104 protein-coding genes (1 of these 104 running past the window's edge) are annotated in these 115,343 nt (G+C 69.1%); 51 read left to right on the forward strand and 53 right to left on the reverse strand.

The window, feature by feature from the left end; genetic code table 11:
• Positions 1–873, forward strand: an 873-nt coding sequence (glnA, locus tag FB453_RS21155) for a type I glutamate--ammonia ligase (protein WP_145792676.1), incomplete at its 5' end; no start/stop codon positions are given.
• 178 nt (positions 874–1,051) lie between these two features.
• Here glnA and FB453_RS21160 read toward each other — a convergent pair.
• Complete coding sequence (locus FB453_RS21160) at positions 1,052–1,489, reverse strand: ATP-binding protein (RefSeq protein WP_186718417.1); 438 nt, start codon at positions 1,487–1,489, stop codon at positions 1,052–1,054.
• A 194-nt stretch (positions 1,490–1,683) separates the two neighbouring features.
• Here FB453_RS21160 and FB453_RS21165 point away from each other — a divergent pair, with 194 nt between their 5' ends.
• The gene (locus FB453_RS21165; RefSeq protein ID WP_145792681.1) at positions 1,684–2,904 is read left to right on the forward strand and encodes a GAF domain-containing SpoIIE family protein phosphatase; all 1,221 of its coding nucleotides are present in this window, start codon (positions 1,684–1,686) and stop codon (positions 2,902–2,904) included.
• Between the two features lie 90 nt (positions 2,905–2,994).
• On the opposite strand, the gene FB453_RS21170 is transcribed toward FB453_RS21165, so the two are convergent.
• Entirely contained in the window at positions 2,995–3,342 is a 348-nt protein-coding gene (locus tag FB453_RS21170; protein ID WP_145792684.1) for a hypothetical protein, read from the reverse strand.
• Between the two features lie 238 nt (positions 3,343–3,580).
• The gene (locus FB453_RS21175) at positions 3,581–4,321 is read right to left on the reverse strand and encodes a GAF and ANTAR domain-containing protein (protein WP_145792686.1); all 741 of its coding nucleotides are present in this window, start codon (positions 4,319–4,321) and stop codon (positions 3,581–3,583) included.
• A 328-nt stretch (positions 4,322–4,649) separates the two neighbouring features.
• On the opposite strand from FB453_RS21175, the gene FB453_RS21180 reads away from it, so the two are divergent.
• Positions 4,650–5,408: a GAF and ANTAR domain-containing protein gene (locus tag FB453_RS21180; RefSeq protein ID WP_145792688.1), complete on the forward strand. Its 759-nt coding sequence runs from the start codon at positions 4,650–4,652 to the stop codon at positions 5,406–5,408.
• 129 nt (positions 5,409–5,537) lie between these two features.
• On the opposite strand, the gene FB453_RS21185 is transcribed toward FB453_RS21180, so the two are convergent.
• Entirely contained in the window at positions 5,538–6,353 is an 816-nt protein-coding gene (locus tag FB453_RS21185) for a SigB/SigF/SigG family RNA polymerase sigma factor (protein ID WP_145792690.1), read from the reverse strand.
• Between the two features lie 454 nt (positions 6,354–6,807).
• Here FB453_RS21185 and FB453_RS21190 point away from each other — a divergent pair, with 454 nt between their 5' ends.
• The 4 genes from FB453_RS21190 (at position 6,808) to FB453_RS21205 (ending at position 11,861) form a co-directional block, all read left to right on the forward strand.
• Positions 6,808–8,010 carry an MDR/zinc-dependent alcohol dehydrogenase-like family protein gene (locus FB453_RS21190; protein WP_486480359.1) on the forward strand — a complete coding sequence of 401 codons (1,203 nt, stop codon included), beginning with the start codon at positions 6,808–6,810 and terminating at the stop codon, positions 8,008–8,010.
• On the forward strand, positions 7,976–8,551 hold the full coding sequence (locus tag FB453_RS21195) for a hypothetical protein (protein WP_145792693.1): 576 nt from the start codon (positions 7,976–7,978) through the stop codon (positions 8,549–8,551). Before FB453_RS21190 ends, FB453_RS21195 begins: the two co-directional genes overlap by 35 nt.
• Before the next feature lie 169 nt (positions 8,552–8,720).
• Positions 8,721–10,001 (forward strand): protein kinase domain-containing protein, encoded by a 1,281-nt coding sequence (locus FB453_RS21200; RefSeq protein ID WP_186718419.1) that lies wholly within the window; start codon positions 8,721–8,723, stop codon positions 9,999–10,001.
• 84 nt (positions 10,002–10,085) lie between these two features.
• Positions 10,086–11,861, forward strand: coding sequence for an extracellular solute-binding protein (locus tag FB453_RS21205; RefSeq protein ID WP_145792697.1), 1,776 nt, complete (start codon positions 10,086–10,088; stop codon positions 11,859–11,861).
• 153 nt (positions 11,862–12,014) lie between these two features.
• Here the strand turns inward: FB453_RS21205 and FB453_RS21210 are convergent, their stop codons facing one another.
• Positions 12,015–12,728 (reverse strand): hypothetical protein, encoded by a 714-nt coding sequence (locus FB453_RS21210; RefSeq protein ID WP_258395598.1) that lies wholly within the window; start codon positions 12,726–12,728, stop codon positions 12,015–12,017.
• Between the two features lie 317 nt (positions 12,729–13,045).
• On the opposite strand from FB453_RS21210, the gene FB453_RS21215 reads away from it, so the two are divergent.
• Positions 13,046–14,023, forward strand: a complete 978-nt coding sequence (locus tag FB453_RS21215; RefSeq protein WP_145792699.1) for a phosphotransferase — start codon at positions 13,046–13,048, stop codon at positions 14,021–14,023.
• An 89-nt stretch (positions 14,024–14,112) separates the two neighbouring features.
• Here the strand turns inward: FB453_RS21215 and FB453_RS21220 are convergent, their stop codons facing one another.
• The 11 genes from FB453_RS21220 to FB453_RS21270 form a co-directional block, all read right to left on the reverse strand.
• Positions 14,113–15,129 carry an ABC transporter permease subunit gene (locus FB453_RS21220; RefSeq protein WP_145792701.1) on the reverse strand — a complete coding sequence of 339 codons (1,017 nt, stop codon included), beginning with the start codon at positions 15,127–15,129 and terminating at the stop codon, positions 14,113–14,115.
• Complete coding sequence (locus FB453_RS21225; RefSeq protein ID WP_145792703.1) at positions 15,126–16,007, reverse strand: ABC transporter ATP-binding protein; 882 nt, start codon at positions 16,005–16,007, stop codon at positions 15,126–15,128. The genes FB453_RS21220 and FB453_RS21225 overlap by 4 nt, the downstream gene beginning before the upstream one ends.
• Positions 16,004–16,393, reverse strand: a complete 390-nt coding sequence (locus FB453_RS21230) for a GntR family transcriptional regulator (protein ID WP_112622817.1) — start codon at positions 16,391–16,393, stop codon at positions 16,004–16,006. The genes FB453_RS21225 and FB453_RS21230 overlap by 4 nt, the downstream gene beginning before the upstream one ends.
• A gap of 248 nt (positions 16,394–16,641) precedes the next feature.
• On the reverse strand, positions 16,642–17,223 hold the full coding sequence (locus tag FB453_RS21235) for a DUF4760 domain-containing protein (protein WP_145792706.1): 582 nt from the start codon (positions 17,221–17,223) through the stop codon (positions 16,642–16,644).
• 206 nt (positions 17,224–17,429) lie between these two features.
• Complete coding sequence (iolB, locus tag FB453_RS21240) at positions 17,430–18,254, reverse strand: 5-deoxy-glucuronate isomerase (RefSeq protein ID WP_186718448.1); 825 nt, start codon at positions 18,252–18,254, stop codon at positions 17,430–17,432.
• A 45-nt stretch (positions 18,255–18,299) separates the two neighbouring features.
• Entirely contained in the window at positions 18,300–19,484 is a 1,185-nt protein-coding gene (locus FB453_RS21245) for a glycoside hydrolase family 88 protein (protein WP_145792708.1), read from the reverse strand.
• 84 nt (positions 19,485–19,568) lie between these two features.
• The gene (locus FB453_RS21250) at positions 19,569–20,246 is read right to left on the reverse strand and encodes a ferredoxin-NADPH reductase (RefSeq protein ID WP_145792710.1); all 678 of its coding nucleotides are present in this window, start codon (positions 20,244–20,246) and stop codon (positions 19,569–19,571) included.
• 5 nt (positions 20,247–20,251) lie between these two features.
• A complete protein-coding gene (locus FB453_RS21255; protein WP_145792712.1) occupies positions 20,252–21,148 on the reverse strand; it encodes a carbohydrate ABC transporter permease in 897 nt (298 codons plus the stop codon).
• Positions 21,148–22,011 carry a carbohydrate ABC transporter permease gene (locus FB453_RS21260; RefSeq protein WP_486480360.1) on the reverse strand — a complete coding sequence of 288 codons (864 nt, stop codon included), beginning with the start codon at positions 22,009–22,011 and terminating at the stop codon, positions 21,148–21,150. Before FB453_RS21260 ends, FB453_RS21255 begins: the two co-directional genes overlap by 1 nt.
• A gap of 116 nt (positions 22,012–22,127) precedes the next feature.
• Positions 22,128–23,432 carry an extracellular solute-binding protein gene (locus FB453_RS21265; protein WP_145792716.1) on the reverse strand — a complete coding sequence of 435 codons (1,305 nt, stop codon included), beginning with the start codon at positions 23,430–23,432 and terminating at the stop codon, positions 22,128–22,130.
• Between the two features lie 43 nt (positions 23,433–23,475).
• Positions 23,476–25,479, reverse strand: a complete 2,004-nt coding sequence (locus tag FB453_RS21270) for a DUF2264 domain-containing protein (RefSeq protein ID WP_145792718.1) — start codon at positions 25,477–25,479, stop codon at positions 23,476–23,478.
• Between the two features lie 400 nt (positions 25,480–25,879).
• On the opposite strand from FB453_RS21270, the gene FB453_RS21275 reads away from it, so the two are divergent.
• From FB453_RS21275 to FB453_RS21290, 4 genes are all read left to right on the forward strand, one after another.
• Positions 25,880–27,019, forward strand: a complete 1,140-nt coding sequence (locus tag FB453_RS21275; protein ID WP_145792720.1) for a substrate-binding domain-containing protein — start codon at positions 25,880–25,882, stop codon at positions 27,017–27,019.
• Between the two features lie 181 nt (positions 27,020–27,200).
• Positions 27,201–28,343 (forward strand): hypothetical protein, encoded by a 1,143-nt coding sequence (locus FB453_RS21280; RefSeq protein WP_145792722.1) that lies wholly within the window; start codon positions 27,201–27,203, stop codon positions 28,341–28,343.
• Positions 28,344–28,544: 201 nt separating this feature from the next.
• Positions 28,545–29,153, forward strand: coding sequence for a response regulator transcription factor (locus FB453_RS21285; protein WP_145792724.1), 609 nt, complete (start codon positions 28,545–28,547; stop codon positions 29,151–29,153).
• A gap of 118 nt (positions 29,154–29,271) precedes the next feature.
• The gene (locus tag FB453_RS21290) at positions 29,272–29,856 is read left to right on the forward strand and encodes a response regulator transcription factor (RefSeq protein WP_145792726.1); all 585 of its coding nucleotides are present in this window, start codon (positions 29,272–29,274) and stop codon (positions 29,854–29,856) included.
• A gap of 29 nt (positions 29,857–29,885) precedes the next feature.
• On the opposite strand, the gene FB453_RS21295 is transcribed toward FB453_RS21290, so the two are convergent.
• From FB453_RS21295 to FB453_RS21315, 5 genes are all read right to left on the reverse strand, one after another.
• Positions 29,886–31,661 carry an ATP-binding cassette domain-containing protein gene (locus FB453_RS21295; RefSeq protein WP_145792729.1) on the reverse strand — a complete coding sequence of 592 codons (1,776 nt, stop codon included), beginning with the start codon at positions 31,659–31,661 and terminating at the stop codon, positions 29,886–29,888.
• Positions 31,658–33,385: an ABC transporter ATP-binding protein gene (locus FB453_RS21300; protein WP_145792731.1), complete on the reverse strand. Its 1,728-nt coding sequence runs from the start codon at positions 33,383–33,385 to the stop codon at positions 31,658–31,660. Before FB453_RS21300 ends, FB453_RS21295 begins: the two co-directional genes overlap by 4 nt.
• Before the next feature lie 72 nt (positions 33,386–33,457).
• Complete coding sequence (locus FB453_RS21305; RefSeq protein ID WP_013734295.1) at positions 33,458–33,577, reverse strand: SapB/AmfS family lanthipeptide; 120 nt, start codon at positions 33,575–33,577, stop codon at positions 33,458–33,460.
• A gap of 5 nt (positions 33,578–33,582) precedes the next feature.
• Entirely contained in the window at positions 33,583–36,180 is a 2,598-nt protein-coding gene (lanKC, locus tag FB453_RS21310; RefSeq protein ID WP_145792733.1) for a class III lanthionine synthetase LanKC, read from the reverse strand.
• A gap of 133 nt (positions 36,181–36,313) precedes the next feature.
• Positions 36,314–36,841 carry a carboxymuconolactone decarboxylase family protein gene (locus tag FB453_RS21315; RefSeq protein ID WP_486480380.1) on the reverse strand — a complete coding sequence of 176 codons (528 nt, stop codon included), beginning with the start codon at positions 36,839–36,841 and terminating at the stop codon, positions 36,314–36,316.
• A 484-nt stretch (positions 36,842–37,325) separates the two neighbouring features.
• Between FB453_RS21315 and FB453_RS21320 the strand changes: the two genes are divergently transcribed.
• Both FB453_RS21320 and FB453_RS21325 read left to right on the forward strand, forming a co-directional pair.
• Positions 37,326–37,904, forward strand: coding sequence for a hypothetical protein (locus tag FB453_RS21320; protein WP_145792737.1), 579 nt, complete (start codon positions 37,326–37,328; stop codon positions 37,902–37,904).
• A 265-nt stretch (positions 37,905–38,169) separates the two neighbouring features.
• Positions 38,170–38,775: a lytic polysaccharide monooxygenase auxiliary activity family 9 protein gene (locus FB453_RS21325; RefSeq protein WP_112583273.1), complete on the forward strand. Its 606-nt coding sequence runs from the start codon at positions 38,170–38,172 to the stop codon at positions 38,773–38,775.
• A gap of 79 nt (positions 38,776–38,854) precedes the next feature.
• Here the strand turns inward: FB453_RS21325 and FB453_RS21330 are convergent, their stop codons facing one another.
• The 6 genes from FB453_RS21330 to FB453_RS21355 all read right to left on the reverse strand — a co-directional run bounded on the left by FB453_RS21330 (position 38,855) and on the right by FB453_RS21355 (position 43,058).
• Entirely contained in the window at positions 38,855–39,214 is a 360-nt protein-coding gene (locus FB453_RS21330; protein ID WP_486480361.1) for a VOC family protein, read from the reverse strand.
• Positions 39,215–39,303: 89 nt separating this feature from the next.
• Positions 39,304–39,843: a GNAT family N-acetyltransferase gene (locus FB453_RS21335; RefSeq protein ID WP_145792742.1), complete on the reverse strand. Its 540-nt coding sequence runs from the start codon at positions 39,841–39,843 to the stop codon at positions 39,304–39,306.
• 81 nt (positions 39,844–39,924) lie between these two features.
• Positions 39,925–40,791 carry a serine hydrolase gene (locus FB453_RS21340; protein WP_145792744.1) on the reverse strand — a complete coding sequence of 289 codons (867 nt, stop codon included), beginning with the start codon at positions 40,789–40,791 and terminating at the stop codon, positions 39,925–39,927.
• Positions 40,792–40,840: 49 nt separating this feature from the next.
• Entirely contained in the window at positions 40,841–41,455 is a 615-nt protein-coding gene (locus FB453_RS21345; protein WP_145792746.1) for a hypothetical protein, read from the reverse strand.
• Between the two features lie 231 nt (positions 41,456–41,686).
• Entirely contained in the window at positions 41,687–42,187 is a 501-nt protein-coding gene (locus FB453_RS21350) for a SigE family RNA polymerase sigma factor (RefSeq protein ID WP_145792748.1), read from the reverse strand.
• Positions 42,180–43,058 carry a hypothetical protein gene (locus FB453_RS21355; protein ID WP_145792750.1) on the reverse strand — a complete coding sequence of 293 codons (879 nt, stop codon included), beginning with the start codon at positions 43,056–43,058 and terminating at the stop codon, positions 42,180–42,182. Before FB453_RS21355 ends, FB453_RS21350 begins: the two co-directional genes overlap by 8 nt.
• Positions 43,059–43,475: 417 nt before the next feature.
• On the opposite strand from FB453_RS21355, the gene FB453_RS21360 reads away from it, so the two are divergent.
• The 4 genes from FB453_RS21360 (at position 43,476) to FB453_RS21380 (ending at position 50,406) form a co-directional block, all read left to right on the forward strand.
• Positions 43,476–44,459, forward strand: a complete 984-nt coding sequence (locus FB453_RS21360) for a GNAT family N-acetyltransferase (protein WP_145792752.1) — start codon at positions 43,476–43,478, stop codon at positions 44,457–44,459.
• Positions 44,460–45,017: 558 nt separating this feature from the next.
• Positions 45,018–47,456 (forward strand): non-reducing end alpha-L-arabinofuranosidase family hydrolase, encoded by a 2,439-nt coding sequence (locus FB453_RS21370; RefSeq protein WP_145792757.1) that lies wholly within the window; start codon positions 45,018–45,020, stop codon positions 47,454–47,456.
• A gap of 139 nt (positions 47,457–47,595) precedes the next feature.
• Positions 47,596–48,939 carry a poly(ethylene terephthalate) hydrolase family protein gene (locus tag FB453_RS21375; protein WP_486480362.1) on the forward strand — a complete coding sequence of 448 codons (1,344 nt, stop codon included), beginning with the start codon at positions 47,596–47,598 and terminating at the stop codon, positions 48,937–48,939.
• A gap of 180 nt (positions 48,940–49,119) precedes the next feature.
• Positions 49,120–50,406, forward strand: coding sequence for an IS256 family transposase (locus FB453_RS21380; RefSeq protein WP_145792762.1), 1,287 nt, complete (start codon positions 49,120–49,122; stop codon positions 50,404–50,406).
• Between the two features lie 49 nt (positions 50,407–50,455).
• Here FB453_RS21380 and FB453_RS21385 read toward each other — a convergent pair whose 3' ends face one another.
• The 3 genes from FB453_RS21385 to FB453_RS21395 form a co-directional block, all read right to left on the reverse strand.
• Positions 50,456–50,941, reverse strand: coding sequence for a hypothetical protein (locus tag FB453_RS21385; protein ID WP_145792764.1), 486 nt, complete (start codon positions 50,939–50,941; stop codon positions 50,456–50,458).
• A complete protein-coding gene (locus tag FB453_RS21390; RefSeq protein WP_145792766.1) occupies positions 50,938–51,705 on the reverse strand; it encodes an SDR family oxidoreductase in 768 nt (255 codons plus the stop codon). The genes FB453_RS21385 and FB453_RS21390 overlap by 4 nt, the downstream gene beginning before the upstream one ends.
• A 153-nt stretch (positions 51,706–51,858) precedes the next feature.
• Positions 51,859–52,470, reverse strand: a complete 612-nt coding sequence (locus FB453_RS21395; protein WP_145792769.1) for a copper resistance protein CopC — start codon at positions 52,468–52,470, stop codon at positions 51,859–51,861.
• A gap of 241 nt (positions 52,471–52,711) precedes the next feature.
• Between FB453_RS21395 and FB453_RS21400 the strand changes: the two genes are divergently transcribed.
• The 7 genes from FB453_RS21400 (at position 52,712) to FB453_RS21430 (ending at position 58,439) form a co-directional block, all read left to right on the forward strand.
• Positions 52,712–53,146, forward strand: coding sequence for a hypothetical protein (locus tag FB453_RS21400; protein WP_145792771.1), 435 nt, complete (start codon positions 52,712–52,714; stop codon positions 53,144–53,146).
• A 29-nt stretch (positions 53,147–53,175) separates the two neighbouring features.
• Positions 53,176–53,475 (forward strand): sigma factor, encoded by a 300-nt coding sequence (locus FB453_RS21405; RefSeq protein WP_145792773.1) that lies wholly within the window; start codon positions 53,176–53,178, stop codon positions 53,473–53,475.
• Between the two features lie 111 nt (positions 53,476–53,586).
• Entirely contained in the window at positions 53,587–54,471 is an 885-nt protein-coding gene (locus tag FB453_RS21410) for an RNA polymerase sigma-70 factor (RefSeq protein ID WP_145792775.1), read from the forward strand.
• Positions 54,472–54,584: 113 nt separating this feature from the next.
• Entirely contained in the window at positions 54,585–56,036 is a 1,452-nt protein-coding gene (gene pdxR / locus FB453_RS21415; protein WP_145792777.1) for a MocR-like pyridoxine biosynthesis transcription factor PdxR, read from the forward strand.
• A complete protein-coding gene (locus FB453_RS21420) occupies positions 56,024–56,428 on the forward strand; it encodes a cupin domain-containing protein (RefSeq protein WP_145792780.1) in 405 nt (134 codons plus the stop codon). The genes pdxR and FB453_RS21420 overlap by 13 nt, the downstream gene beginning before the upstream one ends.
• 14 nt (positions 56,429–56,442) lie before the next feature.
• Complete coding sequence (locus tag FB453_RS21425; protein WP_145792782.1) at positions 56,443–57,258, forward strand: NAD-dependent epimerase/dehydratase family protein; 816 nt, start codon at positions 56,443–56,445, stop codon at positions 57,256–57,258.
• A 47-nt stretch (positions 57,259–57,305) separates the two neighbouring features.
• On the forward strand, positions 57,306–58,439 hold the full coding sequence (locus FB453_RS21430) for a carotenoid 1,2-hydratase (RefSeq protein ID WP_145792784.1): 1,134 nt from the start codon (positions 57,306–57,308) through the stop codon (positions 58,437–58,439).
• On the opposite strand, the gene FB453_RS21435 is transcribed toward FB453_RS21430, so the two are convergent.
• On the reverse strand, positions 58,401–60,629 hold the full coding sequence (locus FB453_RS21435) for a hypothetical protein (RefSeq protein ID WP_145792787.1): 2,229 nt from the start codon (positions 60,627–60,629) through the stop codon (positions 58,401–58,403). The genes FB453_RS21430 and FB453_RS21435 overlap by 39 nt on opposite strands.
• A gap of 222 nt (positions 60,630–60,851) precedes the next feature.
• Between FB453_RS21435 and FB453_RS21440 the strand changes: the two genes are divergently transcribed.
• Together FB453_RS21440 and FB453_RS21445 are read left to right on the forward strand one after the other, a co-directional pair.
• Positions 60,852–61,763 carry a GNAT family N-acetyltransferase gene (locus FB453_RS21440; protein WP_145792789.1) on the forward strand — a complete coding sequence of 304 codons (912 nt, stop codon included), beginning with the start codon at positions 60,852–60,854 and terminating at the stop codon, positions 61,761–61,763.
• Positions 61,760–62,251: a barstar family protein gene (locus FB453_RS21445; protein ID WP_145792791.1), complete on the forward strand. Its 492-nt coding sequence runs from the start codon at positions 61,760–61,762 to the stop codon at positions 62,249–62,251. Before FB453_RS21440 ends, FB453_RS21445 begins: the two co-directional genes overlap by 4 nt.
• On the opposite strand, the gene FB453_RS21450 is transcribed toward FB453_RS21445, so the two are convergent.
• The 4 genes from FB453_RS21450 to FB453_RS21465 form a co-directional block, all read right to left on the reverse strand.
• Positions 62,218–62,622 (reverse strand): hypothetical protein, encoded by a 405-nt coding sequence (locus FB453_RS21450; protein ID WP_145792793.1) that lies wholly within the window; start codon positions 62,620–62,622, stop codon positions 62,218–62,220. The two genes, FB453_RS21445 and FB453_RS21450, sit on opposite strands and share 34 nt — an antisense overlap.
• Before the next feature lie 166 nt (positions 62,623–62,788).
• Positions 62,789–63,061: a hypothetical protein gene (locus tag FB453_RS21455; RefSeq protein WP_145792795.1), complete on the reverse strand. Its 273-nt coding sequence runs from the start codon at positions 63,059–63,061 to the stop codon at positions 62,789–62,791.
• A gap of 396 nt (positions 63,062–63,457) precedes the next feature.
• Positions 63,458–64,060 carry a response regulator transcription factor gene (locus FB453_RS21460; protein WP_112583248.1) on the reverse strand — a complete coding sequence of 201 codons (603 nt, stop codon included), beginning with the start codon at positions 64,058–64,060 and terminating at the stop codon, positions 63,458–63,460.
• On the reverse strand, positions 64,057–65,211 hold the full coding sequence (locus FB453_RS21465) for a histidine kinase (protein WP_145792797.1): 1,155 nt from the start codon (positions 65,209–65,211) through the stop codon (positions 64,057–64,059). Before FB453_RS21465 ends, FB453_RS21460 begins: the two co-directional genes overlap by 4 nt.
• 107 nt (positions 65,212–65,318) lie before the next feature.
• Between FB453_RS21465 and FB453_RS21470 the strand changes: the two genes are divergently transcribed.
• Genes FB453_RS21470 through FB453_RS21480 form a run of 3 tightly spaced genes read left to right on the forward strand, consistent with a single transcriptional unit; the run spans position 65,319 to position 67,623 of the window.
• Entirely contained in the window at positions 65,319–66,200 is an 882-nt protein-coding gene (locus FB453_RS21470) for an ABC transporter ATP-binding protein (RefSeq protein ID WP_145792800.1), read from the forward strand.
• A gap of 26 nt (positions 66,201–66,226) precedes the next feature.
• On the forward strand, positions 66,227–66,946 hold the full coding sequence (locus FB453_RS21475) for an ABC transporter permease (protein ID WP_145792802.1): 720 nt from the start codon (positions 66,227–66,229) through the stop codon (positions 66,944–66,946).
• Entirely contained in the window at positions 66,943–67,623 is a 681-nt protein-coding gene (locus FB453_RS21480; RefSeq protein WP_145792804.1) for a GOLPH3/VPS74 family protein, read from the forward strand. The genes FB453_RS21475 and FB453_RS21480 overlap by 4 nt, the downstream gene beginning before the upstream one ends.
• Before the next feature lie 14 nt (positions 67,624–67,637).
• On the opposite strand, the gene FB453_RS21485 is transcribed toward FB453_RS21480, so the two are convergent.
• Positions 67,638–68,840, reverse strand: coding sequence for a low temperature requirement protein A (locus FB453_RS21485; protein ID WP_145792806.1), 1,203 nt, complete (start codon positions 68,838–68,840; stop codon positions 67,638–67,640).
• Positions 68,841–69,084: 244 nt separating this feature from the next.
• Here FB453_RS21485 and FB453_RS21490 point away from each other — a divergent pair, with 244 nt between their 5' ends.
• Positions 69,085–70,170: a hypothetical protein gene (locus FB453_RS21490; RefSeq protein WP_145792808.1), complete on the forward strand. Its 1,086-nt coding sequence runs from the start codon at positions 69,085–69,087 to the stop codon at positions 70,168–70,170.
• A 125-nt stretch (positions 70,171–70,295) separates the two neighbouring features.
• Here the strand turns inward: FB453_RS21490 and FB453_RS21495 are convergent, their stop codons facing one another.
• The 6 genes from FB453_RS21495 to FB453_RS21520 all read right to left on the reverse strand — a co-directional run bounded on the left by FB453_RS21495 (position 70,296) and on the right by FB453_RS21520 (position 77,435).
• Positions 70,296–71,003 (reverse strand): TetR/AcrR family transcriptional regulator, encoded by a 708-nt coding sequence (locus FB453_RS21495; protein ID WP_145792810.1) that lies wholly within the window; start codon positions 71,001–71,003, stop codon positions 70,296–70,298.
• Positions 71,004–71,174: 171 nt separating this feature from the next.
• Positions 71,175–73,070 (reverse strand): CocE/NonD family hydrolase, encoded by a 1,896-nt coding sequence (locus FB453_RS21500; RefSeq protein ID WP_145792812.1) that lies wholly within the window; start codon positions 73,068–73,070, stop codon positions 71,175–71,177.
• Between the two features lie 128 nt (positions 73,071–73,198).
• Complete coding sequence (locus FB453_RS21505; protein WP_145792814.1) at positions 73,199–73,777, reverse strand: TlpA disulfide reductase family protein; 579 nt, start codon at positions 73,775–73,777, stop codon at positions 73,199–73,201.
• Positions 73,774–74,208: a hypothetical protein gene (locus FB453_RS21510; protein WP_112604180.1), complete on the reverse strand. Its 435-nt coding sequence runs from the start codon at positions 74,206–74,208 to the stop codon at positions 73,774–73,776. Before FB453_RS21510 ends, FB453_RS21505 begins: the two co-directional genes overlap by 4 nt.
• Before the next feature lie 85 nt (positions 74,209–74,293).
• The gene (locus tag FB453_RS21515; protein WP_486480363.1) at positions 74,294–76,339 is read right to left on the reverse strand and encodes a M6 family metalloprotease domain-containing protein; all 2,046 of its coding nucleotides are present in this window, start codon (positions 76,337–76,339) and stop codon (positions 74,294–74,296) included.
• A 178-nt stretch (positions 76,340–76,517) separates the two neighbouring features.
• Positions 76,518–77,435 (reverse strand): dihydrodipicolinate synthase family protein, encoded by a 918-nt coding sequence (locus FB453_RS21520; RefSeq protein ID WP_145792816.1) that lies wholly within the window; start codon positions 77,433–77,435, stop codon positions 76,518–76,520.
• Positions 77,436–77,690: 255 nt separating this feature from the next.
• Here FB453_RS21520 and FB453_RS21525 point away from each other — a divergent pair, with 255 nt between their 5' ends.
• Complete coding sequence (locus tag FB453_RS21525; protein WP_112604182.1) at positions 77,691–78,920, forward strand: PucR family transcriptional regulator; 1,230 nt, start codon at positions 77,691–77,693, stop codon at positions 78,918–78,920.
• A 55-nt stretch (positions 78,921–78,975) separates the two neighbouring features.
• On the opposite strand, the gene FB453_RS21530 is transcribed toward FB453_RS21525, so the two are convergent.
• Entirely contained in the window at positions 78,976–80,061 is a 1,086-nt protein-coding gene (locus FB453_RS21530; protein WP_145792820.1) for a branched-chain amino acid aminotransferase, read from the reverse strand.
• A gap of 298 nt (positions 80,062–80,359) precedes the next feature.
• Between FB453_RS21530 and FB453_RS21535 the strand changes: the two genes are divergently transcribed.
• Together FB453_RS21535 and FB453_RS21540 are read left to right on the forward strand one after the other, a co-directional pair.
• Entirely contained in the window at positions 80,360–81,256 is an 897-nt protein-coding gene (locus FB453_RS21535) for an SDR family oxidoreductase (RefSeq protein ID WP_112734819.1), read from the forward strand.
• Positions 81,257–81,458: 202 nt separating this feature from the next.
• The gene (locus FB453_RS21540; RefSeq protein ID WP_486480364.1) at positions 81,459–82,532 is read left to right on the forward strand and encodes an aromatic acid exporter family protein; all 1,074 of its coding nucleotides are present in this window, start codon (positions 81,459–81,461) and stop codon (positions 82,530–82,532) included.
• A 107-nt stretch (positions 82,533–82,639) separates the two neighbouring features.
• Here the strand turns inward: FB453_RS21540 and FB453_RS34305 are convergent, their stop codons facing one another.
• Complete coding sequence (locus FB453_RS34305) at positions 82,640–82,798, reverse strand: hypothetical protein (RefSeq protein ID WP_167457571.1); 159 nt, start codon at positions 82,796–82,798, stop codon at positions 82,640–82,642.
• 148 nt (positions 82,799–82,946) lie between these two features.
• The gene (locus FB453_RS21545) at positions 82,947–83,657 is read right to left on the reverse strand and encodes an OBAP family protein (protein ID WP_145792822.1); all 711 of its coding nucleotides are present in this window, start codon (positions 83,655–83,657) and stop codon (positions 82,947–82,949) included.
• Between the two features lie 339 nt (positions 83,658–83,996).
• Here FB453_RS21545 and FB453_RS21550 point away from each other — a divergent pair, with 339 nt between their 5' ends.
• Together FB453_RS21550 and FB453_RS21555 are read left to right on the forward strand one after the other, a co-directional pair.
• Entirely contained in the window at positions 83,997–85,208 is a 1,212-nt protein-coding gene (locus tag FB453_RS21550; protein WP_186718422.1) for a low temperature requirement protein A, read from the forward strand.
• 142 nt (positions 85,209–85,350) lie between these two features.
• The gene (locus FB453_RS21555; protein WP_145792827.1) at positions 85,351–86,691 is read left to right on the forward strand and encodes a carbohydrate-binding protein; all 1,341 of its coding nucleotides are present in this window, start codon (positions 85,351–85,353) and stop codon (positions 86,689–86,691) included.
• Between the two features lie 188 nt (positions 86,692–86,879).
• Here the strand turns inward: FB453_RS21555 and FB453_RS21560 are convergent, their stop codons facing one another.
• The gene (locus FB453_RS21560) at positions 86,880–87,296 is read right to left on the reverse strand and encodes a cupin domain-containing protein (RefSeq protein WP_145792829.1); all 417 of its coding nucleotides are present in this window, start codon (positions 87,294–87,296) and stop codon (positions 86,880–86,882) included.
• Positions 87,297–87,414: 118 nt separating this feature from the next.
• On the opposite strand from FB453_RS21560, the gene FB453_RS21565 reads away from it, so the two are divergent.
• Positions 87,415–88,176 (forward strand): AraC family transcriptional regulator, encoded by a 762-nt coding sequence (locus tag FB453_RS21565; protein ID WP_222431377.1) that lies wholly within the window; start codon positions 87,415–87,417, stop codon positions 88,174–88,176.
• Positions 88,177–88,313: 137 nt separating this feature from the next.
• Here the strand turns inward: FB453_RS21565 and FB453_RS21570 are convergent, their stop codons facing one another.
• Both FB453_RS21570 and FB453_RS21575 read right to left on the reverse strand, forming a co-directional pair.
• Positions 88,314–88,583: a hypothetical protein gene (locus tag FB453_RS21570; protein ID WP_145792833.1), complete on the reverse strand. Its 270-nt coding sequence runs from the start codon at positions 88,581–88,583 to the stop codon at positions 88,314–88,316.
• A 268-nt stretch (positions 88,584–88,851) separates the two neighbouring features.
• Positions 88,852–89,313, reverse strand: coding sequence for a hypothetical protein (locus tag FB453_RS21575; protein WP_145793096.1), 462 nt, complete (start codon positions 89,311–89,313; stop codon positions 88,852–88,854).
• A gap of 434 nt (positions 89,314–89,747) precedes the next feature.
• Here FB453_RS21575 and FB453_RS21580 point away from each other — a divergent pair, with 434 nt between their 5' ends.
• Positions 89,748–90,875: a hypothetical protein gene (locus FB453_RS21580; RefSeq protein ID WP_145792835.1), complete on the forward strand. Its 1,128-nt coding sequence runs from the start codon at positions 89,748–89,750 to the stop codon at positions 90,873–90,875.
• Between the two features lie 22 nt (positions 90,876–90,897).
• Here FB453_RS21580 and FB453_RS21585 read toward each other — a convergent pair whose 3' ends face one another.
• Complete coding sequence (locus FB453_RS21585; RefSeq protein WP_145792837.1) at positions 90,898–91,908, reverse strand: mechanosensitive ion channel domain-containing protein; 1,011 nt, start codon at positions 91,906–91,908, stop codon at positions 90,898–90,900.
• 334 nt (positions 91,909–92,242) lie between these two features.
• On the opposite strand from FB453_RS21585, the gene FB453_RS21590 reads away from it, so the two are divergent.
• The 7 genes from FB453_RS21590 to FB453_RS21615 all read left to right on the forward strand — a co-directional run bounded on the left by FB453_RS21590 (position 92,243) and on the right by FB453_RS21615 (position 103,956).
• Positions 92,243–95,197, forward strand: a complete 2,955-nt coding sequence (locus FB453_RS21590) for a LuxR family transcriptional regulator (protein ID WP_145792840.1) — start codon at positions 92,243–92,245, stop codon at positions 95,195–95,197.
• Positions 95,198–95,277: 80 nt separating this feature from the next.
• Complete coding sequence (locus tag FB453_RS34310; protein ID WP_186718424.1) at positions 95,278–95,430, forward strand: hypothetical protein; 153 nt, start codon at positions 95,278–95,280, stop codon at positions 95,428–95,430.
• Between the two features lie 14 nt (positions 95,431–95,444).
• Positions 95,445–101,633: a S8 family serine peptidase gene (locus FB453_RS21595; protein WP_145792842.1), complete on the forward strand. Its 6,189-nt coding sequence runs from the start codon at positions 95,445–95,447 to the stop codon at positions 101,631–101,633.
• 262 nt (positions 101,634–101,895) lie between these two features.
• On the forward strand, positions 101,896–102,492 hold the full coding sequence (locus tag FB453_RS21600; protein WP_112583222.1) for a molybdopterin-dependent oxidoreductase: 597 nt from the start codon (positions 101,896–101,898) through the stop codon (positions 102,490–102,492).
• Complete coding sequence (locus tag FB453_RS21605; protein ID WP_145792845.1) at positions 102,462–103,202, forward strand: FAD-binding oxidoreductase; 741 nt, start codon at positions 102,462–102,464, stop codon at positions 103,200–103,202. Before FB453_RS21600 ends, FB453_RS21605 begins: the two co-directional genes overlap by 31 nt.
• Positions 103,199–103,498, forward strand: a complete 300-nt coding sequence (locus FB453_RS21610) for a DUF6510 family protein (RefSeq protein WP_112583220.1) — start codon at positions 103,199–103,201, stop codon at positions 103,496–103,498. Before FB453_RS21605 ends, FB453_RS21610 begins: the two co-directional genes overlap by 4 nt.
• Positions 103,499–103,548: 50 nt before the next feature.
• Complete coding sequence (locus FB453_RS21615) at positions 103,549–103,956, forward strand: GNAT family N-acetyltransferase (protein WP_186718426.1); 408 nt, start codon at positions 103,549–103,551, stop codon at positions 103,954–103,956.
• Between the two features lie 174 nt (positions 103,957–104,130).
• Here the strand turns inward: FB453_RS21615 and FB453_RS21620 are convergent, their stop codons facing one another.
• A complete protein-coding gene (locus FB453_RS21620) occupies positions 104,131–105,048 on the reverse strand; it encodes an NADP-dependent oxidoreductase (protein WP_145792849.1) in 918 nt (305 codons plus the stop codon).
• Positions 105,049–105,537: 489 nt separating this feature from the next.
• On the opposite strand from FB453_RS21620, the gene msrB reads away from it, so the two are divergent.
• The 5 genes from msrB to FB453_RS21645 all read left to right on the forward strand — a co-directional run bounded on the left by msrB (position 105,538) and on the right by FB453_RS21645 (position 110,608).
• Positions 105,538–106,029: a peptide-methionine (R)-S-oxide reductase MsrB gene (gene msrB / locus FB453_RS21625; RefSeq protein WP_222431378.1), complete on the forward strand. Its 492-nt coding sequence runs from the start codon at positions 105,538–105,540 to the stop codon at positions 106,027–106,029.
• Positions 106,026–106,532 (forward strand): peptide-methionine (S)-S-oxide reductase MsrA, encoded by a 507-nt coding sequence (msrA, locus tag FB453_RS21630; RefSeq protein ID WP_145792853.1) that lies wholly within the window; start codon positions 106,026–106,028, stop codon positions 106,530–106,532. Before msrB ends, msrA begins: the two co-directional genes overlap by 4 nt.
• A gap of 322 nt (positions 106,533–106,854) precedes the next feature.
• Positions 106,855–107,511 carry a TetR/AcrR family transcriptional regulator gene (locus tag FB453_RS21635; protein ID WP_145792855.1) on the forward strand — a complete coding sequence of 219 codons (657 nt, stop codon included), beginning with the start codon at positions 106,855–106,857 and terminating at the stop codon, positions 107,509–107,511.
• 535 nt (positions 107,512–108,046) lie between these two features.
• Complete coding sequence (locus FB453_RS21640) at positions 108,047–108,475, forward strand: OsmC family protein (protein ID WP_145792857.1); 429 nt, start codon at positions 108,047–108,049, stop codon at positions 108,473–108,475.
• Between the two features lie 342 nt (positions 108,476–108,817).
• Positions 108,818–110,608, forward strand: coding sequence for a Na+/H+ antiporter NhaA (locus FB453_RS21645; RefSeq protein ID WP_486480381.1), 1,791 nt, complete (start codon positions 108,818–108,820; stop codon positions 110,606–110,608).
• Positions 110,609–110,669: 61 nt separating this feature from the next.
• On the opposite strand, the gene FB453_RS21650 is transcribed toward FB453_RS21645, so the two are convergent.
• From FB453_RS21650 to FB453_RS21660, 3 genes are all read right to left on the reverse strand, one after another.
• The gene (locus FB453_RS21650; RefSeq protein ID WP_145792862.1) at positions 110,670–111,155 is read right to left on the reverse strand and encodes a DUF417 family protein; all 486 of its coding nucleotides are present in this window, start codon (positions 111,153–111,155) and stop codon (positions 110,670–110,672) included.
• A gap of 131 nt (positions 111,156–111,286) precedes the next feature.
• The gene (locus FB453_RS21655) at positions 111,287–114,472 is read right to left on the reverse strand and encodes a penicillin acylase family protein (RefSeq protein ID WP_145792864.1); all 3,186 of its coding nucleotides are present in this window, start codon (positions 114,470–114,472) and stop codon (positions 111,287–111,289) included.
• A 369-nt stretch (positions 114,473–114,841) separates the two neighbouring features.
• Positions 114,842–115,231 carry a MerR family transcriptional regulator gene (locus FB453_RS21660; protein WP_486480365.1) on the reverse strand — a complete coding sequence of 130 codons (390 nt, stop codon included), beginning with the start codon at positions 115,229–115,231 and terminating at the stop codon, positions 114,842–114,844.
• A 27-nt stretch (positions 115,232–115,258) separates the two neighbouring features.
• Between FB453_RS21660 and FB453_RS21665 the strand changes: the two genes are divergently transcribed.
• Positions 115,259–115,343: the start of an imine reductase family protein gene (locus tag FB453_RS21665; protein WP_145792867.1), read on the forward strand. 845 nt of this gene lie beyond the right edge of the window; only the first 85 of its 930 coding nucleotides appear in the window; the start codon lies at positions 115,259–115,261; its stop codon lies beyond the right edge, outside the window.

Raw genomic sequence — 115,343 nt, forward strand, 5'->3', positions numbered from 1 at the left:
GTCCCGCCGGTCGACCACTACGCCGACCTGCGTGACTCGATCGTGCGCCGCCTCGTCGACACCGGCTTCAACGTCGAACGCTCACACCACGAGGTGGGCACCGCCGGCCAGTCCGAGATCAACTACCGGTTCTCCACCCTGCTGCACGCCGGCGACCAACTCCAACTCTTCAAGTACATCGTGAAGAACGAGGCCTGGGCCAACGGCAAAACCGCCACGTTCATGCCCAAACCCCTGTTCGGCGACAACGGCTCCGGCATGCACACCCACCAGAGCCTCTGGCTCAACGGCGAACCACTGTTCTACGACGAGACCGGCTACGCCGGCCTGTCCGACATGGCCCGCTGGTACATCGGCGGTCTGCTGCACCACGCCCCGTCGCTGCTGGCCTTCACCAACCCGACGATCAACTCCTACCGTCGTCTGGTGCCCGGCTTCGAAGCACCGGTCAACCTGGTCTACTCCCAGCGCAACCGGTCGGCCTGCACCCGCATCCCGGTGACCGGCGCGAACCCCAAGGCCAAGCGCGTCGAGTTCCGCGTCCCCGACCCGTCGGCCAACGTCTACCTGGCCTTCTCCGCCATGATGATGGCCGGCCTCGACGGCATCAAGAGCAAGATCGAACCCCCGACGCCGATCGACAAGGACCTCTACGACCTCCCACCCGAGGAGTGGGGCGACGTCAAGCAGGTCCCCGGCTCCTTCGCGCAGGCGTTGGACTCCCTGGCTCACGACCACGACTACCTGCTCGCGGGCGGCGTCTTCTCCCCGGATCTGATCTCCACCTGGGTCGACTGGAAGCGCGCCAACGAGGTCGAGCCCATGGCGCTACGGCCGACCCCGCACGAGTTCGCCCTCTATTTCGACTGCTGATCTCGACGTACGGCAGGTCGCCGCGCTGCGCCAGCCCCGACGAGACCGTTACGAGCAGTTCTTCCACGGGGTCCCCCGCAGCAGGCCCGCAGGTCGATCAGCTGTCCGTACGGTCGTCCTCGCTGGGGCACACCTTCCTAGCCGGTCTTCTCGGTTACCAGGACCGCGTCGGTGACGGCTACCCGAGAGTGCCGCGGGCTCGCGCCGCGATGCGGATGGTGGTGCCTGCGGGTCCGCTGTCGACGAGGAGGTAGTCGGCCATCTGCCCGACCACCCACAGGCCCATTCCTCCCGTGTCGGACAGGGGCGGCCGCTGCGTGGGCGGGACGTAGCGAGCGGTGTTGAACCCCCGCCCCTGGTCGCTGACTTCACAGGTGAGCCGGCGGGCCAGGAGCAGGCGTAGGTCACCTCTGCCGCCCCCGTGCCGAACCACGTTGATCATCAGCTCGTTGACCGCGATGACCCAGTTCTCGATTTCGTCGTGGTCGAGGCCGCACCGGCGACTGACGGCCTCAACCTCGTGTCGGACGCGGTTGAGGTCGGCGAGGTTGAATGACGTCGAGAGCAGGGGTTTCCTGGCGGTGGGGGCATGGTGGTCGAGCGGCGGGTTCACCATTGATTCCCCTCCCTGTCGGACGTGACGCCGGTGACCTTGCCGGTGGCATTGGGGTGGACAGCTTCCCGGAACGGGTTCACCAGTCGACCATTGCATCAATGTGACATGGGAAGGTACCCCACGTCGGAGGCACGACACTGTTGATCTCGCTCCTGACGTGCCGTCGGCGGCGTGCCGGCGTCTAGGCTGCCTGAGTGGCTGATGCCGAGGTGGTGACGAACGAGGAGCGTCTGCGACGTATCGAGGCGATCACCGATGCTGCCCTGTCGGGGCTGAACGTCGCCGAGTTGCTCGACGAGCTACTTGAACGGGTCCGGGACCTGCTCAAGGTCGACACCGCCACCATCCTCCTGCTGGACGACCACACCGGCGAGCTCGTCGCGACAGCGGCCAAGGGCTTGGAGGAGGAAGTGCGCCGCGGGTTCCGCGTCCGGGTCGGACGCGGCTTCGCCGGACGAGTGGCGGCGACACGCGCGCCGGTCACGATCCATGACGTCACGGCCGACGATGTGGTCAATCCCATCCTGCTCGCCACGGGCGTACGTGCCCTGCTGGGTGTGCCCATGCTCGCCAACGGCAACCTCGTCGGCGTACTGCACGTCGGCTCCCTGGCCCTGCGGCGGTTCGGCCCTGAAGACGTGAAGCTGTTGCAGCTCGTTGCCGACCGTGCCAGCCTCGCAGGTCAGGCTCGAGGGCAGGTCCTCGACCGACAGGCGGCGCTGGCCCTGCAACACAGCCTGCTACCCGGCCGGCTACCCGACCTCCCCGGCCTGGACCTGGCCGCCCGGTACGTGCCCGGCCACGACCTGGGCATCGGCGGCGACTGGTACGACGTGTTCACGTTGCCCTCGGGCTGGCTGGGCGCCGTCATCGGTGATGTCTCCGGCCATGGGCTGCCCTCCGCCGTCGTCATGGGACGAATCCGCAGCGCGCTACGCGCCTACGCGCTCGATTCCGACGACCCCGCCGCGGCGCTGACCTCCCTCGACCGCAAGATCCACCACTTCGAGGCGGGCACCCTCACCACCGCCGTCTACGCCCTGATCGCACCCGACCGCACGAAGGTGCACCTCTCCTCCGCAGGCCATCTGCCACCGCTGCTGGCGGTCCCCGGCCATCCCACCCAGCCTGTCAACCTGACGGTGGACCGGCCCCTCGGCGTGGGCCGACCATCAACCAGTCGCCGCACCACCGTCCTGGACCTACCGCCGGGCGCGGCGCTCGTCTTCTACACCGATGGACTGGTCGAACGTCGCAGCGAACTGATCGACACCGGCATCGAGCGCCTCGCCGACGCCGTGCAGTCCGGGCCAGCCGAGGCGTTGTGCGACCACATCATGGCCACCACGGCGGAGCAGCACCCTACCGACGACATCGCCCTGCTGGTCATCCGCCGCCAACCACCATCAGATTAAGCCTCCGGGGCAGGCACGTGGCAAAACTGGATCTAGGCGCTATTCTGGCTCGTCTGTGGCCGATGCCTCTCCGGTGTCGGCGATCCGGCGTCATGAAGCGGCGCGGTTCCTGGGTTTCTCCTTTGGGTGCCCTGCAGTGATCCGCATGTCCGGGCGCCCGCTGGAGCGTCTGTCACGTGCCCGTCTGAGGGACACCCAGACATGAGTGACATAGGTGCACTGCTGCCGGCCGTTGCCTTCGCGGAGTTGGGTCGGATCAAGTTCAGCGAAACGGATTTCAGCGGTGTCCTGTCCCGAGTAATCGGCCTGGCCACCCGGACCGTTCCTGGTGCCGATCAGGTCTCGGTCACGCTGGTCGGGGCCGGCGGCGCGCACCCAGCGGCCTTCACCGGCGAACTTGCACTCGCGCTGGACGAAGCGCAGTACGAACAGGGCCACGGTCCGTGTCTTGTGGCGGCAGCGGCCACCGTCAGCGTCCACGTGGTCGACATGGCGACAGAGAGCCGCTGGCCAGACTGGGCCGGCCAAGCCGTTGCAGCCGGCGCGCGCAGTTCCCTGTCAATCGGCTTGCCGATGCACGAGTCTGTCACCGGGGCGCTCAACTGGGTGTCCTCGGCGTGCCCGAGCACCTGCCCCGCCTCCTCGATCCAAAGCATGAGGGACACGGAGGCAGCAATTACCGGGGTGTGCGGCGGGTCAGTTGACCGGTCGTCGTCAGGGACCTCGCGACGTCGACGAGTTTCCGATTGGTGTTCTGACTGGCCCGCGCCAGGACAGCGAATGCCTGATCGGCGGTCAGCTTGTGACGCTCCATCAGGATGCCCTTTGCCTGCCCGATGACGTCCCGCACCGAGATGGCCTGATTGAGCTGTTCGAGGTGCTGCGCGCCCGACATCGCCACTGCGGCATGCGCGGCGAACAGCAGCCCCACGTGCGTCGAGTCGTCATCGAAGGCATGCGTGCGCGACGAGTACAGGTTGAGCGCGCCGAGGTTGTCCTCCTGCACGTACAGCTGAAACGACAACATGCTCGACACGCCCAACTCGGCGGCACGCTCGGTGAACCGGGGCCACCGCTTCTCGACGATCATGTCCGGCACGTGCACGGTCTGCTGCTCATACACCGCGCTCAGGCATGGGCCCTCACCGACTTCGTACTGCACCCGATCCACCGCGTACGCCAGGTCGGCGGTGCCGGCCCGAGTATGGACCTCCCGGCGGTGTTCCACCACGGACAAGGCGGCGTACTCCGCGCCCGGCACCGTGCCCACCGCCGCGCCGGCAATCGCCTGCAGGGTCGCCTCCACGCTGTCCTCGTGCTGCAACGTCCGGGCCAGCTCACTCAGCTTCGCCGCGAGATCGTCCACCTCTACGGACCGTGGCTCGCTGGTGCCCGCATCGCTGTCACTGCCAGCCATCCCGCTGCTCCCTCAACTAGGCGGGCGGCCCCGGACGGGATTTTCTTACCGGCCGGGGCCTGACCGGGGCACTTGTCGCGAACCGGGCCCCAGCTTGCCCCAGGTTATGACGTCAAGACCATCGCCACAGAGCCGGCAACGCCGCTGGCGATAGCTCACGCTAGCTGGTCACCCTCACCTTGCTGCCCCGGATTGCGGCGAAAGCCGGGCGCAAAACCGCACCGTCCGGCGGACTCCTGCAGATCAGTGGGCTCAGCCGGCTGCTCGGATGATGCGTAAGTTGATCCCGATGGGGCACTGAACCATCGACTGTCGAAGGAGATTTCTCATGGCGAAGCCACCGTACTCACCGCCGGGATCCCGACGGGAAGTACGCGGCGCGCTCGCGGATGCTCTGGTCGGTCTCGCCGAAACTCCGAGTGACGCCTCGTTGGTCGATGATCTGTTGCAGTGGATCGTGCAGCTGACCGCTGACCTCGTGGCCCCGGTGAGCTATGCGTCGGTCACCCGGACGCGCGACGGCGCGCCGACAACGGTCGCCATGAGCAGCGAGATCGCACTCGCTGTCGACAGTGCCCAGTACGCCGACCAGACCGGGCCGTGCCTGGACGCGCTCGACGTCGGTGTGCCCGTCTCCGTGCCGGACATCGCGGCGACCATGGCCTGGCCTCGGTTCCGCGAGGCGGCGCTGGGCCTGGGTCTGCGGGCATCGCTGTCCATCCCGCTGTTCGCCGGTGCCGGCGTGCCCGTCGCCGCGCTCAACCTCTACAGCCATGATCCCGACATGATGGCACCGCTGACCGACCGGGTCTGGACGGTGTACGACCCGGAGCGCACCCGCACCGGAGCCTCGGATCCGCCGTCGTCGGACCCGGGCACCGAGGAACTCATCAGCGGCCTCATCGAGGCCTTCGCCGTGCGTGCCGTGATCCAGCAGGCCCTCGGTGTGATCATGCATCAGCGGCGCAGCACAGCCGAGGAGGCCTACCTGATGCTGCGGGTCAAGGCGGCCGAGACCGGTAGATCGCTCATCGAGACCGCGACCTCCACCAGACACCACGATGACAGGCCCGTACCCGAAAGCTAGGGCGCTGGGCCAGCTGCCAAGATCACGAACACCCTCATCGCCACCCGGCCGTTCCGGTAGTACGGCGAGGGCGCCGTCGGACCTGCGGCGGCCGGATCCACCGACCGCCGCAGGTCACCGGCCCGCCCCTCAAGGGATGGCAGTGAGCTGCACCTTCAGCTTGGCCAGCGCGCGGGTCAGCAGCCGGGAGACGTGCATCTGTGACACCCCGATCTGCTCGGCGATGCCCTGCTGGGTCAGGTTGCCGTGAAAGCGCAGTGCGACGACCCTCCGTTCCCGGTCGTCAAGGATCGCCAGCGCCGACGTGAGAGCCACCCTCAGCTCGGCCAGCGCGAGTTCGTTGTCGTCGCCGCCGAGAGTGTCGCCCAGTTCCCTGGAGGTGGTGCCATCGCCGAACGGGGTGGACAGTGAGACCGCGTTGTAGGCGCGGGCGCCTTCCAGCCCTTCGAGGATCTCCTCCTCCGTGAGGTCCAGATGCCGGGCGATGTCCGCGACGGTCGGCGAACGGCCCAGCAGCTGGGTGAGGCTGTTGTTGGCCTCGCCGATGGCCATCCGCCGCTCCTGCAGCCGCCGGGGAACGCGGACGTCCCAGGTGCGGTCACGGAAGTGGCGCTTGATCTCCCCCACGATGGTGGGGACCGCGAAGCTGACGAATTCGATCCCACGCGACGGGTCGAACCTGTCGATCGCGTTGATCAGCCCCAGTGCCGCCGTCTGGGTCAGGTCCTCGTTCGGCTCGCCGCGGCCGTTGTAGCGCCGGGCGAGGTGATGGGCCAGCGGGAGCCATGCCTCGATGGCGCGGGCGCGGGCGGCGGGCCTGGACGGGTGCCCAGCCGGCAGCGCGACCATCACGGCGAGGAGGTGGCTGGCCGGCGACTCAGGCGTGGTGCTGCGGTCAGCCAGGCTGTTCGTCGGTGCGGGCCGGCCTGTCGAAGTGATGGTCATGGTTCCTCCGCTGTCCGGTGTGGGCGTCGTCGCGACCCCCGCGCGGGGAGGTCGCGTCGTGCTCAGACCGGGCGGGTCGCCAGCCGTCCGCAAACCTGTATCAATGGGCATCAGGTGGGCCTTCACGGCCGCTGCGGTTGCTGGCTCGTCGGGTCACGTGCGGACCTCCCGAGACTCGGGATCGTGTCGGGCACGTGGCTTGACCCAGACAAGAGCCTAGAACGGTCGGTGAAGTTCTGCCAGTGGACCGCAACTGCGCCGGCCGCCTGGCGCCGACACGAAACCGCGGCGGCCGGCACGCGGGCTGCGGTGGGTGTCGCTCCACCCCGACAGGCTGAGTCGCCGCTCAACCCAGCTTCGGTTTGTCGGCAAAAGACACGGGTACCGAATTCGCGGCGCTTCGGACGGGCCCGGGGCGACACATCCGCCAGCCCTCTGCTCCGGGAGGCAGTCAATGCGAGCAATGGTCTACCGCGGTCCGTACCGCCTGCGGGTGGAGGAGAAGGACCGTCCCCCCATCGAGCATCCCAACGACGCGATCATCAAGGTGACGCGTGCGGCGATCTGCGGGTCCGACCTGCACCTCTATCACGGAATGATGCCCGACACCCGGGTCGGGATGACCTTCGGTCACGAGTTCGTCGGCGTGGTCGACGAGGTGGGTCCGTCGGTGCGGAACGTCCAGCCGGGTGACCGGGTCATGGTTCCCTTCAACGTCTACTGCGGGTCGTGCTTCTTCTGCGCCCGAGGGCTGTTCAGCAACTGCCACAACGTCAACCCCAACGCCACAGCCGTCGGCGGCATCTACGGCTACTCACACACCTGCGGCGGCTACGACGGCGGTCAGGCCGAGTACGTCCGGGTGCCGTTCGCGGACATCGGCCCGAGTCAGATCCCCGAGTGGATGGACGACGACGACGCCGTCCTGCTCACCGACGCGCTCGCCACCGGTTACTTTGGCGCGCAGCTCGGCGACATCGTCGAGGGTGACGTGGTCGTGGTCTTCGGTGCCGGACCCGTGGGCCTGTACGCCGCGAAGTCGGCCTGGTTGATGGGCGCCGGCCGGGTCATCGTCATCGACCACCTCGATTACCGGCTGGAAAAGGCGGCGTCGTTCGCCCACGCCGAGACCTACAACTTCGGGGAGTACGACGACATCGTCGTACACCTGAAAAAGATCACCGACCACCTGGGTGCCGACGTGGCCATCGACGCCGTCGGCGCGGAGGCGGACGGCAACCTCCTCCAGCACGTCACCGCCGCGAAGCTGAAGTTGCAGGGCGGTTCGCCGGTCGCCCTCAACTGGGCGATCGACTCGGTACGCAAGGGCGGCAACGTCTCGGTGATGGGCGCGTACGGGCCGATGTTCAGCGCGGTCAAGTTCGGTGACGCGCTGAACAAGGGCCTGACCCCTGCGGATGAACCAGTGCCCGGTGAAGCGGCAGTGGCCGCGCCTGTTCGAGCACATCCGCAACGGCTACCTCAAGCCCAGCGACATCGTGACCCATCGGATTCCGCTGGAGCACATCGCCGAGGCGTACCACATCTTCTCCGCCAAGCTCGACGGCTGCATCAAGCCGCTGATCGTTCCGAACCCCGCCTGACCCGATCAGGAGCCCGACATGGCCTACACAGCAGACAAGCCGAAACTGGCTGAGTCCAGCGACGAGCTGCGTGCCCGAATCCCCGGCTGGGGTGTCGACCTTGATCCGAAGGACCGACCCTCGGTGCCGCAGGAGCGGTTCGACCCGACCCTCAACGGTGCGCACTGGGAGTTCCCCGAGCGGCAGCCTGAGAAGTGGCCGAGGGAGAGGTCGATCGAGCACAAGTTCCTCACCCCGGTCTTCGGTACCTCGTGCCCGCCCAGGGGGTTGTCCGGGATGATCCGCCGGTACTCCTACCGCAGGTACAGCGAGGGACGCGCCGCCCACTGGCTGCTCCTGCTCGCCGCCGACCGCGTGGACGTGGTCGAGGCCACCTTCGCTTCGTTCCTGACCCGCCATCCTGACAATCCGATCACCGAGACCGGCGTCCTGAGCGAATTCACCCACCACGGGCTCCCGTCACGGCTGGGCGGCAAGCGGGTCGATCGCGTACACCACCCGCTCGACCCGGTCCTCGTCGCCGCGCCGTGGGTGTTGGCCGCAGGGGTCGCCTATCTGGCCCTCCGCCGAGTCGCCGGCCGCACGAGGAACTAGGTCGGCCTCTGCGGTAGAGCCGCGTCGAGGTCGGATGGGCGTCGACCAGTGTGGTCCGACGGTGGGCGAAACCGTCCATGGCGAACGTCCTCGGTCGTCGGCGGCCGACATGGCACGATGGCCGTGTCCTGCGCCGCCGGTGGCCGGGCACGACGCTGATGGAGTCGGGATGTCAGAGCTGGCCGGCCCGCCGGTGCCAGGGTTGGCGAAACTGTGGACGCACGACCCGGTCACCGCCGGCCCGTATCGCCTGGTCGGGCGGTTGGGCGCGGGTGGGCAGGGGGTCGTCTATCTCGGCGAGGACGACGCCGGTGACCGGGTCGCGGTCAAGATGGTCAACGTCGATCTGAGTGATCCACGGGCGCGGTCGCAGTTCGTCAAGGAGATCGCCGCCGCCCGCCGGGTCGCTCCGTTCTGCACCGCGCAGGTGCTCTTCGCGGAGGTGGATGGCGAGCGGCCCTACGTGGTCAGTGAGTTCATCGATGGCCTGACCCTGCACCGGCACGTCCGCGAGCGTGGTCCGGTGACCGGTAACGCCCTGCACCGGCTCGCGGTCGGCACCGTCACGGCGCTCGCGGCGATCCACAGTGCCGGGGTGGTGCACTGCGATCTGAAGCCGGACAACGTGGTGCTGGGCCAGGACGGTCCCCGGGTGATCGACTTCGGTATCGCCCGGGCGTTGGGCAACACCGAGACGGCGTCCAGCAGGGTCATGGGGACCACCGCGTACATGGCGCCGGAGCGGTTCCGCGACGACGCGATCGGTCCCCCCTGCGACGTCTTCGCCTGGGCGGCCACTATCGCCTTCGCCGCCGGTGGCCGGCCGCCTTTCGGCAGCGATTCGCTCTTCGCCGTGATGCACCGGGTGCTGCACGATCCGCCCGACCTGCCGGCGATGCCTCCCGTACTGGACGAGCTGATCCGGGAGTGCCTGGCCAAGGATCCGGCGGACCGGCCGGCTGCCGAACGCGTGCTGGTGCGGCTGCTTCGGCAGGACGGCAGGGTCACCGAGCCGCTACGTCGGGAGAGCCTGCTCGAGGTCGGCAACGAGACCGCGGGCGCGCCGACGCCGGACCAACCGCTCCCCCAGATCACGCCGACGGCACCGCAGCCATCCCCGACACAGGTACCGGCCCGGCAGACGGTGCCGACCCAGGCCCGACCGGCTCAGCCGGCGCACCTGCCGGTGCAGACCCAGCCGGCGCACCTGCCGGCGACGGAGCCCGGCGTTCGTGCTGAAGAAGGCGGCGCGTCACTGCGTAGTGAGGCCTTTGACGCCTGGGGCATCTCGACCGCGCTCTTCCTCGGTTCGGTTGGCGCCGCCGCCGGCTACGTCGCGTCGAGCGCTGTCGGCCCGGCCGCCGCGGTCGGCGCGGTCGCCTTCGTCGTGGTCTACCTGGTTCGACTGCTGGTCGCGACGGCCCTCGGGAGACGGTCCGACCGCGGGTGACCGGCGCGCTGGGGTCGAGGTCGCCGACTGGCGCCGGATCGATAGGTTGACTGCCACCAGCCGCCCGCCGAGGAGGACGTCCCGATGGCCCCACCCGCTACGCGTACGCGGCAGTGGCTGCCGTACACCGCCGCCGTCACCGCCGGGCTGGTGGTCATCGCCGGGGCGTTCTTGTTTGTCCGGCAGCGCGAAGCGGGCAAAGACTGCGCCACCATCCTCCAGGTCAACTCCTCGACGGAGAAGGCAACGCTGCTGGTCGACCTGGCCGAGGCCTACAACCGCAGCGACAGGTCGATCAAGGGCGGTGGCTGCGCCCAGGTGCACGTCAGCGCATTGAACTCGGGCAAGGCCACCGAGGCGCTGGCCACCGGCTGGACCCACACCGGCCTGCCGCAACCACAGGTCTGGCTGCCGACGTCGAGTCTGTGGACCGGCCAGCTCCGGCTGCTCGACGAAGCCGCCGGGCGGGAGTTGCAGACTCCGGACCACTACCCGTCGATCGCGAACAGCCCGCTGGTGATCGCGATGCCGCAGCCCAAGGCCGAACTGGTACGCAAGCAAGGGCCGCTGGGCTGGGGAGAGATCCTGGGCCTGTCCGGGCGGGACGGGTGGGCGGGCTTCGGCAAGCCGGAGTGGGGCCGCTTCACCTTCGGCAAGGACAACCCCAACCTGTCCACCTCCGGGCTGGCGGCGACCATCGCCACCTACTACGCGGCGGTGCAACGGGCCAGTGACCTGACCCGGTCCGACCTGGCCGACCCGGCGGTCACCCAGTTCGTCCGCCGCATCGAGGCCAACGTGTCGCACTACAGCGACGACTCGGTGGACCTGCTGCGCAGCCTCGCCGAGGCGGACCTGGCCGGCGGGGCGGGCAGCACGGACGACATGAGTGCCATCGTCCTGCAGGAGGAGCTGGTGGACCTCTACAACACCGGCGCACTGAGCCCTCGGCAGGAAGGGCAGGAGCGGGGCCGCCGGCCGAACGTCCCGCTGGTCGCCGTCCATCCCAAGGAGGGCACGTTCAACCTGGACCACCCGTTCGTCGTGCTGCCCTCCGCCGATGAGCGGCAGCGCGCGGCAGCGGCCGACTTTCAGAAGTTCCTGACCGAGGACGCCCAGCAGGAGAGGTTCGCCCGCCTCGGCTTCCGGGACCATGAGCGCCGCGCCTCGGCGGAGTTGCTTGCCAGCGTCGGCGCCGAGCCCACCGACGGCCTGAACTACTTCGAGCCGCCGGACCCGGAGGTGGTCGGCGCGATGTTGGACGGCTGGCGCACACTCCGCAAGAAGGCCAACATCCTGATCGCCCTGGACACCTCTGGGTCCATGCTGGCCAAGGTCGGCACCCGTACCCGTTTCCAGGTGGCCTCGGCGGCGGCGGGCAAGGGCCTCGCCCTGCTCAACACCGAAGACCGGGTGGGGCTCTGGTCGTTCTCCTCGGAGACGCAGCAGCAGCCGAAGAGCCCCTATCGGCAGGAGGTCCCGCTCGGCGGGTTCGATCAGAAGCGGATCAACAGCAAGATCGCCGGCCTGGAGGTCGCGGGCAGCACCGCGCTCTACGCGACGATCCGGGCCGCACACCGAGAACTGCTCGACCGGTACGACCCGCAGCGGATCAACGCGATAGTGGTGCTGACCGACGGCAAGAACGAGTACAGCAAGGACAACGACCTGGCCCGGTTGCTCGCCGAGGTCGCCCTGGACCCGCGGCGTCCGGTGAAGGTCTTCTGCATCGCCTTCGACCGGGAGTCGGACTTCGCCACCCTGGACCGGATCGCGAAGGCGTCCTCGGGCAAGGCCTTCGACGCCACCGATCCCGCGAAGATCGACGAGGCGTTCGTGAAGCTCGTCAGCAGCTTCTGACGGCGTGTAGGCGCGGCCATGGCCGCGCCCAAACCCCGGATGCGGCGCCACTCGTTCTGCCACACCTACGGGGCGGGGCAAGGACGAACACCCGATGATCCGGGGCTAGCCGTACTCGATCGTCGTCGCGTCGGAACCGGCCGTACCTCGAGATCAGGTTCTGTCCCGGTTACGGCGAGCTTCGATGTCGCGCAGCACATCCGGGTCCCATTGGCTGGCGTTCCAGTCGTCACTGGTCGGAATGGGCGACAGCGGCCACGCCGGGTCTTGCCCGGCGACTGGCGAGGAGTGCCCGGCGACGACTCGATCGACTTGGGCGATCAGCCGCAGAACCCGCGCCCGACTGTGCAGCACGCCCCCGATCAGCGCGGCGGCTCCGAGGGTGCGCAAACCCGCCTGGCCGAACAGGACGGCCGGGGCGGTTCGGTCGGTGGCCAGCCAGGCCATGAGGGTGCTGAAGACGATGCAGGAGGAGAAGACGCGTATGCCCCAGTGACGGCTGTACGAGCGGCCGGAGGAGCCGTGCGCCTCGGCAAGCTGGCGAGTGCCGCGGCCCCAGATCAGCCCGCTGATAGCCAGACCGATGAGGGCGGCGATCAGGATCAGGTTGGCCAGGACGAGTCCGATCGGTGCGCCAGCGCCGGACGGGGGCAGTGGCCGAGCACGGCCGCTCGGGGTGCTGCCGAGGACGGCCGCAGCAATCGCGGCTAGGGCGTAGAGAATGGCAAACCCGACAACGAACCAGGTCGCGACGTTCCAACCTGCTGTCCTGAGCGCGGGCGGAGGTGTCGAGGACCGGCACATGTGGCCTTGGCCGGGGTGTGCAAGTTCGGCTCCGCATTTCGTGCAGTGCAAAGTGTTCTCCATCAGCGGCGTAGCCAAGCCTTTGCCAGGCCAGTTGAGCGGGGTATCGCAGATACGTCGCACGGGGTGAAAGGCCCCGCCAGATTCGGTGCGTAGAGGATCATGCCCGGTCGGTGCCGATCCGGCGACCCCGAGTTCCGCCAAACGCTCGCCGGTTGATCCAGGAGTACGTCAGATCGGATTGGCCGTCAGGGTCGTCGCCTCCAATCACCATCGGTTCGGGCATACCGTTCGCCCTGTGCTGGAGTCCCGCGCGGTAACCCGATTGCGCGGCGCTGTTTCGCGGGGCAGCATGGCCGGTCGGCCTGAGGAGAGGCGACATGACGCGGACGTTCCTGCAGTCGGATGAGTTGCACGACCTGGTGGCGGAGCAGTTCGGCTCCAAAAGCCGGCTTGCCGGCCTGGAGCGGCTGACCGGCGGCAGTAAGAAGGGCGTCTACCGGCTTGGTGTCGACGATCAGAAGACCGTGATTCTGTATGTGTGGGCAGCGGGCGAGAATTACTGGCCGCCTTCGCCGACGGTCCCGGATGACCCGTTCACCGACGCGTCGGGCGCAGAACTGTTCGCGGCCAACCACGCGGCACTCGTCGCGGCTGGTGTGCGCGTACCGCGGCTGATCATGCTCGACCGCGACGGCCGCTACCTCGACGCCGACATAGCGCTGCTCGAAGACGCCGGCGCGCTACGGCTGGAGACCCTGATGGAACGCGATCCCGCCGCGGCCGCCGCGCCGCTTTCCATGCTCGGTGACGCTCTGCGCCGCATGCACACCACCTTCGGCCCACGCTATGGCAGGCTCACGGCCATCGACCAGGGCGAGGCGTCCCAGACTCGACGCACCGAAGACATCATCCTGGACCGGGCGCTCGGCCACCTCGACGCCGCAGCGGCCCGCGACCCCCGGCTGTCTGATGCGCAGCACAGGATCGCTGCCCACCTGCATCAGCTCCATGAAAGGGTGGCACCACGGCGGGATTACGCACTGGTGCACGGTGAACTCGGACCTGATCACGTGCTCGTCACACCGGCCGGCGAGCCGGCGATGATCGACATCGAGGGATTGTGTTACTTCGATATTGAATGGGAGCACGCCTGGCTGCAGATGCGCTTCGGCGAGGCGTATCCGGCGCTGCGTCCGGTCGATCTGGACCCGGACAGGTTGGAACTCTACCGGTACGCGCAGGTGCTGTCGCTGATCGAGGGTCCGCTGCGCATCGCGGACACCGATTTCCCGGACCGACGATGGATGCTCGACCTTGCCGAGTGGAACATCGCCAAGGCACTCGCCGCAATCTGATACCGCCCGAGGTCTCGCGCGCACCCTGGCCACCCGGCGAGGGCCACATTCATCGCCAAGCTCGGCGTGGGCCCCCACCGGCTGTGCAGTCAGACCAGTCGGCGGCGGACCCACCAGAGGGAGAACAGGGACAGCGCGACGGTCAACGCGATCAGCACGCCGAACTCCCGCCATTGCAGGCCCCAGAACTTCGAGCCGGGCACGTAGCTCACCTTCAGGCTGAGGTTCTGCTTCCCCAGCCAACTCTGGCACGCCTCGCGCCCACCGGACGCCCTCGGACCGCACTGGGTCATGTCGGCCGGACCAGTGAACTCCGCTCCGGTCGAGGTGATCGTGGTGCTCGACACGATCCAGTCACCCCTACGGTCGGGCTCGACATGGACCGTCATCCGCCCGGTGTCGGGGCTCATCGAGATCCCGAAATCACCATCGAAGTGCAGGGGGCTCACCGTGGTGACCGGCTGGGCCAGCCAGGGGCGCACCACGAACGGCGCGGCGATCTGCAGGCTGATCACCACCAGCAGGGTCACCGCCATCGCGGCGAGAGTCCGCCGCAGCAGCAGCCCGGCGGCGACACCCACCACGAAGGCCAGCGTCGCGTAGCCAACCGGCACAATCCCCCGGGCCGCGAACACCAGCGGGTTCATCCGGTCCGCCGAGGCCCCGTCGATCGGCTGCGCCCACTCGGTCAGCACCAGGCTGAGCAGGCCGGCACCGAGCGCGGCGGCACCGCAGCCGGCCGCCAGTTTGACCAGCAGCCAGCGGCCACGGCTGACGGACTGACTGAAGACCATGCGGTACGTGCCGGACTCCAACTCCCGGGCCACCAGCGGTGCGCCCCAGAAGATGCCCACCAGGGCGGGCAGCAGGTACAGGGCCCCGATGGCGGCGATGTGGAACTCACTCGCCCATCCCGGTTGTAGCGCCTGGAGGAACGCCTCGCCGGCGGCACGACAGGCATCGCCCTGGCAGCCGGTGTATCCGGTCTCTCTGGCCAGCTGCGTCACCTCCGGCCAGGTCAGCGCCAGACCGCCCAGGAGCACCAGCAGCAGGGTGCCGGTGGCCAGGGCCGGGGTCCGGAACTGCCGCCAGGTCATCCAGATCATCGCTGTCCCTCCAGAACCCGGTCCGGCCCGTCGCCGGTGGCACCGCTCATGTACGCCAGCACGATGTCCTCCAGGTCCAGCCGGTCGACCTGCCAGGACGGGTCGACGATCGGCGCGGTGCTGCGCACCACCAGGGTCGACTGCACCTCGGTGTGACTCTGCTCGACCAGGGCTCGCCCGGCACCCAGGTCGGCGGTGTCGCGCCGCCGCCCGACCAGACGGTGGTGGGTGGCGAGCAGGTCGTCCACGTCGCCGGCCACCCGCACCCGAGAGGCGACCAGCACGATCAGGTGGTCACAGACCCGTTCCAGGTCGGCGACCAGGTGCGAGGACATCACGATGCTCATGCCCTGCTCTGCGGTCAGCTCCATCAGCCCCTGTAGGAAGTTGCGCCGGGCGAGCGGGTCGAGTGCCGCCACCGGCTCGTCGAGCAGCAGCAGATTGGGGCGCTTCGCCGCGGCGACGGTCAGGGCCAGTTGGGCGCGCTGGCCCCCGGAGAGCTTGCCCGCCTTCTGCGCCGGGTCCAGACCAACCTGGTCGATCCGCCGCTTGGCGAGCGCAGCGTCCCAGGACGGGTTGAGGTGCGCGCCCATCCGCAGGTGGTCGGCGACGGTCAGGCCGGCGTAGACCGGGGTGTCTTGCGCGACGAACCCGACCTGCGGCGACCCGCTGACCGGCCGCGCGCCGAGCACCTCGATCTGCCCCGCGGTCGGATCGAGCAGCCCACAGGCCAGTTGCAGCAGCGTGGACTTACCGGCGCCGTTCGGACCGACCAGGCCCACGACGTGGCCGGCCGGAATGTCCAGAGTGCAGTCCTTCAGTGCCGAGCGCCGCCCGTAGCGCTTGGTCAGACCGTCCGCGATCAGGGCGCTAGTCATCCTCGGGCCTCCGAAAATGCCCGAAAGCTGCTGAGGAAGAGCGCCTCGATGCTCTCGTCGTCCAGGCCGGCCTCCCGTGCCTCGGTCAGCCAGCGGGCCAGGCCCTGCCGCAGCGGCTCGTGCTTGCTCAGCGAGTCGCCGACCAGCGTGCGGGTGACGAACGTGCCCAGCCCGGGCCGGGCCATGACCAGGCCCTCGTACTCCAACTCGCGGTACGCCTTGGACACCGTGTTCGGGTTGATCGCGACCCGGGCCACCACCTCCTTCACGGTGGGCAGCTTGTCGCCTTCGTTCAGGACTCCGAGCCGGAGCGCGTGCCGTACCTGTCGGATGAGCTGCATGTACGGCGCGACCCCGGACCGTGCGTCCAGGTGGAACTCGATCACCTCGCCACCCCATTCCACTAGTTGCCTAGCACAATAGGGCCATCGAAGGTCTGTTCGCTAGCGAATGACGTCACCTAGCACCACGGGTTCTCGGACGACCACCCGTCGAGCCACGCCAAGGCCCCGGAACGGAGGCAGAGAACGAGCGCAGCCCTCGAGTACCGCCCCTCGACGCGACGAAGCGAGGGCGTACTCGCCAGATCCGCCACCGGAGCCACAGCGGAGATGAGCGCCTCGGTCCCCCGGGATCAGCCCCTCTCGCCCGCCTCGGGTCGAGTCGTGGAGTCCCCGTCAGTGGCCCTTGCACGGGGGTGCCCGGCCGACCTCAGGACATCGGGATCGGGAAGTTGGTGCGTCTGTCGTTTCAGTGACGCCCAGGAATGCCGCTGCCACCAGGGCCTACGCAACGTGTGCCGATAGGCCTTACGAGCCAGCCATTCGAAGTAGATCCACTGATCCGGGCTGTTTTGACGCGAGCGCAGGTCGGCGATCATCGGCGACAGGATGATGAAGAGTCGGACGCACCAGTTCGACCAGAAGTCGAGGAACGCCCTGCGATCAGCGTAGGAATTGCGGAGCAGGAAGCCGATTTGTGAGATCTGTATGCCTACAGCAGTCGCCGCAGCACGCTCCTCCTCAGACCACTGTGCGTATTCCTTGTTCTCCAGTCCGTAGACCACGTCTCGCAGCGCCACGTTCTCCGCCGACCAGTGGTTCATCATCGCGCCGGACAGGATGCCACCGCGTGAGACGGACCGGCCGACCAGCAACTGAACGCACGAGATCAACGCGGCAACGATCGCCACCACGGCCGAAATCTGTGCGGTCAAGGCGCCCTCCCACTGACCGTCAGGAACGCGATCCCATGTTCCTGGGCGCAACCGCCCTGGATCATCCATCTTCGGTGATGTCGTCAAGCGCCCGACCCGCAGCAGCCCTCCATGCCTGGCAGCCTGCACCGGTCCTCCCGCTCAGGTCGGAACGTCCGGCCACGCCCAAGTCGACGACGACGCTGCGATGGGTCCCTCCGACGTCACTACAGGCCCAGGCCCCGCAGGGTGGGTACCGTCTGGCCCACCCAGGCGAGGTCGGCGTCCTCGCGAGCACCCTGAGTGCGTTGGGTGCCGGCCAGGAACCACAGGAAATAGGTCGTGTAGCCGGGTGCGCTGACCACTGTGTGGTACCCCTCGGGCATCATCTGCATCACGTGGTCACGGATGGTGACGTTCTCCTCGTACCCGTCGTCGGTGTAGACCCGGCTGATGCCGAACCCGTTCGCCGGGTTGACGCGGTAGTAGTACATCTCCTCGTGTGCGGCCTCGGCGGGCAGGTCGTCGACCTTGTGCCGGTGTGGCGGGTAGGTGCTCCAGTTGCCCGAGGGCGTGTAGGTCTCGCCGACGATGAGCCGGCGGGCGGGCAGGTCCGGCTGGGAGACTTCGGTGAGGATCTGGTGATAGGTACGGCCGAAGTTGGCCGCTCCCCACCGGCCGCTCACGACCTGCTCCGGTGCGATCACGTAGGGGTCCGTGGCCAGTTCGCTGGGTGCGCTGGGTAGGGCTATCTCCACGGCGGTGACCGCCTCGACGGTCACCGAGGAGCCGGCCGGGATGTAGACGGAGTGCGGCTTGCCGGAGAAGACGTCCGGACGTTGGCCGACCTGCGGGAAGTGGCGCTCGGCGACGGTGAAGCTGGCCGTGCCACCGAGGATGACGGCCAGGATCTCCCGGTCACCGGACTCGCCGGTCCAGGACTCGCCGGCCGACAGCCGCAGCAGTGTGAAGTCCAGCAGTCGGCAGGGATTGAAGGGCAACGTGTTCCGGCCGTCGACGGCGGGAACGGAGCAGTGGTAGCGGTAGTCCATGGTCACCTTTCGGGATGCGGGGCTGAGCGGGTCGGTGCACGGTGGTCACCAGGGGCTGGTCCAGCCCGGGATGGTGGCGCGGGTGAGGGCTTCCAGGTAGAAGTAGTCGCCCCACAGGGTTCCCTCGTCGACGCCGACGCTCTTGGGTTTGTCGTAGACGCCGTGCAGGATCAGCGCGTTCGAGATCGGATGGCCGTCGGTGGAGTAGTGGCCGATGAGCGAGCGCAGGATCTCGGCGGCGGCTGTGCGGTACCGGTCGGCGCTGGCCGTGTCGGTGAGGCCGTCTGCCAGTTCGACCAGGCCGCAGGCGGCGATGGCCGCGGCCGAGCTGTCCCGCTCCTGGCCGCTGCCGTCGCCGAACACCAGATCCCAGTACGCGACGTGGTCGTCGGGCAGGTGGGCGAGGAAACGGTCGGCGCAGGTCCTCGCGGCGGTGAGCAGCGCGGGGTCGCCGATGTGCCGGTGGTTGAGGCTGAACCCGTAGATGCCCCATGCCTGCCCACGCGCCCAGCAGGAGTGGTCGGAGTGGCCCTGTTCGGTTTCGCCGCGTAGCGGCGCGCCGCTGGTCGGGTCCCAGTAGAAGGTGTGGAAGGTGGTGCCGTCCGGACGCAGGATGTGCTGGCGCAGCTGAGCGGTGTGCCGGCGGGCCGCGGCGGCGTAGCGGTCGTCGCGGGTGGTCTGGCTGGCCCAGAAGAGCAGCGGCGTGTTCATGAGGCTGTCGATGATCGTGCGCCCGCGTTGGCGGGGGTCGTTCAGGTCGCCCCAGGCCTGGATGATTCCGGCGGGTTCGAGGACGCGCGTCATCAGGTGGTCGGCGGCGGCGAGGGCCGCGTCTCGGGCCCGTGGGTCGCCGGTACGGCGGGCCGGGGTGACGCAGGCGAGGGTGTAGAGGAACCCGAGGTCGTGGGTGTCCAGGTCGATGCCGCGGGTCATCCGGGCCGCGAAGCTGTCCACGTGGGAGAGCGCTGCCCGCTTGTGGCGCTCGTCGCCGGTCAGGTCGTGTGCCAGCCAGAGCATGCCGGGCCAGAAGCTCGTGGTCCAGCCGACGTTGGCGCCCTCGGGCTGGCCTGCGGTCGGTGGCCGGAGCGGGTAGCGGTTCGCGTCGGTGGTGTCCGCGGGGTACCGGTCGCCGAAGGTGGCGATGTTCGCGTCGACGGTACGTATCGCGGCTGCCACCGCGGCCGCCGTGGCCTCTGCGTCGGAGTTGGGACGGACGTCGGTCGCCGTCATGGATGCTGTTCTCCCTCGTGGGTCCGGTCCGGTGCCGGGCAGGTGTGTCGTCGGCGTCCCGGCTCGGTGGCCGGAACCTGGTGCTCAGGTGGTCTGGGGTGCGGTCGTCGGTGGGTCGAGGGCGGCGCGCAGTGTGAAGCGGCTGTTGGCCCAGACGACGTAGAGCAGTGGCGCGGCGGCGAGGCCGAGCGCGATCGCGGGGCGGGCCGCCAGGATCTGGGCGAGCAGCACGAGGACGAGCAGAGACACGGCGGTGAGGTACCAGCGGCGCACTGCCAGGTACACGCAGGCACGGGCCACGTCACGCAACCGCGCCGTGGGTCGGTCGGCGAGGGTCACCAACCCGAGCAGCGTGGTCGCGACGGTGAGGACGATCAGGGTCGCGAGGACCGGCAGGGCCAGTGCGCCGACCCGGTGGCCCCAGGCGGCGCGGGCGTCGACGGCGAGGACGACCAGGGCAACCATGGCTGCCGCCGTCCAGAGCATCGCCGGCCGGGCGGTGGCGCGCCAGGCGCGGCCGTAGGTGTGCAGGACGCCGCCGGTGTCGCCGGCCGAGTAGGCGGACATGACCGCGAAGACCGCACAGAGCCCTGGCGCGCAGAGCGGGGCGGTCAGCGCGTAGAGCGGCCACGAACGCGCTGCCTCGGTGGTGAACGCGAGCATCACCAGTGGCAGGCAACCGAGCACCAGCAGCAGATTGGTGACGAGCGCGACGTAGAAGCCGTCGAAGACGGCGGTGATGGTGTTGTGGCGCGAACGCATGGGCCTCAACCCTTCAGTCCGGTCGAGGCGATGCCCTCGATGAAGTGGCGCTGGCCGAGCAGGAAGATGACGGCAACCGGCAGCACTGACAGCACCGAGCCCGTCATGATCAGCGCATACTCGGCGTTGTACTGCGAAACGAAGGTGTTCAGCCCCAACTGGATGGTGCGCAGCTCCGGACTGCGCAGGTAGATCAGCGGGCCGAGATAGTCGTTCCAGGTGGTCACGAACGTCAGCAGGGCCAGGCTGGCCAGCGCTGGCCGGGACAACGGCAGCATGATCCGTCGGTAGATGCCGAACTCGCTGAGCCCGTCCACCCGAGCTGCTTCGCTGAGCTCCTCGGGAATCGTCTCGTAGAACTGCTTCATCAGGAACACGCCGAACGCGCCGAACGCCTGCAGCGCGACGATCGACCACAGCGTGTTCGACAACTGCAACTTCGACATGAGGATGAACTGCGGAATCATGTACGACTGCCAGGGCACCGCGATCGTCCCGACGTACGCCAGGAAGAGCGCGTTGCGGCCGGGAAAGCGGACCCGGGCGAAGCCGTAGGCGGCGAAGCTGCCGGTCACCACCTGGAGAAGGCTGACGACCACCGACAGCAGCAGCGTGTTGCCCAGCCACGTCGTCATGTCCGAGCGCTGCCAGATGTCGAGGTAGTTTCGCCACACCACGGGATCGGGGAGCCAGGTGATCGGGATGGTGAAGACGTCGCTGTTGGTCTTCAACGACGCCACCACCATCCAGTAGAACGGCAGCAGCAGCCCGGCCGCCGCGAGCACGAGGGCGGCGTACCCGACGAGCCGCCAGCCCCGGGACCGGACCGGTCGGCCGGGCGCGTCGCGGTTGCCGGGCGCGGCGACGGCCGGGGCGGGCAGCGAGAGGTCGGTAGCGGTCATCAGCTGTTCCTCCGCTTGTTGACCATGAACTGGATGACCGTGATGCTGAAGCAGATGGCGAACAGGACGACCGAGACCGCCGAGGCGTAGCCGAACTGGTTCTCCTCGAAGCCCTTCTGGTAGATGTACTGCGACAGCACCAGCGTGGACTGGCCCGGGCCGCCGCCGGTCATCACGAGGATGAGGTCGAAGACCTTGAAGCTTTCGATGGTGAGCAGCACCGTGACGAAGAAGGTGGTGTGCCGTAACCCGGGGAGGGTCACGTGCACGAACCGCTGCCACGGTGAGGCGCCGTCGGTCTCGGCCGCCTCGTAGAGCTGGGCCGGGATGGTCTGCAGGCCGGCCAGGAACAGCAGCATGTAGTAACCCATGTACCGCCAGGTGCCGACGATGATGACCGCCGGCATCGACCAGGTCGACGACGTGGTCCAGCCCGGCGCGTCATCCACCCCGACGGCGCCGAGGAGAGCGTTGATCGGGCCGTACTCCGGGCTGAACAGCTGGTTCCAGACGATCGCGATCGCCACGATCGAGGTGATGTAGGGGAAGAAGGCGACGGTGCGGAAGAACCGTACGCCGCGCAGTTTGCGGTTGAGCAGGAGCGCCAGCCCGAGTGACGCCGCGAGAGTCAGCGGGATGTGGAAGACGGTGTAGTAGACGGTGTTGCGCAGCGCGGTCCAGAAGCTCGCGTCGCTCCACATCCGCCGGAAGTTGGCGGTGCCGGTCCACTCGGCCACCCCGAAGACGTTCCAGCTGGTGAAGGCCACGTAGAACAGCACGACGACGGGTAGCAGGGTGAGCACGGCGAAGCCGACGAAGTTGGGCAGGATGAACGACCAGCCGGCGACCGTGTCGCGCGACACCAGCCGCCGGTTCCTGGGTCTCGTGCGCGGCAATGTTGCCATGGGGAGTCTCCGGAAGCGTTCGGCATGGTGGCGGGACCGGCGTGCGGTTCAGGCGCGCCGGACCCGCCATCAGCTCACTGGTTGAGGACCTCGTTCTTGGCGCGGGTCTGCGCCTTGCTCAGCTCCGCGTCGACGCCCTTGCTGTCGGAGAGGATCGCCGAGTGCGTCTCGTTGAGGAGGTTCTGAAGGCCGGCGGTGTGCTTCGACACCGGGTTCTCGGGCTTGACGGTGTGCTTGGCGTAGGCGAACTTCGACAGGTCGTCCTGCGGTACGCCGTCCAGCCCGAACAGCGTCGCGGTGACCTCGTCGGTGACCTGGGCCGGAGTGATGCCGATCCCGGCCAGCGCCTTGCCGGCGTCCGGGCCGGCCGCGTACTGGAGGAAGGCCTTGGCCGCGGCGGTCTTGGACTTGCTGATCTTCGGGTTGATCCCCAGGCCGGTCGGGTCACCGAAGGTGACAGGCGTGGCGGAGGTGCCGGTGGTGGACTTGTCGAACTGCGGCGCCGGGGCGATCCCCCACTGGAACGTGTCGGCGTCACCGCTCTTGCGCTGGTTGAGCAGCGTGGCCATGTACCAGGTGCCCATCAGCAGCATCGCCGACTGCTGCTTGCCGAACTGCGCCTGGTAGGTGAGTTTGTTGGTCTTCGCGGTGCCGAAGGTCGGCTGCGCGCCGGCCGCCTGAAGATCCAGTGACCGCTCGTAGTACGGCTTCAGGTAGCCGAAGTCACCGGAGAGCAGGTCCGCGTTGGGGGTCTGGGCGAGCGCGAATCCCTGCACTGTCGACTGGAAGGTGTGCTGGTACGCGCCGGTCGCGTTCGAGCCGGCCCCCTTCAGCCCGGTGTGCAATCGCTTCGCCGCGTCGGTGTAGTCGTCCCAGGTCCAGCTGCCGTCCGGCGGCGCCACCTTCGCCTTCGCGAACAGGTCCTTGTTGTAGAACAACACCCAAGAGTCCTGCCGGTACGGCACCGCGTACGCCTTGCCATCCACCTGGTACGGCGCGAGTGCCGGGCTCGAGCCGAGACCGGAGGCGGCGTCGGAGACATCGAGCAGCTGACCACCGCTCTGGTACGTGTAAAAGTTCTTGAGGGTCTTCATGACGTAGACGTCCGGGGCGGTGCCGGCGGCCAGGTCCGTGATCATCTGGGTGTCGTAGTCGTTGCCTGCGGCGTACTCCTTGAGCTGCACCGTCACGTTCGGGTGGGTCGCCTTGAAGCCGTCGGCGAGCGTCTTGAACTCGGGCGTGGACGACAGGGTCCAGCCGGCCAGGGTGATGGTCACCGGGGCATTGGGGTCGACTGGCTCGTCTCCGCCGCCGCAACCGGCGAGAACGAGCGTCAGAGCCGTCGCAGCGCTGATGACGGCCGGTATCGCACGCTTCATCCCTCTCTCCTTCAGGTCAAGGGGCCCGGACGGGCCCGCACTGCTACCAGGACGCCTGGGTGGGCCTGGCATGCTCCGTGTCCAGACGGGTCGACGTGCTGATCCCGTCGGGCCAGTCGACCGCCAGGTGGAGGCCGCGACCGTCCTCGTCGGCCACGGCCTGGCATGCCTGCCCGGGCGTGGCCACCGGCGCCCTGGACAGCTCCGTGAAGGTGGCGACCCATGTGCCCGGCCGGACAGGGTGGTCCAGCCAGGGCACGACCAGCCCGCCGGCCAGGGGCCCGCCGTGCGGAACGTCGGTGACACCCGCCGTTCCGCCGCCGTGAACGCTGTCGAGCCGGCTGGTCAGGTCGGCCCCGGTCACGACCGCCACACCGCCGCCGGTGGTGGCCGTCGCATCCCCGGCAATGGCCCAGCCGCCGATCCGTAGCCTCAGCGCAGCCACCTCGACGCCGTCGGCGAGGTCGTCGACGCGGGTCAGACGTAGTTCCCAGGGGCCGCGGACAAGCGAATACACAGTGAGGTGCCCGGCCGGTCGGGACCGGCCCACGCGGCCGCCGCCGTGATCGCGCTGACCCGGATCCGGGTCGACCCAGTGGGCGAGGGCACGTGACCCGGCCACGCCCACGCCGTCGGTGTCGACGTGAACGGTCAGCAGGCGCATCCCGGCGCGGTGGGTGACCTGGCCCGCGTCGTCGACGAGAGTGACGGACTGGTCGAGCGGACTGGCCCAGCCGCTGTCGTCGAGGACCGGGGTGGTGGCGGTGGAGTAGCCCAGTCGGGCGTAGAGCGGGGAATCTGAGACGGTGGCACCCTCGACGGCATGGTCGGTGCCGTGGTTGACGACGCGGACGATGCCGTCGGCACGGGTGCTGGAGACCAACCAGCCCGGCGCGTGTATCGCCCGCACCGCGTCGCGCTCCTCCACCGGCAACGGCTCCTCGGGAGTCGTCCAGACCGGATGGTCGGCGGGTAGCGCGATGCCGAGCAGGCCCTTGCTGGCCCAGTACGGCGAGCCCGGCCCGGAGTACGACTGCGCCAGACGCGGCCACGGCCGGTGCCAGCCGAGGGTGAGCAGACCTCGTTCGTCCAGGGCGTCGTTGGCGACGAAGTGACGCACGATGCGGGTGGCCGCGCCGCGCAACCGGCCGAGGCCGACCGAAGGCACGCCGGCGACGGCGCCGACCCAGAACGGCGCCGCCGCGGCGAAGCGGTAGGTCAGGCTTCGCCCCTGGATCAACGGTGAGCCGTCGGCGCCCACGAGTGCGACAGCGTCGCCCAGAAAGCGGTCGAGGCCGGCCAGGTCCCGTTCCCGGCGCTGCTCTGCCAGGTCCGCGGCGCCGGCCATGCGGGCCCACAGTGTCGGGTAGAGGTGCAGTGCCCAGCCCACGTAGTGGTCGTAGGCGCGGTCCGGCCCGTCGGACATCCAGCCGTCCCCGCGGGCGAAGCCGTCATGGGTGGTCAGGTCCTCGTTCATCTCGTCGAGCGAGTGCGGCCCGCCCACCGAACGCAGGAACGTCTGTACGACCAGCCGGAACCAGACCCAGTTGATCCGTGGGTACGTGTCGTCGCCGACCGCCGGGCGCAGATAGTCCACGACCCGCTCGTGCACCACCGACGGAAGTCGATCCCAGATCCACGGGCGGGTCATGTCCAGGACCAGCGCGATGGAGGCGGCCTCCACCTTCGCCTGGGGGTGCTCGTCCAAACGCACCCAACGGTCCGGAGAGCTCGGGTCGGTGCCAGCGGTGATGCCTGCCGTGTACCGGTCCACGAGTTCGTCCAGGCCCACGCCTCGTGCACCCGCGATGCGGAATCCCGCCAGCAGGAACGTGCGGGCGAAACCCTCCAGTCCGTCGACGGCCCGCCCGTAGCCGCCCTCCGGTCCGGGAAAGGTGACGAGGGCGTGTCCGGGTGACGCGAACGGTCGGGCAGCGGCGAGCATCCGGTCGGCGAGGGCCAACCAGTCGTTCCGGCTCCAGGTCGGGGCGGTAGCGACATCCGAGGCCGTCGCCGGTGCCACCTGGCCCGTCGTTCCGAACATCATCCGTGGTCCTGTCGCATCGATCCGTCTCCGTCGACTGTGGCGAGCGGGGCGTTGCCCATGAATGTGACGCGCAGGCATCCGCAGGGTTTCCGAAGTAAAACGCTCACAAAGGAGCAAGTCAATGCCGTTCCCAAACCGATGTGAACACACTCGATCAAGAGAGCGCACAACATGGTCTTGCCGCGCCAAGTGCTCTGATACGATCACAATCGTTCAGAGCCGCTCCATCAGTCCGAGGAGCCATGACCGACGCCGCGGAGCACGACTCCTATGCTCTTCGTCGGATGGGGAGATCAGCCGACCCGGCTCGCGATCGACGTCACCGCGTTCGGCCCGGCCGGCGCGGTCGTCCGCACCATGCAAGAGCTTTCGCCGCACGATGCGTTCCCCGGAGGTCCCCATGACCAAGGACAGCCCCGTCGTCGCCGCGACGGAGGCCCCCCGGGGGCCCCTTCAGGTCGCCCGCCGCCAGCAACTGTTGGCAGCCCTGCAACGCGACGGCTCGATGCGCGTCTCTGACCTGTCCCACGTGCTTGGCGCCGCGCCGGTCACCATCCGGCGCGACATCGCGGAGCTCGCCGCCGAAGGGCTGGTTCGCCGGGTCCACGGTGGGGTCGCCCTGATCCTGCCGGACGACGTCCCGGCAACCGACGAGCCACCCGCCGCAGGCCTGGACCGGCTGGTCGGGCGTGCCCTCGGCATGCTCGTGCCCTCCTTGGACTACTACTGGCCGGACGTGGCTCGCGGCGTCGAGGGCGCCGCCCGCGAGCTGGACATGCGTGTGGTTCTGCGCGGCTCCTCCTACGACAGTGAGGACGACCAGCCCCAACTGGCCCGCATGGTGGAGCGGATGGGCGTCGACGCGCTGATCATCGCGCCGAGCATGGACACACCGACCGCCGAGCGCACCATCGAGTGGCTCGACCAGATCGGCGTCCCGGTCGTCCTGCTGGAACGCACCGCCACGGTAGGCAGCCACCACGCTGTCATGGAGTCGGTGGTCACCGACCACGCGCTCGGTGCGGCCATGGCGGTGCGACACCTCACCTCGCTCGGACACCGCAAGGTCGGCCTGGTGCTCGACGCCAACAGCCCCACCAGCCAGCACGTGCGGCGCGGCTGGCTCGACGCCACGTCCGAGTGCGGCCTCGACTCGGCCGCGACGGTGGTGGCCGTGGCACCCGACGCACGATCACCCGAGCGGGACACAGTGCTCGACGGCATCCTCGACCAGTGCCAGGCGACCGGCACGACGGCGCTGCTGGTGCACGCCGACGCCGAGGCGATCGCGCTGGTGCAGCACTGCGAGGAGCGGCACCTGTCCGTACCCGGCGACCTCTCCATCGTGGCGTACGACGACGAGGTCGCCGGGCTCTTCAGCCCGCCGCTGACAGCGGTCCGTCCACCGCGACGCTCGATCGGACGAGCCGCCGTGCGTCTCGTCACCGACCGGCTCGCCGACCCCGACCGCCCCACCCACCGGGTCGTCATCAGCCCGTCGCTGCGGATCCGGGGGTCGACAGCGCCGCCACCCGCGTAGGCGGTCATCCCCCGGTCCGGGACGTTCGCCGATCAGGGACCAGCCGGGTGACGGGCAGCCGGCCTCCCCATCGGATGGAGTGCGCCCGCATCCTGCCGACGAGCGCCCATTCACCGGATGCGATTGCGTGAGCGCACCGCTACCATGGGTCAGCAGTCCAGAGGGAAGGGATCGTGCCCGCGTGCGAAGTCCCGTCAGCGGAGCCGCGCCGGCGTCTGCGCCGGACCGGTCCGCGCCGCTTGCGGCCGGCCGGCTGCGCCGGCTCGCCCGGCGGCTGGTGCTGCTCGCGGCCGCCGTCGGGGCCGGTTTCGTCATGGCCGCCCTGTTGCAGGGGCCGGCCGCCGCCGACGGGATGCGCAGTGGGTCCGGTGACGAGCCTCATCGGAGGATCGGCGGTCTGGTCGAGTCGGTCGCGCGGCTCACGATCGCCGAGCGCCCCAGCCAGGACCGTCAACGAGCCGCGGCTGCCGACGACCGCCGCCACGACAGGCCCCGTGCCCCGCTGGTGGTGCCCACCGGTGGGGTGGCCGCCCCCCACGAGGATCCACCCGCGACGGAGCCTCGACGGTCGGCGGGTGCGTCGAGGTTCGGCGCATCCGTCCCACCCGGCGCGACGGAGCGCGAAAGGCTCCGACCGGCCTCCGTGGCCCGCGCGGCCCAGCGTGTCGACCTGCCGCGACCGGCCGCGCCTGCACCGCGGCAGCCGGCCACCGCCGCCCCCGATCCGTCGGCGGTGCGTACGCCGGCCGGTCCGCCCGTTGTCGGCCTGGTCACCGCTCCCCTGCCGTACGTCGTCGACATCGTGGGCACCGTGCCGATCAGGCCCGTCGTCATGGGGCTCCTCCGGGTCACCGATGCCGTTCTACCACCCCCTCTCTGCCCCGTGATCGTTCCGGCGGCGGCACCTCGACTGCCCGCTCCCCCAGCGTTCGTGCCGACCGCCGTGCCGGTGACCGAGCCGGCTCCCGTACTGACAGTTCCGATGCCACCGGCGGGTCCGACGCTGGCCCTCGTACGCGCCGCAGTGCCGCCGGCCCCGGCCGCGCCACCGCCGATGTCCGTCGTCGTTCCCACGCGGGCCACGGCCCCGACGGGGCACCTCGCCGCACGCCCGGCACCGGTGGCCGCGCCGGGTTTGCTTTCTGGTGAGCCAGTCGCACCCGCCGACCAGGACGCCGCCGGCGTCGATAATCGATCGACGCCTGCACCGGGGCTGGTCCGGCCGCTCGACCGGCAGTCGCACCTCGGTGCCGGGCAACCCTGCGATCTCGTGCCGCTTCTGGTCGAGAGCCGAACTCCATCTGCGATCGCCCGCCCCGGCTGAGGCGGGTCGACCGACCCCGGTGGCTGGCCCGAGCGGCCACCTGTTCCACCCGCTGGTCGGTCGATCAGTGCCCGCTCCCGTCCTTCGTGACGGTGCGGCGGGCCGATGCCCACCCGTCTGTAGCGCACGACCGCCCTGACCAACCCGAGGATGTTCCGGGATCGGTGGCCGTCGTGACGCGTACCGGAGATCGGAGAAAACGTGGTGATCCACGTTGTCGTCGCCGAGGACATGGGTTTGCTCCGCGGGGCGCTCTGCGCCGCGCTGTCACGCGAGGAGGACATGGAGGTGGTCGCCGACGTCGAGGGTGTCGGCGAACTGTTGACGGTGGTCCGGCGGTGCCGACCACAGGTGGTGGTGCTGGCACTGACACCGGAGCTGCCCGACCCGGTGGAGGTGGTCGCCCGCATCGACGTCGAGGCGCCGCACGCAGCCGTGCTGGCGATGAGCCCTCGGTGGAGCCCGGCACTGGTGGAGGCGGCGTTGGCAGCCGGCGCGCGCGGCCTTCTCGGGAAGGACAGCTCGCTGGCCGAGTTGGTGCGGGCGATCCGCGCGCTCGCGGCCGGGGAACGGGCGATCGACCCGGCCGCGGCGATCGCGGTGTTGAGCCCTCCGGAGATGCCGTTGACGCCTCGGGAGATGGACGTGCTTCGGATGGCGGCCGAGGGCCTGCCCCTGAAGGAGATCGCCGTACGCCTCTACCTGGCACACGGGACGGTGCGCAATCACCTGTCGGTGATTCTGCGCAAGACCGGGGCCCGCAACCGGTTGGAGGCGGTGTCGCGCGCGCGGCGTAACGGCTGGTTGTAGCCGTCGGGGCGGGTCCGGAAACTCCACCGGACCCGCCCCCGTCGCCGTGCGGCGCCGCCGGATGCGTGTTTGAATGTTGACGTTGTGTGATCGCCATCGCAGTGCGGGAAGGTTCATCGTGATCCGTACCCTGCTCGCCTTGGACGGTGCCCTGGTTCTGGGCGCGCTGTCGTTCGTCCTCGCCGCCGAGGAGGACATCCGTGTCGTGGCGGAGGTGGATCGCGGCGACGCGGTCTCCGCGGCCGTCCACGCTCAACGCCCCGACGTGGTGGTGGCCGACCTCGATCTCGTCGAACAGGTCGATCCCGACCGTCTCGGCCGGTGCTCCGTCCTGGTGCTGGCCCACCCGCATCGGGCCCGGCGGTTGCGAGGCATGCTCTGCCCGACCAGGGCGGTCGGCATCCTGCGCAGTGACGCCGCCCCCCAGCGGGTCATCGACGGGATCCGCCGGCTCGCCCGCCGGGAGCCCGTGCTCGACGCGGATCTCGTCGTCGCGGCGCTGCACTCGGACGGCCCACTGACGAGCCGCGAGACGGAGGTGTTGAGGCTGACGGCGGCGGGTGCGCCGGTCGCGGAGGTGGCGGTGACGCTCGGGCTCACCCGTGGCACCGTCCGCAACCATCTCGGGCGTATCGCCCGCAAGGTGGGCGCGCGTACCCGGGTGGAGGCCGTGCGGATGGCCGGCGAGGCGGGCTGGATCTGACGGGCGTCGTGGGGGCGAATGGGCGGGGTTCAGCCCTGCCGCGCCGACGCCGCCGGGGACGGCAGCACCGAGTCCTCCCAGCAGCCGACGAGCACCCGGTAGGTGGCCGAGCGGGCCAACAACTGTTCGTGCGTCCCTACCACGGGCTCGTCGCCGTCGAGGACCAGCACCCGTCCGGCCCGCAGCGCGGAACTGATCCGGTGCGCGATCACCACGAGGGTGCCGGGCCGCCGGGCGAAGGCGGCCTCGACCCTCGCTTCCAGCACCGGGTCCAGGTGGCAGGTCGCCTCGTCGAGGACCACCAGCGGGGCGGGTGCCAGCCAGGCCCGGACCGCCGCGATGAGCTGCCGCTCGCCGGCGGAGAGCAGGGCCGGCGCGACCGGCGCGCCCAGGCCGCCCAGGCGGGTCGCCAGGGGACGCGCGCCGAGCGCGTCGAGCGCGACCTCCAGCGTGTCATCGTCGGCGTCCGGCCGAAGGTAGCGGAGGTTGTCGGCGAGACTGCCGGTGAAGACGTACGCCTCCTGGGGCACCAGCACTCGCATCCGGGCGAGAACGGCCGGCTCCACCTCGGCGACCCTCGTGCCGGCCAGGTGGACCGCGCCTGCCTGCGGCGGCACCAGACCGGCCATCAGAGCGGCCAGTGTGGACTTGCCCGCACCGCTCGGGCCCACCACGGCGAGATGATCCCGGTCGGCCAGTGTCAGCGAGAAGTTCTGCAGGACGGGCCGGGCGCGCGGGCCGTAGCCGAAGGTCAGGTCCCGGATCTCGACGGCTGGCGGAGGGCCGGCGGGACCGGTGGGCGGTCGGCAGCGGGGCATCGCGGCGGCGAGGGCTGACGGCTGGTCGTCGGGGACCTGATAGGTGCGCAGGATGTTCTCCAGGGTGACCGCGTAGCGGAGCCCGCCGCCGCCGAGACCCTGCACCAGGGTGTGCAGGGCCGGTTGCAGCCCGGTGGAGACGTAGATCAGCGCGCCCAGCACCGCGCCGGCGGTGAGACCACGCTCGACCAGCCACGGGGCGGTCACCATCAGCACCAGCAGTGGCAGCCAGCCGCCGATGCCGAGGCTGAGGCTGCGGATCGCCGCCATCCGGGCGAGCATGCGTTCGGCGGCGGCCTGCGCCGACACCCAACGTGCCACCTCCGCCGTCACGCGTGTCTGTGCGCCGCAGGCCAGCACGTCGCGGTGACCGGCCAGCGCGGTCGCCGCCGACTGGCCGAGCTGCTCACCGGCCCGGACGTAGGCGCGCTGGTGCGTGACCATCGCCGGCAGCGCGGCGAGAAACACGACCAGACCGGCGACCAGCGGCGCGACCGCCAGCGCCGCCACCACCGGCGCCAGGGCGAGCAGGCCGAGCAGGGCCGCGCCAGCGGAGAAGAGGAAACCGCGGGTCACCATCAGCAGACCGGCGAAGGTGTCGCGGACGATCTCCATCTGGTGGGTCAGCCGGGTCACGGCGGCGCTGTCCGGACGACCACCCGCCCTGGTGGCATCGCGTAGCGCGCCCCGGATCACCTGAGCGGCCACCTCGTCGCGGAACGGCTCAACCACGGCGCCGAGACTCCGGTACGTCCGACCGGTGGCCGCCGCGCCGACCAGTACGGCCACGGCGAGGACCCCCAACCAGGCCAGGCCGTTGAGCAGACGTCCGGCCAGAAATCCCTCGTCGACGGCACGGGCGACCAGGTAGCCGGCGAGCAGCGCGGGCAGCGACTCGACAAGCGACCAGCCGCCGAGCCCGGCGAGTTCCCGCCGACGGGCCCGTAGCGCCCGCCAGGTCACCCGGCGTACGCCGGGACGGCTCACGACCCACCGCCGGCCGGCTGGAAGACGGCACGGTAGTCCGGGTCGGCCCACAGTTGCCGGTGCGGTGCGAGGCCGCGCAGCCGACCGCCGTCCAGCCAGGCGACGAGGTCGGCCGCAGCGGCCGCCGCGGTCCGGTGGGTGACCACCAGTCGGGTACGCCCCCCGGCGCGCCCGAGAACCGCCTCGGTGATCCGGTGTTCGGTGGCGGTGTCGAGGCTGGACGTCGCGTCGTCCAGGATGAGCAGCCGTTCGGCGGCGAACGCGCGGGCCAGGCCGAGGCGTTGGGTCTCGCCCCCGGAGAGCGGTGTGTCCACCAGCGGGGTGCGGTAGCCGCCGGGCAGACGGTCGATCACGTCGGCGACCGCCGCCATCCGGGCCGCTCGCAGAACCCCCTCGGTGGCCGGGCTCCGATCGGCCGGCGGCGCCGCCGCGTCGACCGGCAGCGCCAAGCCGATCGCGTCGTGGACGGTCGCGCCGATCAGCACCGGCCGGTCGAAGGCGTAGCCGACGGCCCGGCGCAGCGCCGCCGCGTCGAGGTCCCGCAGCGGCACCCCGTCCAGTCGCACCTCACCGCGGTCGGGGTCGTACAACCGTCCCGCCACGGCCGCCAGGGTCGACTTGCCGGCACCAGACGATCCGACGACGGCCACTGTCGCGCCGGCCGGCACGTCCAAATCGACGCCGTCCAGGATGGGCCGGCCGTCGTCGGCGTGCACGCACACCCCGCGCAGTCGCAGGGCGCCGCCGCCGGGTGGAAGGGGCCGCTCGCCTGCCAGCGTGGCGGGCTGCGTCAGCAGCTCGGCGACCCGGTGTGCTCCCGCGCGGCTGCGGACCAGGTGGTTCAGGGTGGCGAGCACCGCGCCGAGCCCGGCGCCCATGGCCGCGTACCGGACCGCGGCGACCAGTTCGCCCGGTGTGAGCCAGCCTGCGGTCAGGGCGTACCCGCCGACCGCGATGACGCTCAGGTTCAGCAGCGGCGCCACGGCGGAGGTGCGCGCACTCGCCCGGGCCAGCAGTCCCCAGGTACGCCGGCCGTGCCGGTCCAGCTCCGGTAGGTCCGCCAGCACCCGGTCCTCCTCGCGGCGGGTGGTGCCGGCGGCGGCGATGGTCCGGGCACCGGTCAACGACTCCAACAGTCGGCCGGCGATGCTGCCGAGCACCCGCTGGTACCCGGCGGTCGCGGCCGAGGCGTCGGCCACGAAGGCGCGCATGAGGACGGCGAGCACGCCGAGACCGGCGAGCAGGGTGAGACCGAGGACCGGTTCCATGATGGCGAGCGCGACGACGCTGCCCAGCGGCGGAAGCACCGCCACGATGGCCAGGACCACGGCGTTGCCGGCCTGTCCCGCGTCGGCGGCCTGGCCGACCAACCGGCCGACGAGATCACCGACCGGGTGCCGGCGGGTGGCGCGGACGTCCACGGCGAACAGGTGACGCAGTAGGCGCTGGCGCAGCGCGGCGGTGGCGCGCGCCGCACCGAACCCGCTGGCCAGGTCGGTCAGGGTGTCGACGCAGATGAGGACGACGACCAGGGCGCAGGCGGACACCGCCCACCAGGCGGAGCCGCCGTCGAGGGCGGCGTCGACGGCGCGGCCGAGGGCCGCGGGGAGCAACAGTTCGGCGGCCGCGCCGAGCAGCGCGACCGCCGCGAGTCCGGCGGTCCAGCCGCCGCCCGCCAGGACCGTCTGCCGCAGCAGCCTGTCCCCCACGGCGAACGTCGGCATCGGTCCTCCCGTTGGTACGCGGTTGCCCTGGGTGGGTACGTCTACCCACCCAGGGCCCCACGTGTGCGTGGATCAGTTGCAGGTCGTGACGGAGAGCGAGCTGTCGCCGCAGAGCAGCAGGCTCGCCCGGCTACCGCCACCGGTGCGGTCGGCCGGAGCCATCTCCAGGCCCTGGAGGTCCAGAAGTGCCATGTCGTTCACCTCCCTTCCTTCCGTTCGCCGATCAGGTCGCCCCCGCTGTCGCGGGGGAGTCTGTCCGCGCCCGGCAGGGGCGCGAGAAAGGGCAGCGCCGGCGGCTGGTCGTGCTGCGCGCTGGCCAGCGCGTACAGCACGCCGGCGGTGCCGGTGCCGAAGTCCATCGAGAGCCGCAGCAACTGCTCACCGGGGAATGCGGTCCCCTCCTGGTACGGCAGTGCGTGCCAGGCCAGCCGATCCAGCTGCGCGCGAAGTTCGCGGGGGTCGGCGTCGTCGGTCGAGGCGGCGAGGTAGGCGATGATGCCGGCCCGGCCGGCGAACAGCCCGGACTGTGCGTAGAACGGTGAGCGCGCCGCGCGGCGGATCCCCGCGCTCGCCTCGGCGAACCGGTCGTCGGCCCGGTGGCGCAGGTACTGGTCGAGGACCAGCCCGATACCGACACTGCCGTGCGCCAGGTAGGGCATGGTGCGCCAGCCCTCGTTGACCTCCAGGGCACCGTCCGGACGCAGCACACACCGGCGCAGATCCTGACGCAGCGCCGTGGCGGCGTGCCCCAACAGCTCGTCGTCGCCGCTGAGCTCGTAGAGCCGCAGCAGCATCAGCGCCGGTCCGGTCCGGCCCCGCAACAGCCCGGCGTACGGGTTACGTCCGCCGCTGACGTCCGGGCCCGGGTCGTCGGCCAGCTGCCCGATCACACGCTCGGCGGCCCGCCACGCGGCGTCGCGCAACGACATCTCCCCGGTGCGCGCGGCCAACTCGGCCAGGTTGAGCGCGATCCCGGACAGTCCGCTGGCCAGGCTGTGGTCGAGCCCGTCCAGGGGTTCCCGCAGGCAGATGTCGAGAACGTCCAGCGCGTCCTGCCGGCGTCCGAGGTGAACGAGTGCGTACGCGACGCCATGCAGCCCGTCGTAGAAGCCGCAGCGGGTGCCGGACGGGGGCGCTGTCGCCCGCCGCACCAGCCAGTCTTCGTGCTCGGGCCACCGCCCGGCACCGCTCTTGTCGAGCGCGTACAGCACGCCCGCCGCCCCGTGGGCGAGGTTGAGGCCGCCGCTGCGGAACTGCTCGATGTCACCGGGAAAGAGCCGGTCGTCGCGCTCGGGGGTGGCGCTGGCCACGATCGCCGTCGTCAGCCGGGCCCGCATGGTGCGCCAGTCATCCGCGTCGAGATTCCCTCGCGGTTCCGCTGTGACGCGCGGCTCACCGGTGATCTCCTCGACCGCCGGATCGAGGAAGGACCTCGGCACCGGGAAGTTCGCGGCGATGATGTCGGCCAGGTGAGTGACCTTCTCCGGGGCAAGCCGGACCAGCTGGGTCAGTGGCAGGAACAGCGCCAACCGCAGGCACGCCAGGGCGTACCGGTCGACCGCCGGCCCGCTGCGGTCCCTCGGTGCCGCGAAGCCCTGATTGCGCAGCCCGGGTCGGCGGTGCCCGGCGATCGGGGCGGCCACTTCGAAGTCGACCAGGGCGACCCGGTCGTCCGGCCGGATCATGATGTTGAACAGGTGCAGGTCCCCGTAGACCAGGCCGCGCTCGTGGATCGCCGCCACGACGGATTCGACCTGCTCGTAGGTCTGGCGGGCCCACCGGGAGTACGCCGCCCGGTCGTCGTCGGTCGCGTCGGCGTCGATCAGCGGGTACCGGTCGACCAGCACCTTGTTCAGCGGTCGGCCCTCGATGAACTCGAGCGCGAGGAACCGGTGCTCGCCGAGGACGAACTCGTCGTGCACCCGGGGCACCTGCGGCAGGTCGGCGAGTTGCCGTAGGGCCTGCGCCTCGCGGGCCAGCCGGGCGACGGCATCGGTGCCGTCGGCGTCCAGGCCGGCGTGCGGTCGGGCCTCCTTCAGCACCACAGCGGTGTCGGTACGCAGGTCCCTGCCCACGTACAGGCCGCCGCCGTTCGAGAAGTGGATCACCCGCTCGATCCGGTACGGCACCTCGTCCGTGCTGGTGCCGCTCCGGGCGGCCAGGTGCGGGCCGAGGAAGTCGGGCAGGGTGACCCAGGACGGTACGTGAAAGACGGGCTCCCGGCGGTCCGGTACCAGCGTGCCGCCGTCGTCCTCGATCGCCGGCACCACCTGACCGTCTGGCGAGTGGCAGTAGCGGGCGGCGAAGCCGCCGTAGCGCACGTAGACCGGGCCCGCGCCGTAGCGGAGGTCACTGAGGATGTACGGCCCGGTCTCGCCGGTCAGCAGTTCGTCGAGCTCCTTGCAGGCCAGCTCCAGCTCCGCGTCATCGCGCGGATAGACAGTGATGAACTTGCCGCTGGCGGCCCGGGCGGCGTACTTGGAATTGCGCAGCAGCAGCGTGCGCGGCCCGCGCAGGAACTTGAAGGACAGCCCGCGGGGGACGCAGTAGTTCCAGACCGCGTCCAGCACCCGCTCGGCGTTCCCCAGACCGGCCGACACATGAATCTTCCAGCCCTGCTGCGGCAGCGAGCCGCCGTCGGGCGCGTAGATCAGCCAGTCGTCGAGCGGCTCACGGCGCCAGCCGGTCGGCGTCGGCCGGTCGGCGGCCGGGAAGACGGGCTGTGCGACGGCGCTGCCGAGCGAGTCGTAGAACAGCCGATCCGCGGCGCAGTAGCTGTCGTAGCGTTCGTCCACCGTCTCGCCGCCCCTCGAACTCGGCCGGCTGTTGTTCCGGCGTTGAATCGAGTCTCATCGACGGGACGTGGTGGGCTCCAGTGCGCTTAGTCACGACGTTCGATGCGGGGTGCACAGGTACTCATGACATTAGTCAGGGCCGCGCACCGTAGACGGCGGCGCCCATCGGCTTGTCGACTTCCAGGTCCGTTACCGCGGCGACCCGGGCGATCATCATGTACTGCCCGATCACCATCAGGAGTTCGACCACCTCGCGCGGGGAGAGCAGCCCGGTCAGTGCGGCGGTGGTGTCGTCGGGCGGGCGGACGTCGCGGACGACTTCGGTAGTGAAACGCAGGACGATCTGCTGGTCTGACGTGAAACAGTCGTCGCCGATCTCGTCGCGGCCCAGCGCGTGGATCATCTCGTCCGTGGCGCCGACAGAGCGAGCGATGGGCTCGTGCTGAGCCCACTCATATGCGACGTCGCTCAACTGGGCAACTCGCAGGATCGCGATTTCGCGGAGCAGTGGGTCGAGGGCCAGGTCCTTGAGCAGCGTGCCGCCCCAGCGCATCCAGTCCGGAAACGCCGTCTCGGCGTGGGCCATGACGCGGAAGAAGTTCAGGGGAAGCGCGGCCTGCAGCGCCTCGCGGACCGGCGCCGGGGCCTCGGCCGGGTTCACGTACGGCAAGCGACTCATGTTTCCCCTTACAAGCGGCAAATCGGGTACAACAGACCATATCCAATCCCGGTTGCGCTCGCCGCAGATCTGTTCCGGGGCCGGCGGCGGTGCGGCGATGAGCACCCGCCTACGACGAAGGTGCGGGTGACCGGGCCGAATTCACGCTGATGTTCGTCGATGTTGCCAAAGTCGATCCAGACGTGTTGGAATGGCTCATATCGCCGCAGCGCGGGGGCAACCGCGCTGGGAACGGCCAGCACGGGAGCATCGCAGCGCCGGCAGCGCGCCGCCTTGGCGGACGCTCGCCTGGCGGATCGCCGGGCCATCTCTACGACGACGGGCGCCTTGCCGGGCAGTCATTCTCGCCCGCCGTAGGTAACCCCCGGCACGTGTCCCCGACGGCTGACGCGCTCGACGCCTGACCCGCCGGGGGCGTCGATTCGGCCTGCCAGCACCAGAACCGGCGACGAGGTGAGAAGCAATCATGATTTCCCGAGAGAACTTCGCGGGTTGGTACCGGAACCGCTTCGTGTGGGTGGCGGTGATCGTGCTGGTGGCGTCGACCGGCGCGGTCGTACTGGTCAACCGGGCCGGCCCGGAGGCGAAGCCGGCGGATCTGCAATCGCAGATCATCGCCCGGATGCGCACCACGCTCGAACAGGCGGACCCGGGACAGCACAATCACGCCGGACACGGGGCCCAGCAGGCGGCCAGCACCGCGAAGCCGGCAGTGATCTGCGGGGTCCGCGTCTACGGCTATGAGCCGACCGAGGCCACCGCGCTCGCCGACGTGCGGACGGTCTACGGCTTCCACCTCTGCGGGGTTGCCGAACAGAAGCGCCCCTGGGACGTGGCGGTCAAACTGGCCGGTCCCGTGATCATGGACATGTCCACCGAGCCTCCGGGCATCCAGGTGGTCGAGGCGACCGCCGAGGTCATGTTCACCGACCGGGTGCGGCAGATGCTCCCGCCCAAGTACGCGGAGCTGGCGCTCAAGGAAGCGCTGACCGAGTCGGAGATGGCCGACCAGCGCCGCCGGTACGACGCCGCAGCCGACCTCTGACCATGCCGGCGGCAGGTGGGGCGGTCGCTACCCGCACCCGGATCCGAACCGGGCGGCTGCGGACACCCCGGTCAGCTCGATCCACATCCGACCATAGATCGATAAACATTGATATCTAGGCCGATAGATGCAACAGTTGGTTTGGGAGCGTTCCCATTCTGATCTGTACCCGAAGAGCGGAGGATTAACAGTGCGTTCACTCAAGTCCGATCGATCCGGCGGACGATCCCGGTCACCAGTCCGTCGGTCCCTGCGAGCATTCGTCATGGTGTTCGCCATCGTGGCCGGCATGCTGCCCTTCACCGGGGCAGCCCAGGCGCACGGCACCATCATCAACCCGATGAGCCGCGCCTACCAGTGCTGGAAGACCTGGGGAAGTCAGCACATGAACCCCGCCATGCAGCAGCAAGACCCCATGTGTTGGCGGGCGTTCCAGGCAAACCCCGACACCATGTGGAACTGGATGAGCCAGTTGCGGGACGGCCTCGGCGGCCAGTACCAGGCTCGCACCCCGGACGGGCAACTGTGCAGCAACGCCCTGTCCAGGAACGACAGCGTGAACCAGCCCGGGGCGTGGAAGACGACCACCGTCAGCCGCAACCTCACGGTCCAGCTGTACGACCAGGCCAGCCACGGCGCTGACTACTTCCAGGTCTACGTCACCAAGCAGGGGTTCAACCCATCCACCCAGAAGCTCGGGTGGGGCAACCTCGACCTGATCACGACGACCGGGCGCTACGCGCCGGCGCAGAACATCTCGTTCAACGTCTCGCTCCCGGCGCGCAGCGGAAACCACATCCTGTTCGTGCTCTGGAGGGCGTCGCACCTGGACCAGACCTACATGTGGTGCAGCGACATCAACGTCACCTGATTGGCAGTACCAACAACTGCGACACTGATCCGGCTCAGGGCGTTGACGCCCTGAGCCGGATTGGTCCTTCCGTCGGAGGTCACGCGTCGGCTTCGAGGGCGAAGGTGTTGCCGTCCTGGTCCTGGAACCATGCGATACGTCCACCTCCGGCCCGCGCGGTGATCCCCTTGTCGTCGTGCTCGAACTGCTCGTAGCGAACGAACTCGACGCCGGACGAGGTGAGCTCGTCGACGATCTGGTCGATGTCCTCGACGTACCACGTCGCCACCGTCGCCGAGGTCTTCCCGGCGGTGACCGACTGGTACACGTTCAGCGCCGGACCGCCACCGGAGCCATAGACGCGGCTGCCGTCGGCGATGGTGGCGCTGGGGCCGGACCGCAGCGCCCGCAGACCCAGCACCCCTTCGTAGAAGGCCACGGCCTTCTGAATGTCGGACACGGCGACCGAGGCTCTGAGGTGGTACGTACTCAAGGGCATGAACCACTCTGGCAGGTGCTCGACGAATCGGGGCGCCGAATCGGAGACCCTCAGGCCCGCGCACTGCGGGAGATGCGGTACAGCACGTTCGAACGCAGTGCCCCTTCGGGTTCGGTGGGATCGTCGAAGTCGTCGGCCGGGTTCCGGGTCATGCCGATCCGGCGCATGACGGCCTGGGAACGAAGGTTGGTGGCCGTTGTGACAGCGAGGATCTCGGGAAGCGCAAGAGCGTCGAAGCCGTGGGCCAGGACCGTCAGCGCCCCCTCGGTGGCGTACCCCTGACCCCAGGCCGAGCGGGCGAGCCGCCAGCCGATCTCCACTCCTGTGAACGGCATGTCCTCGTCCACCTCATCCAAGCCCGCGAAGCCGATGAACTCGCCCGTGACCTGCACCTCGACCGCCCACCACCCGTAGCCTCGCTTGTCGAAATCGGCCTGGAACCGCGACACGGAGGCATCGCTCTGTTCGCGGGTGAGCAGGTCGCCCAAGTGCTCCCGGACCTCGGGGTCGGCATTCATGGCCGCCCACGGTGCAAGGTCGGAGTCACGCCATCGGCGCAGGACGAGACGATCCGTACGTAGTTCAGCCATGCTGACCAGCCAACGTGAGCCCTGGCCCCGGGGCAATCTCTTTTCGTCCGCACCCACTGTCGGCCTGCCCGGCGCCCGGCCCTACCCCTGCGGAGGGCCGTCGCCCGCAGTGGCAGCGCGTAGCTCCTTGAGCACGTACGTGGCGGCCTTCTCGACGACGCGGATGCCCGCTTTCTGGTTCACGTGATGGTCGGAGAGCACGGCGATCAGCCAGTCATGACGGGCCTCGACGATGCGTCCGATGCTGTTGACCAACCAGCGGCCGCCGTCGACATCAGCGGTGTCCCAGCCGTTCTTGACGTACTCGGAACGACTGCCCGGCTCCCGCGCGGCGGTGACTCCCCATCGCTGCTCGGGGACCACCTTCTTCATGAGGCCCATGATGAAGGTACGGTCCTGCGGGGTCAGCGGTCCCGTCGGGGACGTCAGCGCGGTCAGCAGACGGAGCTGGTCGGCGACCGTGGTCGTGGTGAGTCCCCAGTGCGAGTTGGGCTTCGTCTCACGCAGACCGAGCGCGCGGTTCGCGGCCTTGAGGCCGCGCGAGCCCTCGATCCGCTGCCACAGGGCCACCGCCGCATCGTTGTCACTGGACACGATCATGGCCTCGGCCAACCGCCGGGTGTCAGAACCCAGGGCCTTGCCCGGCGGGTTCTGGCGCAGCAGAAGAGCCGCGAGGATGTTGACCTTGACGATGCTGGCGGTCTCGAACCGTTTGGCACCGACCGTCACCGCAGCCGTTCCTTGTCGATCCAGTGCCGCGACCGCCAGGTGGCCGTCGTACCGTTGCACGTAGGCATTGATGCGCGTTCTCGCCTGGTCGATCCGGTCGATGGCCGGCGTCGTGGGAATCGGACTGGCAGGGGAAGAACCGTGCGAGGGCCGGGCTCCCTCGCCGTCGCGACCGCGCGTGGCACCGAAGGCGGCCGTCGCGACGCCGGCCAGCGACATGGTGGCCGCGGAGAGAACCCAGCGTCGCGGCAGCTGCCGACCTTTCCGCTCAGCCAAGGCGGGCCACCGCCCGCGCCGCGATCTCGTCCACCACAGCCCGGCTGCCCGGATCGGGCAGGCGGACCGTCGAGACCGTCTCGCCTCGTTTCACCATCACGAAGTACGTGACGGTGTTCGGGGTGTCCGCATGCGCGATGCGACCTCGAACGAGCATGGCGGTGCCCTCCAGATATTGCGGATCGACGACGTCGAAAGAGACCTGCGATCCGAGGACCGGGTAGGTCGCGCACCGTAGGAGGACCCGACGGACGTCATCGACATTCCGCTCGGCCCATCCAGGTTCGTACGTCTCCACGACGTGGTGGGCCGACGACGAGCCGTCAGACAGCCGGTAGTAGCGCTCCACGGCAGCGCGCCGATGCGACTTGGCCGGGTAGTCGCTGCTCTTGTAGTTGGGGCAGCCGTCCTGTTCCCACGGCCAGGACGCCAGACCGGTTCGCGCGTCGTCCTCATGCCAGTCCGCTCCCAGCTCGCCCGCCCCCAGCAGCGGGCTCGGATCGCCCCGTTCCGCGTTCGCGGTGTGTCGCTCGTCGGGGCCGACACCGGACTCCCCCCGATGGCACCCTGCGGCCATCACCAACAACGCCGACAGGACCGCCGGCACGACGGCGATCGAACCTCGGCCTCTGCCGCGAATCCGGCCTCGGCTCGTCCTGCTGCTCGATACGGACACCGAAAACCTCCCCCAAACGCACATACTTGCCACCGCAGGTGGCGCTTCAGCCGACGACGCTCGGCGGCACTTTCGTCGCCGCCGCAGCACCGACGCGGCGGTTGCCGGCCTGCGGTCCCACACCACCGGGACCCGCCGCACCCCGGCGGCAGACGAGAACGGTCAATGGCGTTCCTCGGCGAACAGCTCGGAACGGGTCTCGCCGAGCAACTCGCGCAGGCGGTTGAGGGAGCGCATGCTCTGGCTCTTGACGACGGCGGTGGAGACGCCCACAACCTCGGCGGTCGTCTCCACGCTCAGGTCGTCCCAGTAGCGCAGGACGATGATCGCCCGGTCCCGCAACGGCAAGGTGGCGACCGCGTCCAGCAATGTCATGCGCAGCTCGGCCGGATGTTCCTCGCTCCGCTCCGGCGGCGCCGACATCGCCAACTCGCGGCTGGAGCGACGTCGCTGCTGGTCGATCATGCAGCGCAGCAGAATCTTGCGGGCGTACGCGTGGGGGTCATCGGCCCGACGGACCCGCCTCCAGTTGGCGTACACCTTGGCCAGCGTCGTCTGGGTGAGGTCCTGGGCGAGATGCCAGTCGCGGCACATGAGGAACGCGGCGTCACGCAGCCGGCCAACGGTCGCCTGCGCGAACTCCACGAAGTCTTCGTCAGCCATTCGACCGGTCCAGCGTCGGGAACCGCTTGGCACCGTTGAGGACGAACTCGGCCGGCAGTTGCGTCCCCCAGATCGGGTTGCCGGCGATCTCGGTCGCCTCCTTCACGGAGAGGACGGGTGGTGCCGGCACGGTTCCCTTGGCGTCCCAGAACAGACAGGTGGAGATCATCAGATCGACCTGGAGTCCGCCACGGTGGTGCACGGTGACCATCTGGTTCTGCACGCAGTTGTCGGGTATTTCGGTCAGCTCCACCGTCCCCGGGACCGGGTTGCCACCGAGGTTGTCCCGGTAGATGGAGAGCCGCACCATGCCCGGTCCATCGCCTCGGTCCAGGTAAAGCTGGACGTACGGCATGCCGGGGCCCGCCCCGCTGCTCTCCAGACTCGCATAACCGCTGGTCTTCCCCTTTGGCAGCAGCCGGGTCAGCAGTTCCAGGGCGCCCTGCGGTGTGGTGGTCAGCAGTTCACCGTCCGGCCCCGCCCCCATCCTCAGGGTGTCGATCACCGTGGTCGAGCGAGCCGGCGGCGCTGGCCGACGGGGGTCCCCGCCGGTGCCCGACTCCATCCCGCCCGGGGCCCCATAGGAGGACCCAGCCGGGGACGGCGTGGCGGTGTCGATCGACCCACCCGGCGAACCGACGTTCAGCCCGCCAGGCTGGCGGTCGTCATCCGCTCCGACGCCGAGCGGCCCGGCGGCCAGGCCGATCACGAGCAGCATCGCCAACGCCGATCCGCCGGCGCCGAACTGCGCCAGGCGGCGCCGGCGGCGCAGCCGACGGCCCTGCACCACCGACTGCTGGACCAGGTCACCCAGCGGCGGGGCGGGATGTTGGGCCAGGTCGTCCCTGAAACGCCCACGCACGTCGCCCATGTCCTTACCCCTCCTCGGCCGACCGCCCGCAGTGGCGATCCGTCACTGACCTGACGGGTTGACCCGCCGATTTGGTTACCGAGTTCCGGCACGAATTTTCAGCCACTCAAGTCGTCGGAACCCGGTGTTTTCAGTGCGTGTGCGGCCACCTCCTCAGCGTCACGCTCCCCTTGCCAGGTGCGCTGCTGCGGGCGGTTCGAGCAGCTGAAGCTGCTGGTGGTCCCGGCTCCGGTCGCAGGGGCGACACAGTGGGTTGAGGCACAACCCGCAGAGCGTCCTAGGAGGTTAGGTCGTCGACGTGGAGGCTGATCGAAGGCCGCGGTATTCGGGCAGCTCAGAAATCTGGATGCTCGACGCTCTCCGGCGATCCGGCGTGCGATTGACCTTCATCGAATCAGGCCCATAGGATGACCATCGATGAGGATCGCGGATTGGAGTCGCGCCACGCCAGCCGACGCAGCAGCGCTGGCAGCACTCTTCCAGCGCGCCGAGGCGGTCGCCAGTGTCGGCATGGAGCAGCGCGCTGAGGACGTCCGGAATCGACTGGCCTCTCTCGGGCCGGACAGTGCCGGACGCACCCGGGTTGGCCGCGATGACACCGGCAGCGTCGCCGCATACGGTGAGGTCGCCGACATGGGAACAGCGGACGACGTTCTCCGCATCCGCCTGACCAACGTGTTTCATCCCGACATTGCCGACGACGTCCGTGCAGAGCTGCACCACTGGCTCATCGACCAGGCGAAGCAGTTACGGGACAGCCGAGGATCGGCGCGGGCCGTCCTCGGCATCCGGGGTGCCGAGAACGACCGGGCCGGCCGCGAGCTGCTGATCCGTGGCGGCTTCGCGCTGGCCCGTCACGAACGGGACCTCGTCCTGGCGGTGCCTGATGAGCCGCCGGCTCCCGCGCTACCGCCCGGTCTGGTGCTGACACCTGTCGACGAGCGCTACGACGAACTGGCCCGGCTGGCCCACAATGAGGCCTACGCCGACAGCCCGACAGCGGTTCGACCAGACCAGCGCACCTGGCCGCAGCACGCGACCGGACATCCGCGGTTCCTGCCCGACCTCTCCTGCCTGGTGCTCGCCGAGGCCGACCGAAGCGACAACCCGGTGGCCGCCTTCCTCTTCGCGCTCGCCGACGGCAGCACCGACACGCCGACGGCGGTTCTGCACTGTCTGGGCACCCGAGCAGCCTGGCGCCGCAGTGGCTTGGCCACAGCGATGATCTCGCAAGTCCTGCACCGTGCGCGCTCAGCAGGCGTCAGACAACTACGACTCAAGGTCACCGACAGCAATCACCCCGCTCTGGCGCTCTACCGGAAACTGGGTTTTGTGGAGTCGGGGCAAGGGTTCGCGGTGCTGATGCGGCAGCTCACACCCGAGGCCGACGAGCAGCCGTAAGCCCAACGGTTCGTCGACTCGCGCTCTGCGCCGCGTACGCGGAATGTTCCGCGATCTGCCACAGCGCGTGGAGCCCGGCGATGCGTACGTCCAGCTTGTCGCTGCCGAGCTGGTCCATCGCGTAACGCGGGTCGACCAGCCACGGTGCGCGGAGAGTCCAACACCACCGCACTGATCCGTAACAGGTCCGAAACTACCGGTTGAAAACTCTGGAATTTTCTGCCAGCCTGAGAGTCATCGACAAGTGTGAACGTTAACAAGATCCCTTAGCACTGGAGGCGCTTCACGCGACCGTCGGGCCCACCCACCTGCCAGGTGACCACGTCCACCACCGAAAGAGCCCAACGCCCGCAACCACCCCCCGACGGGCGACCGGGCCACCTGTCACCGCCCTCCACCCGCTGGCCAGATAGCCCGAACAACTCGCATCTGGGCTGGTGCCCGACGTGATTCCCGGCCCGCTCGGGCGGACTCGACATCGTGCCCGCCGCCATCCGAGCGGGGCCTCCCAATGGAACAGCGACAGGAATCTCTTACCCCCACCACAGGAGGATCAGCATGGTTCCCCGGACCCGTCCCATCAGGCGCACCCGACTGCGAACGCTCACTCTTTCCGGAACAGCCGCGATAATTCTGACCCTGATCGTATCGCTGCTACCCAATCTGGCCCAGGCCGCCGAGACGACCCTCGGTGCCGCCGCAGCCCAGTCCGGCCGGTACTTCGGTGCCGCCGTGGCCGCCAACAAACTCAACGACAGCGCCTACACGACGATCCTGAACCGCGAGTTCAACAGCATCACCCCCGAGAACGAAATGAAGATCGACGCGACCGAGCCGCAGCAGAACAACTTCACCTTCAGCAACGCGGACCGGATCGTGAACCACGCCATCTCCCGGGGTTGGAAGGTCCGGGGCCACACCCTGGCCTGGTACTCGCAGCAGCCGGGCTGGATGCAGAGCATGGAGGGCACCGCGCTGCGCAACGCGATGCTGAACCACGTCACCCGAGTGGCCACCTACTACCGCGGCAAGATCTACTCGTGGGACGTGGTGAACGAGGCGTTCGAGGACGGCAACAGCGGCGCCCGCCGCAACTCGAACCTGCAGCGCACCGGCAACGACTGGATCGAGGCGGCGTTCCGCGCCGCCGACGCGGCCGACCCGAACGCGAAGCTCTGCTACAACGACTACAACACCGACAACTGGACCTGGGCCAAGACGCAGGCCGTTTACAACATGGTGCGCGACTTCAAGTCTCGTGGGGTGCCGATCGACTGCGTCGGCTTCCAGTCGCACTTCAACGCCAACTCGCCGTACAACAGCAACTACCGCACCACGCTGTCCAGCTTCGCCGCCCTCGGGGTGGACGTGCAGATCACCGAGCTGGACATCGAGGGATCCGGCACGACGCAGGCCAACACCTACCGCAGTGTGGTCAACGACTGCCTTGCCGTGGCTCGCTGCAACGGGCTCACCGTGTGGGGGGTGCGGGACTGCGACTCGTGGCGCTCCAGCGGCACTCCCCTGCTCTTCGAGTGCAACGGCAACAAGAAGGCCGCTTACAACTCCACCCTGGAGGCGCTGAACAGCGCGGGCCCCACCAACCCGCCCACCGACCCACCCACCAACCCACCCACCAACCCGCCCGGCTCCGCCAGCGAGATCGTCGGCACGCAGTCGGGCCGGTGTGTCGACGTGCCCAACGCCTCGACCAGCAACGGCACCCGGGTGCAGCTCTACGACTGCAACAAGCAGACCAACCAGGCCTGGACCTACACCTCGGGCAAACAGCTGCAGGTGTACGGGAACATGTGCCTCGACGCGGCCGGGACCGGCAACGGTGCGGCGGTGCAGATCTACAGCTGTCACAGCCAGACCAACCAACAGTGGAACGTCAACTCCAACGGCACCATCAGCAACGTCCAGTCCGGACGATGCCTGGACGCCTGGAGTACCACCAACGGAGCCCAGATCCAGCTCTACGACTGCCACGGACAAACCAACCAGCAGTTCCGGCTCGCCGCCCTGGGCGGCGGCTCGACCCCGACCCCGACGTCGACCCCGACGACGCCGCCGCCGACCGGCGGCACGTGTGACCTTCCCTCGTCGTACCGCTGGTCGTCGTCGGGTGCGCTGGCACAGCCGAGGTCGGGGTGGGTGTCGCTGAAGGACTTCACCGTCGCGCCGTACAACGGCCAGCAGCTCGTCTACGCCACCACCCACGACACCGGCACCACGTGGGGCTCGATGAACTTTGGCCTCTTCAGCAACTACTCGCAGATGGGCTCGGCCAGCCAGAACGCGATGAACTCGGCGACCGTCGCACCGTCGCTGTTCTACTTTGCGCCGCGCAACATCTGGGTGCTGGCCTACCAGTGGGGCGGCCCGGCCTTCTCGTACCGGACCTCCAGCGACCCGACCAACCCGAACGGGTGGTCGTCGCCGCAGACGCTGTTCAGCGGCAGCATCTCCAACTCCAGCACCGGTCCGATCGACCAGGCGGTCATCGGTGACGACCAGAACATGTACCTGTTCTTCGCCGGGGACAACGGCCGGATCTACCGGGCCAGCATGCCCATCGGGAACTTCCCCGGCAGCTTCGGCTCCAACTACACGACCATCATGACCGACACGACGAACAACCTCTTCGAGGCCGTTCAGGTCTACAAGCTCCAGGGCCTGAACAAGTACCTGATGATCGTCGAGGCGATCGGTTCGCAGGGCCGGTACTTCCGTTCGTTCACGGCCACCAGCCTCGGTGGTACGTGGACGCCGCAGGCGACGTCCGAGAGCAACCCCTTCGCCGGCAAGGCGAACAGCGGCGCCACCTGGACCAACGACATCAGTCACGGCGAACTGATCCGCAGCAACGCCGATCAGACCATGACCGTTGACGCCTGCAACCTGCAACTGCTCTACCAGGGGCGCTCCCCCAGCTCCGGCGGCGACTATGGCCTCCTGCCGTACCGGCCGGGTCTGCTGACGCTCCAACGCTGACGACGGACAACGCCGGGGCGGGCAGGTTCGGCACCACACCGGGCCCGTCCGCCCCGCACCCATCCACCACCAGGAGGTAGCGATAGTGCGAGGACACGGACACCACCCCCCACCCTCGGGAAAGACCCACACTGACCGAGTGGCGCCCCGTTTTCGGGGACGGCTGTTCAAGCTCGCCGCGGCCGGGATCGCCGCCGCAGTCGGGTTGTTCACCATCACCGTGGCGACCGGGTCGGCGTCGGCCGCCGACAACCCGTACCAGCGGGGCCCCGACCCCACCCGGACCAGCGTCACCGCCGTGAACGGCCCCTTCGCCAACACGTCGGTCAGCGTCCCGACCGGGTACGGCTTCAACGGCGGCAGGATCTACTACCCGACCGACACCAGCCAGGGCACCTTCGGTGCCATCGCGATCTCGCCGGGTTACACAGCGTTGTTCTCCGCCGAGCTGGCCTGGATGGGACCGTGGCTGGCGTCCCACGGCTTCGTCGTGATCGGCATCGAGACCAACAGCCGCAACGACTTCGACACGGCCCGAGGCACCCAGCTGCTCGCCGCACTGGACTACCTCACACAGCAGAGCCCCGTACGCGACCGGGTCGACCCCAACCGGTTGGCGGTCGCCGGTCACTCGATGGGCGGCGGTGGCGCGCTGAGTGCGGCCACCCGACGCTCGTCGTTGAAGGCAGTGGTCGGCATCGCGCCGTACTCGCCGTCGTCGAACCTGGCCAACGACCGCGTGCCCACCATGATCTTCTCTGGGCAGGCGGACACGGTGGTCACCCCGTCCTACGCCACCGGCCTGTACAACAGCCTCCCGGCCACGACGGAGAGCGTCTACGTGGAGGTCGCTGGCGCCGATCACGGCTTCATGGTCGGACGGTCGAACCCGGTGATGGTCCGGACCATGCTGCCGTTCGTCAAGATGTTCATCGACAACGACACCCGGTACAGCCAGTTCCTCTGCCCCCTGCTGGACTCCAGCGGCGTGGTCACCTACCGCAGCACCTGCCCGTTGCTGCCCTCGACCCCGACCGACCCGCCGACCCCCACCGACCCGCCGACCCCCACCGATCCGCCGACCGTTCCGCCCGGCTCCGCCAACGAGATCGTCGGCACGCAGTCCGGTCGGTGCGTCGACGTACCCAACGCCTCACGTACCAACGGCACCCGCGTCCAGCTCTACGGCTGCAACAAACAAACCAACCAGGCATGGACCTACACCTCAAGCAAACAACTCCAGGTGTACGGCACCATGTGCCTCGACGCGGCAGGCACCGCCAACGGCGCGGCAGTCCAGATCTACAGCTGCCACAACCAGACCAACCAACAGTGGAACGTCAACTCCAACGGCACCATCAGCAACGTCCAGTCCGGACGATGCCTCGACGCCTGGAGCACCACCAACGGAGCCCAGATCCAGCTCTACGACTGCCACGGACAAACCAACCAGCAGTTCCGACTCGCCGCCCTCGCACGTTGATCACGGCCGACTCCGCGCAGCACCCGTTCGAGGGTGTGCAGATCGGCCAGCGGCAGGGCGGGATCCAGCACGCCTGAAACGGGCGGACCCGGCATCGCGCCGGGTCCGCCGGGTCTGTGGATCTAACGGTGTTTCCGGCCCGGCCCATCGGGCGTTGTGCCTGGTGAGGAGGGTGCCGTGATGACCGCGACACTGGACGACCAGACCGGACGTAAGAAGCGGCCTGAGCCGTCGGCTGAGGCGAAGGCCGCCGCCGAGCTGGTCCGGGCGGCCAAGGAGCAAGGGCTGTCGCTGACCGGCCCGGACGGGCTGCTCAGGCAGTTGACCAAGACGGTCCTGGAGACCGCGCTGAACGAGGAGATGACCGAGCACCTCGGCTATGAGAAACATGAGTCGGCTGGGGTGGAGTCGGGCAACGTCCGCAACGGCACCAGGGCGAAGACGGTGCTGACCGACGCGTCGGGGCCGGTGCAGATCGACGTGCCGCGGGACCGGGCGGGCACGTTCGAACCGCAGATCGTGCGCAAGCGGCAGCGCCGGTTGTCAGGCGTCGACGAGGTTGTGTTGTCGTTGTATGCCAAAGGCCTCACGACCGGGGAGATCAGCGCGCACTTCGCCGAGATCTACGGCGCCTCGGTCAGCAAGGAGACGATTTCGCGGATCACCGACAAGGTGATCGAGGAGATGACCGACTGGTCCCACCGGCCTCTGGACGAGATCTACGCGGCCGTGTTCATCGACGCCATCGTGGTCAAGGTGCGAGATGGGCAGGTCGCGAACCGGCCGTTCTACGCCGCGATCGGGGTCACCCTCGACGGGGAGAAGGACATCCTCGGGCTGTGGGCCGGCGCGGGTGGTGAGGGCGCGAAGTTCTGGATGAGCGTGCTGACCGACCTGCGCAACCGGGGCGTCAAGGACGTGTTCTTCCTCGTCTGCGACGGCCTGAAAGGCCTGCCCGAGGTCGTCACGAACGTGTGGCCCCGCACGGTGGTGCAGACCTGCGTGATCCATCTGATCCGCAACACGTTCCGGCTCACCTCCCGCAAATACTGGGACGAGATCAAGCGCGACATCAAGCCGATCTACACCGCCGTCAACGCCCAGGCGGCCCGCGCCGCGTTCGACGACTTGGCGGAGAAGTGGGGCGGGCGGTATCCGGCGGTGATCCGGTTGTGGGACAACGCCTGGGCCGAGTTCATCCCGTTCCTCGACTACGACGTCGAGATCCGCAAGGTGATCTGCTCCACCAACGCGATCGAGTCGTTGAACGCCCGCTACCGACGGGCGGTGAAGGCCCGCGGCCACTTCCCGAACGAACTGGCCGCGTTGAAGTGTCTGTATCTGGTGACCCGGTCCCTGGACCCCACCGGAGCAGGCAGAACCCGATGGACGATGCGCTGGAAACCCGCGTTGAACGCCTTCGCCATCACCTTCAGCGACCGCTTCCCAGCCGCTGAAACCTACTAACCAAGATCGCCGGAAACACCGTTAGCGAGACAGTCCCGGTCCGCCCGCATCACGTGGCCGGAGGGCGGCGACGCCTGGCGTCTCGGACGAGCGTCAGGGCGATGACGAGAAGGCCGAGCAGGGCGACGACGGCATTGGCGGTTGTGAGGAAGGCCTGCTCGCCACGTGTGGCGTGGTGGAGGTGGGTCAGGTGGAAGAAGAAGTGGGGTATGGCGAAGGTGGAGAACGCCGCCGCGGCGGGGATGGTGAATGCGGCTCTAGGTGCGGCAAGCGCTATGCCCAGGACGACGGCCAGGCCGAGGGTGGCTCCGCCGAAGTCTCGCGCGTAGTGCTCGCTGAAGGGCGGGGTGAGGGTGACGGTCGGGAAGTTGTCGTAGAAGCTTGCGGGAAAGACCTGGTTCCAGAACCCGACAACGAGTTCATCGAGGAAGAGGACGGCCAGGGCGATCCGGATCAACGCGGTCAGCGCGGTGTCCCGCCCGTCTGTTGACGTTGCCCGCGGTGCGGCGGGGGTGGGTGACCGGCCTTCGTTCATCGGGTCCGCCCGGCGTCGTTCTGCGCTGCCGGGCTGGCCAGCCACTGGTCGAAGGTCTGTGTGCCCCGCGGACCGGCGCCGGTGGGCAGCAGGCCGTGTCCGGCCATGGCTCGACCGGTCGCTCCCGGAAGGCGGACGGGCAGGACAAGGCGGTGACTGGCGCGGGTGCGTAGCAGGCGGCGGGCCATGTCAGACATGCGCAACTCTTGCGGGCCGGCGATGTCGGGCGCCCGGCCGGTCGGGTCTGCCACTGCGAGGTCGACGAGACAGTTGGCGACCTCGTGGGCCGCTATCGGCTGCATGAGCATCTGGGGCACCACTGCGATCGGACCGGGAATGGTGGCGAGCATCTGCGCGGCCAACTCGTAGAACTGCGTCGAGCGGAGTACCGTCGCGGGAACCGCACCGTCCAGGACGAGCTTCTCCTGGCGTCGTTTGCCCGCGTAGTAACCCCAATTCACCCGGTCGGCGCCGACGACCGACAGCGCGACGTGGTGCCGCACCCCGACGCGCTGGCCTGCGGCGAGCAGGTTGGTTGTCGCCGTACCAAAGAAGTTCTCCGATTTCTTCCGGTTGATCGTCGACACGTTGCTGACGTCGATCACGACCGGTACGCCGGTCAGCGCCTCGTCCAGCCCGGAACCGCGGATCAGGTCCACGCCCGTGGAGCGGGCGAGGATGACCGGCTCATGGCCGGCAGCCCGTACGGCGTTGACGACGAGACGTCCAACCCCGCCGGTGCCGCCAGCTACCGCGATACGCACCGAGCTACCTCCCGATCCGTGTTCGCCGTAACGCCGCGATGGCGCGTAGCCCGGACCGGGGGCCGGGGTGAAGGGGGGATGAACCGCTGTGATGTCACTGTTGGTTCTACCTCTCCGAGGCTTCTCGTCCAGTAATAGACTGCGCAGACAGCCCTAAAGGGTGGAACCGTCATCTGTATCGGTGCGCTTGTTGGCGGCATAGACACCGCGTGAGAGCGTCATGATCGCGAGTAGGAGAGCGATTACGGCTACACCTGAGGCGGCGTACAACGCGACGACTCCGCCATGCGTGAGACGGGCCCGAAACGGATTCGCCGCGGCGGCCGCCGCGGCTTCCGCTCCCACAGTGAACTCCGCCGTGCCGGCCACCGGGTGTCCGTCGGTGAAGGTGGCTCGCCAACTGATCTCGTACCAGCCGTCAGGCATATCCGCTCTCACCTGATGGCGCAGCGTCGCTCCGTGGACAACCGGCCGACCGCCTGCCCAGTCCGTCCCCGTGTGGTCCGTCACTGTGACACTGCTGTCGGACGTGATCTCGGCGGCGAACACCACCTCGACCCGTTGCGGGGCCTTCGCCAGCGCGGCGCCGGCGGTCGGCGTGATCGAATGCGTCGCGCCGTGCGCGAACGCGGGCGCGGGCGTGACCGCCAGCGGGAAACCGGCAGCAAGCGCGACCGTGACGATCAATCTGATGCGACGACCAGTGCGAGGCGCCCGACCGGTGTCTGACGTGTCGGTCACGCGCGTCGCAACGCTTCTCTTCATGGTGTGCTCCCCTCCGCCGCGAACGACCGCGACGTCTGCGAACTGGACCGAGCGGCCCCGCGATTCGTGACAGCAGAGGTCGCGGCCGGGGCCGTGTGTCACGAATCGGAGCCCTGCTCGGTCCGTACCTGGTGACACTCGCCCACCACCAGCGGGCTCCTGAGATGTCCAGCCACGTCGGCTGGCGTGTCAAGGACGACACCGCGGACGCCGAGCCGGTACAGCGCAAGGAGCGACGATCATGACCGCCATCATCCGCATCGCACTGGCGATCTTGTTTCTCGACAATTTCGTGGTCGGAGCCTGGAACGCGATCTGGCCGGCCAGCTTCTACGCGAACTTCCCGACAGTGGATCTCACGCCACCGTTCGGCGAGCACTATGCGCGGGACTTCGGTACTGCGTCACTGGCAATCGCCCTGCTGCTGGGCATCGCGGCGGTCAAACCCAAGGCCCACTTCGTCATCCCTGCCGCGGCCGCCTATTCGGTCTTCGCGCTGCCGCACTTCTTCTATCACCTCACCAACATGCAGGGGGCGACCGTAGGTGAGGCGATCCTCCTCACCACCGCAAACGCGGCCGTGGCGCTCATCGGCCTGGTGATCATCTTGCTGACGGCGCTGCGCGACCGTTCGGCGGCTCGGCGCGACCTCGCCTCGGCTCGGGCCGCCCACTGAACCTGCTGCGTCAACCACTGGGAGAGCCGATGGTTCCCGAACCCCTCCGACCACTTCGGTCAAACGCGCTACCCAGCGCGTTCTGCGTCGTCGTCGCCGAACGACGCCTCCTCAAGAACCTCGCCCACCACCTGCTCGGTTCAGTCGACGCCGCCGAACACGCGGTACAAGCCACGTACACCGTCTGGTACACGATGCCGGACCACAAACAGGATGGCGTCGACAGTCCCTTTACCTGGCTCGTCGGCATGCTCGTGCAGATCTGTATCGGTCTGCTCGAATCGTCGCCGACCCAAGCCGCTGGCCATAACGCCGTTCACGTGCTGTAGTACGGCCCCGCAGGGGTACCTGTGTGGCTGGTGCTCGACAGACAGAAGCGATATCGGCGGTAGTTCCAACTCACCTGCACATTCAGGGATGGAAGCGACGAGGCGGCGGCCATGGTAGGGCGAGGAAAAGACGGGGCACTTGTCGACGCGTTAGCGGCGTTCGACGCGGTCCGTCCGCGGCTCTTCGGCATCGCCTACCGGATGCTCGGCAGTGTCGCGGAGGCGGAGGACATCGTCCAGGAAGCCTGGCTCCGGTGGCAGCAGACCGAACGCAGCCGGGTACGGGACCCGATCGGGTTCCTGGTCACGACGACTTCTCGGCTCGCTCTGAACGCCGCGACGTCGGCTCGCGCCCGCCGCGAGCTGTATCCCGGACCGTGGCTACCCGAGCCCGTCGACACCTCCGCCGACCCGACACTCCAGGCCGAACGCAACGAGTCACTCGAACTCGCCGTGCTGCTCCTGTTGGAACGGCTCACCCCGGTCGAGCGGGCGGTGTACGTGCTGCGGGAGGCGTTCGACTACCCGTTCCGGCGGATCGGCGAGGTACTCGACGTCAGCGAGGCATACGCACGACAGCTCGGCCACCGCGCCCGCACGCACCTGGCCCGGCAGCGGCGCGAGCCGGTCGGCCACGCCGACCGCGACCGCCTGCTGCATGCCTTTCTCGCCGCAGCCCGATCCGGTGAGCTGACCCAGCTCGAGGAACTGCTCGCCGAAACAGCCATCTCCTACGCCGACGGCGGTGGCGCCGTCCGGGCCGCCCAGCTACCCGTCGTCGGACGTGACAACGTCGCGCGTTACGTCCTGGGACTGATCCGGAAGTTCGGCCGCGACCTCTCGCCGGAGATCGTCGAATCCAACGGCCAAGCCGCGATCCTCGTCTCGCGGCCCGGGACAACTGTCGCTCTGGTCACCATCGACGCCTCACCCGCCGGGATCGAACGAGTGTTGATCATCCTCAACCCGCAGAAACTAGCCCAGTTCCAGCGGTGACCGTCGGCACCGGCGCCTGGTCGTCGACGGCACGTACGTCGAGGTCGATGGTCTGGCGCCTGAGTCGTCGCCGAACCTGCCGGCGCTGCTCACACGAATGGGATCGTTGCTGAGTGACGAAGTCGCTTGACCTGCATCTGGAGTTCGATCGGAGTGCGGGTTTCCCGGGTCGCTCGCTGGAGAGCGCAATACGGGAGAGCATTCGGACAGGTCGGCTGCGAGCCGGGTCACGCCTACCCGGGAGCCGCAGCCTGGCCGCCGACCTGGGCCTGGCCCGGGGCACTGTGGTGCAGGCGTACGCGCAGCTGGTGGCGGAAGGGTGGCTGCTGGCGGCACCCGGCTCGGGCACCCGGGTCGCGGACGTACTCCATGATCCGCCCGACTCGCGCAGGCAACCGCGGCCGTCACCCCCGGCCGGGCCATTGATCGAGTTGCGGCCGGGGATTCCCGACCTCGCGTCGTTTCCCCGAACGGCCTGGGCGGACAGTGTCCGCCGGGCGTTGACAACGGCTTCCCGCGGCACGCTGGACTACTCCGAGCCGACCGGGCTACCCGCACTGCGCGCGGCGGTGGCCGGCTATCTCGCGCGCACTCGTGGAGTGCTCTGCGACCCGGATGCGGTGGTGATCACGGCGGGCTTCACCCAGGGCCTCTCCCTTCTGGCGCGGACGCTGCACCGGCGCGGCGTCCGCGCCATCGCCACCGAGAACCCCGGTCTGGCCCATCACCGCATGGTGCTGCGTGCCGCGGGCCTGACAGTCACCCCCCTCACCGTCGGCCCCGGCGGGGCCGAACCGGATGACGCGGCGGGTCAGGCCGCGCTACTCACCCCGGCGCATCAGCATCCGACCGGAGTGGTGCTCGCCCCAGGGCACCGCTACCGGCTCATCGCCTGGGCACGCAAGCACGACGCGTTTCTGATCGAGGACGACTACGACGGCGAGTTCCGCTACGACCAGCGGCCGGTGGGCGCCATGCAGGCGCTGGCACCAGAGCGGATCGTGTACGCCGGCAGCACGAGCAAGTCGCTGGCGCCGGGCGTCCGCCTGGGCTGGTTCGTCGTACCCGAGCCACTGCGTCGCGAACTGACGACGACGATCGTGGAGGCCTGCGCGGCAGTCTCCGCGATCGACCAGCTCACCATGGCCGACCTGCTCACGCACGGCGACTACGACCGGCACATCCGCCGCATGCGCCTGACCTACCGGCGTCGCCGGACCGAACTGGCCGGCCGCCTGGCCGAGGTGACCACCACTGCGCTGGAGGGCATCGCTGCCGGCGTGCACGCGCTGCTACCGCTGGCGTCCGTGGCGGAGGAGCGCTGGCTGATCCAGGCCGGGCGCCGCGAGGGACTGCACCTGATCGGCCTGCACAGCAACGGCTACTGGCACGACCCCGCGGATGAGCGGCAGTCGGCAGCCCTGGTCCTCGGATATGCGGCGCCACCGGCTCATGCCTGGCAGGAGGCACTGTCCGGACTCTGCCAACTGGTCCATCAGACCGGTCACCAACTGGTTCATCCTGCTGGTCCGGTCGGGGATACGTTCGATTCATGCAGACCATGAAGATCGGAAACAACGACATCGTGCTGCTGGGCACGGCCATGCCGCCGGAGTTGCCGGAGGGCTCCCATGTGATGACAGCGACGATCGAACTGCCACCGGGCGACCCGGGCACGCCGCCGCACCGGCACTCCGGCCCCGTCTTCGGCTATCTGCTCGAGGGCGAGATGATCTTCGAGCTGGAGGGCGAGCCCGAACGGGTGATCAAGGCCGGCGAGGCGTTCTGGGAGCCTGGCGGCGACGTCATCCACTACCGGTCCGCCAACAACCTGTCCGATCGGGTGACCAAATTCCTGGTCGTGATGGTGTGCGCGCCAGGCCAAAAAATGCTGGTGCTGGTGAGCCCCGAGGAGCTCGAACAGCGTAGGAACCGCCGCTCAAACCGACCGAACTGACGGAGAGGCACGTCATGCGAATCGTTCTCGCCGGTTCGACCGGCGTCATCGGCCGCCGTCTCGAGCCGATCCTGGCCGCCCAGGGGCATGAGGTCATCGGGTTGGCCCGTAACGGCCCGGTCGCCGTCGACGTGCTCGACCGGGACGCGGTGGCGGCCGCCGTCCGCGACGCCCGGCCTGACGTGGTGATGCACCAGTTGACCAGCCTGAGCACGGGCGACTTCGCCGCCAATGCGCGGCTGCGTCGGACCGGGACCCGCAACCTGGTCGACGCGGCGCTCGCCGCCGGGGTACGCCGCATCGTGGCACAGAGCATCGCCTGGGCGTACGAGCCGGGCGCCGAGCCCGCGACCGAGGAGACCCCGCTCGACCTCGGCGCCCCGGAGCCACGCCAGACCAGTGTGGGTGGTGCCGCCGCGCTCGAATCCGCCGTCCACGAGGCGCCCGAGTGGGTCGTGCTGAGGTACGGCACCCTCTACGGCCCGGGCACCTGGTACGCCCGCGACGGTCTGATGGCCCAGTTCGCCGCCGCCGGCAAGATCCCCGCCGACGCGGACGTGAGCAGCCTGCTGCACATCGACGACGCCGTCGACGCCGCGGTCGCGGCTCTGGAGTGGCCCGTCGGCGTCGTCAACGTCTGCGACGACGAGCCAGCCGCCGCCTCGCAGTGGGTGCCCGCGTTCTGCGCGGCGGCCAACGTGCCAGCGCCAGCGGCGACCGGGGGCGAACGGCATGGCTGGGCGCGGGGAGCGAGCAACCACTACGCCCGCACGCACCTCGGCTGGAACCCGGCCTATCCGTCCTGGCGGCAGGGATTCGTCACCCTGTGAGCCGTCCGTACATCTTGATCTTGTAGAAGCAACGGAGACGAAGAGTCATGTCGGATCAACCCGAACTGGCCGCGCTGAGCGACGACTATGCCCGCTTCGGGCTGGAACGCGATGTCGTACGCGAATGGGAGGACGGCGCCCGCACCGACAATCGCGCCGGGTCGTACGAGTGGTGGTACTTCGACGCCCACCTCGACGACGGCGCGAAGGTGGTCGTGGTGTTCATGAACAAGGACCTCGGCGCGGCGGGTAGCCCGCTGTCTCCGCAGCTGCGGGTCAACCTGGAACTGCCTGACGGGACGATGTCCAACAACACGATCGCGATCCCCGCGGCCGAGTGGTGGGCGGCGAGCGGGCGTACCGACGTCCGGATGGGGCCGGGCAACCGCTTCCAGGGCGAGAACCTGCGCGAGTACCGGATCCAGGCGACCGCCGGAGGGTTGCGGGTCGACTTCACACTGACGTCCGAGGTCCCGGCCTGGCGTCCGGCCACTGGGCACATGCTGTTCGGCCCGGAGCGCGACCTCGAGTTCAACTGGCTGCCCTCGGTGCCCCAAGGAGCCGTGCGGGGCTCGTACACGATCGGCGGGGTACGGCACGAGACGACCGGCGTCGGCTACCACGACCACAACTGGGGCAACGTCGGGCTGCCGAAAATCCTCAATGACTGGTACTGGGGGCGAGGGCACGCCGGACCGTACACGGTCATCGCGTCGTTCATCACTGGCGCCGAGAGGTACGGCTTCGCCGAGATCCCCATCTTCATGCTGGCCCGCGACGGCCGGATCATCGGCGACGATCCAGCCAAGATGACGTTCGAGCGAGACGGGGTCTACACCGACGCGAAGACCGGCAAGCCAGTGGCGAGCATCGTCCGCTACACGTACGTGGACGACGACGACACGTACGTGGTGACCTTCGACCGCGAGCGCGACCTGGTCCGCAACCCCCTCACGAAGGACCTGCCCTGGCTGAAGCGGACAGCGGCGCGGTTGATCCGGTTCGACGGCGCCTACCTCCGCTTCGCCGGCCTGCTCACGATCGAACACCACAAGGGCGGGCACGTGGTCGAGGAGTTCGCCGAGGACGCAATCTGGGAGCTCATGTATTTCGGGCGCGCCCGAGGCACTGCCGGGGATCCGTCACTGCCCGGTCGGCGGGTCGCCCGAAAGCGGCCCTGAGTCCACGGGCTGGCGAAGGCGCTCGATCAGCTCGCGGGCCGCGTCGGCGTACCGCTGCTCCGATCCGCGGGGCCGGTGTCCCTGGATCGGCGGCGGGACGCTGTCGCCAGGTAGCGGCACCACGTCGGCGGGATCCCGTAGCCGGCGGTCCACCGTTGCCGCGGTCCCGTCGACGGTTACCGGCGCGGCTGTCCGGTGGGCGGTGAATACCCAGCCGCCAACCGAGTCGGTGTCGCGCCACAGGTTCACCCACCGCCAGTCGACGCGAGCGCCGATCTCGTGCAGCACCTCGTCGTCGACGAAGGCGGGGAACAGTCGCGCGTAGAGTCGGCTCAGTGGTGACCCATGGGTGAGCAGAGCGACTCGACTGCTGACCTGCGGCGGTAACTGGAGCACGGTCGCGGCGGCCAGGACCGAACCGTGGCTGTGTGCGGTGAGCAGCACGAGGTTGCCGCGTCCGACCAGGTACGTGATTCGTCGGGTCAACTCCGGCACGGCTCGTTCGGCGTAGCAGGGTGGCGCGAACGGGTGGGCGGCCCGGGGCCAGAACGTGCCCAGGTCCCACAGGACACCAACGTGGCGCCTGAATTCGGCTGTCCGGTAGGCGAAGATTCCACCGAGGGCCAGGCCGAGGATGATCGCGGCGATCCCCCAGCTTCCGAACGCGATGGAGAAGGTGATCAGGTCGCCGGGCACCCGTGCGTACCGCTGCACAGACTCGCTCGGCAGCAACTCCAGCAGACCGAGGGTGGTCGTGGCCGTGCCGATCCCGGCCAGGCAGGCGTAGACCACCGCCAACGGAATCAGTCTTTCCGTGAAGCGGGCCCTGGCTATCGCCCTCTGCACCTGCCGCAGTCGGGTCGCGGCTGCGGGCGGGCGGTCCGGGTAGTCGCAGGCGACGATCGCCGCAGCGGCACGAAGTCGACGGCGTCGAGAGATGAGGATGACCGGGACCGCTACCACCAGCGTGAACAGCACTGTCCGGAGAAAGCCGAAGATCGCCCAGGTGAACGCCGGCGGCAGACCGGAGGCCAGGCCCGCTCCGGTCGGCGCGTCGCGATCCAGGAAATCCGCCACCCGGTAGACCAGCTCGGCGGACACCGCCACCGCCAGACTGACCGCGCTGGCCGCCATCACCAGTGCGCCCAGCCCGAGCAACGGGATGGCGTCCCGCCGCCGAACCCGGCGCCAGAGCAGCACAGCGCCGAGGGCGGCCAGCAGGGTCGTCTGGGCAACGAACAACGAGGTGAGAATTGCGCCGTAGCCGGGTAGGCCGCCCCCCTCGTGCCACGGCGCTGGGCTGGCGAGGACGTGGGCCGTCACCACGATGGTCAGGGCCACGGCTACCGTCCGCACCGTGCGGGTGATCCGGTCCAGTCGCTGATCCGAGGCGGCCCGGTCGAGCAGCGGAGGCATGCAGAGCAGGACCACGCAGCTGGCCAGCACCGTCCCGGTGGCCACGGCCAACGCGATCGTGCTGGCCGAGGCGCCGTTCGCGGCTCGGGCGGCGAGCAGTGCGACGTCAAGTGTCGCGAACGCCGCCGCGACGTGAATCGAGCGCAGCCGACCCACCAGCGGCCCCGCGTCCCACTGACCGATCCCGCTGAGTCGATGCTCGGAGACCTCGTCCGCGGGAGCGCGGAACGCGTCGAACATCTTTCGCGGCCGGGTGCTGGCCCGCCAGAGCAGACCGATGGCGACGGCCGGAACCACAGCGAGCACGGCGAGGCGCAGGCCCACGGGCTGCCCACCCAACCAGGACAACCAGGAGCGCCCGGCCAGGCAACGTGGCGAGCCCATGCACTTCCACGCGATCAGGTCCAGCGTGACGCCGGCGAAGGCAAGGACATACAGCACGGTGAGAGTGAGCGCCAGCAACCGGCACAGAGATCTGACCATCGCGTCGGAGCCAGGGCTCGCCGGTCGCATCCAGATCGCAAGGTTGGCCAGCATGAACGGCAGGAGGAACACCAGCGTCAGTGTTCGGACCACGCTTCCGGCGGGCAGGTCACCCCAGTGGTACGCCTCCGTCACCCGTTCGCCGCTGCCGCACGAACATGGGCGGTGGGGTCGGTAGAAGCCCCCACTGCGGTCGCCCGCGACCTGCTCGACCTGCGCCACGTTCAACACCTGGGCGGCGCTTGCGCTGGCGGCCCCGTGTACCCGCAGCTCCACCACGTCATCGGACATCCCGGGCCCGCTTGACCGCGCTGACGCACCCGACATCGGCCCCTCCGAAGCACCTTCGGTGGCCAAGCCGGGTGAACCCAGCCCCCGCGCCACTCGCGGCGGTGTACCCCGCCCGCCCGGGACCAACCGTGGGCCCCGCCTCATGGTTGTTTCGGCGCTTACAGGTCCTCGGCAGCACAAAATTCCCGTGTCGATCTGGTAGGCGGTGGCTAGCGTACGCGGATGAGCATTGTCCCGAGAACCGGACTGCGGCTGCGGTTCCTCAGCGATCCGGGCGAGTTCCTGGCCGTTGCGGGCGACTACCTGGGCACCGATCCGGTCATCAGCACGGTCGTGACCACCGTCGCGCACCGGCTGTTGTCGCAGCGGGCCGAGGGGATCCCGCAACCCGACCGCAACTGGTGGCTGGTGGTCAGCGACGACTCCGGCACCGTGGTCGGTGCCGGGATGCGCTCGGCGCCGTATGCCCCCTATCCACCATTCCTGCTGCCCATGCCCGACGAGGCGGCCGTTGCGCTGGCCCACGCGTTACACGATCGCGGGGAAGAGGTCCTCGCGGTCAACGGGGCCCTGCCCACGGTCGACCTGTGCGCCACCGCGCTGGCCCGGCTCGGCGGGGGCGAAGTCCAGGTCTCCCAGCACACACGGCTGCACGAGCTCGGCGAACTGACGTGGCCGCCACCGGTGCCTGGCGGCTTGGTGGCCGCGACCGAGGACGACGCGGGACTGGTCACGGAGTGGCTCGCCGCGTTCGTGGGCGACGCCGACGAACAGGCGGGCCGCCCGCGCGGTACGAGTGCGCACGAAGCGCCCGACCACGCGGAGGTGCTGCGTCGGCTCCACGCCGGACGGCTGTGGTTCTGGGTCGACGAGACCGGGGAACCGATGCACCTCACCGGCGCCAACCCACCGTCGTTCGGGGTGGCCCGCTTGGGCCCGGTGTACACACCGCCGGCCCAGCGCGGGCGCGGTTGGGCCAGCAACGCGGTCGCCGAGGTTTCCCGCCGAATCCGGGCCGAGGGCGCGCGGGTCTGCCTGTTCACCGACCAGGCCAACCCGACGTCGAACAAGATCTACGCCGCCCTCGGCTACCGGCCGGTCGTCGACATGGCCAGCCTGGTCATCGTCCGATGAGCAGCTGGTGGAGCGGCTCCACAGAGCAGGTCGAGGTCTGCTCGCGCACTGCACTGGTCGAGTTGGCGGCAGTGTTACCGGCAGCGGGCAGATTCGTCGTCGCCCGGCTCGACGGAACGAGGATGACGGACGCGGACCACGCCTTCTACGAGTTCTCCGACGCGCTGTTCTTTCCGGGCTACTTCGGCTGGAACTGGGACGCGCTGTCCGATTGTCTCCGCGATCTGCACTGGTTGCCCGCGGACGGGTATCTCATCGTCGTCGAGAACGCGCCCCGGATGCTGTCGAGCAGTGCCGAGGATCGGCGCACGCTGTTCCGGATCCTGTCGCAGGCCGTACATCACTGGGCGAGCCCGTTCGGCCAGCCAGAGTTCAAGGTGCTGCTGCTCTGCGACCGCGACGACGAGGCGACTCTGTTGCGGCAGGAGATCGCCCGCGCGGGCGCCGCTACGCCTCACCGAGACGGGTCGGCTGATCGTCGGCCGTAGGAAACGGTCGTCCCCACCAGCAGCACTGCTCCTGCGCAGAAGTAGGTGTTGATTCCGATGCCGGTCCAGAACTCGCCAATCGAGATGTCCGCCACCCCCACGACACCACCGCGACGGATACCGGTGACCATCAGAAGATTCTCGACCATTCCTGGAACACCACGGATGACGAGCAGGATGCTGCCGAACAACAGTGGGGTCAGAAGGAGCCACCGGGGAAGGCGTCGAGCCGGCGGGCGGACTGTGGCCAGAACGACGGCTGCTCCGATGGCCGACATCGAGATGAGCACCACGTTGAAGATCACGTAGGCCCTCATGCCCCACGGCCCATCACCGGTCGGATCGGGCCCAGGGAAGAACACCAGGATCACGTGGGACACCACAAAGAAGATCAACCAAGCCAAGGCGCCGTACGCCCAGCGACGGCCTTTGCGAGCGGGCATACCAGCACCCTCGCCGAGGCAGCACCGTGACGCCTCCCGCCCTGGGCGGGTTCCACTCCCCCAGCAGAGCGAGGTGCGGGAGTGTCAGATGCTGCTACCGGGGTGCCACTCTCGGCATGATTCTCCGTTCGCCGGTGGCGGCCATCGAGTGCATCGCGCCGCTGGCGAGCGGGATCAGCCGGGCCAGGCCCGGCTGCCCGTTGCGTCGGGCCAGGTCGGGCCCGAGGCGAGCCATCAGCAGGGTGAGCGCTGGCAAGGGTCGGACGTAGAGGGTGATGTCACTGATCAGGCCGTCGGCGCCCAGGCGCAGTCGCTGGGCTTCGTGGAGACGCACCGCGCCGACCTGCGCCTCATAGAAGAGCGCCACGGTACGGCCCTCGGCGACCTGGTCGGTGTAGGTGATGTCATCGATCGCGGCAGGGCCACCTCGAGCAAGGTGCGTACCTGCTGGCGGCCCTGGAACGTGAACTGCTCCGTGATCGGCGAGACCACTGTGACATCGGGGCTGAGGGCGGCAACCGCGCCGGCGGCGTCACCGGCCTCGCCGGCGGTCCGCCAGGCGGCGACCGAGTCATACGACTGATCCACTGGTACTCCCCCATGTGTGCTGTGGACATCAGAAGCTCTGGTGCTGCATACCGCTGTCACGGTCCCCCGGTTGACAGGCGGGATCGCCGCCGCCCTGCTGGATGTCCTGCCCGCCGTGGCGGACGACCTTCCTCCTTTGGCAGCCGGAACTCACGGTCCGCGACTGTGGACGCGTCTACAGCCAGTCGTGTTCGCGGGCGTAGCGGGCCGCTTCGTGGCGGGTCCGGGTCTGGGTCTTGCGCATCGCGTTGGAGAGGTAGTTGCGGACGGTGCCCGGAGCGAGGTGGAGCCGAGCGGCGATGTCGGCGACCGAGTAGCCCTCGCCGGTGACCCGCAGGACGTCGGCTTCACGGTCGGTGAGGGGGCAGTCCTCGGTGACGGCGAGCACTGACACGTCCGGGTCGATCCAGCGCTTTCCCGAGTGCAGGGTGGCGATGACCGAGGTGATGTGGGCTGGCTCGGCGGACTTGCTGACGAAGCCCTGGACACCGAGCTTCAGCGCCTTGCGCAGGACGCCGGGGCGGGCATGCCGGGTCAGCATGAGGATCACCTGCTCCGGTCGCTCGCGGCGGATCTCGGCGACCGCGCCCAGGCCGTCCACGCCCGGCATCTCCAGGTCGATGACCAGCACGTCGGGCCGGTGCCGCAGGGTGGCGGCGATCGCCGTTCGGCCGTCCTGCGCCTCGGCGAGAACGGTGATGTCGCCCTCCATCGGCAGCAGCGCGGCCAGGGCCGTGCGCAGCAGCGCCTCGTCGTCGGCGAGCACGATGGTGGTCATCGGCCGTCCTCCCCGCTGACCGTCGGGGCCGCGTCGGCCCGAGCGGGTGGGAAGACCGCGGCGGTCAGGAACCGCCCGTCCTTCTGTTCCACAGTCAGCTCACCCCCGTCCCCCGCCACCCGTTGCCTCAGCGCCGCAAGTCCCCTGAGCTCGAGGGCCGTGGTGGCGGTCACGCCGTCGTTGACGATGGTGATGCCCGACGCGGCGAGCGTGATCTGCACCTGGGTGGCCTGCGCGTGCCGCAGGATGTTCGTGGTCGTCTCCCGCAGCACCTGCCCGAGCAGTTCGCTGGCGCGGGCATCGACTTCGGCCTCCCGGGTCACCCGGACCCGGATGCCGGCGGCCTCGAACAGGTTCTTCGCGTTCTCCATCTCGGCGGTGAGGTTGAGCCGCCGTTGCGCGTAGGCGAGTTCCTTCGTCTGTGCGATGGTGTCGCTGACCAGCGTGTACGTCTCCCGCAGCTCCTTCTCCGCCCGAGCGGTGTCGCGGAGCAGCAGTCGCTGGGCCAGGGCGATCTTCAGCTTGACCACGTGCAGAGTGTGGCCCTGGATGTCGTGCAGGTCGCTGGCGAACCGCACGCGCTCCCGGACCACTGCCAGCTCCGCCTCGCGTTCCCGGGTCTGTTCGAGCTCCCGGATGAGGTCGTAGAACCGCTCGCCCACCACTGTGAAGACCGTCACGATGACGGTGAGGGCGGTCGGGATGAGAACGTAGGTGACCAGGACGTGAGCGATGTCGTCCCGCTGCACCAGCAGCCGTGCCGCGCCGACGGCGGCGACGTAGGTGAACAGCCCGGCCATCACCAGCTTCCGGCGTCGTCGCACCTCGCGCAGGGCAAGCGAACCTACGGCGCAGACACCCCAGTAGGCGTTGGGGCTGCCGGTCACCAGAACCCCGAGCGGCCAGACCGCCGCCGCTACGACCAGGCAGGGCAGCGCGACCCGGGCGAGGTCGTTGGCCGTCCACCGTTCGAAGGCCACCACGGCCGCCACGGCCCCCGGCGCCAGGACGACGACGTGCCACCAGGTACGCGCATCGGTGTAGAGCAGGACCACCGCGGCGAACACCACCGGCGGCAGTGACGTGGCCAGGTTGAGCCGCCGCAGTCTTCCCTGCGTCGACTCGGTGAAGCGCGGCGATCTCCCGGTCACCACCTCAGTATCCGGCAGCCAGGGGCCACGACCAGTGACACCACGTCACATGCGGTGATGACGTGGTGCCACTGACGGGTCGGCCGCGCCCGCGCTGTCATAGGTGCATGTCCACCACACCCGTCATCGAAGTCGAACGACTGAACCTCACCTACGGCGACTTCCACGCCGTCAAGGACCTCTCCTTCGAGGTACGACCCGGAGAGCTCTACGCACTGCTGGGCACCAACGGAGCCGGAAAGACCTCGACCATGGAGGTTGTCGAGGGACACCGGAGGCCAACCTCGGGCACCGTACGCGTCTTCGGGCACAGCCCCGACGACCGACGAGCGGTACGTCCCCGAATGGGTGTCATGCTCCAGGAGAGCGGATTCTCCCCGGACCTCACCGTCCGTGAGTCCGTCGGTCTGGTCGGTCGGCTCACCCGGCGCACCGACGACGTCGACCGGGTGCTCGACCTTGTCGACCTCACCGGCCGAGCCGGCCGCAAGGTGTCGCAGCTGTCCGGCGGGGAGAAGCGGCGGCTGGACTTCGCCACCGCGGTCTACGGCACCCCGGAGCTGATCTTCCTGGACGAGCCGACCACCGGCCTCGACATTCAGTCCCGCGACGCCGTCTGGACGACGGTGGACCGGCTCCGGGAGAACGGCGCGACCATCGTCCTCACCACGCACTACCTGGAGGAGGCACAACAGCGCGCGGACCGGATCGGGCTGATGCACGAGGGCGCCTTCCACCGGGAAGGCACCGTCTCCGAGCTGACCCGCACCCTGCCCGCGGTCATCCGCTTCTCGCTCCCGGCACCGGCGCCGGCGCTGCCGGTGCGGGCCGCCGTCGACGCGGACGGAAAGGTCACGGTCGAGACCTTCGAGCTGCAGAAGGACCTGCACGTCCTGCTCGGCTGGGCGCAGGACCACGCCGTGGAACTGCGGGACCTGGCGGCAGGGCCGACCCGGCTCGACGACGTGTTCCGCGCCATCAACAGTTGATTCTATCTTCCGCGAGGAGCCTCACCGTGTTGTCCATCGCGTCCAGCGAACTCATCCAGATCTTCCGCAACCGGCTGGTGCTGATCACCAGCCTCATCATCCCGGTCGCGGTCTGTGCGTTCTTCGTCCGTCAGCACGAGACCTACGCCGCCATCGGGAGCCTCGGCTACATCGCCGCGATCGTCGTGTTCACGGTGGCCGCGTTCGGGCTCTACGCCACGGCCGTCACCACCCTGGCGTCCCGGCGGCAGAATCTCTTCCTCAAGCGGCTGCGCTCCACCGCCGAAAGCGACGCCGGCATCCTCGCCGGCCTGCTGCTGCCCGTACTTCTTCTCGCCGTGGTGCAGGTGACCGCGATCCTGACCGCCCTGGCCGTGGTCGCCGGCGGACCGGCGAACGTAGCCCTCCTGGTGGTGGCGGTCCTCGCGACCGTGGCCATGATGATCGGCCTGGCGCTGGCCACGGCCGGGCTGACCAACTCTCCCGAACACGCCCAGGTCACCACCCTGCCCGTTACCCTCGGCGTGATCGCCATGGCCAGCTGGGTGGGAATCTCCGGCACCGAGAACCTCGCCTGGCTCAAGCGGCTGCTGCCCGGTGGCGCGGCCACCGAACTGACCATGAACGCCTGGAACGGCGGCGTCGCCGTGACCGACTCCCTGCTCCTGCTCGCGCCCACGCTCGGCTGGGTCGTCGTCGCCGTCGCCCTGGCCAGCCGACTCTTCCGCTGGGAGCCCCGCCGATGACCACCGAAGCCCGGTCGGACGCGCCGACCCTGGTGGAAGATCTCCTGCTGCTCCTGTTCCAACCCCGGTCCGGGACCATCGCGGGAGAGAACACCCTCTTCTACGTCCTCGGCGGCGCCGTCCTCGCAGACCTCGCCCTCGGCGATCACCTGACCACGACGGACCGGGAGCGGCTCAGGAGCGTGTCGGGTCACCCACCATCGGATGGTCTCCTGCGCCCGGCGTGGGACTACCTCGCCGAGAAACCGAGGGGGGTGCAGACGGCCCTGGCCGCGATCGGTCCCGCCCTGCGCAAGCCGGTGTTGAAGCGGCTCATCGCGCGAGGCGACATCGACCAGGAGCCCCGTAAGGTGCTCGGCCTGTTCCGGACGACGGCCCTGCGGGAGGGCAGGACCGAACGACGGGCCCGCCTGCTCGCCGACGTTCGTCGGGTCCTCGTGGACGGCGCGGAGCCGCAGGCCCGTGTCGCGGCGCTCGCGGCGTTGCTCTCGGCGAGCGGAACCCTCCCGCAGTTCCACCGCGAGATCCCGTGGACGTCACCGGTGATCAGCCGAGCCAGGGAACTCGAGCGGGGCAACTGGGGTGCCGACGCCGCGGCGGCGGCCGTGACCCGCACCGTGACGGCCACCGTCGTCAACAGCGCCGTCGTGGCCATCACCGTGCTTCCTCGAAACTAGGGCGCGTCCGCCGCTCACTGCCTGGAGTTGGCCGGGTGCGGCCGTTCGGGCGGTCTTCCCCTGGCGTGGGCGGCGTCGGAAGCGGCGATGCCGCCGAGGACGATGACGGCGGTGACGGCCACGGCCAGCGGCGGCAGAAGGATCATGAACGGCGAGGCGCCGGCAAGCGCCAGAGCGCCGATGATCCGGGAGTGGGACACCCTGGCGAATACGGCATGTTCCACCAAGGCTCGCCCGATCAGGAAAAGCATCGGTCCGCCGAGGACAACGAGGATCCACGCGGCGTTGGTGTGCCCGAACGGATGTTCGATCACGATTTCGTATCCGACGGCAACGGCGACAATCCCGGCAACCATGAGTACGTGCGCGAGGAAAGCCTCCCGGATGAGGTGCGCCGGCTCAGCGGCGGCTCTGATGGCTTCGGGCAACAACTGACCCGCCCTGAAGACGTAGACGCGAAACAGCAGCACAGTGGTGATGAATGAAACCGCGAAGGCCGCCGCGGCTCCGCCCTGCCGGAACGATGTGTCGCTGTAGGCCGAGCCGGTCGTCAGAATCAGTTCGCCCAGCGCAATGATGAAGAATTGTCGGTAGCGCTCAGACAGGTATTCGGCCAGGACGGGCCACCGCCGTTGGGTGGGGCGGGACCACGGCGCGGGGTAGAACAGCAGCAGTGCCGCGCCGTCGATGGCGATCGCGAGCGTCCACAACAGGCTGCGGGCCCAATCCGTCACGATCGCGCCGGCGATCCAGGGCACGGCCGACAACGTGAACCAGAAGAACACTCCAGCCGCTCGGCGCTGGGCTTCGTGGCCACGCAGTATCGGCACGATGACCAGCCCACGAACGATGTGGACGGCGACGTACGCGCCGGCGAAGGCCAGACTTCTGTCCCCGAACGCCTGCGGCACCGCGACTGCCATCACCAGCGCCCCGAGCATGGCGGTGTAGACCAGCACCTGAAGCTGCGGCCGCTGCGGATCATAGAGGTCGGTGACCCACGCCGTGACGAACCACAGCACCATGAAGGCCAGCAGCAACAACAGCGTCTCGCCAGCCTCGATGAGGACGACTCGCTGCTCGGTGAGCTCCTCGACCAGCCGCTGCGAAACCCGGTTGAGGGCAAAGATAAAGACCAGGTCGAAGAAGAGTTCCAGAAGGCTCGGTCGTTGCGGTTGCCCAGGCTTTCGAAGCAGCGCTGCTGCCCTTGTCGACATGGGCCGCCCATTCCTGCCGGCTTCGCCTTTCTGGGTATTGGTACCACGCCGGGCAGGTCGTCGAGTCGATACCCGAAGAACGCCGGCGCAGCAGACCCGAGGCGCGCCGATGTCGAGGCACTGCTCAGAAGTTCGGTCACGGGTAGCGGACAGCCGACACCAGAGCACGATGTAGCCGACTGTGACCATCGGATCACTACGCGCACACTCCTCTCCGACATGTTCCCGTCGACTGGAGGAACAGATGCGTCTCCGATCGTTCGTCACCACAGCACTGGCCGCCGTCCTGGCCGCCGGCGCGCTCGCGCCGCCGGCGCCGGCCGCGGCGGCCACCGCCGACCGCTGGGGCTTCGCGTACGTCAAGGACCCCACAGTGCCGGCCTGGACCGTGCTGGACACCAGCCGGCAATGGGGTAGCTGGAAGACCGCGTTCCCGGCCGCCTGGGCCGACGGCATCAAGCTCGCGCCCGGCCGGTTCCAGGTCCGATTCCCGCAGATAGGTGCCAGCTCACGGGGTGTGCCGCACGTGACCCCGGTGAACCGGACCGGTCACTACTGCGAGGTGGTCCGCTGGTTCCAGTCGGGCGCCGACGAGATCGTGGACGTGCAGTGCCACAAGCCGGGCGGCACGCGCGATGACACTCCGTTCACAGTGCTCTGGACGACCAGCTCGGGCGTGCTGCCGGCCGCTACCGCCCACGCGTACGTGCAGTGGAGCAGCGGCCTGGTGGCGCAGTCGTACAACTCCACCGGCGTGGTGAACACTGCCGGGCCGGTGGGCGTCGGGCAGTACCTGGTGCGGCTGCCCGGGGTGGGATTGGCCGGGCTGCTCGCCGGCAACGTGCAGGTCACCGCAGTGCAGCCGAACGCCGGTCCCCGCCGCTGCAAGGTCAACTCCTGGAGCGCGGTCGGCACCGGTGTGCAGGTGTACGTCTTCTGCTACGACCAGGCCGGCGCGTTCATCAACACCGACTTCGTCCTCTCGTACCACCGTCGGCGGCCGGTGATCGGCTCCCTCGGCCCGCCCTCGTACTTCGGTTACCTGGGTACCGCCGTCGGCGGGCCGACCAACGACAACTCGGTGCTCGGCGTCGGTGCGAACACGGTGGCACCGCTGGCGCCCGCCGGCCGCTACCTGGCGACCTTCCCGCAGGTCGGCCTCAAGGAGACGCACGTCCAGGTGGTGGCGCAGGGCGCGGGTAGCAACTACTGCCACCTCACCCAACCCTGGACCTACACCACAAACGCCGACGTCGACGTCATCTGCTTTGACAACGCCGGCGTCGTCACCCCGCACCGCTTCCTGGCCACCTTCACCTCCCGGCTCTGACGTCGGGCCGCGCCGGCGGTGGCGGTTTTCCGTTGCTGCCGGCGCGGTCAAGGGCCAGCACTCTCGCGGCGAGGCTGAGCCCGCGGTGCCGGTGGTCGTCGTGGCCGCGCGCGAGGCGGATTCCGTCATCGCAGGAGCGGGGCGAGGCCGTCGAGGAGGCGCTGGAGGCCGAACTCGAAGAGCGTGTCCAGGCTCCAGACCATGTCGTCGGCGCTGATGAAGCGGGCCATCAGCGGGAGCCGCCCGTCGGCCAGGACCGCACCGATCCGTTCTCCGTGGGCCGCCATCCACTGGGTGTCGGTCAGGCCGCTGTCCTGCTCGGCCTGCGCCTCCTCGGCCAGGTTCACCGCCGTGCCGCGCACGTAGTTGGCCACCGTCACCGCCGCCGTGAACTGTGCGTTCAGGTCGAGCCCGCGCCCGTCCAGGGCCCGCATCGCCCACTCGGTGTGGGCCATGGCGTGCGGGGCCGGCAGTGGCCGGGTGAAGGAGAGTGCCTGGGCCAGCCAGGTGTGCCGACGGTACATCGCCCACTGCAACTGGGCGAAGGCCTCCAGGCAGACCCGCCAGCCGTCGTGGTCCGGGGTGAGGGCCGGGGGCGGGTTGTCGGCCATGACCTTGTCGATCATGAACAGCACCAGCTCTTCCCGGTCGGCCACGTACCGGTAGATCGCCATCGTCGGAATGCCGAGCTGGCCGGCGAGCCGGCGCATCGACAGGCCGTGCAGCCCTTCGGCGTCTGCGATGGCCACGGCGGCGGCGACCACCTGCTCGCGGTCGGGGTCGGGTGCTCTACCCGCACCAGCGGCGGCGACCACGGTGCCGACGCCCCGCATGGGTTCAACGAGACCTCGTTCGCGCAGCGTCGCCACTGGTGGTGGCTTCCCCGGCGAGGTTGGCCAGGTGTCGGCAGCGGGACGGCCCGACGATCGTCGGCCCTCCGCGGAGGGTTGATCGCCGGGCCGTCCCGGTGACGAGCCGCTCGTGGCGGCCCGCCGGTCAGCCGGTCAGAGACCGGCGGCGTGCGCGGCGGCGGTACCGCCGACCACGGGTAGGACGATGTTGCTGCTCTTCAGCGCGACCTGCAGGTTCGCGGCGGTGGTGTCCGCCTGGCTGGAGTACTGCGGGTAGCTGGCCACGATAATCACGCCGATCCGGTGGCCGGGCTTGAAGACATAGTCCTCCGGCAGCAGCGGGAAGCTGAAGTTGTACGACTCCCCCTGCACCAGCGGCACGGCGACGCGGATCGACTGCCGGTTCTGGGCGTCCATGATGCCCTTGGTGACCAGCTCGTAGTCGGCAGTGGCCACCCGCTTCGTGGTCTGCTTGTAGCAGCCGTCGTCGGTCGGGCTGCTCTGGCCCCAGCAGTCCTCAGCGGTCAGGGTGATGATCCCCTCGCCCGAGGCCCGGTGCGCGACCCGCTCGTCGGTGCCGTAGTCGACCAGGATCGCCCCGAGGTTGGTGTCGGTCTGGTCGGCGGAGGCCCGCAGTTGCACGGTGGGTGTGCCGGAGATGTGCAGCGGCGCGGAGAGTGGCGCGGAGAGGAAGGCCAGCCGGTTGGGCTGCACCACGTCCGGGTTGAGGATCATGGTGTTCTGGCTCTGCGTGCGGCTGTCCTGGAACGCCCCGGTCGCCGGCTTCGCGGTGGGCACCAGCCCGAGACCGCCCGCGCCGGTGGTGCCGGGCTGCAGGAACACCTCCGTGTCCGCCTGGCCGGGGATCGGCCAGTCGGCGTGGGTCTCCCACACGTCGGCGGACCGCTCCAGGTCCACCCGCGGCTCGTCCATGATGCCGTTGGCGACGTTCTGCAGCCAGAAGTCGAACCACCGGTGCAGCGTCGACACCCACACCGCGCGGCGCGAGTCGAACGGGTCGACGTGGCCCTCCTGCGACAGCCACAGCTTGCGCGGCACGTTGTTCTCCGCCAGGGCGTACCAGAACTTGCTGAAGTGGTCCGGCCGGACGTTGTCGTCGTTGAGGCCGTGGTAGAGCAGCACGCTGGCGGTGACGTTGGGGACCTTCTTGACGTAGCTGCGCTCGTTCCAGAAGGCCGTGTAGTCGCCGTGCTCGTCGCCGTCGGCGGCGCCTATCGCGTCGCGCACCGGCTTGCAGTACTCCCGGCGCTCGGGGTTGGTGACCGTGTTGGCCAGCGATGCCACGTAGCTGTTGCCACGGGTGACCACGCCGTTGCTGCGCACGTAGTCGTAGTACTCGGTCGGTCCGCTGATGGGCACGACAGTGGTCAGGCCCTTCACGCCGGTCACCGCCGTGGCCATGGCCAGCGAGCCGTCGTACGACTTGCCGATCATCCCCGTCCTGCCGTTGTGCCAGTCCGCCTTGACGACCTCACCGGCGGCGTTGCGGGCGGTGGCCCGGCCGTTGAGCCAGTTGATGGCCTGCTTGGCGCTCAGGTTGTCCTGGTTGGCGTTTGTGGTCGGGCAGCCGGTGGAGTTGTTGGTGCCGACCATGTCCAGCAGGATGACCGCGTAGCCGCGCGGCACGAAGTAGTTGTCGTAGAACAGCGGCCACTTGTCGAGCAGCCCGTCGCCGTCGAGGTCCGCCTTGCATTCGGACTCGTTGCCCCGGCAGACCGTCGAGTAGTAGGGGCTGGCGTCCATCACCACGGGGGCCTTGAGCCCCTGCGCCGTGGCCGCCGGCCGCATCAGGTCGAACGCGATGATGTCGCGCAGACCGTCGTTGTCGCTGTCGAAGGTGGAGTCGATGAACAGGCGTTCCCTGATGGCGTCGGCGTAGCCGAACACCGGCTGGGTGACGCCGTCCTGAACGACGATCGACGGCGGGCCGTCCGCCGCCAGCGCCTGCGGCGCCGCGCCGAGGGCGGCGAGCACAGTCGCGGACAGTACGGCCACGCCCGTGCGCCAGCGCGTTCCCACTGTAGGCATGCAGTCTCCTTGATGTGTCCGAGGCTGCGTACGCTACGAGCCGGTGGCCTGCACCACCATCTGCACGTGTAGGAACTTCACCGGGTGTGGTTCGACGCGGGCCGCACCGAGGTGCCTGCGCGACGGGACTACTGCTGGTCGGCCAGCACCAGCTCCCGCAGCCGTCGGTCGAGTGTCGGGGCGTCCAGCCCACCCGGCCAGCCGCGGAGCAGGGCGCCACCCTTGGCCACCAGCACGACGGCCGGGGGTTCCCGCACCGCGTACGAACGCCAGATCGTCTGCTGGTCGTCCAGGACGACCGGGTACTCCACCCGGTGAGCGCGGAGGTAGTCCTGGACCTCGTCGGCCTGGTCCGTGCCGGCCACGCCGACGAAGACCACCCGGTCCCGATAGCTGCGGGCCAGCTCGCTGAGCGCGGCCTGGCTGCTGGCGCAGGTGGTGCACCAGGAGCTGAAGAAGGTGAGCACGACGGGACGCTGCGCCCACAGCTCGGCGGCGGCGAACGGTGTGCCGTCGGTCAGCGCGCCGGTGAACGCCGGGGCGGCCGGGGCGGTGCCGGGCGCCGGGCGCAGCGCCAGGTCGGCGGGGACCGGCCCGGGTAGCGCAGCCGCCCCTCCGGCGGGCGCCGGCGCGGGCTCGGGCTCGGGCGTGCTGCATCCGCCCAGCAGCGCCGCGGCCAGCAACAACGGCAGGAGTGCCCGCCTCATGACGGGACCACCGCCACCAGCGCCGGGCCCTCGCTGCTGTCCGGCGTCAGGTCGAGCGCCGGGCGGCCGTCCACCTCCAGCCGATAGGAGGTCCGCTGCGGCACGCGCACTCCGACGGCGAACTCGCAGTAGGTGGGCAGGCGCTCGACCCCCAGATCCTCGGCGAAGGCGGCCACCGCGGTCCCCGCCGGCAGCTGCCCGCTGGCCAGTGCCGCTCCGTCCGGGTCGAGCACGCGGAACGGCGCCCGGTTGTGGAAGTGCTGGTACGGACCGGTGCCGGCGCAGTCCACGCCTGCGGCCCGGATGTTGATGTCGCGAACCAGGACCCGGACGGTCGTCGGATCGACCGCCTCCTGGGCGGCGCCGACGGTGCCGCAGCCGGTCGCGCCGGCCAGCAGCAGGGGCAGCAGAGTCGTGATGCTTCGCCGCACGTCATCCTCCTTCCGTCCGCCTGCCGGGTCCACGGCGGTAGGCCGCCACGGACCCGGCAGGAACGGGGTCAACCTCGGGCGTCGGTCAGGACTTCTCGACCCGGCACTGCTTGGTCACCGTCTTCGTCGGGTCGCTCTCCGAGGTCGCGGTGAGCTTCACGAAACCGGTGTTCGCGGCGGCGGCGGTGGCACCCACCGAGACCTTGACCGTGGTGGCCTTGCCGAACTGCGCGGTGGCGAGCTGGTTGGGCAGCCAGGTTCGCCAGCCCTTGCCGGCCACCTCCGCCGACAGGCGGTAGACGTCCGACTTCAGGTACGCGCTGACGTCCTCCGGGTGCTGCTGCCCGCCGGCCGAGTAGGAACCGGTGTTGGTCAACTCGAACGAGCAGGTCACCCCGCGGTTGGTCGGCTTGCCGCCGCCGTTCACCTCGCCCTTGCCGAGCAGCACGCCGTGAGTGCTCGGCCCGCCGGTGCCGTCGAGCGAACGTACCGCCACGGTGTAGGAGAGCGAGCCGGCCGAGTCCCGCTTGAGGTCGATGATGTAGAAGTGCAGCCGGTTGGCCTCGTCGACGTACTCGTACTGGCTGCCGGTGTCCGCGCCGGCGTGGAACAGCGCGTCGGAGAGCTGCCGGTAGTCACCCATGGTGATCTTCTGCGGGGTGCCGTCGGGGCGGTAGAAGTCGATCATGTCGATGTCCTGCGGGTTGGCGTCCACCACCCACTGGAACGGTGCGCTGTCGGCGTTCTTCGTCTTGCTGACCAGCACGCCGCTGTCCGGGGTGAAGGAGTCCGCGCCCATCCGGTCAACGACCTCGACCGTGTAGTTGTTGAAGTTGCCACCGTCGCACAACGGGTCGGTGGTGACACCACACGTCGGCGACAGGTCTTTGTTCAACGCGATGTTCACGCCGCTCAGGCCCTTCTGGCCGGCGTCGACCGCCCGGGCCGTGACCTGGGCGACCACGAGGCCCGAGGAGGCCAGCGACTCCCGCGACAGCCGCAGCACGTGCTCCTCACCGAGCAGGCCGATCTTGAGCTTGTCCCGCACGGTGTGCAGCGAGCCCATCGAGCCGCCGTTGGTCGGCGGGATCTGCCAGCGGGTGTGCGGACCACCCGGGCCGTTGAACGACCCGCGCGACATCATGCTCCAGATCCCGGTGTACGCCCTGCGCAGCGGCTCGCCGTACGGGTTGTTGTAGTTGTCGCCGATGCCCAGCAGATGGGTCAACTCATGGGCGTAGACGCCCATGCCGGAGCTCTCCCCCTGCGTCGAGGAACCGCCGCCGGCGTTCGGCCACAGTGTCGCCGCCGCCTTCCACGAGGTCCAGTCCACGTAGCGGGTCTTCGCCCAGTTCGGCAGGTTGGGGTCCGGCGGGCCCCAGGCGTCCGGCACGTCCTCCTTGTTCTGGAAGATCATCTGCCCGAACTCCTGCCAGGTCGACGACTCGTCCTGGCCGGCGCTGAGGATGAACACCAGTTCGTACTGGTTGGCGACCTCCTCGCCGACGGCGGCCCGCCAGGCGCCCAGGCCGTCGGTGCGAATGTTCTTGCCGCACACGTCCCCGCTCGGGCAGGCGCCCGGGTTGAACCCGTTGTCCAGCCCGTACTGGTAGGACTTGGACGGCACCTGGTACGGCCCGAACCCGGTGAGGTCGACGCCGTAGCGGCCGTTGGAGTCCTGCATCCAGTACTCGTGCAGGGTGTGACCCTTGTTGAGGGTGTTCGGGGTGTTCAGGAAGTCCTGGTAGAACTTCGGCACGTCCGCCCGGGGAATGTTGGTCGCGACGGACTGGGGGTTGCCGAAGACCGTCGAGCGGGCCCGCTGGGAGACCGCGAACGTCTCGTCAGGATAGTCGAGCGCCACCAGGGCGATCTTGAAGTTGCGGACCGAGCCGGACACGCTCGGGTCGGCCCAGTTCTTGTCGGGCACGGCCTTGTAGTCGTTCCAGGTCATGGTGTCCGGGTTCTGCCAGGCCTGCGGGTCGAGGACCTGGAACGGCGCGGTACCGCCGGCCGGGTTGGCCGGTGCCGCGGCGGCCTGCGCCGCGCCGGTCGCCACGAGCGTGGTCACCACGGCTGCGGCCAGCACGGCCCGCCTCAGTCGGGTGCGGTGGGGGGTAGCACGGTGCACGGAACCACCTCTCGTCGGAGGGAACGCGGCGCTGGCGTCCCGGTGGGGGTGCCGTGGAACATCTGTCAGCAGGCCGCGCAGCGAATCTAGGAGTACGGGCCGGTGCCGGTCACTGTGCAGATGTCGGCAGGTGGGCCGGCGACTTCCGACACCTGAATGACCGGCGCCCACCGGCGGATCAGCCAGGGCCGGCCCCGGAAGCCGGATCGGCCGTTGCCCCGAGGGCCCGCAGCACGTCCCGGCGCACCCGGTCGGTGGCAGTCCCGGACAGGGGTCCGCGTGGTGGGCGGCACCGCCCACCGAACCGTCCGGTGCACTCCATGGCGAGCTTGACGGCCTGCACGGCTTCCGGCCGGGAGGCCCAGCCGAGGATCGGGTGCAGCTCCGAGTAGAGCGGCAGCGCCCGGCCCAGGTCGCGGGCGACGCACAGCTCGTACAGGCGCACGGCCTGGCGGGGTAGCGCGTTGGGCAGGGTGGCGACCCATCCGGTGGCGCCACACAGCACCAGTTCGAGCACCACGTCGTCGGCGCCGACCAGCACGTCGACGTGCGGGCAGAGGTCCCGCAGGCGGTGCAACCTGCGTACGTCGCCGGTGACCTCCTTGACCGCGACGATCCCGTCGATCTCGGCGACGGTCGCCAGCAGGTCCGGCGTGAGGTCCAACCGGTAGTCGTACGGGTCGTTGTGGGCGACCACCGGCAGGCCGACCGCCGCCACCTCCCGGTAGTGGGCGACCACGTCTGCGGCGCGGGCGGCGGGCCAGTCGGGTGGCCGTGCGAGCACGCCGTTGGCGCCGGCCTCGGCGGCCTGCTCCGCCCACCGGCGGGCCTGCCTGCTGCCGTAGCCGCCGACGCCGGGCAGCACCGCGCAGCCGGACGGCGCGGCCTGCACCGTCGCCCTCACCACGGCGGCCCGCTCGTCGTCGGAGAGGGCCCGGTACTCCCCCATCGACGCGCAGGGCGCGACCCCGTGGCACCCCTCGGCGGCGAGCCAACTGACGTGTTCCTGGAGCTTGTCGAAGTCGACCGACAGGTCGGCGCGAAACGGCGTGGTGATGGCGACCAGCACGCCCCGCCAGGGCCTACCAGTTCCCACTCGGCAATCCCCTCCCCACCGGCGCCGCCCGTCATCCCGCCCGGACCGTGCGCGGCGGCGCTGGTGCGATCCGTACCGGAACCCTAGGAACGTCTGTCGCCCCCGGTCTTCGGACAGATGCCGGAACAGTCGCGACGCCGCCCGTCTTTTTGTCGTGACTTCGACAGTGGACCTTGCGCGATGACCCACCCGCACCGGAGGGTAAGGACTGGCGGTCGCGCGATCCCTGTCACGCAGCGCAACCTGGGGAGTTACATGCACGGTGAGCTCCAGCGAATCGTCGACGCCGTCGCCGCCCGGGTGGGGCGCCCCGCCCTCATCGAGGACCGGCGACAGCGAGTGGTCGCCTACAGCGAGCACGACGGCCCGATGGACGACGTCCGCCGGACGTCGATCCTGCGCCGGCAGACGACGCCGGAGGTGATCGCCTGGTTCCGGGGCATGGGGGTGCTCACGGCGCACGCGCCGGTCCGCACTCCCGCGTGCGCCGAGCTGGACCTGCTGGCGAGGGTCTGCGTGCCGATCCGGCACGACGACCTGCTGCTCGGGTTCGTCTGGTTCATCGACGCGGACGGTTCGATGACCGACGCCGACATCGCGACCGCGACCGGCCCCTTCACCGACCTGTCGCTGGCCCTGTACCGGGAGAACCTGCTCGGTGAGCTCGCCTCACAGCGGGAGACCGAGGCCACCCGCACCCTGCTGGTGGAGAGCCGGCAGGCGCGCGAGCACGCGGCGCGGGCGCTGTTGGAGGAGGGCGTGGTGGTCGCCGACGGATCGACGGTCGCGCTCGTCGCCCAGCTCGTGCCGGCCGCCGGGCGGCAGCCCGACGAGGTGGCCCGGATCGCCCTGGAACAGGCCCTGGTCACCACCCGCCGGTGGATCGGCGTACGGGAGACGCTGCACCTGGTCTGGCACGACCACGGCGTACTGCTGGTCTGCGGCGACCGGGTCGCCGGCCGGCCCTCGCCGGAAGCCTCCGCCGGGCACCTCAACGACGCGCTGGGCACCGCGACCCGGGGCCTGGCCTCGGTGGACCGGACGGTAACCGGGATCGGCCAGCCCCGCGCCGGGCTGTCCAGCGCGGTGGAGTCCTACCAGGAGGCCGCGCAGGCCGCCCGGGTCGGCACGCAACTGCCCGCGCTGGGCGGGGTCGTCTCCTGGGCCGGCCTCGGCATCTACCGGGTGCTGTCCCAGCTGGACAGCCAGCACCTCGACGTCGCCGGTGTCCATCCCGGGCTGGAGCGGCTGCTGCGCGACGACGCTCACCAGGTGCTGCTGGAGACCCTGGAGGCCTACCTCGACCTGGCGGGCAACGCGCACGCGACCGCCGAGAAGCTCCGACTGCACCGGACGACCCTCTACTACCGGCTGCAACGGGTGGAACAGCTCGCCGGGACCGACCTCAAGGACGGTAACGAACGGCTGTGCCTGCACCTGGCCATGAAGCTCGGCCGGCTCAGCGGCGACTACCGCACGCCGTGACGCCGCCGGCGCCCGTGGTACCACCACCGGCAGCCGCGCGGCTGGACGGTCCTCGTCACACGAGGCGGGTCATCCAGCCGTACGGGTCGGCGGCCCGGCCGTACTGGATGTCGAGCAGATGGCGGCGCAGCCGCATGGTCACCGAGTCCTCGGCGCCGGCCTTCGGGGCCGTCACCTCGCCGCCCTCCCAGACCAGGCGCCCGACCGGCGTGACCACCGCGCCGGTGCCACACGCGAAGACCTCGGTGATCGCGCCGGAGGCCACGCCCTCCTGCCATTCCCGGATCTCCACCGGGCGCTCCTCGACCTCCAGGCCGAGATCCTTGGCCAGGATGAGGATCGACCCCCGGGTGACGCCCTCGAGGATCGTGCCGAGTTCCGGGGTGATGATCCGGCCGTCCGCCGTGATGAAGTAGACGTTCATTCCGCCGAGTTCCTCCACGTAACGGCCCTCGGCGGCGTCCAGGAAACAGACCTGCTCACAGCCGTGCTCGGCGGCCTCGACCATCGGCGCCAGGCTGGAGGCGTAGTTGCCGCCGCACTTCGCCTCGCCCGTGCCGCCCCGCGCCGCCCGGGTGTACTCGGTGGACAGCCAGATGGAGACCGGCTTGACGCCACCGGAGAAGTACGCGCCGACTGGGCAGGCGATCACCATGTAGGTGATCTCCTTCGCCGGGCGGACCCCCAGGAACGGCTCGGACGCGAACATGAACGGCCGCAGGTAGACGCTGTATTCGTCCTCGTCCGGCACCCACACCTGATCGGCGCGGACCAGCCCCTCGACCGAGGCCATGAAGTCCGGCACCGGCAGTTCGGGCAGTGCCAGCCGCCGGGCGGACCGGGCGAAGCGCTCGCCGTTGGCCTGCGGCCGGAACGACCAGATCGAGCCGTCGTCGTGCCGGTACGCCTTCATCCCCTCGAAGATCTCCTGGGCGTAGTGCAGTACGGCCGCCGCCGGGTGCATCAGGATCGGACCGAAGGGGATGATCTCGGAGTCCTGCCAGCCGCCGTCCGGTCTCCACACCGCCCGTGCCATGTGGTCGGTGAAGTACGTGCCGAACCCCGGATTCGCCATGATTTCGGCTCGCCGCTGCGCGCTCGCTGGGCTCGGATTCTGGTGCAACGGGAACGACAGGCTCATCGCCGGGTCCTCTCAATGGCCGCATCCCTGGGCGCTCAGGTCACCGAGAACGAACACGCAGGGGAAGGTTGTCGGATGACCGGTGCAGAATACCGACCGTATTGTCGCCGGTCGTAGACCGCCGAGCTGCCGCCCCGCTTCGTCGAGATCGCGCATCGCACCGGCATCCAGCTCGACGACGAGGCCGCCGCCGAGGTGACGGAATTCTGGACCGCGGTGGTCGAACGGCGAATGGTTGGCGGACTACCGCCCGGGTAATCGGCGGACTCGGACGCCGATGACCCGAGAGGCGGCACACATGCCCGATCAATACGTCATGCGCGACCCGACCACCCAGTACCCCAAGTCCGGGCCGGAGTTCAGCCAACAGCAGCCGGGGCCGGGCCTGCAACAGCAGATGGGGCCGCAGCCGGACGCCGGTGAGCACAGCTACCGGGGCACCGGCCGGCTGACCGGGCGCAAGGCCGTGGTCACCGGTGCCGACAGCGGCATCGGTCGAGCCGTGGCCATCGCCTTCGCCCGCGAGGGCGCCGACGTCGTCCTTTCCTACCTACCTGAGGAGGAACCGGACGCTCAGCAGGTGGTCCAGCTGATCGAGGACGCCGGGCAGCGGGCGGTGACCATGCCGGGCGACGTCACCGACGAGGCGTACTGCACCGAACTGATCGAGACGGCGCGACGGGAGTTCGGCGGGGTGGACGTGCTGGCCAACATCGCGGGCAAGCAACAGGAGGTCCCGGACATCGCGGACCTCACCACCGAGCAGTTCGACGAGACGTTCAAGACGGACGTCTACTCTCTGTTCTGGCTCTGCCGGGCGGCGGTGCCGCAGATGCCGGCCGGTAGTGCCATCATCAACACCACCTCGGTCGAGGCGTACGAGCCGGCACCCATCCTGCTGGACTACGCCGCAGCGAAGTCGGCCATCAACACCTTCACGAAATCCCTGGCCCGACAGGTCGCACCGAAGGGCATCCGGGTCAATGCCGTGGCACCCGGTCCGGTGTGGACTCCACTGCAGGTCGTCGGTGGTCAACCGGCCTCCGCGCTGAAGCAGTTCGGTGCACAGACCCCACTGGGACGTCCCGCGCAGCCGGCGGAAATGGCCCCGGCATTCGTGTTCCTCGCCAGCCAGGAGGCCAGTTACGTCATCGGGGAGACGCTCAGTGCGACCGGTGGCATGCCCACCCCCTGATCGCCGGCGGTGAGTGCAGCACCTCCCGACGGCCGGTGGCCTGGTTCGAGAGACGGCGTGACGGGTAGTCCGCCACGTGGCCGCTTCCCGATCCGAATCCGGTGATCAGGCACCGCTCGACGCGGTGGGTGGCCGCATCCGGAGCCTGACCGCCGGTACCCGACGTCGGGGAAGTCGGGTGGGGCGGCTGCGGCGGCGCCAAATGGAGATCATCGGGCTGATCGCGGTGCAGGCAGGACTCGCGGCGGCACTCGCCTGGTGGCTGGCGCACGACCTGTTGGGTAATCCGAACCCCGTCTTCGCACCGACAGCGGCGGTGGGCACCATCGCGGCGGCGATCGGCCAGCGGACAAGGCGCACCGTCGAACTGCTTGTCGGAGTGGGGCTCGGCATCGCCATCGGCGACGGACTGGTCCGGCTCATCGGCACCGGAGCATGGCAGACAGGCATCATCGTCGCCTTCGCCATCGCCATCGCCCTCGGCCTCGTGGGCCGAGGCGGCACCGTGGTCAGTCAGGTGGGCGGTACGGCCGTGCTGATCGCCACGCTCTCCTCCAGCCAACGGAATCTGGAACTACCCCGGGTCGTCGACGCAGTCACCGGCAGCGTGGTGGGCCTGGTCGTGGTGGCGTTGCTGCTACCCCTGAACCCCATGCGCGTCATGCACCGCGCGGCCGCGCCGGCCTTCGACGCGCTTGCCGCATACCTGTGTGACATCGAGACGGCGATGCGCACCAGCGACCGGAACCGCGCGAGACAGGCACTGAACGGACTCCGCGCCATGGGACCGGATGTGGAACGACTCCGCGAAGCCCTCAGCGGCGCCGAAGAGGTGGTGACTGTCGCACCGGCCCGGTGGCACTGGCGGCGCCACGTCGAACACTACGACCGAGGTGTCAACTACCTGGTTCGGGTCATCGACGACAGCAGAGCGCTGGCCCGACGGTCAGCCACGATGATCCAGTATCAGGAAAAGCTGCCCGGCCACCTTCCCGACGCCGTCGCCGCCCTGGCCGAGGCCATTCGCCAGTTGCACCGGGAGACACGGGCCGACAAGCCCCACGAGCGCACTCGACGCCATGCCCTGCAAGCCGCGGACGAAGCCGGCCGGGCCATGGCCACCGGTTTGCAGAACTTCGGTGTCACCACCGCCACGCAAATCCGGGTGACGGCCAGTGATCTGCTCAGGGCAACCGGCTGCTCGGCGGACGAGGCGAATCGGCAGGTTCGGCAGACAGCACGTCACGCGGAACAGGCGGCCTCCGCCGAAGGGTGACCATCGACTCGTAGCCGCGCCGACCCGCCGGGACCTACCAACCAGCCAGCATGCTGCGAACGCGTGCGGTGCCGGCACCCGAGAGGGTGCCGGCACCGCCGCATTCGTCATCGCTTGGCGTCGTGTTTGGCCATCTGGGGCCGCTCGCCCTTGCCGACCTTGCGCAGGGCATCACGCAACTGGTCCTCGGTCATCTTGGAGTTACCCTCGATGCCCGCGTCGTGGGCCTGTTGGCGAAGATCGTGCAGCTTATCCCGGTCACCCATGTCACCCTCCCCGTGGTGTCGTGGCGCAGGCGGCTCCGCGCCCCCGTCGCCCATCGCCTTCCCGTCGGTTGGGAGCGCAAACTGCCTCAGCCGGCACCTGCCAGGCGGTTTGTCGGGCGTTGCGGACGCGAACAGGTCGAGCAGTGGACTACCGTCCGGTGCTCCGGTCCACCGCGCCGGGGAGCGGGGTGCTGTCCGGGAATGCGTCGTCGAGCAGCGCCACCCCGTCCTGGGGATGTGCGTGCTCAACCAGCTCAGACCGGGAGGCGCGCTTCTTGGCGCGGTCAACGTCCATGGCCTGATTGCGGTGCTGCTCCAGGGCCGGATCACACTGCCCATCGCGGTTGAACGACCACATCAGCATCGGCTCGCCCAACGGCAGCGTGTCCCCTGGGCCGGTGTCGAGGCGACCGGTGTGCCAGGTGTGCCAGGTCTTGCCGTAGCTGTTCATCAACATCGCCATCAGCGCCCGCTCGGCGGGCTCCGGCAGGCCCGGGGCGATCAGCGAGCCGCCGAGCACCTCGAAGTTGTGCGGGTGCCAGTACCTGCCCTCGCCCTCGGGCAGCGTCCCGTACAACCGTTCGGAGACGATGTACTCGACGCCGATGAGGTTGGCCTCGGCGGTATTGCCGTCGAACAGCACGCACTGCAGGAAGTCGTCGTTGACCTGACGGCAGTAGTGATGCGCCTCCATCTGCATCGACGGGTCGTCCTTGGCGGGGTGGAACCCGACAACGTAGGCATCGAAGCCCTTCAGCGGCGTCGTCTCCTGAAGGGCTTTGGAGCCGAGCGACAACCCCTGGTGCCACAGGCTCGTCGACTCTCCCGGCGGTCGTACCGGGCTCGGGCGCCGTTGCATCAATCACTCCTTCGCCAGGATCGTGTCGTCTTCAGCAGGCTAGGTGGGCTGAGGACCAGCTTCCGCGTTTTCGGGGTGCCGCCCCGCGTTCGGGTATTCCTCTTCTCCGCCGTGTGCTACCACAGCGCCGGCCGGACCTACCCCGCCGTGGCGGCGGCGCGAGTTACCAGGTCGGCGAAGATTGACGGGTCGTCGGAGGTGGCCGGTGGTGGCTGGGTTACACCGGTGACGTACCCGGTCCCGGCCGACGAAACCGTGCCAGCCCGACCCCTGCTTCGACCGTGTGATGGACGGCCGACCTGACGTCGAGGCAGTGCCGCGGGAGCCAGCATGGGCGGCATGGGGTTTCCGGGAGGTGGCGGACGGGATCTCCTGGAACGCCGCGAGGACGTGCGACAGGCGAACTTCCTGGAACTCTTCGTCGACCTGGTGCTGGTCTTCGCCCTCTCCGGAGTGGTGACCCGGGTGGCACGGGACGCCACGGCAGTCGATCGCGTCGTGCAGTGGCGTTCGCTGGCTTACCTGCTGGTGCTCGCCCTGCCGTTGATCTGGTTGTGGATCACCACCGCGCACATCACCAGCTGGTTCGACCCCCGCCGCCGCAAGATCCAATGGGTGGTGCTGGCCAGCGCCTTCGGCCTGCTGGTCATGGCCTCGTCCCTGCCCTATGCGTTCACCGGCAAGGGCTGGTCGTTCGTCCTTCCCTACGTGGTCCTGCACTGCGTCCGTCCACTGATCCTGCTGCCCAGCCTGCACGGGCACGCCCTCCGCGATCTCTACGCGAGATCGGTGGCGTGGTGCACGGCCGGCGCGGGCATCTGGGTGGCCGGCGCGTTGGTCAGTGGAAACGCCAGAGCCGCCCTCTGGGCAATCGCCGTTACCGTGGACATCGTGGCCGCTCAACTGCGATGGCCGGTCTACGGCCGGGCCCGACCACCGGTCAGCGCCTGGGCCATGGACAGCGGCCACCACCTGCCGGAGCGCTACCAGCAGTTGCTGATGATCGCCCTCGGCGAGACCGTCCTGGCCGTGGGTATCACCTTCACCGACCTACCGGCCACCACGTCCACCTGGGCGACGCTGGTGGTGGCGTACCTGTCGACAGTGCTGCTGTGGCGGATCTACTTCTACCGGTCCGGGCAGGTCCTCGCCGAGGCGGTCGCCGCCGCCCGGGACCGGCTTGCTGCCGGCCGCGCCACCGGCATCGCCCATGTCGTCATGGTCGTTGGCATCGTCACCACCGCCGTGGGCTACGAGATCGTCCTCGAACACCCTGCGGACCGGCCGGAACCAGTCTGGCTCGCGATGATCCTCGGCGGTCCGGCCCTGTTCCTCTACGGCCGCATCCGGCTGGAACGGATCGTGTTCAACCGGCTGTCGATCCGCCGGGTCGTCGCCATTGCCGCACTGGCGGCGGCTGCCGGGCCGCTGCATCACGCCCCGCCGCTGACCGCCTCCGTCGTGGCCGCGTTCGTGCTGCTCGGTGTCGCTGTCGCCGACGCCCGCCGCGCCGCCCACCAGCCGCCCGAGAAGCCTTCCCCCGCGAGCTGAAAACGGGCGTCCCTGGGTTCGCCGCCGCTGTCCGACCCGGCCACTCCCCAACTTCCCGGAATCTGTAAACAACCCTTGATATTAAACGTCACGAACGTCAATATGTGGAGGTCGCGGGTCGCCGAAGCCTGGGGAGTGAGCCATGAGAAGCCGTCGGATTTTCGCAGTGGTAGCCGGGGCGGCGATGACCGTCACGGCCGCCGTCGCCTTCGTCCCCAGCAGCATGGCGGCCGTGCCCTCGGCCAACGCCGTCCCGATGGTCGCCTGCACCGCCCCCACCTGGACCGAGGGCCCCACCTACCAGGCGGGCGCCCAGGTCACCTACAGCGGCCGGCTCTACCAGGCACTGGTCACCCACACCGCGCACCCCGGCGCCGGCTGGAACCCTGCCTCGACCCCATCGCTCTGGCGTGACCTCGGCGCGTGCTCGGGAACCACGCCGCCGCCCACCACACCACCACCCACAACCCCGCCGCCCACCACGCCACCACCGACCACACCTCCCCCCACCACGCCGCCGCCAACCGGTGGGACCTGCGCCGTGAAGTCGCGGCCCACCGGCAAGGTGTTGCAGGGCTACTGGGAGAACTGGGACGGGGCCTCCAACGGCGTACATCCCGGCCTCGGCTGGATCCCGATCACCGACAGCCGGCTCAACCAGCACGGCTACAACGTGATCAACGCGGCGTTCCCGGTCATCCGCTCGGACGGCACGGTCCTCTGGGAGAACGGCATGGACGCCGGCGTGAAGGTGGCCACCCCGGCCGAAATGTGCCAGGCCAAAGCGGCCGGCGCCACCATCCTGATGTCAATCGGCGGAGCCGCGGCGGGCATCGACCTGAGTTCCGCCGCTGTCGCCGACCGGTTCATCGCGACGATCGTGCCGATCCTGACGGCGTACCACTTCGACGGCATCGACATCGACATCGAGACCGGCCTGACCGGCAGCGGCAACATCAACACCCTGTCCACGTCGCAGGCCAACCTCATCCGGATCATCGACGGCGTGTTGGCCCGGATGCCGTCGAACTTCGGCCTGACCATGGCACCCGAGACGGCCTACGTCACCGGCGGCAGCGTGGTCTACGGCTCGATCTGGGGCTCGTACCTGCCGATCATCAAGAAGTACGTGGACAACGGCCGGCTCTGGTGGCTGAACATGCAGTACTACAACGGCAGCATGTACGGCTGCGCCGGCGACTCGTACCCGGCGGGCACCGTGCAGGGCTTCACGGTGCAGACGCAGTGCCTGAACAACGGGCTCACCATTCAGGGCACCACCATCCGGGTGCCGTACGACAAGCAGGTCCCGGGCCTGCCGGCGCAGACCGGGGCGGGCGGCGGCTACATGTCGACGTCACTGGTCACGCAGGCCTGGAACTCCGTGCCCGGCCTGAAAGGCCTGATGACCTGGTCGGCGAACTGGGACGGGTCGAAGGGCTGGACCTTCGGCGACAACGTGAAGCGCCTGCAGGGCCGCTGACGGGTGACGACGCCGGGCCTACCGCCAGCCGGTAGGCCCGGCGCTTCCCTTTCGGGAGGTCGGCACCGGAACCGCGCTCGGTAACTACGAGTACGGGCTGCGCGCGACCGGTTGGTTCCTGCCGTCGCTCACCCTGACTGTGCTGTCGCTGCTGCTCTCGCCTCGGCTCGGCGCCGGTAGAGACCCTTTCAGGAGTCGCCCAATGCATGCCCCGCAGTGCTGTCCACATGATCAGGAACCTCACCCTCGTGGCGATCGCCGGTGGTGGAGGTCCCGGTTGGCTCGAACATCAGAATCGAGCCGCCCGGCGAGGAAGGCTTGTGCTCGATGCCCTTGGGAACCACGAACGTATCGCCCTGGCACAGGACGACGGTGTGTTCCTGCCCCTCCGCGTCGCGGTAGGCGACATTGAACTGGCCGTCCAGGACCAGGAAGAACTCGTCGGTGTCCTCGTGGACGTGCCAGACGTGCTCGCCCCGGGCGTGGGCGATCCGAACGTCATAATCGTTTATCCGGGTCACGATCCGTGGGCTGTAGATGTCGCCGAACGACGCAAGCGCCTCGGACAGGTTCACGACGGCCAGGTTGACGGGAGTGATCGACATGAGCCGAGCCTCCACCGCGGCCGCCGCGCCGGTCTTGGACGTTCTTGACGCCGACGGCACACGACCGGCCGGTTGCCGAGTCCGGGCCTGGCGGCCACGAGTCCCAGGGATCAGCGAGGTGTTTCACGCCCAGATCGTCGACTACGCCTACCCGCTGCATGCCCACGACACCTGGACGGTGCTGATCCTCGACGCTGGTGCCATACGCTACGACCTCGACAACCGTCACTGCGCAGTAAGCGGCGCCGACTATGTCGCTGTCCTGCCACCGGGAGTGGTCCACGACGGCCGCCCCGCCGCCAACGCGCCCGGCTTCCGCAAACGCAACCTGTACCTCGACCCGACCTTCCTACCCGCCAGTCTGATCGGCTCCGCCGTCGACCACACCACTTTCCGCGATGGGCCACTGCGTCGGGCCCTCGCCAGGCTCCACGAGGTCCTTGACGCCGACGAGGACCCGCTGAACGCCGAAGCCAGGCTGGCCATGATCGAGCAACGGCTCACCGACCACCTGGCCGCCGCCCCTTCCACGTCCACACGTCCGGAGCCGCAGGCCGCCCGCGCGCTGAGGGCGCTGCTCGACGAGCACACGGTGGAGGCTGTCAGCCTTGCCGCCGCCGCTCGCCTCCTGAACCGGTCGGTACCTCACCTGGTCCGCAGCTTCGGCCAGGCTTTCGGGATCAGTCCGCACGCATACATCATCGGTCGACGGATCGAGACCGCCCGCAAACTACTCCTCGCCGGCATCCCGCCGGCCGAAGTGGCGACCACCGTCGGCTTCTGCGACCAGGCCCACCTGACCCGGCACTTTCGCCGACACACCTCCACCACCCCGGCCCGATACGCCTCCGTCACCGGTAGCCGCGCTTCGTCCATCTGACGTGCAAGCTCATGAAGAAAGACCAAGGGAGTACGCCGGGTCTGGTAGCGGACCTGCCCACATGGCGGTCGCACTACCGGGCCGGCTGAAAGGCGACGACAGAGGTCCAGTCCTCCGGCGGCCGAGTTCGCCGGAGGTCATTCCTCAGCGGTGGGTCGGCTGTGCACCACCAGTTCGTCGATTTCCAACCGGCCGACGCGCAGCTCCCGCACGACCGCCCGGCGGATCGCCAGCCGCCCGATGACCAGCGCTCCGACGGCCACGGCCCCGATGGCCAGCGCCCCCACGGCGAGGGCGCCGAGCGAGGCCGCCCCCGCAGCCCGCGCCCCGGTAGCCGCCGCACCCGTCGCCACCGCGCCGTTGGCCCGCGCCCCGGTCAACCGCATCAGGCTCACGTCTCGCTTCATTCCCCCATTGTCCGCGTACCCCGTGCCGCCCGCTCCCCACAGATTCCGAAAGTCACCCCCACCGCTCCGTCCTCGCCCGTATCCCCCAGTGGTTCCCGCCGTCGCGTACCGGGCGGCCAGGGGAACACGCCCGCTGGAGACGTGCCGCAGGTTCGCGTTCATTCTGTTGGACGTACCGAGTGGTGTGTGCCGCTGTCCTTCGTCCGGTCCGCGATCCAGGCATTGCCCCGTCACGCCGCCGCTGCCGGCAGACCATCGCGGCGCGCGTCTAACTGGAGGTCAGCTGCTGAGTCAGCCGATCCAGGCCGCCCTTGATCAGCTGCCCGTACTGGTCATCGCCGAGCGCCCCGATCCCCGCCTGTGCACGCTGGACGTATTCGCGGGCACTGTCGAGTTGGCCGAGCTGGCGGTAGCACTCGGCCAGGCTGAGGTGCAACGACGGATACAGAGCTGCCACCGACATCGGCACCCCAGCCTGCGCCAGTCGGGCATCGGTGAGCAGGTCGGCCGCCGCCAGCGCGCGTTGATCCCAGATCAACTCCTGCTCGACGTCGTCCTGCACGTCGGCCATCGAGTGCGCGAGAACGCAAACGTGCAAGGGATCGCCTCGTTCCCCGCCGATCTCGTCCCAGATCTGCGTGAAGAAGTCACGGGCAGCCCCACGCTGGCCCTGACCATGATGCAGCTGCACACCTCGGTTGACACGGGCGAGCGTCACGTCGGCGGTCAACGGCTGCTCCCGCACAGCTTCATCTCGCGACGAGGACATGGATCTCATTCTGCCCCAACACCAGCTACGTCTTGTCGGTCGATCCGTCGGTGCGGGCGGGGTGATGTCGGCGATCACGTTGAGGGCCTGCGCATCCCTACCCAGAGTTCAACGCCGCTGTCGGCGCACCGGGCTCGCCCCATCTGGGGCGAGCCACAAGAACACCTTCCACTGAATCCGCTGCACCGATCGGGGTGGTCTCTTAGGCTGCGTGGGCGGGGCGCCCGGTTCGACGAATGCGTCGCTGCGGCGCTGTACAGGCTGGTCGGGGTGCTCCTCTCGGCAGCCTGGCAGTACCGCTACCTCAGTCGACACGGGGAACTGCCCCGACGGTGCCTGAGGCCCCTGTTTGTTCGCCGTCAGCGGCCGAGCCTGGCTACCGGTGAGGAGCACCGATGACGCAGAGTGAACAGGACCGCCCGGAGGTCGTCGTCGGACTGGTGGCAACCCCGCCGGACCAGCCGGCCCGGGTGGCCGAGCGGCTCACCGCCGAGCTGACCAGCGGGCTCGCCGAGCGGGTGAACGCCGACGTGCGGTGGATCGTCCGGGAAGGTTGGGGCGAAGTGGCGCCGCGCCGCGACGGCGGCGTTGAGGCACTACTCGATGATCTCGCCCGACGGCGCGCCGACGACCACTGGGACGTCGCAATCTGCCTGACCGACCTGCCGCTGCATGCCGAGCGGGTGCCGCTGGTCGCGCAGACCTCCGCTCGGCGTCGAGTCGCTGTGGTGTCCCTGCCCGCGCTGGGACTGCACCAGCTGCGAGCGGCCCGCGCGGCCGTTCCGGATCTGGTGAGCCGGCTGCTGACCGAGGCTTCCGACCAGCGGGTGCCACCGGCCGGCTGGGCACCGGCCGAGATGACAAGCCGGGTTCGCGCCGTCCACCGGGTGGTCAGTGAGGCCGGCACCGGTGAGCGGCGCTACGTCGCCTCGCGGCTCATCGGCCGGTTACGGCTGTTGATCGGCATGGTTCGAGCCAACCGTCCGGGGCGGGCACTGCTGGGCCTGTCGAAGCTGCTGGTCGGCGCGTTCGGCACGGCCGCGTTCGCGCTCACCACGGACACCATCTGGCAGATGGGCGATGCGCTCGACGGACTCCGACTCACCGTGATCATGCTGCTCGGGCTGACAGCGTTGGTGGCCTGGTTGATCGTCGCGCACGACCTGTGGGAGAAACCAGGCCGCGAGACGCCGAATGAGCTGGCACGGCTGTTCAACCTGGGTACGATCCTCACCCTCACTCTGGCCACGGTGCTGTCCTACGTGGTGTTGTTCGTGGGAACGGTGCTCGTCGCGGCGCTGCTGATTGACACATCAGTGTTGGAGCAGACCTTGCAGCGGCCAGTCCACCTCACCGACTATCTGACGCTCGCCTGGATCACCAGCTCGCTGGCCACCGTCGGCGGCGCGATCGGCTCTGGGTTGGAAAACGAGGAGACGGTTCGGGCTGCCGCTTACGGCTATCATCCCCAACCCGATGGTTGGCGGGACGAGAAGAGCGGGCAGTCCCACAGCGGGAGGTAAGCGGGCCGCCGGGCCTGCCCATTCAAGGCTGATACTGACTGCGGGTGCGGGGCAGCCACTGGGGATGGCGGTCGCGAAGGTAGCGAACCAGTCCCTCGCGCAGGTCGCAGCGCAGGTCCCAGGCGCTGGCGGGGTCGGCGGCCGAGGCCTGCACCTGGATGACCGCTGTCTGGGGGGTGGAGTCGACCATCTGGAGCACCCACTGGTCGCGATCCCACAGCGGTGAGGACTCGACCAGCCGGCGCGCTTCCCGGCGTAGGTCGTCCAGGTCGGCGGTGTGGTCGACATGGATTTGGATCTTGCCGACAATTCTGGATTCGTTCCGGGTCCAGTTCTGAAACGGCCGCTCGGTGAAGTACGTGGTCGGCAGGATGAGCATCCGCTCGTCCCAGAGCCGGATCACCACGTTGGTCAGCTTCACCTCCTCAACTCGGCCCCATTCGCCGTCCACCACCAGCACGTCGCCGACGTGCAGGCCGTCGGCGAACGCGACCTGGACACCGGCGAACGCGTTGCCGAGCGCGGTGCGGGCCGACAGGCCGATCAACGCGCCGACCACCCCCGCCGACGTCAACACGGAGACGCCGAAGAGGCGTACCGGCCGGAAGGTGATCAGGATCAGGCCGATCGCGACGATCGTGACCACGGCGACGGTGAGCCGCCGCACGGGGCGAATCTGCGTCCGGGCCCGCCGGACCCGCCGGCTGGCGACCGCGTCGCCCGGCAGTCGACTGAACACGACCGCCTCGGCGACGTGCAACGCCTTGATCACTAACCATGCCCCGGACACCACCAGAGCCACCAGGACGACGTGCCGCAGATGACGTTGCCACCCGGCCGGCCCCAACGGCAGCACGTAGTACAGCGCCCCGACCAGCAGCAGCGCCGCCGCCGGGCGGCGGCAGGCGTGCCGCAGGGGCTCCGCCAGCCACTGGTAACGGCCACGGGCTACCCGGCGGACGACCATGCCAGAGATCAGGTCCACGACCACCGCCGTCGCCAGCGCGGCTACTACGATCAACGCGGTACGCATCAGAGGCCGTTCACCGTAATCCCGATGCCAGCTTCCCCCGGCTCACTGCCCAGTTCACGTGCTCAGGGTGCCACCCCGTCCAGTGGCAGGCAGCCAACATCGGCGAACAACCGTTGACCACAGCTGCGTCAGTCGCCCGACGGTCACTTTCCTGGAGCAGTACCGAGGACCCTGCACTCGTACGGCGTGGTCATAGAACTGGTCCAGGCGCAACGCCCTGCGGCGAAGACTATTGCAGCAGCCCCCTCGCCGATCGGGGTCGGCCGTGCTGCGAGAAGGATCCCGTGACGCGAGGGTACTTGTGTCCGAGCAGCGAAAAGCGAGATCATCACGCATGCTCGACCCCTCGCCCGAGGACGACGGGACCTCACCGACCGTCTCCACTCCGCATTTCGTGGGTCGTGATCGGGAGCTGGCGGCGCTTCGGGGCGCCCTGGCCCGGCCACCGGCGATCGTGCTGGTCGAGGGCGAGGCGGGGATCGGAAAGAGCCGACTGCTGCGAGAGTGGCTGGCCGCACCGGACCAGCAGACTGCCTTGGTATCGGTGTGCCCACCGCTTCGCGAGTCGCTGACGTTGGGGCCGATCGTCGACGCGTTCCGTGGGATCGACCGTCCGGTGTCGCGATTGCGGCTCACCGAGCTTGCGGGTGCGTTACGGCCCCTGTTCCCCGAGTGGTCCACGGACCTGCCGCCCGCATTGCAGCCCCTGGACGATGCGAAGGCGGCGCGGCATCGCCTGTTCCGCGCCCTGGAGGAGCTGCTGCGGGCTCTGCGTGTCGACGTTCTCGTGCTCGAGGACGCTCATTGGGCCGACGAGGTGACCCTGGAGTTCCTGCTGTTCGTCACCTCCCGACAGCAGTCGCACGGTCCCAGCCTCGTGATCTCCTATCGGCCCGAGGAGGTGGACGACGGTTCACTGTTGCTGCGGCTGACGTCCCGGTTGCCTGCTGGCGTGACCCAGCTGAGGATCGCCCTGGCACCCATGCGACCCGACGACACGGCAGCGCTGGTGTCCTCGATGTTGGACGGCAACCCGATATCCCAGGAGTTCACGACGTTCATGCACGAGCGGACCGGCGGCGTTCCGCTGGCCGTGGAGGAGTCGGTTCGCCTCATGTGCGACCGCGCCGACCTCGTCTTCCGCGACGGACAGTGGGTCCGGCTGAAGTTACGCGAGCTGCAGGTGCCGCCAACGGTGCGCGACTCCACCCGAGAGCGGGTGGGCCGTCTGTCGCCGACGGCGCAGCAGGTGTTGCGGGCCGCGGCGACGTTGGCTGAGCGGTCATCGTTGGAAACGATCGCAATGACCGCCGGTCTGTCACCAGCCGCGTGCCGAGGCGCTGTCGCGGAGGCGGCCGGCGCCGGTGTCCTGGACGGAGACGACCGCGGCCGGTGGCGATTCCGTCATGTGCTGGCCGCCACGGCTGTCTACGAAGCGATCCCGTTGACCGACCGCAGGCACTTCCACCTGCGGGCCGGCCGGGCCGTGGAGCACATCCATCCGCCGCCGGTGGCACAGCTTGCCCACCACTTCCGCGAGGCGGGCGAGACGCGGTCCTGGGCACGGTACGCCGAGCAGAGTGCCGAGCTGGCCATGGCCTCGGGCGACCACACCAAGGCCGTCGATCTGCTGGTCGACCTGTTGACGTGGGCCGTGCTGGCGCCGGTGGACCGGGCACGGGTCGCGCGCATCGCCGGAGTCGCCGCACTGGGCCGTCGTGAACCGGTCGACGAGGTCTACCACCGCGTGATTCGTACCTTGCGCTCGGTGCTGGAGACCCCCGGTCTCTCCGCCCGCCAGCAGGCCGAGATCCGCAACCCCCTGGGTCGGCTCCTGATCACCGGGGGTGAGGCGCAGGCCGCACTCAGCGAGCTGGAGCAGGCGGTGGCCAACCTCGACCATGACCCGGTCGAGGCGGCTCGGGCAATGACCTACCTTGGCTGGGCCTATGCGGGACCGTGGCCGGCGTCGACCCATCGACGTTGGCTGGATCGCGCCGCTGAACTCACAGCCGACTTCGATTCTCCCGCGGAGCGACTGAACCTGGCCGGCAACCGGGCCGCGGCGTTGCTCATGCTCGGCGAAGAGGAGGCGTGGGACGTCGTCGCCGACCTCCCCATCGACGGCGCGACGCCGGCGGAGCGTCTCGACGTGGCCCGCATCCACGCAAACGTCGGGACCGGCGCACTGATCTGGGGTCGGTACGCCGACGCGGAGGAACACCTAGCCGTGGCCATGCGCCTTGCCGAGGCCGAGCAGGCGTCCCGGTTGCACCACAACGTCGGACTCGAACAGGCCAACCTGGCGTGGCTCACCGGCCGGTGGGAGGGCCTCGCGGAGCGAAGCACGGCACTCGCCGATGCCGACCGGGACCGGCCGGCGCACTACCTCGGCAGCATTCGCCTCGCTGCGCGGCTGGCCGCCGCAGCCGGTCGGCGGCGCGCGGCGGAGGAACAGTTCCGGCTGGTCCTCGAGGAGTCTGCCCGTCTCGGCGCAGCTGACGACACGATGGAGGCAGCCGCCGCGTTGGCCAGACTGTGGCTGACGGACGGAAACAGCGGCCGTGCACTGCAGATCACGAATGAGCCGATGGACACCGTCCGGAGGAAAGGCATCTGGGTCTGGGCGACGGACCTCGTTCCCGCCCGGATCGAGGCGCACCTCGCCGCGGGGGATCTGGAGGCCGCGACCCGTCTGGGCGACCAGTTCGCCAGAGGACTGCGTGGCCGTACGGCGCCTGCGCCTCGCGCCGCGCTCACCGTCTGCCGTGCCCTGCTGCTCGCCGCAGCCGGAGACCACGTCCGCGCGGCTACGGCATATGGTCGGGCGGCCCGCGCCTGGAGCGCGTTGCCGCGCCCCTACGACGCCATGCTCGCCCGCGAGCGTCAAGCCGAGGCGCTCATCGCGCAGGGCCAGATCGAGCAGGGCCGAGAGCTGCTGGCGGCACAGTACGAGCAGCTGTTCAGGCTCGGGGCGCGCGGCGATGCGGACCGGGTCGCACAGCGGCTTCGCGAACAGGGCGCTGACGTCCCGCGACTGTGGCGCGGCGGCCGACGCGGGTACGGCGACCAGCTCTCCCCTCGCGAGCTCGACGTGGTCCAACTGGTCGTCGCCGGCAAGACGAACCGGGAGATCAGCCGGATCCTGGCCAAGTCCCCGGCCACAGTGGATCAGCAGCTTCGTGCCGCGATGCGCAAGTTGAAGGTCAGCTCCCGGACCGCGCTCGCGGTGAAGGCAGTGGAGGCCGGAGTGTTCGCTGAAGAGGACTCCCTCCACGACGCGTCGTGAAAATTGACGTATCCGCTGGATAGCGACGGTCACCCGTCCCGCCGAGCATGACTCCATGATTCATAGCCGTCGGGCAATGCATGCCTGAGCGACCTGTCGCGGGTGACGACGCCGCCATCGAGCACCCGCCACCACCCGAGCTGCCCTGCGAGCCGGACGTCAGCGGCCCCGATGCCCGTGACGTTGACGGTGCCTACGACCACAAGAACCACGACCCCTACCAACCCCTGTAGGTCAAAGGACTCTCATGAGACTCAAAGCCCTCGCGGCTTCGCTCGCCGCAGCGGTCGGCCTGAGCATGCTCCAGGCTCCACCGGCGTCTGCTGCTGAGCCGGATCCCGGCGCCGCCGCCAACAAGATCGCCTCAAGCCTGAAGGACCGCTTCCGAACGTCTCCGGCTTCCGACTTCTGGATCACGTTCGAGACCACTGCCGACCTCGGGCCAGCGAAGAAGATCACCGATTGGACCGCTCGTGGTCAGTTCGTCTACGACGCGCTGACCGCAGCGACGAAGGACTCCCTGGCATCCGTCTCCACCGACCTCGACCGGGCGGGCGTCAAGTACACCTCCTACCCGATCGCCAACGCCGTGCTCGTCAAGGGGGGCACCGAGAAGCTCGCCCTCAACGTGGCCTCCAAGGTGCAGGTCGCCGAGATCCACGCGACGCCGCAGGTCGCGCTGGTCGAGCCCGTGGAGGAGAAGATCCCCACTGACCGGGCTGCCCGCCCCACCGCCCCGAAGGCCGCCGCCGAGGCGGGCACCGTCTCGTGGGGTCTGGACGCCATCCACGCTCCGCAGGCGTGGGCCATGGGCGCCACCGGTGCGGGCATCACCGTGTCCAACCTCGACTCGGGCGTTCAGTTCGACCACCCCGCCCTGGCTCACCAGTATCGGGGCACGAAGCCGGACGGCACCGTCGACCACAACTACAACTGGATGGCCGCCCGGGGCACGTGCACGGGCACACCGTGCGACGACAACGGACACGGCACGCACACCATGGGCACCATGGTCGGCGACGACGGCACCAACCACGTCGGCGTCGCCCCGGACGCGCAGTGGATCGCGACCAACGGCTGCTGCTACAGCACCGGCGTCGAGTCACTGCTGCGGTCCGGCTGGTGGCTGCTCGCCCCGACCGACGTCCAGGGGAACAACCCTGACCCGTCCAAGCGCCCCCACGTCATCAACAACTCGTGGGGCCAGACCGTCGAGCACAGCTTCGACGACTTCTTCCAGGCCATCGACGAGGCCTGGAGCGCCGCGGGCATCTTCAGCGTCTGGTCATCGGGCAACACCACGCCGTACGCGGCCTGCGACACCGTCTCCTCGCCCGGCTCCGCCGAGAGCGCCTACTCCGTCGGCGCGTACTCATCGGACGGCACCCTCGCGTTGTTCTCCCGCAAGGGCGAGGGTGAAGGTGGCCGGATCAAGCCCGAGATCTCCGCTCCGGGCGACGCCGTTCGTTCGTCCTATCCGAACAACAGCTACACCGAGATGTCCGGCACCTCGATGGCGGCACCCCACGTCGCCGGTGCCGTCGCGGCGCTGTGGAGCTACGACCCGACCCTCATCGGGCAGGTCGAGGCAACCCGCCGCCTGCTCGCCGAGTCGGCCGTGGACGTCGACGACACCGAGTGCGGAGGCACCGCCGAGGTCAACAACAAGTACGGCGAGGGCCGGCTCGACCTCGTCCGCCTGCTCGAGCTCGCGCCCCGACAGGGCGGCACCCTCACCGGTGTCGTCACCGCCAACGGTGCGCCGGTCCCCGCTGCCGAGGTGACGATCAGCGGACCGTTCAGCCGGTCGATCGGAACCGACAAGGACGGCCGGTTCACGACGAACCTTCCGGTCGGCGCCTACCAGCTCAGCACCAAGGTCTTCGGCTACCTGACCGCGACCGCCAACGTCACGATCACCCTCGGCCAGGACACCTCGGTCAAGCTGCCACTCACGGCCGCCGTGCGGCACGACATCAGTGGCAGGGTCGTCGATGACAAGAAGCGGCCCGTCCCGAACGCCGACGTCTCCGTCAGGGACACGCCGCTGAAGCCGGTACGCACGGATGCCAACGGCGCGTTCACGATCACCGCTGTCCCGGAGGGCGGGTACACGCTGGGCGTCAAGCCCAACGCCTGCTTCTCCCCCACGTCCGTCCCGCTGACCGTGGGCGCGCAGAACGAGTCGCGGGAGGTCCCCGTCGGGCTCGTCGTCGACAAGGGCGGCTACAGCTGCGCCGTCTCGGACGGCGCGTACCTGCGCGGCACCGACCCTGTCGCGTTCACCAGTGGGGTGTGGGCGACGGTGAAGCTGCCGTTCCCGATCGCGCTCTACAACGGCAGCCACGACACCCTCGGTGTCGGCCTGCGTGGCGTGATCTCCCCGGACACCAGCACCGGCCCCGGCAGCGGCGGCGCAGGCATCTTCCCGTTCTACGTCCAGAGTCCCGTCGAGTTCGCCCCCGGCGGGGGTGTCTTCACGGCAGCCACCAAGGTCAACGGCGAGGATGCGTTCGTCGTCGAGTACCGCAGGGCCAAGCTCTGGGCCTATCCGATCCGGTCGGAGTACACGGAGCCGGTCAGCTTCTCGGCCACCCTCACCCGCTCCGGCACGGTGATCTTCGGGTACGGCGACGGCGTCGGGTCCGACGACCCGGTGACCGCCGGCGTGCACGCCACCACGGGCATTCAGGGCTGGGCCGGTGTCGACGGCATCCGGTTCTCCGACAGCGCCCCGGTGCTGCGCGACGGGATGATCGTCACCTACGACATGCCTGACTTCGGGTACCTGGACGCGACAGTCGTCGACCAGAACGACGGGCTGCCGGTGGCCGGGGCCAAGGTCTCGTTCACGGACAAGCTGGGCCTCGTCGAGACCGTCACGACCAACGGGACGGGCATGGTGCATCGCCAGCTTCCGGTCGGCGACTACACCATGACTGTCGACGCGCCGAACTACACGACCGCGGCGTACCCCTTCTCCCTGGACAAGCTCTACGCCAGTGCCAAGATCGACGCGCGGCTGACCACGGGTGCCGCCGGCCTGAAGGCCGACGGCCTCGACGCGCTGTTGGGTACCGACCAGAACGGCGCGGGCACGCTGACGCTGACCAACAACGGTTCCGCCCCGCTCACGTACAACCTGGGCGAGGCCGCGCGCCACCCCGAGCTTGACGCCGCCGGCGCCACCGCGCGCACCGGGACGGGTGCGGCCAGCACGATCGACCTCACCGCCTGGAAGGCCGGTGCGAGCGGCATGAAGCCGTCGAACGTCGACGGCAAGGCCGCGACGGCACCGGCCGCGGAAGCACAGGCGGCTGGCAAGGTCGGCGCGACCTCCGGCGGTGACGTCATCACCCGGATCGCCATCCCGGGCACGATCGCGGAGAAGGAACCGTCCGGCGTCGGGTACGACGGCGACGTCTGGGTCCACGACTACAACGCGCGGACCAACACCGCCTGGACGGTGACGGGCAAGCCGACCGGGAAGGTCTTCGACGCGTCGTGGAACCCCGCGTACCGGGCGTTCGACATGGCGCTCGACACCAAGACCGGTGACATGTGCCAGATGGAGGACAGCCCGGCCAGCTTCATCCACTGCTTCGACCGGCAGACCGGGAAGGAGACCCGGCAGATCAAGGGTGACTGGTCCACGCTGCAGCTGACCGGCCTCGCCTACAACCCCACCGAGGACGTGTTCTACGTCGGCGGCCGGGCGAACGGCATGATCGGCACCGTCGCCGGGACGTCGCACGACAACCCGGGTGCGCTGCTGTCCTTCTGCGCCCCGCCGCTGCCCGAGGTGATGGGCCTGGCCTACAACCAGGCGTCCGACACCATCTGGTACACCGACCTCACCTCGAACCGGCCCACACGCCTGCTGCAGGTCGACCCCGACGACTGCTCACTGGTGAACGCGTGGTGGTTCCCGGGCCAGAAGGCGGGCCAGGGCGGCGGCCTCGAGACCGACTCGACCGGTGCGCTGTGGGCGGCGGACCAGGTCGCCGACGACGTCGTGCTGGTCGACGTCGAGGACGACCTGCTCACCGACCTGCCGTGGCTGTCGCTCTCCTCGACCGGCGGCACCCTCGCCCCGGGTCAGTCCACGACCGTCAAGGTCTCGATCTCCTCGAAGGGCACCAGGCCAGGGGCCCTCGGCGCGAACATCGTGGTGAGGTCCGACTCCGGACGCCAGTCCAAGACCTACGTCCCGGTGACGCTCACGACCACGAAGTACCAGGTCGGCGTCAACGCCGGCGGCCCCAGGTTCACCGACGGCTCCGGCTACACCTGGTCCGCCGACCAGGCCGCCAGCAAAACGACGTGGGGTTACGAGGGGAAGACCAAGGACGCCTCCACGAAGGCCGGGATCGCCGGCACGACGGACGACACCCTGTTCCAGTCGCAGCGCACCACGCCGGACAAGCAGTTGTTCTACCGCTTCCCCGACGCGCCCAAGGGCACCTACGCGATCGATTTCGGGTTCGCCGAGATCGAGAAGGTGGCCAAGGGCAAGCGGGTGTTCGACGTCCTCGTGGACGGAACGCTGACGGAGTACGCGTACGACCCGGCCGCGGCCGTGGGGCCGAACGCCACCGACTGGCGCACCGCCGTGGTGAAGCACGAGGGCGGTCCGCTGACCGTGGAGCTACGGGGCTCGAAGGGCCTGAAGCCCCCGACCATCGCCGCGTTGCGGGTGACGCTCGACCCGCGGGCAGACACGGCGGAGCCCGAGCCCCAGCCCGAGCAGCCGGAGCCGGGCCCCGTGCCGGTGGCCCCCGCCGGTCGCTCGTACTCGATGAAGGTGACCGACGGCCTCTACCGCCAGGGCACGCAGGAGTCCGGATGGCACGGCGACGACCTCTGCGGCGTGCTGTGGTTCGACTCCAGCTTCCTGGCTCCGTTCTACGACACGGCCTGGGACGGCGTGTGTGTGACGACGAACGGCGCGCTGACCTTCGACCGCGCCAGCACGCAGGGGAGCAACACGGCGCTGCCGTCGCCGTACCCGATCGACGCGATCTACCCGCTCTGGGACGACCTCATCGTCGACGACGAGGCGGGCATCTACTTCGGCACGACCGAGGTGGACGGGCTGGCGGCGCAGGTCATCGAATGGCGCAACGTCGCCTTCTACAGTGACCGGGCGGCTCGGGTGAGTTTTTCGGTCACCCTGATCGCGGACGGACGGATCCAGATCGGGTACGGCGACGGCGTCGGCGGCGACAACCCCCTCACCCGCGGGTCGTCGGCGACGGTCGGCGTGGAGAGTCTGACGCGCAACCCCGCGAGCCAGTACTCCTTCGACCAGCCCGTCCTGAGGGCCGGTCTGGGGTTGGAGTACACCCTCCCGGCCGCGGGCACGATCGAGGGTACGGTCACCGACAAGAACGACGGCAAGCCGATCGAGGGCGCGATCGTCACGCTCAAGGGGCCAGCCGGTGAACGGGTCATCACCACCGACGCAAAGGGCCGGTGGAAGGCTCAGGCGCTGGTCGGCGAGAACACCGTGCAGGTCGAGGCGCCGAACTACATCACCGCCAGCCACCCGGTGACCATCGCCAAGAAGGATCAGGCCGAGGTGGTCGACACGGCGTTGACGACCGGCGTCGCCACCGTCACCGGAGGTGACTTCGACTGGCTCCTCGACAAGACCCAGAAGGCGACGGCCGACGTGACAGTGACCAACAGCGGCTCCGCCCCGCTTGAGGTGCGGATCAGCGAGCAGAAGCGCACCAGCGACGGTGGGCACGAGGCTGCCGACCTTGCCTGGCTGACCCTCACGGGCCCGGCCGCGACCGGCACGGTCACGCTCGCGGCCGGCGAATCCACCACGGTCACGGCGACGGCCGACAACGCCGGGGTCCAGCCCGGCGTGCTCGTCGGAGACGTGCTGGTGACGTCGAACGCCGGCAAGGGCGAAGCCCAGCTCAAGCCGGTCCGCCTGGCGACCTCGGCCTACTGGAAGGGTGTCGACGTGGGCGGATCCGGACACGTCGGTGCCGACGGCTTCGTCTGGTCGCCCGACCAGCAGCTCGGCTCGCGGCCGTGGGGCTACGTCGGCGGCAAGACGCGCGCCACCACTGCCGACATCGCCGGCACCGAGGCCGACGCGCTGTTCCGCACCCAGCGGACCGGCGAGACGTTCAGCTACGTGTTCAAGAACGCCCCCGCCGGTAAGTACCGGATCGGCCTCGACTTCGCCGAGATCGAGAAGGTCAAGGTCGGCAAGCGTGCCTTCGATGTGCTGGTCGACGGCAAGGTCGTGCTCTACGACCACGACGTGCAGGCGAAGGTGGGTGCGCTGACCGCGGACATGAACGCGGTCACCGTCGAGCACACCGGTGGCGATCTGAAGGTCGAGCTTCTCCGCGAGAAGGGCGAGAGCGACCCGATTCTCAACGCCCTGAAGGTCCAGCAGGACCCGCGCCTCTGAGGTAGCCAGACCTGTCCGCCAACAGTGGTCAGAGCCTCCTCGGAAAGGATCGCCGGGGAGGCTCTGACCACGACGCCCGCAACCGTCGACTGACACGCCGCTGAAGGCCACTCCTGGCACCTACGCCAAGAGCACTGAGGCTTACGCCACCGATAGCGAGCGAGGTTTGCCGGCAGCCGCCACATCAGCGTAACCTGGACGATATGGTCCAGTTGATTTACGCCAGAGTGCGGCCACGCGCCCTCAACTCAGGGCGGGGCGCATGGCAGTGATCACACGCGGTTTCGGTGGCCGCAGACGCGACGACGCCGACCTCCCGCCTGGCCAGTACCGCACCGACGACTTCCCGGTACTGTCGGCGGGACCGACACCGCGCATCGGCCTCGACGAGTGGGAGCTCGCCGTCGTCACCGAGACCGGCGAGCGGAGCACGTGGTCATGGGCGGAGTTCACCGCCCTTCCTGCCGACGAGCCGACTGTGGACATCCATTGCGTCACGCGCTGGTCGAAGTTCGGCACGAGCTGGCGAGGCGTCTCCGTGGACACGCTGCTGGCAGACGTCGACACTGCGGCCGAGTACGTGGTCGCCCACTCCTACGGCGGCTACACCACGAACATCCCGCTCGAGGGCCTTCTCGACGGCCAGGCCTGGGTGGCGTACGAGTTTGACGGCGCGCCGCTTGCTCCTGTGCACGGCGGGCCGGCTCGCCTCCTCGTTCCTCACCTGTACTTCTGGAAGAGCGCGAAATGGCTGCGCGCTCTGGAACTGCGTCTCGACGACGAGCCCGGGTTCTGGGAGACGGCCGGCTACCACAACGACGGTGACCCATGGCGCGAGCAGCGGTACCTGGAGGACTGACCTGGCAGCCGGCGACCGTCGCCGCCACCCGCGCGGAGACTGCGACGGCGCGGACCCTGGTCCTCGACGTCGACGGCTGGACAGGTCACGTGCCGGGCCAGCACGTCGACGTCCGGTTGACGGCTCCCGACGGCTACATGGCGCACCGCAGCTACTCGATCTCGTCCGCCCCGGGGCCCGACCGACTCGAGGTGACCGTCCAGGCGGTGATCGACGGCGAGGTGTCGCCACACCTCGTCGAGGTTGCGGAGCCGGGTGACCGCCTCGAGATCCGAGGGCCGCTCGGGGGCTGGTTCGTACGCCGACCCTCCGACCCGCGCCCGGCGTTGCTGATCGGCGGCGGCTCCGGCGTGGCGCCCCTGATGTCGATGGTGCGTGCGGCGACGAATCCCACCAGGCTGCTCTACTCGACCCGCTCCCCGTCGGATGCGCTGTTCACGGCGGATCTTGCGACTGCACAGGCCACAGGCAATACTCCTGTCGCCGTCACCCACGTCTATACCAGGGTCGCACCCCACGGCTGGCCGACCCCACCTCGACGACTGGACGCGGACATCCTTGCCCGCGTGGCCTGGCCCCGCGATGCCGACGTTGTCGCGTTCGTCTGCGGGCCCACCGGATTCGTCGAAACCGTGGCCGACCTTCTCGTCGAAATCGGCCACAACCCCGCGAACATCCGCACCGAGCGTTTCGGACCCACCGGAGGATGACCGTGCCGACCACCAACGTCGGAGCAGACGATCCACCCTGGGTGGACGGTAATGCCCTCGCCGGACCGCTCGGTGAGATCATGGGGACTGACCTCACCGTTGCCGAGCTCACCTGCGCCGGCTGCCGGATGACGCGTCCGCTGGCCGCGATGCGCGTGTTCGACCGAGCGCCGGGCCTCGTCGCCCGATGTCCCGGCTGCGAGGACGTTGTCATGCGCCTGGTGCGCACGGCTGATCGGGCCCTGGTCGACCTGCGCGGGTCCCTCGTCGTCAGCATTCCGGTGCCGATTACCTGAACACCAAGGAATCCGCACAATCGGGGCGGAGTGATAATAAGGAGGAAAAATTGGCGAACAACACCGGAGAGACGATCACGCTGACCAGCGCCGAGCAGGACTCTGGTGGCTCGAACCTGTCGGTAGCCACCCCGGCCGGCGCGGAAGACCTCGTCATCACCAACAACACCGCGAGCGGCATCTACGAGGCTGCGATAGGGGGCCGGACAGCCGCAGGGTTGGTCTACAGCATGGTCGGAAGCCGCGTCATCCTGTCGGCGACATCCGTGTTCCCCGAGTTCCGGGGGAAGGGAGTAGCGAGCAGGCTCATCGGTGGCGTCCTCGACGAGCTGCGCATGCAAGGGAAGACCGCTACCTTGACGTGTCCGTTCGCGGCAGCATTCGTCAGTGCTCATCCGGAGTACGCCGACGTGCTGGACCTGGCATCCCCTCGGCCGGACCCAGCCAAGGGGCATTGAACACGGGTCGTCGGGCCTGAACGCAGGCCGGCCGCCGGAGAGGCTCAGGTGTCCAACGGCCGGCGGACATCGCATGAATCGCGCTTCCCGCCGAGGGTGCGCCCGGCTTCCCCGGCGGCCGCGGGCTGCGAACGCGTGGGCACGTCCGCAGCTCCGCTCGCTGTCCTCGGATTCTTACGAGTGAGCGCGGATGATCGTCTTCCCGGTGACCCGCTCGGTCGGGTTGAGAGCGGCAACGGCGTCGTCGAGGTCCGCGACATTGCCGATGTTCGTCCGCACTCGCCCGTCCCGTACCCGCCGGACGATTTCCCCCAGTTGTCCACGATCAGGCGTCACGACGAAGTCGATCGCCAGGCCGTCTGCGGGCCGCGCCTCGGTCGGCCCGACAACGGAGACCAGTGTTCCTCCGGCTCGAATCAGGCCTGCCGACCGCTTCCCGATGTCACCGCCGATGACGTCGAAAACCAGATCGACTCCGCCGACGTCTTCCAATGCCTCGTTGCCGAGGTCGACGAACTCGTGTGCGCCGAAGTCGAGCGCCCCTTCACGGTCGGCAGCGCGCCCGGTGCCGATGACATAGGCGCCGAACTCACGTGCGAGCTGCGTCACCATCGAACCGACCGCGCCGGCCGCACCGTGCACGAGGACGCTCTGCCCCGCCTGAAGGCGGCCGTGCTCGAATAATCCCTGCCAGGCGGTCAGGCCGGAGATCGGCAGGCTCGCGCCCACCGTGAAGTTGACGTCGCCGGGCAGCGGCGCGAGGTTACGCGCCTCGACGGCCACATACTCCGCCAGAGTGCCGTCGCGGGTCCAGTCCGTCAGGCCGAACACCCGCTGTCCCACCGACAGTCCCGTCGTGCCATACCCGAGAGCGCTGACCACTCCGGCCAGTTCGTGCCCGGGAATCGACGGAGTCCGGTCACGGCCGAGGCGATCGGTCCAGGTCGAGGGCCATGCCAACTCGGTCGGGACGAACCCCGACGCATGAACCTGAACGACGACGTCGTTGAGGGCCGGTTCGGGCTCAGGCCGCTCCGCCAGCGTCATCCCGGCCGTTCCCGCAGCCTCGTCCGTCACCACAATCGCCTTCATCAGGTACCTCCTTGCATCCAGCCCCCGTCTGCACTGCCACGAGGAGCACCATTCCGTTTCCCAGCAATGACGGCGCCACGCCTCGGCGCCGCACCACGCCAGGGTGATCGGGCGCGGTTGGGGCGCGAGGATTCGCCGTAAGTGGCGGGGATGTCTGCCGAACCCGACGTCGGCGGGCAAGTCGGGCAGCTCGCCGCTACCCGGAGGCCCCCCGTCGGACGTCCCGAACCTAGTGGCGGCAAAACTGGTCTGTCAAGTCCACTACTGGGTCACGTGGTTGTTGATGTTAGGACGAGAAGCACCAGCTCAAGCCCCATGTATACGGACGGCCTAGCGCCTGCCGAACCCACATTTCGGACCGAGAGGTCCAGGGAACGTGGGGGCTGCGGGAATACCACCGCCCCAGAGAGTGTCTGTACTTACGCGTCCAGGTGCACGCACTCCACCTGGCTCCGCAGCCGTGCGTCGCAAGGCCGTGAGGGGAGAGCTGTGGCCCAGCAGACCCAGTACCGCAAGAACCCGGAGGCCGTTTCGGGGCTCAACCCGGAGCAGTACCGCGTGACCCAGCAGGACGGCACCGAGCGACCGTTCACCAATGCCTACTGGGACAATCACGAGCCCGGCATCTACGTCGATGTGGTGTCCGGCGAGCCATTGTTCGCATCGGTCGACAAGTACGACAGCAACTCCGGCTGGCCGAGCTTCACCAAGCCGATCGCCAAGCCGAACGTCGTCGAGCGCGAAGACTCCAGCCACGGAATGATCCGGACTGAGGGCCGCTCGCTGCACGGAGACAGCCACCTGGGTCACGTCTTCAACGACGGCCCGCCCGAAAAGGGTGGACTGCGCTACTGCATCAACTCGGCATCGCTGCGGTTCATCCACCTCGACGACCTGCAGGACGCAGGGTACGGCGAATACCGCACCCTGTTCACGAGTGCCACCAACACCGGCACGACGACACACAAGGAGACGACGTGAACACCGAAAAGGCAATCCTCGCCGGCGGCTGCTTCTGGGGCATGGAGGAGTTGTTCCGCCGCGAGCCCGGCATCGTGTCCACGCGCGTCGGCTACAGCGGCGGCGACGTCCCGAACGCCACCTACCGCAACCACGGCACCCACGCGGAGTCCATCGAGGTCGTCTACGACACCGACAGGACCGACTTCCGCGCGCTGCTCGAGTTCTTCTTCCAGATCCACGACCCTTCGACAAAGAACCGCCAGGGTAACGACATCGGCATCAGCTACCGCTCGGCGATCTTCTACACCAGCGATGAGCAGAAGCGGGTCGCGGAGGACACCATCGCCGACGTCGACGCCTCGGGTCTGTGGCCCGGCAAGGTCGTCACCGAGGTCACCGCAGCAGGCGACTTCTGGGAAGCCGAGCCTGAGCACCAGAACTACCTACAGACCTACCCCAACGGATACACCTGCCACTTCCCCCGCCCCGGATGGAAGCTTCCGAAGCGGGCGACGGCCTGACACCTCCGGCGCGCGGACCCCGGGTCCGCGCGCCGGTCCGGGCCGAGGCGGTCGGCCCGGACAAGGAGTCCAACCGGATGGGTGCGGGCTTTCGCCAGAGACCCACTCACGGCGCGTGGCCAGCAACAGCGAAACTTCCTGGAAATAGGACCGAATAGTCCAATACAACTCCCGCTGACGATGATCTAGCATGTCGGCCCCGCTCATCGAGCCAACGGTGCCAGGCCCGCCCTTCACCGCCGCGTGAATGCGACATGACATCGGATGGACTCCAAGGTCCTATTTTCCCTAGATTATCTGGCGCGCTGGATACACTTGACAGATGAGCGACGAGCAGGTGGCTGCGCCGACGAATAGGCGGAGGATCAGTCAACGGGGCATCGCGACGCGAGAACGGATCCTCGAGGCCGCGAACCGGCTGATGCTCGTGCGCGGAGTGAACGCGACGACCCTTGACGACATCCGCGAGGCAAGCCAGACGAGCAAGTCTCAGCTCTACCACCACTTCGCCGACAAGCAGGAACTTGTGCGCGCCTTGGTCAAATATCGAGGCGCGCTTGTGCTTCAGCGTGAGCGTGCAGGGCTCGAACGACTGAGATCATTCTCAGGGCTGGTCCGGTGGCGCAACGCCCTGGTCCAGGCCAACTCGCTGAACAACGGCAAATACGGGTGCGGCCTCGGGTCGATGGCTCTCGAGCTGTCCGATCAAGATGAGCAGGCTCGATCGTCTCTGTCGGAGACGTTCGCGGCATGGGAAGAGCTGATCAGTGATGGCCTGCACCGGATGCAGGACAGCGGTCTGTTGCGCCATGACGCCGACCCGGAGAAGTTGGCCACGGGCTTGATGGCCGCATTGCAGGGCGGCTACCTGCTGGCGAACGCCTCGCACGACATCGCACCCATGGAAGTCGCTCTGGACATGGCGCTGGAACATATCAAATCGTTCCTCACGCAGCCGTCCGGTGAGCCGACCCGCTGATTGGGCCCATTAGTTGTGATCAGGCTGCTCACTGCGGGTGCCGAGCAGCCCGGAGGTCGATGAGAGCGAGGTCGTGAGAGCGAGGCGCCCCATTGAGGCCGCCGTCGAACCACGATCCGATGTCCCGCCGTCGCCCGCCTACCCCCTACGTGGCACGCGCACCAGTGCCGACACGTCGACGCCCAACTGTTCGAGCAACGCTGCTACATCCGCATCGACTTCCCGGGCCGACGCGCCAGCGAAAGGGACCCTTCGGTCCATTTTACGGCTTGGATCCGATCGGGCCCAGTCCGGGAGTGTTGGACCTAGTCGCCCCTCGGTGCAGTCTGCGCCATCACACCGTCCAGGATCACCAAGGCGCAGGGTTCGGCCAGCGAACAGTCATTTGGACTATTCAGTCCACAGGGGCTAGCCTGCGGAGGTACCGGCCCAGGGTGATGCGCCCGGCCACAGCCTCCGCTCGGACTGCGTCTCGGCTGTTGCTGGGTCCGTGTCCCTGGACCCTCACCACTGGATCCACAGGAAGGCGCGGCTGATGAAAACCGATCAGGATCATGTCGTCGCATCGGCCCGAGTTGTCCTTCCGGCCACTGAGCGCCGGCGCACGGACATGACGACCCGCGGCTTCACGTTCATCGCCGATGAACCGCACAGCGGCGCACTCGGTGACGGCCCGACGCCGACGGAGTACCTGTTGATGGCGCTCGCGTCGTGCACTGCTCAGACGCTGCGGCAGTACGTCGACTACAAGTACGACACAGCCGGCGACATCACCGTCGAGATCGACTACCACGAACCCGAGCAGGAAGGCGCAGAGCGCTACCTGCAGCGCACGATCACGCTCAGCGAGGAGCCCGACCCTGACGACCTGAAGGTGATGCACGACATTGCCGAGAGGTCACCGGTGACCCTGCTGATTCAGTTCGCATGGAGCGTGCGGACCGCGTTCGTCGGGCCGCGCTGAGAACAGAACAGACCGTCTGCTGCTCGGCGATCACGGCCGTGCAGCAGACGGTTGCCATTGCGCCCCAGCGGCGACGGTGTTTCCGTCGACCGCGCCCGCTGGGGCGGCGCGATCAGTACCGAACCGGACGCCTGGTGCTGCTGAGTGGCGGCCAGCAGCGCCGGGTCCGGGGGTCGCGCGCCTCATTGCGCCACGTGGTCTAGCTGTCCGTGCTGGCCCGGCCAGCACGTCGAAGGGTGACGTGTGACCGAAACCAAGAGCGGCCGAACGATCTGGAAGCGGAACCTGGCGTCACCGCTGTGGGCATTCTTGCGAATCGAGTCCGGCAGCGCCGGCATACTCGTGGCCGCCATCGTCGCCGCACTGTTCTGGGCCAACATCGACCTTGGCTCCTACGAAGCCGTATGGCGCACCCAGTTGTCCCTGCGCCTCGGGCACCTCGAACTCTCCCGCGACCTGCAGACCTGGATCAACAGTGGCTTGATGACGCTGTTCTTCCTTGTCGTCGGCCTTGAGGCGCGGCGCGAGTTCGACCTCGGCGACCTCCGCGACCGGCGACGTTTCGTGCTGCCCAGCGTGGCCGGCCTGATTGGCATGCTGATCCCGGTACTGATCTTCCTGGGGATCAACCACGGTGGGCCGGGTGCGCATGGTTGGGGCGTGGCCATGTCGACCGACACGGCCCTTGCGTTGGGTCTGCTGGCACTGCTCGGCCGAGGTGTGCCCGACCGGGTCCGGATCTTCCTGCTCACCGTGTTCGTGGTCGACGATGTGATCGCACTCATCGTCATCGCCCTGGTCTACAGCGAGGACATCAGGGTTCTGCCCATCGTGGTGGCCGTTGTCGCATTCGCGGTCATGTTGGCCATCCACGCAGGCGGCGTCCGACGGGGCTGGGCGTACGTGCCGGTCGCCGTCGTGATGTGGGGCGCGTTGCTGGTCAGCGGAGTCGACCCTGTGGTGACCGGCTTGGCCATCGGATTGACCGCGTTTGCCTACTCCCCCGGCCGATCTGACCTCGAAAAGGTCACGGGGCTGTTCCGGTCGTTCCGTGAGCAGCCGACGCCCACGCTCGCGCGTACGGCCTCGATCGGCTTGGCGAACACGCTGTCGCCCAACGACCGCCTTCAGCGCATCTACCACCCATGGTCCAGCTACGTCATCGTGCCGCTGTTCGGCCTGGCCAACGCCGGCATCAGCATCGACCGTCCGTTCCTGGCCCAGGCGTTCGCGTCGCCTGTCACCTGGGGCGTGCTGCTCGGGTATGTCGTCGGCAAGCCGCTCGCCGTGATCGGCACCTCGGCCGGGCTCACCTGGCTCTCCCACGGGCGTATCCGTCCGGCCGTGGGCTGGGCGGGCGTGCTCGGCAGCGGCACGATCGCCGGTGTCAGCTTCACGGTGTCACTGCTGGTCGCCAGCCTGGCCTTCACCGGCGACCAACTGGCCGAGGCCAAAGTCGGGGTGCTCAGCGCCGCGATCATATCCTCAGCACTGACCTGGGTCGCGTTCCGCGTCACCAACACGTTTCCCCAGGACAAGCGCGTCCGTGCGCTCTTCGGCGACATGACGGAGCTGATCGATCTCACCCCAGCGGTCGACGAGAAGCAGGACCACGTCCGCGGCCCAGCCGGTGCATCGGTAACGCTGGTGCAATACGGCGACTTCCAGTGCCCGTACTGCGGGAAGGCCGAACCAGTCGTCCGGCAGCTGCTGGGCGACGCCGACCTGCGCTTCGTGTGGCGTCACCTGCCTCTGTCAGACGTGCATCCGCAGGCCCGACTGGCAGCCGAGGGCGCCGAAGCAGCCGCCGCTCAGGGAAAATTCTGGCAGATGCATGACCTGTTGCTCGACCACCAGGGCGAACTGGACATCACCGCTCTGATCAAGTACGCCGACGACCTCGGTCTGGATCAGAGACGATTCCACGATGATCTGACCAGCCAAGCCCACGCCGCCCGCATCGACAGTGACATCGACTCCGCCGACAACAGCGGAGTGTCCGGCACCCCGACGTTCTTCATCAACGGCCGCCGCCACTACGGCGCCTACGACATCACGGCCTTGACCGCGGCCATTCGCATGGCCCGAGCCCGCGCCCGCCTCGGCCACGACGCACCACCGATTCGTCATTAGACGCGTTCCGTTGACACGACGGCACGCCCCTCGGCCCGTCGACCCGGGCCATGCTCCTGATTCATCGCGCTCGCGGGCCGGTCAGCAGGGTGGCCGCGCGCAGCGACTCGGCAGCTGTCAGGAGGGCGGCGCTGAGAAGCACTGTGTCTTTGAGCAGGAATTGTCCCAGCTGAGAAAGGCTCAATATCCCCTGCCCTTCCTGCCGGGCCTCAGGCGTCGTGGCCAGGAAACTGAGCGTGGTAACGAACATCGCCATCGCACCGAAGCTACCGATCGCTGAGGCTCTGGGCGCAAAGGGCTTGGCGACGATCAGAGAACCCAGAGCGATCTCCGTGACCCCGATGAGTCGGTTGAGCTTTTCTGCGCCCAGCCTCGCGCGGAGCCGCGAGAACAGCGGACTCGAGGTGACCAGGGGCTCGTCGTTCTCCACCTCGTACGGCTTGAACTTGAGCGCACCGATCCACAAGATGTTCGTCGCCAACGCGCAGCGCAGGACTGAGAAGCCTACGGAGGCGAGGCCATCGGCGTACGAGTGTCGTGTGCCCATCGCTCGCTCCTGTTCGCTGCGTCGACGCTCGGCCTGCTGGGGACCATTACCCGCTGGGACCAGCAACACGCATCGAGGGCGCGCCTCCGGAGGGGCCGGCGAGTGATCCCCGCCGACCCCTCCGGGCGAGGTCACTTCCCGTACACCTCGAATTCGTAGAGCGAGAACCCGTACGAGGTGGCCCGCTTGACCCCGTACACCCGCACGTAGCGGGCGGTGACGGGGGCGAAGGTGGCGTTGTCGACGCCGCCGTTGCCGGTGGCGGTGGTGAACACCGGCGTCCATGAGGTGCCGTCGCCGGACACCTCGATCCGGTAGGAGGTGCCGTGCGCGGCCTCCCAGCGCAGCACGACCCTGCTGACGCTGCGGGCCGCCCCGAGGTCGGCCCTGAGCCACTGGTTGTCGTTGTAACTGCTGGCCCACCGGCTGCCGAGGCTGCCGTCGACCGCCTTGTCCGGTGTGTGGCTGGTCAGAAACTGGGTGCTCGACGCGGTGGTCGGACGGCCCTGCGCCAGGTTGGTGACGTCGTCGCCCCGGCGCGCCGGGAACGAGACGACCTGCTGGTAGGTGGGGCGGTTCTGCCAGGCGATCACCGGGTGGGTGATGCCGCCGAGCCCGGACTGGGCGATCGAGTCGGCACACCACTGGTCGCCGGCCCCGCAGGACTTGTCTCCGGGGTAGACGGTGGTGGCCGGCACCGCGGCGGCCTGGCCGAGCGCGTCGAGCAGTGCCTGCCGGCACGCGCCGAGGTTGCCGTTGCCGCAGTACGCGCGGCCCAGCCCACCCGCCACCGGGTCGCCGAGCACGGTGCGCAGGTCCTTGTCGACGTAGCCCCACCAGCCGTACTGGAACGACGAGCCCTTGTGCGCCTGCCCCTGCAACGCCCAGCTCGCGGCGCCGTCGCGTCCGCCGTTCTGGCCGCCCGACGGTGCCTCGTTCACCTCGATGGCGTCGACCAGCGCGGCGTAGAGGTCCGACCCGAGGCCGGGGCGGAACTGCGCCGAGGCCAGCAGCGGCCACCAGGCGTCGAAGATCCGGATGGCGTCGGCGTGCTGGTAGACCTTGGAGCCGGGGGACGTCTCCACCCGGCGGGCCCCGGCCTGCTGCCAGGCCCGCAGCTTGCCCACCGCGTCGACCAGCGCCGGATCCGTGACCGGTGTGCTGTCCAGCACCCGCAGCAGGTCACCGAGGACCTGCTGGCCGCGCAGGTCGGTCACCGCCGCATCCGCCATGATCGTGACGACGTCGGCGCGGCCGAGCTTGCGCTGGGCGATCGCGGCGCGCACCGGGCCGTCGAGCAACTGAGCCCGGTGTACGGAGCCGAAGCTGAAGTTGCCGTCCGCCGCCCCGAAGTCCCGCGCCTGCTTGTTGTTCCAGCTGACGTAGTAGTCCTGGTTCACCGACTGCGGATGCGCCGACGCCGGGGTGTAGGTGGCGTCGTTGGTGTCCGGGTTCCAGCCGGCCCACTCGTACGCCGGCTCGGCCTTGGTGGGCAGGTTCGGGTCGGCGGTGGCCGGACGGACCGGGTTCGAGCCGGAGTTGAAGTACGCCGCCTCGGTCGAGTTGACGTAGAACCAGTTGAACGCATACCCGACGGTGGCCGCGGAGGCCTGGAAGGCCGCGGCGCTGCCCATCGCGGACGGGTCGTTGTAGGCCTGGAAGCCGATCGCCGAGTCAGCCTCGTGCCGGTAGGTCGAGCGCAGTTTGGTGAACGCGGTCGGCTGCCCGTTCACCAGGCCCCGGTGGGCCACCAGCCCGTACTTCGTGCGCAGCGCGCGCAGGGTGTACGAGCCAGCCGGGGTGGAGTCGGCCAGCGTCGGGGACCAGGAGTTGCGCTGCTCCAGCGCCTCCATGGCGAGGCACTGGCCGTGGTAGAGGTAGCGGTTGGTGCGCAGCGTCGGGGCGCTGCCGTCGGTGGTGCACAACGGCACCGCGTACGTGTCGGTGAGGTCCTGCGAGGCGGAGGTCGCGCTCCACGCGTAGTCCTGGCCCCGGCCGAGCAGCACGTAGAGGTTGAGCCCGGCGAACGCGGCGCCGCGAGCGCTGATGCCGGGCCCCTGCAACTCCTGGAGCATCAGCAACTGCGGCGCGAAGTAGCCGGTCTGCGGCCCGAACACGGCCACCGGGTTGCCGGTGGTGGTGTGTCGTCCGGAGACCACTACCGCGTTGGACATGCCGTGCGCGCGCAGGTTGGCCAGGCCGCCGAGCAACCCCGGGGTGGCGGTGCTGGTGCCGGTGCGGGCGGCGGCCCCGCCGGTGGCGTCGTAGGCGAGGGGCTCGGCGACCACCGAGCCGGCGTCGGGGAGCACCGCGCTGGTCGCGCCGGGCGGCGTGGCCCCGTACGGGAAGCTCTGTCCGTCGTGCAGGGTGAGCACGGTCTCCGGGTCGTTCTGCGAGCGGAACGCCGCCCACACCCGGTCGCCCTCGGTGGCGCCGTACTTGGCGCGGGCGGCCACCCGGACCAGCGCGGACTGGATCTCGCTGCCGCCGCCCCCGCCGAAGAGCCCGCCGATCACGCCAGCGGTGGCGATGAGGTCGGTCATGGTGAAGTGCTTCGGCTTACCCGCGCCCGCGAGCACATACTCGCCCGGGTAGTTGTCGTCGGCGATCGACTTGTCGATGTAGGCGTTGATGCCGGCGATGTAGTCGACCACGTCGGTGTAGAGCTGCTGACCCCGGGCGCCCTTGAGGCGCAGCGCGTCCACCTGGGCCTGGAGGTCCGCCTCGGTGTAGGGCGAGTTGGCCCAGACGCTCTGCTCCAGCTCCCGGTTGCCCGGCGCGCCGCCTGCGAACGAGGTGACGTTGCCACGACCGACGTGCCGCAGCAGATCCATCACCCAGAGCCGGTCCTGGGCTCCGGCGTAGCCGGCGCCGAACATGGTGCCGGCGCGGGTGGTGCCGGTGACGTGCGGGACGCCGGTGGCCTTGTCCCGCACGATGGTGACGTCCGATCGCGGCGAGACGGTGCTCTCCACCTGTGCGGCCGGGACACCGAACGAGGCGTCGTTGTAGAAGTGGGCGATCTGCTCGTCGGTCAGCCCGGCGTAGTTGTAGACCAGGTTCGCGTACTCGTCGAGCTGGTCGCTGGAGTGCGCCGGGCGGGTGCCGAGCGCCTGGTGCGCCAGGATGGCGACCAGCGTGGCGTTGCCGTTCTGCCCAGGGGGCAGGATGTCGGCGCACTGGCCGAGGCAGTAGTCGTTGGCGGCGAACGTTGTGGCGGCCAGCGCCGGTGACGGCGGGGTCACCGTCAGGACGCTCGCGGTCAGGACGGCGGCGGTGAACGCCGCGAGCCGGTTACGGAGAGCGGGACGGGGCATGGCGATCCTCCGGGGACGCGGAGTCGGGCCGTTCGGTCACGCCCGGCTTCCGGTGCCGACGTCTCGCCCTCCGCGCCCGGGCGTTCCGCCAGGAGGTGAGAGTGACTCGCATCTATCTTCCGGCAATGATCGACGTAGGACCCCCGCCCGGGATACCCGTCGTTCACCACGCGCCAATGCCGACGTTTCGCCGCATTGCGCCGTCAGCAACAGGATCACGCCGTAGATCCCGGCGCGGCGAAGTTCGAGGTTCAGCGTCGTCGTTGTCGAAGGGGCCTACGTCCCACAAGCCCACCGCAGCCACCGTCAGCGGTCACGCCAGGTCTTCACGCGGAAGGTGGCTTGGAACGTGACTGGACGGAGCCCCATTCACCTGGGACGTATGCCGGATTGGATCACACGATCGAGGACGGCACGAGCGGCCGTGAGCTTCTCGATCGAGCCGGTGATCCGGGCGCGTTCCTGGGTCAGTCCCTCTATCAACTCCGAACAGGTGGGAACAAGCGTGGTGGTCTCGTCCGGAATGCAGGGCAGGATCTCGGCGATGGTGGTGGTTCCAAGCCCGGCAGACAGCAGCAAACGGATGTGGCGCACGGTGTGCAGCGCTGCCTCGTCGTACTCGCGATAGCCGCCTGCGCTACGACGGGGATTCAGGAGGCTCTGCTCCTCGTAGTACCGCAGGGCTCGCGGCGTTACTCCGCTCCGGCGGGAGAGTTCACTGATCCGCACGCCGTGAGCAGAACACGCCTTGACCTTCACGTCAACGTGAACGTTTACCGTCCCCACATGCCCAAGTCTGAGATTGAGAACAGTTCCAGCACGGCCGTCGCGGTCCTGGGCCTCGGCCCGATGGGCCAGGCGCTCGCCACCG

The organism is Micromonospora sp. CNZ322 (assembly GCF_007827755.1).

Bases quoted from the DNA above. Each gene is read 5' to 3' on its own strand.
- FB453_RS21160 (WP_186718417.1), bottom strand. From the start codon at position 1,489: ATGGTGAACCCGCCGCTCGACCACCATGCCCCCACCGCCAGGAAACCC.
- FB453_RS21175 (WP_145792686.1), bottom strand. From the start codon at position 4,321: ATGGCTGGCAGTGACAGCGATGCGGGCACCAGCGAGCCACGGTCCGTA.
- FB453_RS21180 (WP_145792688.1), top strand. From the start codon at position 4,650: ATGGCGAAGCCACCGTACTCACCGCCGGGATCCCGACGGGAAGTACGC.
- FB453_RS21185 (WP_145792690.1), bottom strand. From the start codon at position 6,353: ATGACCATCACTTCGACAGGCCGGCCCGCACCGACGAACAGCCTGGCT.
- FB453_RS21190 (WP_486480359.1), top strand. From the start codon at position 6,808: ATGCGAGCAATGGTCTACCGCGGTCCGTACCGCCTGCGGGTGGAGGAG.
- FB453_RS21195 (WP_145792693.1), top strand. From the start codon at position 7,976: ATGGCCTACACAGCAGACAAGCCGAAACTGGCTGAGTCCAGCGACGAG.
- FB453_RS21200 (WP_186718419.1), top strand. From the start codon at position 8,721: ATGTCAGAGCTGGCCGGCCCGCCGGTGCCAGGGTTGGCGAAACTGTGG.
- FB453_RS21205 (WP_145792697.1), top strand. From the start codon at position 10,086: ATGGCCCCACCCGCTACGCGTACGCGGCAGTGGCTGCCGTACACCGCC.
- FB453_RS21210 (WP_258395598.1), bottom strand. From the start codon at position 12,728: ATGGAGAACACTTTGCACTGCACGAAATGCGGAGCCGAACTTGCACAC.
- FB453_RS21215 (WP_145792699.1), top strand. From the start codon at position 13,046: ATGACGCGGACGTTCCTGCAGTCGGATGAGTTGCACGACCTGGTGGCG.
- FB453_RS21220 (WP_145792701.1), bottom strand. From the start codon at position 15,129: ATGATCTGGATGACCTGGCGGCAGTTCCGGACCCCGGCCCTGGCCACC.
- FB453_RS21225 (WP_145792703.1), bottom strand. From the start codon at position 16,007: ATGACTAGCGCCCTGATCGCGGACGGTCTGACCAAGCGCTACGGGCGG.
- iolB (WP_186718448.1), bottom strand. From the start codon at position 18,254: ATGGACTACCGCTACCACTGCTCCGTTCCCGCCGTCGACGGCCGGAAC.
- FB453_RS21245 (WP_145792708.1), bottom strand. From the start codon at position 19,484: ATGACGGCGACCGACGTCCGTCCCAACTCCGACGCAGAGGCCACGGCG.
- FB453_RS21250 (WP_145792710.1), bottom strand. From the start codon at position 20,246: ATGCGTTCGCGCCACAACACCATCACCGCCGTCTTCGACGGCTTCTAC.
- FB453_RS21255 (WP_145792712.1), bottom strand. From the start codon at position 21,148: ATGACCGCTACCGACCTCTCGCTGCCCGCCCCGGCCGTCGCCGCGCCC.
- FB453_RS21265 (WP_145792716.1), bottom strand. From the start codon at position 23,432: ATGAAGCGTGCGATACCGGCCGTCATCAGCGCTGCGACGGCTCTGACG.
- FB453_RS21270 (WP_145792718.1), bottom strand. From the start codon at position 25,479: ATGATGTTCGGAACGACGGGCCAGGTGGCACCGGCGACGGCCTCGGAT.
- FB453_RS21275 (WP_145792720.1), top strand. From the start codon at position 25,880: ATGACCAAGGACAGCCCCGTCGTCGCCGCGACGGAGGCCCCCCGGGGG.
- FB453_RS21300 (WP_145792731.1), bottom strand. From the start codon at position 33,385: ATGCCGACGTTCGCCGTGGGGGACAGGCTGCTGCGGCAGACGGTCCTG.
- FB453_RS21305 (WP_013734295.1), bottom strand. From the start codon at position 33,577: ATGGCACTTCTGGACCTCCAGGGCCTGGAGATGGCTCCGGCCGACCGC.
- FB453_RS21320 (WP_145792737.1), top strand. From the start codon at position 37,326: ATGATTTCCCGAGAGAACTTCGCGGGTTGGTACCGGAACCGCTTCGTG.
- FB453_RS21325 (WP_112583273.1), top strand. From the start codon at position 38,170: ATGGTGTTCGCCATCGTGGCCGGCATGCTGCCCTTCACCGGGGCAGCC.
- FB453_RS21335 (WP_145792742.1), bottom strand. From the start codon at position 39,843: ATGGCTGAACTACGTACGGATCGTCTCGTCCTGCGCCGATGGCGTGAC.
- FB453_RS21340 (WP_145792744.1), bottom strand. From the start codon at position 40,791: ATGTCGCTGGCCGGCGTCGCGACGGCCGCCTTCGGTGCCACGCGCGGT.
- FB453_RS21350 (WP_145792748.1), bottom strand. From the start codon at position 42,187: ATGGCTGACGAAGACTTCGTGGAGTTCGCGCAGGCGACCGTTGGCCGG.
- FB453_RS21355 (WP_145792750.1), bottom strand. From the start codon at position 43,058: ATGGGCGACGTGCGTGGGCGTTTCAGGGACGACCTGGCCCAACATCCC.
- FB453_RS21360 (WP_145792752.1), top strand. From the start codon at position 43,476: ATGAGGATCGCGGATTGGAGTCGCGCCACGCCAGCCGACGCAGCAGCG.
- FB453_RS21370 (WP_145792757.1), top strand. From the start codon at position 45,018: ATGGTTCCCCGGACCCGTCCCATCAGGCGCACCCGACTGCGAACGCTC.
- FB453_RS21380 (WP_145792762.1), top strand. From the start codon at position 49,120: ATGACCGCGACACTGGACGACCAGACCGGACGTAAGAAGCGGCCTGAG.
- FB453_RS21385 (WP_145792764.1), bottom strand. From the start codon at position 50,941: ATGAACGAAGGCCGGTCACCCACCCCCGCCGCACCGCGGGCAACGTCA.
- FB453_RS21395 (WP_145792769.1), bottom strand. From the start codon at position 52,470: ATGAAGAGAAGCGTTGCGACGCGCGTGACCGACACGTCAGACACCGGT.
- FB453_RS21400 (WP_145792771.1), top strand. From the start codon at position 52,712: ATGACCGCCATCATCCGCATCGCACTGGCGATCTTGTTTCTCGACAAT.
- FB453_RS21405 (WP_145792773.1), top strand. From the start codon at position 53,176: ATGGTTCCCGAACCCCTCCGACCACTTCGGTCAAACGCGCTACCCAGC.
- FB453_RS21410 (WP_145792775.1), top strand. From the start codon at position 53,587: ATGGTAGGGCGAGGAAAAGACGGGGCACTTGTCGACGCGTTAGCGGCG.
- FB453_RS21420 (WP_145792780.1), top strand. From the start codon at position 56,024: ATGCAGACCATGAAGATCGGAAACAACGACATCGTGCTGCTGGGCACG.
- FB453_RS21425 (WP_145792782.1), top strand. From the start codon at position 56,443: ATGCGAATCGTTCTCGCCGGTTCGACCGGCGTCATCGGCCGCCGTCTC.
- FB453_RS21430 (WP_145792784.1), top strand. From the start codon at position 57,306: ATGTCGGATCAACCCGAACTGGCCGCGCTGAGCGACGACTATGCCCGC.
- FB453_RS21435 (WP_145792787.1), bottom strand. From the start codon at position 60,629: ATGTCCGATGACGTGGTGGAGCTGCGGGTACACGGGGCCGCCAGCGCA.
- FB453_RS21440 (WP_145792789.1), top strand. From the start codon at position 60,852: ATGAGCATTGTCCCGAGAACCGGACTGCGGCTGCGGTTCCTCAGCGAT.
- FB453_RS21445 (WP_145792791.1), top strand. From the start codon at position 61,760: ATGAGCAGCTGGTGGAGCGGCTCCACAGAGCAGGTCGAGGTCTGCTCG.
- FB453_RS21460 (WP_112583248.1), bottom strand. From the start codon at position 64,060: ATGACCACCATCGTGCTCGCCGACGACGAGGCGCTGCTGCGCACGGCC.
- FB453_RS21470 (WP_145792800.1), top strand. From the start codon at position 65,319: ATGTCCACCACACCCGTCATCGAAGTCGAACGACTGAACCTCACCTAC.
- FB453_RS21480 (WP_145792804.1), top strand. From the start codon at position 66,943: ATGACCACCGAAGCCCGGTCGGACGCGCCGACCCTGGTGGAAGATCTC.
- FB453_RS21485 (WP_145792806.1), bottom strand. From the start codon at position 68,840: ATGTCGACAAGGGCAGCAGCGCTGCTTCGAAAGCCTGGGCAACCGCAA.
- FB453_RS21490 (WP_145792808.1), top strand. From the start codon at position 69,085: ATGCGTCTCCGATCGTTCGTCACCACAGCACTGGCCGCCGTCCTGGCC.
- FB453_RS21495 (WP_145792810.1), bottom strand. From the start codon at position 71,003: ATGCGGGGCGTCGGCACCGTGGTCGCCGCCGCTGGTGCGGGTAGAGCA.
- FB453_RS21500 (WP_145792812.1), bottom strand. From the start codon at position 73,070: ATGCCTACAGTGGGAACGCGCTGGCGCACGGGCGTGGCCGTACTGTCC.
- FB453_RS21505 (WP_145792814.1), bottom strand. From the start codon at position 73,777: ATGAGGCGGGCACTCCTGCCGTTGTTGCTGGCCGCGGCGCTGCTGGGC.
- FB453_RS21525 (WP_112604182.1), top strand. From the start codon at position 77,691: ATGCACGGTGAGCTCCAGCGAATCGTCGACGCCGTCGCCGCCCGGGTG.
- FB453_RS21530 (WP_145792820.1), bottom strand. From the start codon at position 80,061: ATGAGCCTGTCGTTCCCGTTGCACCAGAATCCGAGCCCAGCGAGCGCG.
- FB453_RS21535 (WP_112734819.1), top strand. From the start codon at position 80,360: ATGCCCGATCAATACGTCATGCGCGACCCGACCACCCAGTACCCCAAG.
- FB453_RS21540 (WP_486480364.1), top strand. From the start codon at position 81,459: ATGGAGATCATCGGGCTGATCGCGGTGCAGGCAGGACTCGCGGCGGCA.
- FB453_RS34305 (WP_167457571.1), bottom strand. From the start codon at position 82,798: ATGGGTGACCGGGATAAGCTGCACGATCTTCGCCAACAGGCCCACGAC.
- FB453_RS21545 (WP_145792822.1), bottom strand. From the start codon at position 83,657: ATGCAACGGCGCCCGAGCCCGGTACGACCGCCGGGAGAGTCGACGAGC.
- FB453_RS21550 (WP_186718422.1), top strand. From the start codon at position 83,997: ATGGGGTTTCCGGGAGGTGGCGGACGGGATCTCCTGGAACGCCGCGAG.
- FB453_RS21555 (WP_145792827.1), top strand. From the start codon at position 85,351: ATGAGAAGCCGTCGGATTTTCGCAGTGGTAGCCGGGGCGGCGATGACC.
- FB453_RS21560 (WP_145792829.1), bottom strand. From the start codon at position 87,296: ATGTCGATCACTCCCGTCAACCTGGCCGTCGTGAACCTGTCCGAGGCG.
- FB453_RS21570 (WP_145792833.1), bottom strand. From the start codon at position 88,583: ATGAAGCGAGACGTGAGCCTGATGCGGTTGACCGGGGCGCGGGCCAAC.
- FB453_RS21580 (WP_145792835.1), top strand. From the start codon at position 89,748: ATGACGCAGAGTGAACAGGACCGCCCGGAGGTCGTCGTCGGACTGGTG.
- FB453_RS21585 (WP_145792837.1), bottom strand. From the start codon at position 91,908: ATGCGTACCGCGTTGATCGTAGTAGCCGCGCTGGCGACGGCGGTGGTC.
- FB453_RS21590 (WP_145792840.1), top strand. From the start codon at position 92,243: ATGCTCGACCCCTCGCCCGAGGACGACGGGACCTCACCGACCGTCTCC.
- FB453_RS34310 (WP_186718424.1), top strand. From the start codon at position 95,278: ATGCCTGAGCGACCTGTCGCGGGTGACGACGCCGCCATCGAGCACCCG.
- FB453_RS21595 (WP_145792842.1), top strand. From the start codon at position 95,445: ATGAGACTCAAAGCCCTCGCGGCTTCGCTCGCCGCAGCGGTCGGCCTG.
- FB453_RS21600 (WP_112583222.1), top strand. From the start codon at position 101,896: ATGGCAGTGATCACACGCGGTTTCGGTGGCCGCAGACGCGACGACGCC.
- FB453_RS21605 (WP_145792845.1), top strand. From the start codon at position 102,462: ATGGCGCGAGCAGCGGTACCTGGAGGACTGACCTGGCAGCCGGCGACC.
- FB453_RS21610 (WP_112583220.1), top strand. From the start codon at position 103,199: ATGACCGTGCCGACCACCAACGTCGGAGCAGACGATCCACCCTGGGTG.
- FB453_RS21620 (WP_145792849.1), bottom strand. From the start codon at position 105,048: ATGAAGGCGATTGTGGTGACGGACGAGGCTGCGGGAACGGCCGGGATG.
- FB453_RS21635 (WP_145792855.1), top strand. From the start codon at position 106,855: ATGAGCGACGAGCAGGTGGCTGCGCCGACGAATAGGCGGAGGATCAGT.
- FB453_RS21640 (WP_145792857.1), top strand. From the start codon at position 108,047: ATGAAAACCGATCAGGATCATGTCGTCGCATCGGCCCGAGTTGTCCTT.
- FB453_RS21650 (WP_145792862.1), bottom strand. From the start codon at position 111,155: ATGGGCACACGACACTCGTACGCCGATGGCCTCGCCTCCGTAGGCTTC.
- FB453_RS21655 (WP_145792864.1), bottom strand. From the start codon at position 114,472: ATGCCCCGTCCCGCTCTCCGTAACCGGCTCGCGGCGTTCACCGCCGCC.